The sequence below is a fragment of the Klebsiella spallanzanii genome (genome assembly GCF_902158555.1).
Taxonomy (GTDB): domain Bacteria; phylum Pseudomonadota; class Gammaproteobacteria; order Enterobacterales; family Enterobacteriaceae; genus Klebsiella; species Klebsiella spallanzanii.
The window spans coordinates 230686-346028 of record NZ_CABGGS010000044.1 but is presented as its reverse complement, the minus strand read 5'-3'; the positions used below and the strand labels follow the sequence as shown (position 1 = coordinate 346028).

The 115343-nt window shown below is 54.0% G+C and carries 109 protein-coding genes and 3 pseudogenes (2 of these 112 only partly in view); 54 read left to right on the top strand and 58 right to left on the bottom strand.

Annotated features, from left to right (window positions below; translation table 11 throughout):
• Positions 1 to 560, top strand: partial view of an RluA family pseudouridine synthase gene (locus FN082_RS24390; protein ID WP_139537636.1) — the 3' portion only. The gene continues 118 nt to the left of window position 1, outside the view; 560 of the gene's 678 nt are visible here — the last part of the coding sequence; the start codon falls outside the window, past its left edge; it ends in the stop codon at positions 558 to 560.
• On the opposite strand, the gene FN082_RS24385 is transcribed toward FN082_RS24390, so the two are convergent.
• Complete coding sequence (locus tag FN082_RS24385; RefSeq protein WP_139537637.1) at positions 557 to 1381, bottom strand: AraC family transcriptional regulator; 825 nt, start codon at positions 1379 to 1381, stop codon at positions 557 to 559. The genes FN082_RS24390 and FN082_RS24385 overlap by 4 nt on opposite strands.
• A gap of 128 nt (positions 1382 to 1509) precedes the next feature.
• Here FN082_RS24385 and FN082_RS24380 point away from each other — a divergent pair, with 128 nt between their 5' ends.
• Positions 1510 to 2250 (top strand): AzlC family ABC transporter permease, encoded by a 741-nt coding sequence (locus tag FN082_RS24380; RefSeq protein WP_142463203.1) that lies wholly within the window; start codon positions 1510 to 1512, stop codon positions 2248 to 2250.
• Between the two features lies 1 nt (position 2251).
• Entirely contained in the window at positions 2252 to 2572 is a 321-nt protein-coding gene (locus FN082_RS24375) for an AzlD domain-containing protein (RefSeq protein ID WP_139537641.1), read from the top strand.
• Between the two features lie 49 nt (positions 2573 to 2621).
• On the opposite strand, the gene FN082_RS24370 is transcribed toward FN082_RS24375, so the two are convergent.
• The 8 genes from FN082_RS24370 to FN082_RS24335 all read right to left on the bottom strand — a co-directional run bounded on the left by FN082_RS24370 (position 2622) and on the right by FN082_RS24335 (position 13564).
• Positions 2622 to 3362, bottom strand: coding sequence for a proteasome-type protease (locus FN082_RS24370; protein ID WP_112213352.1), 741 nt, complete (start codon positions 3360 to 3362; stop codon positions 2622 to 2624).
• An 18-nt stretch (positions 3363 to 3380) separates the two neighbouring features.
• Entirely contained in the window at positions 3381 to 4196 is an 816-nt protein-coding gene (locus tag FN082_RS24365) for a transglutaminase family protein (protein ID WP_112213351.1), read from the bottom strand.
• The gene (locus FN082_RS24360) at positions 4193 to 5122 is read right to left on the bottom strand and encodes an alpha-E domain-containing protein (RefSeq protein ID WP_139537643.1); all 930 of its coding nucleotides are present in this window, start codon (positions 5120 to 5122) and stop codon (positions 4193 to 4195) included. Before FN082_RS24360 ends, FN082_RS24365 begins: the two co-directional genes overlap by 4 nt.
• The gene (locus FN082_RS24355) at positions 5116 to 6555 is read right to left on the bottom strand and encodes a circularly permuted type 2 ATP-grasp protein (protein ID WP_139537644.1); all 1440 of its coding nucleotides are present in this window, start codon (positions 6553 to 6555) and stop codon (positions 5116 to 5118) included. The genes FN082_RS24360 and FN082_RS24355 overlap by 7 nt, the downstream gene beginning before the upstream one ends.
• 207 nt (positions 6556 to 6762) lie before the next feature.
• Entirely contained in the window at positions 6763 to 7653 is an 891-nt protein-coding gene (locus tag FN082_RS24350; RefSeq protein ID WP_142982531.1) for an alpha/beta hydrolase, read from the bottom strand.
• A 197-nt stretch (positions 7654 to 7850) separates the two neighbouring features.
• Complete coding sequence (locus FN082_RS24345; RefSeq protein WP_142982530.1) at positions 7851 to 10631, bottom strand: glycoside hydrolase family 3 protein; 2781 nt, start codon at positions 10629 to 10631, stop codon at positions 7851 to 7853.
• A gap of 83 nt (positions 10632 to 10714) precedes the next feature.
• Positions 10715 to 12106, bottom strand: coding sequence for a carbohydrate porin (locus FN082_RS24340; RefSeq protein WP_139537650.1), 1392 nt, complete (start codon positions 12104 to 12106; stop codon positions 10715 to 10717).
• A gap of 99 nt (positions 12107 to 12205) precedes the next feature.
• Positions 12206 to 13564 (bottom strand): glycoside-pentoside-hexuronide (GPH):cation symporter, encoded by a 1359-nt coding sequence (locus tag FN082_RS24335; RefSeq protein ID WP_139537652.1) that lies wholly within the window; start codon positions 13562 to 13564, stop codon positions 12206 to 12208.
• A 528-nt stretch (positions 13565 to 14092) separates the two neighbouring features.
• On the opposite strand from FN082_RS24335, the gene FN082_RS24330 reads away from it, so the two are divergent.
• The 3 genes from FN082_RS24330 to FN082_RS24320 all read left to right on the top strand — a co-directional run bounded on the left by FN082_RS24330 (position 14093) and on the right by FN082_RS24320 (position 17682).
• Entirely contained in the window at positions 14093 to 15841 is a 1749-nt protein-coding gene (locus FN082_RS24330; protein WP_142982529.1) for an alpha,alpha-trehalase, read from the top strand.
• A 148-nt stretch (positions 15842 to 15989) separates the two neighbouring features.
• Positions 15990 to 16841, top strand: a complete 852-nt coding sequence (locus tag FN082_RS24325) for a hypothetical protein (RefSeq protein WP_142982528.1) — start codon at positions 15990 to 15992, stop codon at positions 16839 to 16841.
• Between the two features lie 31 nt (positions 16842 to 16872).
• On the top strand, positions 16873 to 17682 hold the full coding sequence (locus FN082_RS24320) for a DUF2207 domain-containing protein (RefSeq protein ID WP_235892150.1): 810 nt from the start codon (positions 16873 to 16875) through the stop codon (positions 17680 to 17682).
• Between the two features lie 57 nt (positions 17683 to 17739).
• Here the strand turns inward: FN082_RS24320 and emtA are convergent, their stop codons facing one another.
• Entirely contained in the window at positions 17740 to 18351 is a 612-nt protein-coding gene (emtA, locus tag FN082_RS24315; RefSeq protein WP_139537659.1) for a membrane-bound lytic murein transglycosylase EmtA, read from the bottom strand.
• Positions 18352 to 18446: 95 nt separating this feature from the next.
• Here emtA and ldcA point away from each other — a divergent pair, with 95 nt between their 5' ends.
• Together ldcA and FN082_RS24305 are read left to right on the top strand one after the other, a co-directional pair.
• Positions 18447 to 19361, top strand: coding sequence for a muramoyltetrapeptide carboxypeptidase (ldcA, locus tag FN082_RS24310; protein WP_139537661.1), 915 nt, complete (start codon positions 18447 to 18449; stop codon positions 19359 to 19361).
• 92 nt (positions 19362 to 19453) lie between these two features.
• Positions 19454 to 21187, top strand: a complete 1734-nt coding sequence (locus FN082_RS24305) for a potassium/proton antiporter (RefSeq protein ID WP_139537663.1) — start codon at positions 19454 to 19456, stop codon at positions 21185 to 21187.
• Positions 21188 to 21203: 16 nt separating this feature from the next.
• On the opposite strand, the gene dadX is transcribed toward FN082_RS24305, so the two are convergent.
• Both dadX and FN082_RS24295 read right to left on the bottom strand, forming a co-directional pair.
• Positions 21204 to 22274, bottom strand: coding sequence for a catabolic alanine racemase DadX (dadX, locus tag FN082_RS24300; protein ID WP_142982526.1), 1071 nt, complete (start codon positions 22272 to 22274; stop codon positions 21204 to 21206).
• A 12-nt stretch (positions 22275 to 22286) separates the two neighbouring features.
• Positions 22287 to 23585, bottom strand: coding sequence for a D-amino acid dehydrogenase (locus FN082_RS24295; RefSeq protein ID WP_142982525.1), 1299 nt, complete (start codon positions 23583 to 23585; stop codon positions 22287 to 22289).
• A gap of 321 nt (positions 23586 to 23906) precedes the next feature.
• Here FN082_RS24295 and FN082_RS24290 point away from each other — a divergent pair, with 321 nt between their 5' ends.
• Positions 23907 to 25439 (top strand): SpoVR family protein, encoded by a 1533-nt coding sequence (locus tag FN082_RS24290; RefSeq protein WP_139536272.1) that lies wholly within the window; start codon positions 23907 to 23909, stop codon positions 25437 to 25439.
• Between the two features lie 59 nt (positions 25440 to 25498).
• Here the strand turns inward: FN082_RS24290 and fadR are convergent, their stop codons facing one another.
• On the bottom strand, positions 25499 to 26218 hold the full coding sequence (gene fadR / locus FN082_RS24285) for a fatty acid metabolism transcriptional regulator FadR (RefSeq protein ID WP_139536475.1): 720 nt from the start codon (positions 26216 to 26218) through the stop codon (positions 25499 to 25501).
• Positions 26219 to 26463: 245 nt separating this feature from the next.
• Between fadR and nhaB the strand changes: the two genes are divergently transcribed.
• The 3 genes from nhaB (at position 26464) to FN082_RS24270 (ending at position 29139) form a co-directional block, all read left to right on the top strand.
• Complete coding sequence (nhaB, locus tag FN082_RS24280) at positions 26464 to 28017, top strand: sodium/proton antiporter NhaB (protein ID WP_142463215.1); 1554 nt, start codon at positions 26464 to 26466, stop codon at positions 28015 to 28017.
• Positions 28018 to 28147: 130 nt separating this feature from the next.
• The gene (gene dsbB / locus FN082_RS24275) at positions 28148 to 28678 is read left to right on the top strand and encodes a disulfide bond formation protein DsbB (protein WP_139536273.1); all 531 of its coding nucleotides are present in this window, start codon (positions 28148 to 28150) and stop codon (positions 28676 to 28678) included.
• A 116-nt stretch (positions 28679 to 28794) separates the two neighbouring features.
• A complete protein-coding gene (locus FN082_RS24270; RefSeq protein ID WP_142982545.1) occupies positions 28795 to 29139 on the top strand; it encodes a DUF1971 domain-containing protein in 345 nt (114 codons plus the stop codon).
• Positions 29140 to 29148: 9 nt separating this feature from the next.
• Here the strand turns inward: FN082_RS24270 and FN082_RS24265 are convergent, their stop codons facing one another.
• The 3 genes from FN082_RS24265 to FN082_RS24255 all read right to left on the bottom strand — a co-directional run bounded on the left by FN082_RS24265 (position 29149) and on the right by FN082_RS24255 (position 30648).
• Positions 29149 to 29595, bottom strand: coding sequence for a YcgN family cysteine cluster protein (locus tag FN082_RS24265; RefSeq protein WP_142463213.1), 447 nt, complete (start codon positions 29593 to 29595; stop codon positions 29149 to 29151).
• Positions 29596 to 29689: 94 nt separating this feature from the next.
• The gene (locus FN082_RS24260; RefSeq protein ID WP_139536275.1) at positions 29690 to 30349 is read right to left on the bottom strand and encodes a fumarylacetoacetate hydrolase family protein; all 660 of its coding nucleotides are present in this window, start codon (positions 30347 to 30349) and stop codon (positions 29690 to 29692) included.
• A 17-nt stretch (positions 30350 to 30366) separates the two neighbouring features.
• On the bottom strand, positions 30367 to 30648 hold the full coding sequence (locus tag FN082_RS24255) for a YcgL domain-containing protein (RefSeq protein WP_004138522.1): 282 nt from the start codon (positions 30646 to 30648) through the stop codon (positions 30367 to 30369).
• Positions 30649 to 30774: 126 nt separating this feature from the next.
• Here FN082_RS24255 and minC point away from each other — a divergent pair, with 126 nt between their 5' ends.
• The 3 genes from minC to minE are packed head-to-tail and all read left to right on the top strand — an operon-like array spanning position 30775 to position 32582.
• Entirely contained in the window at positions 30775 to 31473 is a 699-nt protein-coding gene (minC, locus tag FN082_RS24250) for a septum site-determining protein MinC (protein WP_139536477.1), read from the top strand.
• Positions 31474 to 31496: 23 nt separating this feature from the next.
• Positions 31497 to 32309 carry a septum site-determining protein MinD gene (minD, locus tag FN082_RS24245; protein ID WP_004103267.1) on the top strand — a complete coding sequence of 271 codons (813 nt, stop codon included), beginning with the start codon at positions 31497 to 31499 and terminating at the stop codon, positions 32307 to 32309.
• Between the two features lie 3 nt (positions 32310 to 32312).
• A complete protein-coding gene (minE, locus tag FN082_RS24240) occupies positions 32313 to 32582 on the top strand; it encodes a cell division topological specificity factor MinE (RefSeq protein ID WP_002910902.1) in 270 nt (89 codons plus the stop codon).
• Between the two features lie 82 nt (positions 32583 to 32664).
• Here minE and rnd read toward each other — a convergent pair whose 3' ends face one another.
• From rnd to FN082_RS24215, 5 genes are all read right to left on the bottom strand, one after another.
• A complete protein-coding gene (gene rnd, locus FN082_RS24235; RefSeq protein ID WP_185932154.1) occupies positions 32665 to 33780 on the bottom strand; it encodes a ribonuclease D in 1116 nt (371 codons plus the stop codon).
• 81 nt (positions 33781 to 33861) lie between these two features.
• Positions 33862 to 35547: a long-chain-fatty-acid--CoA ligase FadD gene (fadD, locus tag FN082_RS24230; protein ID WP_139536478.1), complete on the bottom strand. Its 1686-nt coding sequence runs from the start codon at positions 35545 to 35547 to the stop codon at positions 33862 to 33864.
• Positions 35548 to 35755: 208 nt separating this feature from the next.
• The gene (locus tag FN082_RS24225) at positions 35756 to 36337 is read right to left on the bottom strand and encodes a Slp family lipoprotein (protein WP_139536277.1); all 582 of its coding nucleotides are present in this window, start codon (positions 36335 to 36337) and stop codon (positions 35756 to 35758) included.
• A gap of 42 nt (positions 36338 to 36379) precedes the next feature.
• Positions 36380 to 37075: a tRNA (adenosine(37)-N6)-threonylcarbamoyltransferase complex dimerization subunit type 1 TsaB gene (gene tsaB / locus FN082_RS24220; RefSeq protein ID WP_139536278.1), complete on the bottom strand. Its 696-nt coding sequence runs from the start codon at positions 37073 to 37075 to the stop codon at positions 36380 to 36382.
• A gap of 61 nt (positions 37076 to 37136) precedes the next feature.
• Positions 37137 to 39047, bottom strand: a complete 1911-nt coding sequence (locus FN082_RS24215; protein ID WP_139536279.1) for an ATP-dependent DNA helicase — start codon at positions 39045 to 39047, stop codon at positions 37137 to 37139.
• A 141-nt stretch (positions 39048 to 39188) separates the two neighbouring features.
• Here FN082_RS24215 and FN082_RS24210 point away from each other — a divergent pair, with 141 nt between their 5' ends.
• Positions 39189 to 39533: a RidA family protein gene (locus FN082_RS24210; RefSeq protein WP_139536280.1), complete on the top strand. Its 345-nt coding sequence runs from the start codon at positions 39189 to 39191 to the stop codon at positions 39531 to 39533.
• Between the two features lies 1 nt (position 39534).
• On the opposite strand, the gene FN082_RS24205 is transcribed toward FN082_RS24210, so the two are convergent.
• Positions 39535 to 39714: a YoaH family protein gene (locus tag FN082_RS24205; protein ID WP_004103292.1), complete on the bottom strand. Its 180-nt coding sequence runs from the start codon at positions 39712 to 39714 to the stop codon at positions 39535 to 39537.
• Positions 39715 to 39804: 90 nt separating this feature from the next.
• Here FN082_RS24205 and pabB point away from each other — a divergent pair, with 90 nt between their 5' ends.
• The 4 genes from pabB (at position 39805) to FN082_RS24185 (ending at position 44964) form a co-directional block, all read left to right on the top strand.
• Positions 39805 to 41160: an aminodeoxychorismate synthase component 1 gene (pabB, locus tag FN082_RS24200; protein ID WP_142982523.1), complete on the top strand. Its 1356-nt coding sequence runs from the start codon at positions 39805 to 39807 to the stop codon at positions 41158 to 41160.
• 3 nt (positions 41161 to 41163) lie between these two features.
• A complete protein-coding gene (locus FN082_RS24195; RefSeq protein ID WP_139536282.1) occupies positions 41164 to 41742 on the top strand; it encodes a CoA pyrophosphatase in 579 nt (192 codons plus the stop codon).
• Positions 41743 to 41904: 162 nt separating this feature from the next.
• Positions 41905 to 43269, top strand: coding sequence for an L-serine ammonia-lyase (gene sdaA / locus FN082_RS24190; protein WP_139536283.1), 1365 nt, complete (start codon positions 41905 to 41907; stop codon positions 43267 to 43269).
• A gap of 129 nt (positions 43270 to 43398) precedes the next feature.
• Positions 43399 to 44964, top strand: coding sequence for an EAL domain-containing protein (locus FN082_RS24185; RefSeq protein WP_139536284.1), 1566 nt, complete (start codon positions 43399 to 43401; stop codon positions 44962 to 44964).
• Positions 44965 to 45000: 36 nt separating this feature from the next.
• Here FN082_RS24185 and yoaE read toward each other — a convergent pair whose 3' ends face one another.
• Complete coding sequence (gene yoaE / locus FN082_RS24180; RefSeq protein ID WP_142982522.1) at positions 45001 to 46560, bottom strand: CNNM family cation transport protein YoaE; 1560 nt, start codon at positions 46558 to 46560, stop codon at positions 45001 to 45003.
• 446 nt (positions 46561 to 47006) lie between these two features.
• Here yoaE and manX point away from each other — a divergent pair, with 446 nt between their 5' ends.
• From manX to mntP, 5 genes are all read left to right on the top strand, one after another.
• Positions 47007 to 47975, top strand: coding sequence for a PTS mannose transporter subunit IIAB (gene manX / locus FN082_RS24175; protein WP_142463612.1), 969 nt, complete (start codon positions 47007 to 47009; stop codon positions 47973 to 47975).
• Between the two features lie 60 nt (positions 47976 to 48035).
• On the top strand, positions 48036 to 48836 hold the full coding sequence (locus tag FN082_RS24170; RefSeq protein WP_139536287.1) for a PTS mannose/fructose/sorbose transporter subunit IIC: 801 nt from the start codon (positions 48036 to 48038) through the stop codon (positions 48834 to 48836).
• 12 nt (positions 48837 to 48848) lie between these two features.
• A complete protein-coding gene (locus FN082_RS24165; RefSeq protein ID WP_004103307.1) occupies positions 48849 to 49700 on the top strand; it encodes a PTS mannose transporter subunit IID in 852 nt (283 codons plus the stop codon).
• 53 nt (positions 49701 to 49753) lie between these two features.
• Positions 49754 to 50212, top strand: a complete 459-nt coding sequence (locus tag FN082_RS24160; RefSeq protein ID WP_139536479.1) for a DUF986 family protein — start codon at positions 49754 to 49756, stop codon at positions 50210 to 50212.
• Between the two features lie 423 nt (positions 50213 to 50635).
• Positions 50636 to 51202 carry a manganese efflux pump MntP gene (mntP, locus tag FN082_RS24155; RefSeq protein WP_139536288.1) on the top strand — a complete coding sequence of 189 codons (567 nt, stop codon included), beginning with the start codon at positions 50636 to 50638 and terminating at the stop codon, positions 51200 to 51202.
• 3 nt (positions 51203 to 51205) lie between these two features.
• On the opposite strand, the gene rlmA is transcribed toward mntP, so the two are convergent.
• From rlmA to mgrB, 6 genes and pseudogenes are all read right to left on the bottom strand, one after another.
• Entirely contained in the window at positions 51206 to 52000 is a 795-nt protein-coding gene (gene rlmA, locus FN082_RS24150) for a 23S rRNA (guanine(745)-N(1))-methyltransferase (protein WP_142982521.1), read from the bottom strand.
• A 60-nt stretch (positions 52001 to 52060) separates the two neighbouring features.
• On the bottom strand, positions 52061 to 53806 hold the full coding sequence (gene ftsI, locus FN082_RS24145; RefSeq protein WP_139536290.1) for a peptidoglycan glycosyltransferase FtsI: 1746 nt from the start codon (positions 53804 to 53806) through the stop codon (positions 52061 to 52063).
• Positions 53807 to 53997: 191 nt separating this feature from the next.
• Complete coding sequence (gene cspE / locus FN082_RS24140; protein ID WP_001062678.1) at positions 53998 to 54207, bottom strand: transcription antiterminator/RNA stability regulator CspE; 210 nt, start codon at positions 54205 to 54207, stop codon at positions 53998 to 54000.
• Positions 54208 to 54219: 12 nt separating this feature from the next.
• Positions 54220 to 54364 (bottom strand): annotated as a pseudogene (locus FN082_RS24135) (DUF2627 domain-containing protein).
• A gap of 761 nt (positions 54365 to 55125) precedes the next feature.
• Positions 55126 to 55416, bottom strand: coding sequence for a YebO family protein (locus tag FN082_RS24130; RefSeq protein ID WP_139536291.1), 291 nt, complete (start codon positions 55414 to 55416; stop codon positions 55126 to 55128).
• A 74-nt stretch (positions 55417 to 55490) separates the two neighbouring features.
• Positions 55491 to 55634, bottom strand: coding sequence for a PhoP/PhoQ regulator MgrB (gene mgrB / locus FN082_RS24125; protein WP_002911375.1), 144 nt, complete (start codon positions 55632 to 55634; stop codon positions 55491 to 55493).
• Positions 55635 to 55793: 159 nt separating this feature from the next.
• On the opposite strand from mgrB, the gene FN082_RS24120 reads away from it, so the two are divergent.
• A complete protein-coding gene (locus tag FN082_RS24120) occupies positions 55794 to 56033 on the top strand; it encodes a YobH family protein (RefSeq protein ID WP_139536292.1) in 240 nt (79 codons plus the stop codon).
• A gap of 45 nt (positions 56034 to 56078) precedes the next feature.
• On the opposite strand, the gene kdgR is transcribed toward FN082_RS24120, so the two are convergent.
• Entirely contained in the window at positions 56079 to 56870 is a 792-nt protein-coding gene (kdgR, locus tag FN082_RS24115; RefSeq protein WP_004103314.1) for a DNA-binding transcriptional regulator KdgR, read from the bottom strand.
• A 177-nt stretch (positions 56871 to 57047) separates the two neighbouring features.
• Between kdgR and FN082_RS24110 the strand changes: the two genes are divergently transcribed.
• Positions 57048 to 58421 carry an MFS transporter gene (locus FN082_RS24110; RefSeq protein WP_139536293.1) on the top strand — a complete coding sequence of 458 codons (1374 nt, stop codon included), beginning with the start codon at positions 57048 to 57050 and terminating at the stop codon, positions 58419 to 58421.
• A gap of 76 nt (positions 58422 to 58497) precedes the next feature.
• Here the strand turns inward: FN082_RS24110 and htpX are convergent, their stop codons facing one another.
• From htpX to FN082_RS24090, 4 genes are all read right to left on the bottom strand, one after another.
• Positions 58498 to 59379 carry a protease HtpX gene (gene htpX, locus FN082_RS24105; RefSeq protein WP_139536294.1) on the bottom strand — a complete coding sequence of 294 codons (882 nt, stop codon included), beginning with the start codon at positions 59377 to 59379 and terminating at the stop codon, positions 58498 to 58500.
• Between the two features lie 234 nt (positions 59380 to 59613).
• A complete protein-coding gene (gene prc, locus FN082_RS24100; RefSeq protein WP_142982520.1) occupies positions 59614 to 61662 on the bottom strand; it encodes a carboxy terminal-processing peptidase in 2049 nt (682 codons plus the stop codon).
• Between the two features lie 19 nt (positions 61663 to 61681).
• Entirely contained in the window at positions 61682 to 62365 is a 684-nt protein-coding gene (proQ, locus tag FN082_RS24095) for an RNA chaperone ProQ (protein WP_142982519.1), read from the bottom strand.
• A gap of 97 nt (positions 62366 to 62462) precedes the next feature.
• Positions 62463 to 62960, bottom strand: coding sequence for a GAF domain-containing protein (locus tag FN082_RS24090; protein WP_139536297.1), 498 nt, complete (start codon positions 62958 to 62960; stop codon positions 62463 to 62465).
• Positions 62961 to 63092: 132 nt separating this feature from the next.
• On the opposite strand from FN082_RS24090, the gene yebS reads away from it, so the two are divergent.
• From yebS to FN082_RS24065, 5 genes are all read left to right on the top strand, one after another.
• Positions 63093 to 64376, top strand: a complete 1284-nt coding sequence (gene yebS / locus FN082_RS24085; RefSeq protein ID WP_139536298.1) for a membrane integrity lipid transport subunit YebS — start codon at positions 63093 to 63095, stop codon at positions 64374 to 64376.
• On the top strand, positions 64345 to 66978 hold the full coding sequence (locus tag FN082_RS24080) for a PqiB family protein (protein WP_139536299.1): 2634 nt from the start codon (positions 64345 to 64347) through the stop codon (positions 66976 to 66978). Before yebS ends, FN082_RS24080 begins: the two co-directional genes overlap by 32 nt.
• A 76-nt stretch (positions 66979 to 67054) precedes the next feature.
• Complete coding sequence (gene rsmF / locus FN082_RS24075) at positions 67055 to 68488, top strand: 16S rRNA (cytosine(1407)-C(5))-methyltransferase RsmF (RefSeq protein WP_142463037.1); 1434 nt, start codon at positions 67055 to 67057, stop codon at positions 68486 to 68488.
• A gap of 115 nt (positions 68489 to 68603) precedes the next feature.
• Entirely contained in the window at positions 68604 to 68843 is a 240-nt protein-coding gene (locus FN082_RS24070) for a YebV family protein (protein WP_139536301.1), read from the top strand.
• Between the two features lie 97 nt (positions 68844 to 68940).
• Positions 68941 to 69132 (top strand): YdfD/YebW family protein, encoded by a 192-nt coding sequence (locus FN082_RS24065; protein ID WP_110274283.1) that lies wholly within the window; start codon positions 68941 to 68943, stop codon positions 69130 to 69132.
• Here FN082_RS24065 and pphA read toward each other — a convergent pair.
• Positions 69129 to 69782, bottom strand: a complete 654-nt coding sequence (pphA, locus tag FN082_RS24060) for a protein-serine/threonine phosphatase (RefSeq protein ID WP_139536302.1) — start codon at positions 69780 to 69782, stop codon at positions 69129 to 69131. The genes FN082_RS24065 and pphA overlap by 4 nt on opposite strands.
• A gap of 165 nt (positions 69783 to 69947) precedes the next feature.
• Between pphA and FN082_RS24055 the strand changes: the two genes are divergently transcribed.
• The 7 genes from FN082_RS24055 to FN082_RS24025 all read left to right on the top strand — a co-directional run bounded on the left by FN082_RS24055 (position 69948) and on the right by FN082_RS24025 (position 76897).
• Complete coding sequence (locus FN082_RS24055; protein ID WP_139536303.1) at positions 69948 to 70892, top strand: VirK/YbjX family protein; 945 nt, start codon at positions 69948 to 69950, stop codon at positions 70890 to 70892.
• A gap of 119 nt (positions 70893 to 71011) precedes the next feature.
• Positions 71012 to 71155, top strand: a complete 144-nt coding sequence (locus tag FN082_RS24050; protein WP_142463039.1) for an Ecr family regulatory small membrane protein — start codon at positions 71012 to 71014, stop codon at positions 71153 to 71155.
• Between the two features lie 568 nt (positions 71156 to 71723).
• Positions 71724 to 72272, top strand: a complete 549-nt coding sequence (locus FN082_RS24045; protein ID WP_142466224.1) for a Csu type fimbrial protein — start codon at positions 71724 to 71726, stop codon at positions 72270 to 72272.
• Positions 72273 to 72294: 22 nt separating this feature from the next.
• Entirely contained in the window at positions 72295 to 72813 is a 519-nt protein-coding gene (locus FN082_RS24040; protein WP_139536305.1) for a Csu type fimbrial protein, read from the top strand.
• 18 nt (positions 72814 to 72831) lie between these two features.
• Complete coding sequence (locus FN082_RS24035) at positions 72832 to 73596, top strand: fimbrial biogenesis chaperone (protein WP_142463040.1); 765 nt, start codon at positions 72832 to 72834, stop codon at positions 73594 to 73596.
• Positions 73597 to 73598: 2 nt separating this feature from the next.
• Positions 73599 to 75926 carry a fimbria/pilus outer membrane usher protein gene (locus tag FN082_RS24030; RefSeq protein WP_142982518.1) on the top strand — a complete coding sequence of 776 codons (2328 nt, stop codon included), beginning with the start codon at positions 73599 to 73601 and terminating at the stop codon, positions 75924 to 75926.
• 17 nt (positions 75927 to 75943) lie between these two features.
• Positions 75944 to 76897, top strand: a complete 954-nt coding sequence (locus FN082_RS24025) for a Csu type fimbrial protein (RefSeq protein ID WP_142982517.1) — start codon at positions 75944 to 75946, stop codon at positions 76895 to 76897.
• Between the two features lie 384 nt (positions 76898 to 77281).
• Here the strand turns inward: FN082_RS24025 and FN082_RS24020 are convergent, their stop codons facing one another.
• The 3 genes from FN082_RS24020 to yobA are packed head-to-tail and all read right to left on the bottom strand — an operon-like array spanning position 77282 to position 78884.
• A complete protein-coding gene (locus tag FN082_RS24020; RefSeq protein WP_185930295.1) occupies positions 77282 to 77620 on the bottom strand; it encodes a YebY family protein in 339 nt (112 codons plus the stop codon).
• Positions 77621 to 77635: 15 nt separating this feature from the next.
• Positions 77636 to 78505 carry a copper homeostasis membrane protein CopD gene (copD, locus tag FN082_RS24015; RefSeq protein ID WP_142982516.1) on the bottom strand — a complete coding sequence of 290 codons (870 nt, stop codon included), beginning with the start codon at positions 78503 to 78505 and terminating at the stop codon, positions 77636 to 77638.
• Between the two features lie 4 nt (positions 78506 to 78509).
• The gene (gene yobA / locus FN082_RS24010; protein ID WP_139536311.1) at positions 78510 to 78884 is read right to left on the bottom strand and encodes a CopC domain-containing protein YobA; all 375 of its coding nucleotides are present in this window, start codon (positions 78882 to 78884) and stop codon (positions 78510 to 78512) included.
• A gap of 135 nt (positions 78885 to 79019) precedes the next feature.
• Here yobA and FN082_RS24005 point away from each other — a divergent pair, with 135 nt between their 5' ends.
• Positions 79020 to 79250, top strand: coding sequence for a DNA polymerase III subunit theta (locus FN082_RS24005; protein WP_142982515.1), 231 nt, complete (start codon positions 79020 to 79022; stop codon positions 79248 to 79250).
• Positions 79251 to 79328: 78 nt separating this feature from the next.
• Positions 79329 to 79988 carry an exodeoxyribonuclease X gene (exoX, locus tag FN082_RS24000; RefSeq protein WP_139536313.1) on the top strand — a complete coding sequence of 220 codons (660 nt, stop codon included), beginning with the start codon at positions 79329 to 79331 and terminating at the stop codon, positions 79986 to 79988.
• 6 nt (positions 79989 to 79994) lie between these two features.
• Here the strand turns inward: exoX and ptrB are convergent, their stop codons facing one another.
• The 3 genes from ptrB to FN082_RS23985 form a co-directional block, all read right to left on the bottom strand.
• Entirely contained in the window at positions 79995 to 82055 is a 2061-nt protein-coding gene (gene ptrB, locus FN082_RS23995; RefSeq protein ID WP_139536314.1) for an oligopeptidase B, read from the bottom strand.
• Between the two features lie 134 nt (positions 82056 to 82189).
• On the bottom strand, positions 82190 to 82870 hold the full coding sequence (locus tag FN082_RS23990; protein ID WP_139536315.1) for a tellurite resistance TerB family protein: 681 nt from the start codon (positions 82868 to 82870) through the stop codon (positions 82190 to 82192).
• A gap of 151 nt (positions 82871 to 83021) precedes the next feature.
• Positions 83022 to 83375 (bottom strand): YebG family protein, encoded by a 354-nt coding sequence (locus FN082_RS23985; RefSeq protein WP_142982514.1) that lies wholly within the window; start codon positions 83373 to 83375, stop codon positions 83022 to 83024.
• A gap of 261 nt (positions 83376 to 83636) precedes the next feature.
• Here FN082_RS23985 and purT point away from each other — a divergent pair, with 261 nt between their 5' ends.
• Positions 83637 to 84815, top strand: coding sequence for a formate-dependent phosphoribosylglycinamide formyltransferase (purT, locus tag FN082_RS23980; protein ID WP_142982513.1), 1179 nt, complete (start codon positions 83637 to 83639; stop codon positions 84813 to 84815).
• A 51-nt stretch (positions 84816 to 84866) separates the two neighbouring features.
• Here the strand turns inward: purT and FN082_RS23975 are convergent, their stop codons facing one another.
• The 3 genes from FN082_RS23975 to zwf form a co-directional block, all read right to left on the bottom strand.
• A complete protein-coding gene (locus FN082_RS23975) occupies positions 84867 to 85508 on the bottom strand; it encodes a bifunctional 4-hydroxy-2-oxoglutarate aldolase/2-dehydro-3-deoxy-phosphogluconate aldolase (RefSeq protein WP_004103368.1) in 642 nt (213 codons plus the stop codon).
• Between the two features lie 37 nt (positions 85509 to 85545).
• The gene (gene edd, locus FN082_RS23970; RefSeq protein ID WP_139536318.1) at positions 85546 to 87357 is read right to left on the bottom strand and encodes a phosphogluconate dehydratase; all 1812 of its coding nucleotides are present in this window, start codon (positions 87355 to 87357) and stop codon (positions 85546 to 85548) included.
• Between the two features lie 221 nt (positions 87358 to 87578).
• Positions 87579 to 89054: a glucose-6-phosphate dehydrogenase gene (gene zwf / locus FN082_RS23965; RefSeq protein ID WP_139536319.1), complete on the bottom strand. Its 1476-nt coding sequence runs from the start codon at positions 89052 to 89054 to the stop codon at positions 87579 to 87581.
• A gap of 319 nt (positions 89055 to 89373) precedes the next feature.
• Between zwf and FN082_RS23960 the strand changes: the two are divergent.
• Positions 89374 to 90278: pseudogene (locus tag FN082_RS23960) on the top strand (MurR/RpiR family transcriptional regulator).
• 125 nt (positions 90279 to 90403) lie between these two features.
• Positions 90404 to 91846, top strand: a complete 1443-nt coding sequence (pyk, locus tag FN082_RS23955; protein ID WP_139536321.1) for a pyruvate kinase — start codon at positions 90404 to 90406, stop codon at positions 91844 to 91846.
• 76 nt (positions 91847 to 91922) lie between these two features.
• Here pyk and lpxM read toward each other — a convergent pair whose 3' ends face one another.
• The 3 genes from lpxM to znuA all read right to left on the bottom strand — a co-directional run bounded on the left by lpxM (position 91923) and on the right by znuA (position 95298).
• The gene (gene lpxM / locus FN082_RS23950) at positions 91923 to 92897 is read right to left on the bottom strand and encodes a lauroyl-Kdo(2)-lipid IV(A) myristoyltransferase (protein WP_139536322.1); all 975 of its coding nucleotides are present in this window, start codon (positions 92895 to 92897) and stop codon (positions 91923 to 91925) included.
• Between the two features lie 118 nt (positions 92898 to 93015).
• A complete protein-coding gene (mepM, locus tag FN082_RS23945) occupies positions 93016 to 94338 on the bottom strand; it encodes a murein DD-endopeptidase MepM (protein WP_139536323.1) in 1323 nt (440 codons plus the stop codon).
• Positions 94339 to 94353: 15 nt separating this feature from the next.
• Complete coding sequence (znuA, locus tag FN082_RS23940; RefSeq protein WP_139536324.1) at positions 94354 to 95298, bottom strand: zinc ABC transporter substrate-binding protein ZnuA; 945 nt, start codon at positions 95296 to 95298, stop codon at positions 94354 to 94356.
• A 78-nt stretch (positions 95299 to 95376) separates the two neighbouring features.
• On the opposite strand from znuA, the gene znuC reads away from it, so the two are divergent.
• Both znuC and znuB read left to right on the top strand, forming a co-directional pair.
• The gene (znuC, locus tag FN082_RS23935) at positions 95377 to 96129 is read left to right on the top strand and encodes a zinc ABC transporter ATP-binding protein ZnuC (RefSeq protein ID WP_139536325.1); all 753 of its coding nucleotides are present in this window, start codon (positions 95377 to 95379) and stop codon (positions 96127 to 96129) included.
• Positions 96129 to 96914: a zinc ABC transporter permease subunit ZnuB gene (znuB, locus tag FN082_RS23930; protein ID WP_139536326.1), complete on the top strand. Its 786-nt coding sequence runs from the start codon at positions 96129 to 96131 to the stop codon at positions 96912 to 96914. Before znuC ends, znuB begins: the two co-directional genes overlap by 1 nt.
• A 148-nt stretch (positions 96915 to 97062) precedes the next feature.
• Here the strand turns inward: znuB and ruvB are convergent, their stop codons facing one another.
• Positions 97063 to 98073, bottom strand: a complete 1011-nt coding sequence (ruvB, locus tag FN082_RS23925) for a Holliday junction branch migration DNA helicase RuvB (protein WP_139536327.1) — start codon at positions 98071 to 98073, stop codon at positions 97063 to 97065.
• Between the two features lie 8 nt (positions 98074 to 98081).
• Positions 98082 to 98693: a Holliday junction branch migration protein RuvA gene (ruvA, locus tag FN082_RS23920; protein WP_142463048.1), complete on the bottom strand. Its 612-nt coding sequence runs from the start codon at positions 98691 to 98693 to the stop codon at positions 98082 to 98084.
• Between the two features lie 363 nt (positions 98694 to 99056).
• Here ruvA and FN082_RS23915 point away from each other — a divergent pair.
• Positions 99057 to 99660 (top strand): annotated as a pseudogene (locus FN082_RS23915) (YebB family permuted papain-like enzyme).
• A 1-nt stretch (position 99661) separates the two neighbouring features.
• Here FN082_RS23915 and ruvC read toward each other — a convergent pair.
• From ruvC to aspS, 4 genes are all read right to left on the bottom strand, one after another.
• Positions 99662 to 100183 (bottom strand): crossover junction endodeoxyribonuclease RuvC, encoded by a 522-nt coding sequence (gene ruvC, locus FN082_RS23910; RefSeq protein WP_110274314.1) that lies wholly within the window; start codon positions 100181 to 100183, stop codon positions 99662 to 99664.
• 154 nt (positions 100184 to 100337) lie between these two features.
• A complete protein-coding gene (locus FN082_RS23905; protein WP_049069083.1) occupies positions 100338 to 101078 on the bottom strand; it encodes a YebC/PmpR family DNA-binding transcriptional regulator in 741 nt (246 codons plus the stop codon).
• A gap of 30 nt (positions 101079 to 101108) precedes the next feature.
• Positions 101109 to 101552: a dihydroneopterin triphosphate diphosphatase gene (gene nudB / locus FN082_RS23900; protein WP_139536330.1), complete on the bottom strand. Its 444-nt coding sequence runs from the start codon at positions 101550 to 101552 to the stop codon at positions 101109 to 101111.
• 1 nt (position 101553) lies between these two features.
• Positions 101554 to 103341: an aspartate--tRNA ligase gene (aspS, locus tag FN082_RS23895; protein ID WP_142982512.1), complete on the bottom strand. Its 1788-nt coding sequence runs from the start codon at positions 103339 to 103341 to the stop codon at positions 101554 to 101556.
• 267 nt (positions 103342 to 103608) lie between these two features.
• Here aspS and FN082_RS23890 point away from each other — a divergent pair, with 267 nt between their 5' ends.
• The 5 genes from FN082_RS23890 to cmoB are packed head-to-tail and all read left to right on the top strand — an operon-like array spanning position 103609 to position 107245.
• Positions 103609 to 104175: a hydrolase gene (locus FN082_RS23890; protein WP_142982511.1), complete on the top strand. Its 567-nt coding sequence runs from the start codon at positions 103609 to 103611 to the stop codon at positions 104173 to 104175.
• On the top strand, positions 104172 to 104990 hold the full coding sequence (locus FN082_RS23885) for a DUF72 domain-containing protein (protein ID WP_142982510.1): 819 nt from the start codon (positions 104172 to 104174) through the stop codon (positions 104988 to 104990). Before FN082_RS23890 ends, FN082_RS23885 begins: the two co-directional genes overlap by 4 nt.
• Positions 104991 to 105044: 54 nt before the next feature.
• On the top strand, positions 105045 to 105440 hold the full coding sequence (locus FN082_RS23880) for an MAPEG family protein (protein ID WP_139536334.1): 396 nt from the start codon (positions 105045 to 105047) through the stop codon (positions 105438 to 105440).
• Between the two features lie 39 nt (positions 105441 to 105479).
• Positions 105480 to 106223 carry a carboxy-S-adenosyl-L-methionine synthase CmoA gene (cmoA, locus tag FN082_RS23875; protein WP_142463053.1) on the top strand — a complete coding sequence of 248 codons (744 nt, stop codon included), beginning with the start codon at positions 105480 to 105482 and terminating at the stop codon, positions 106221 to 106223.
• Positions 106220 to 107245 (top strand): tRNA 5-methoxyuridine(34)/uridine 5-oxyacetic acid(34) synthase CmoB, encoded by a 1026-nt coding sequence (cmoB, locus tag FN082_RS23870; RefSeq protein WP_142463054.1) that lies wholly within the window; start codon positions 106220 to 106222, stop codon positions 107243 to 107245. Before cmoA ends, cmoB begins: the two co-directional genes overlap by 4 nt.
• Before the next feature lie 97 nt (positions 107246 to 107342).
• Here cmoB and cutC read toward each other — a convergent pair whose 3' ends face one another.
• Positions 107343 to 108086, bottom strand: coding sequence for a copper homeostasis protein CutC (gene cutC, locus FN082_RS23865; RefSeq protein WP_142982509.1), 744 nt, complete (start codon positions 108084 to 108086; stop codon positions 107343 to 107345).
• Between the two features lie 76 nt (positions 108087 to 108162).
• Positions 108163 to 108732, bottom strand: coding sequence for a VOC family protein (locus FN082_RS23860; protein ID WP_142982508.1), 570 nt, complete (start codon positions 108730 to 108732; stop codon positions 108163 to 108165).
• Between the two features lie 220 nt (positions 108733 to 108952).
• Between FN082_RS23860 and argS the strand changes: the two genes are divergently transcribed.
• Positions 108953 to 110686 carry an arginine--tRNA ligase gene (argS, locus tag FN082_RS23855; protein ID WP_139536339.1) on the top strand — a complete coding sequence of 578 codons (1734 nt, stop codon included), beginning with the start codon at positions 108953 to 108955 and terminating at the stop codon, positions 110684 to 110686.
• Between the two features lie 80 nt (positions 110687 to 110766).
• Here argS and bglB read toward each other — a convergent pair whose 3' ends face one another.
• Together bglB and FN082_RS23845 are read right to left on the bottom strand one after the other, a co-directional pair.
• Entirely contained in the window at positions 110767 to 111906 is a 1140-nt protein-coding gene (gene bglB, locus FN082_RS23850) for a beta-galactosidase BglB (protein ID WP_139536340.1), read from the bottom strand.
• 4 nt (positions 111907 to 111910) lie between these two features.
• Positions 111911 to 113494 carry an MFS transporter gene (locus tag FN082_RS23845; RefSeq protein ID WP_139536341.1) on the bottom strand — a complete coding sequence of 528 codons (1584 nt, stop codon included), beginning with the start codon at positions 113492 to 113494 and terminating at the stop codon, positions 111911 to 111913.
• 363 nt (positions 113495 to 113857) lie between these two features.
• On the opposite strand from FN082_RS23845, the gene uspC reads away from it, so the two are divergent.
• On the top strand, positions 113858 to 114286 hold the full coding sequence (gene uspC, locus FN082_RS23840; RefSeq protein WP_139536342.1) for a universal stress protein UspC: 429 nt from the start codon (positions 113858 to 113860) through the stop codon (positions 114284 to 114286).
• Positions 114287 to 114314: 28 nt separating this feature from the next.
• Here the strand turns inward: uspC and otsA are convergent, their stop codons facing one another.
• Positions 114315 to 115343: the 3' portion of an alpha,alpha-trehalose-phosphate synthase gene (gene otsA, locus FN082_RS23835; RefSeq protein ID WP_142982507.1), read on the bottom strand. Its footprint extends 396 nt past the window's final position; 1029 of the gene's 1425 nt are visible here — the last part of the coding sequence; its start codon lies off the right edge, out of view — the gene reads right to left on this strand; the stop codon is at positions 114315 to 114317.

The window sequence follows — 115343 nt, the reverse complement described above, 5'->3', positions numbered from 1 at the left end:
GGAAGAACCCGCTTAATCTCGACTCGGTGCATCATCGCCTGGTGCAGCAATTTCCCGGCTGCACGCTGGTGCATCGTCTTGATTTCGGCACTTCAGGGCTGATGGTCATTGCTCGCAATAAGGCTATCAATGCGGCCCTTTGCCAGCAGTTTAGCCAGCGTGCGGTAACCAAGGTGTACAGCGCGCTGCTGTGCGGGCACCTGGCGGATGATGAAGGAATGATAGACGCGCCGATTGCTAAAGACCCGGCGCTGTTTCCCCTGATGACGATCTGCGCACGTCGAGGCAAGCCCGCCCGCTCCCGCTATCGGGTTGTTGAACGCTTTAACTATCAAGGCAAAGCGCCGGTTACGCGAGTGTTGCTGACGCCTGAAACCGGGCGCACCCATCAACTGCGTATCCACTGCCAGCAGCTAGGTCACCCGATTTTAGGCTGCGACCTGTACGGCGGTCTGGGCAGCGAAGGAACAACGCGCCTGATGCTGCATGCCAGCGAGCTGCATTTTGCGCATCCCATCAGCGGTGAGAAGATCGACGCGCGTAATCCCAGCCCTTTTTAAAGCGATGCCTCAGCAAAGAGGCCAGGCGTAGTACCAAAATGCAGGCGGAAATATTTAATCAGATGGCTCTGGTCGTAAAAGCCGACGTCCGTCGCCACCTGCGCAGCCACTGCGCCTTTCGCTAATAATCCTTTCGCTCTGACCAACCGCAACTGGGTCAAATATTGATGGACGGATAAACCGGTCTGCGCCTGAAAAGTGCGCATGAAATGGAACTCGCTCAGCCCGGCAACCGCAGCGACATCCTTGACCGACAGCGGCTGCTGATAAGCGCAGTGCAGAAACTCTATTGCCCGGCGAATATCGGCCCTGATGACTGGCCGTCGACCTCCGCGAACGCTGCGCTCGGCATAACGCCCCACCAGCAGATTAAGCACCTGATACATCAGACACTCTTTTTCCAGCGGATCGCGGCTGGCGCCAAGCACTGCGGAAGCCTGAAGCACGCAACGGGCCATTGCCGGGTCGTGACGCATCCCTTCACCGCCAAAATTCACTTCACCCTTACCGCCAATCACCGTTTGCGCAACCTCGTCAATCAGGTCCGCCGAGGGGTAAAAAGCACAGTAATCCCAGCCTTCATCGCGCTGCACCGCTTCGCCGGTATGCACCTCGCCGGGCATGATCACCATCACCGTGCCCGCCGCCGCCACGCCCCGCTCCCGACAAATACGCGTACGCTGGGCACCACGGGCAAAAGCGGCTATCACAAATTCGTTATGAAAATGCGGCGGATAGCTATGCTCGTAGCAGGATGCACGTAGGATCTCCATCCCGCCGTGCAGTTCACTATCCCGCCAGAGCTTGATGTCGTCGCGCATCGCACCTCCCACTTTGACGCCTTTCCCATATAAAAAGGATAATTTGGCAAATGCGCAGGATTTTACTATAGCGTTCCTGGCGAATTCTTAAGATTACCATTCAGCAACGCACTATATGGGACAATTTGATGTTAAGCACGACAAAAGCCTCAGCAAAGAATGAGGTAACGGCGCAATTCCGCGCGGGCGTTATCGCCTGCCTGCCCACCATTCCCGGCTACTGGAGTATCGGCTTCGCCGCCGGGGCCATCGGGACATTATCCGGATTTTCCACCCTGCAAACGGCGCTGCTCGCCAGCGCCCTGTATGCAGGTTCGGCGCAGTTTTTGTTTTATTCACTATGGGCAACCGGCGCGGAAATGGCCTCGGTGGTACTGAGCGTGCTGCTGGTTAACCTGCGCTATCTGCTGATGAGTTCGGCCATGAGCGTGTTTTTTCATCAATATAGCCCATTGCAAAAGATTGTTAGCGGGCTGCTGCTGACGGACGAAACCTTTGGCGTAGCGGTACAGCGCGGCAGCGTGCACAACGGTGTTCCTTACTCGTGGATGCTCGGGCTGAACCTGGCCGCCTGGCTAAACTGGATCCTCGCCTGTATTGTGGGTGCCGGGCTGGCCTCCGCGCTTCCAGCATCGTTGATGGAAGGGCTGAGCTTTAGCCTGGTGTCGATGTTTATTGGGCTGGTTCTGGCGCTGTGGTTTGCCAGCCAGCGTAAGATGCTGGAAACCTTCAGTATCGGCGTTGCGGTGCTGATTACGCTGTTCACCGCCGGGCATACTGATATGAGCCTCGTGGTCATCATAGCGGCATCGGCGGCGGCGACGCTGGCAACAATGGCATTACGTCTGTTCGGGAAAGAGGGAAAATAAGATGGAACGCAATATCATTCTGGCCATTCTTGCCTCAGCGCTGGTGACCGCGCTCATGCGTACGGTACCGATTTTACTGCTTTCACGATTTCGACTGGCACCGGCCCTGCAGCAATGGCTCAGTTTTATTCCGTCCGCCATTATGGCGGCCATTATTGCCGCGGAGCTGATGGGTAAACCGGCATTGACCAGCTCGGGTATCAGTATTTCACTGCTGGCAGCGCTGCTCGCGACGATCGCAGGCGTTGTCACCCGCAGCTTGTTTGCTACGGTGATTGCCGGGATGGTGGCGTTTTCCGCTCTCAGCTACTTCCTGATATAACCATTTCACCGCCATTCCCGGTGGCGCTATTTTGCACCAGCCCCAGCCTTTAAAGCTCGCCGCCTGGCGTAAACGGCGGCAGCGTCAAAAAAGTGTTTTGCAACCCTTCGGACCACGCTTTACGAATGGTGTTGAAGTAAGGATCGCTTTCGGTAATGCGATGCTGCCCGGCGCTGCTCAGGCTACCGCTGCGGTAAAGCAGCGTATCCAGCGGCAGGCCTACCGAAAGATTGCTGCGCAGAGTTGAATCGATCGAAATCAGCGCGCAGCACATTGCCTGCTCCAGCGGCGTCTCCATCGACAGTACCCGGTCAATAATCGGCTTGCCGTATTTGCTCTCGCCAATCTGAAAATAAGGCGTATCGCGCGTCGCTTCGATAAAGTTGCCTTCCGGATAGATATGAAACAGGCGGTGCGTTTCCCCGGCAATTTGTCCACCAAGTAGCAGGTTGCAGTTGAAGTTGGTATTACCACAATTCTGCTGGTTGCTGCTGTCACGCTGAATCACCTCCTGTAGCGTTTTGCCGATCAGCATCGCCGCATCGTAGAGCGAGGTGACCTGCATCAGATTCGGTTCCTGCTGGGTACGAATGCGGGCGCTGAGCAGGCTAATGACGCTCTGAGTGGTGGCCAGGTTGCCCGCAGACTGCAGCACCATGACGCGTTCGCCATCCTGATGGAAAACGTGCAGTTTTTTAAACGTTGCGATATGGTCCACTCCTGCATTGGTACGGGAGTCTGAGGCAAATACCAGTCCATCTGACAAACACATGGCCACACAGTAGGTCATCGTTTTTTGTTCCTGCGGTTATTGCTGCTGCGCCTGTTGCGAATGCTCGCGCACTTCAGCGTTAGTTAACATGATTTCTCCACCGCCGCCGAGGCGGGTGCCGCGCACCGGGCAAGCATCAAGATAGTCCAGCCCGGTCGCCAGCCGCAAATGCTGATTCAGGCTACGGGTATTATTCGTAATATCAAACGACTGCCAGCGTTCGTTCAACCACACTTCAGCCCACGCGTGCATGGCGACGTGCTGAGCGTTATCGCTGTAGACATAGCCGCTGACGTAGCGCGCCGGGATCTCCAGCGCCCGGCAGCAGGCAAGGAACACATGGGTATGATCCTGGCAAACCCCTTTCGACCGCGCAAAAGCATCGGCGGCGGAATCCTGCACCTGCGTCGCGCCAGGCGAATAGGGCATTCTCAGCAACAGCTCCGCCATTAACCGATTCAGGCTCTCCTCCTGAGCCTCCGGCTGATACCAGCGCTGGGCAAATTCGCGGATCGGGCCGTCAGCGCGGGTGAGCGGCGTGCAGCGCAAGAACACCAGCGGCGACAGCAGCTCCTGTGGTTCGGCACCTATCTCATCTCCCTCTTCCGCGATATCCACGATCCCGCTAGCGCGAATGGTGATCTCTTTATGCGGATTGTCCAGCGTCAGCACATGCAAAACGTTGCCCCACGCGTCGGTGGTGGCGACGGCTGAGCCGTCCGGCAAGGTTAGCGTCCAGGCGGTAATCTTCTGTCGCCCGGTGCTGCGCGGCGTCAGGCGCAGATACTGGGTCGAAAATTTTACTTCCTCATCGTAGCCATAGCGGGTCAGGTGATCGATAACCAGTTTCATAACGCCTCCAGATAGGTTTGTCTGATACTGTCAGAAAGCGCGTTAATCCGCGCCAGCAGTTCATTGAGGGTGACCTGTAAATCGGCCTGCGCTAAATCATCGCGAGTGCTAAAACGTAAATCGACATTAAGCTGGTGCGCAAGGCGTAGCGGCAGATGTGAACGATCGTTGGCAATCTGTTCGAGTTGCCCGACAAGGTCTGAAATACTCGCTCTGAGCGATCTGGGTACGTCGTTGCGTAGAATCAGCAATTCCATCACCGTTTCTCGGCTTACCGGCTGGCGGTAGATGCTGTTGTAGGCTTCGCGAGCGCTGACCGCGTTGAGCAGCGTATCCAGCCGGTAGTACTCGCGCACCGGATCAGGATCGCTGTTCAATTGTTGATCCTTAATAAGCAGCAGCTGCGCGGTGGAAGATGCCCGTTCAATCAACGTACCGATACCGATAAAGCTCAAGGCATCATTGCGCAGCAGCGTACCGAGTATGGCTCCGCGAAACAGATGCACCCGCTCTTTGACCCATTCAAAGAAAGCGTCGTTACCCAGTTCACTGATGCCCTGCTGACGCAGTTTTCGCAGCTCAATACGCGTGGCGTTGATGCTTTCCCATACTTCCGCCGACAGGCTGCCGCGCACCGCGTGAGCGTTGTTCCACGCCATCTCGACGCAGCTAAAAATGCTGTACGGGTTGTTACCATCGAGGGCGAAAAAATTGAGCAGGTTACTCATGGTGAAACGCGCGTGCCGCGCCTGAAACAGCTCATGGGTCAGCGACAGATTTAGCGGTAAGGCTAAATCCCGGGACTGCTGGCTGTGACGAGGGATCATCGACAGTTTCCAGGTCACATCCAGCACCCTGGCATAGCTTTCCGCGCGCTCAAGGTAGCGCGCCATCCAGAAGAGTTCACTCGCTGTGCGACTTAACATGATTCATCATCCTCCATCACCCAGGTATCCTTGGTACCGCCGCCCTGCGACGAGTTCACCACCAGCGAGCCTTCGGTTAGCGCCACCCGCGTCAGTCCGCCGGGCACCAGGCGGATCTCTTGCCCCGAAAGCACATAGGGCCGCAGATCGATATGGCGCGGTGCCAGACCCTCGTCGATAAAGGTTGGGCAGGTCGATAACGCCAGGGTATCCTGGGCGATATAGTTGGCCGGGTTTGCCAGCAGGCGCTGACGAAACGCCCCGCGCTCCTCTTTGGTCGAACGCGGGCCGACCAGCATGCCGTAACCGCCTGCGCCGTGAACTTCCTTCACCACCATCTGCTCAAGATTGCTCAGCACGTAGCTGAGGTCTTCCGCCTTGCGGCATTGCCAGGTGGGAATATTGCTCAGAATCGGCTGCTCGCCCAGATAGAAACGGATCATCTCCGGCACGTAGGGATAAATCGATTTGTCGTCGGCAACGCCGGTACCAATAGCGTTTGCCAGAACGACGCCCCCTGCGCGATACACGGACAGAAGCCCCGGAACGCCCAGCATGGAGTCGGCACGGAAGGCCAGCGGATCGAGATACGCATCGTCAATACGCCGGTAAATCACATCGACGCGTCGTGGACCCTCGGTGGTGCGCATATACACCGCTCCGGTCTTAATAAACAAGTCGGCGCTCTCCACCAGCTCAACGCCCATCTGCTGGGCGAGAAAGCTGTGTTCAAAATAGGCGCTGTTGAACCGCCCCGGCGTCATCACCACCACGCACGGGTCATCCACCGGCGAGCTTTCGCGCAGCGTTTGCAGCAGGTAGCTGGGGTAGCGTTCGACCGGCGCAATATGGTGCTGTTCAAACATTTCGGGGTACAGCCGCATCATCATCTTGCGATTTTCCAGCATATAGGAGACGCCGGAAGGCGTACGCAGATTATCCTCCAGCACGTAATACTGGCCGTCATTGTTGCGCACCATATCGACCCCGGTGATATGGGCATAGGTATTGTTGGGCAAATTTATCCCCTGCATACAGGGCTGATACTGATCATTCGCCAGCACCTGTTCTGCCGGAATCAGCCCCGCGCGGAGAATATTTTGATCGTGGTAAATATCGTAAAGAAAGGCATTAAGCGCTTTTACCCGCTGGCGAATGCCGCGGTCAAGCCGCTGCCACTCTCCGGCGGGAATAATGCGCGGCACGCTGTCAAAAGGGATCAGTCTTTCGGTGCCCTCATCCTCACCGTAGACGTTAAAGGTGATGCCAATTCGGTGAAAGAGCAGCTCCGCCTGCTCCTTTTTCTGCCGGATAGAGAATTGATCGGTATTGCGAAACCATTGCCACCAGGCGTTATAGTGCTGACGCTGCTCTCCCTGTGCGGTAAGCATCTCATCATAATAATGCCCGTCAGGAAGCGTTATTTTTATCATGGCCGTCTCCTCCGGTTGTACTCACTTTGAGGTAATCCCGGTAAGAGATAAGCATTAATTATGCCAGGTAATGCAGCACGCTGGCGTAGCGTAACGTTGTTATGTCGCCGTGCCTTATTGAATAAAAAACAACCAGACGCTTTGCTTATTTATGGCTTATTTTTAACCCGCAACGCACCAATATGGGGCAATCCGGTTCATGTGCGGCTAATGCTTTGCTAACCACTCTGCGTAGCGTTCAGGCCACTCGACGCTGGGCGTGCCGGTGCGACCCATAGCAAAACCGTGGCCGCCGCTGGCGTAACGGTACATGCTGACGGCAACCTGATGCTCACGACAGGCGGCGGCCATGATCAGCGTATTGTGCGGATCGGACACCTTATCGTCCTCTGCCTGAGCGAGAAAACAGGGAGGCGTCTGCGCGTTAACGTAAGTTTGTACCGACCAGGCGCGATCGACCTCTTCGCTAGCATGAGGTCCGGCGAGAATTCGATGCGTAGCAGTATGGGTGTACGGCGGTTCGAGGGAAATAATCGGGTAAATCAGCGCCGCGCCGTCGGCCCGGGGTGAGATGTCATCCACGGCGTCGACTGGCGAGTAAGCGGCAAAATCGGACCGACAGGCCGCCATGCCCAGCAGATGTCCGCCAGCGGAAAAGCCCAACAAACTGACTTTTTCCTCGCGCTGGCGAATCAGGCGTAGCGCTCGCTGGGCATCCTGCAATGGTGCGAGGCCGACGGCTTTCCATCCCTCGCCAGGAAGTCGGTAGGTCAGCACATAGGCCGTATAGCCGCGCGCGGTTAGCCAGCGCGCGGCGGGCCAGGCCTCTTTCGCCATTTCAATACGCTGATATCCGCCACCTGCGGCGATTAACACACCGTGGCCACGAGGCACAGGGGGATGCCATATCGTCAATTCTGGCTGAGCGATATGGCTTAGCGCACCGCGCGCGGATAAGCGGCTGGGCCCGTCCGGCCCGCCACCGCCGGGAGGGACATCCGGCCACAGGCGTAGCGTTGTCTGCGCTTCCATTGCCCGTGCGCGGCTCGCCGCAAGCAGCGCGGCGGCGCTAAAGAATAAAAAATGACGTCGGTTCACTGGCGGCTCCTGATACGGGTAAGGCCGCAATAACACCATAGCCGTTTTACCGACATGTGTACCCGTCATACTTCAAGTTGCATGTGCGTTGGCCGACAAAACATAATCCACCGATATCACCTAATAATATAGGCCGGGCAAGGCGCTAGCCACCGCCCGGCAGAATTGCGAACACACTATCTCGACGTCAACGATGGTTAATCGCTAACGTGCTTCAGTTCCAGCCAGTCCACCACCAGGCCCGGTTTAATAAAATCAAAACCCACGCGATATTTCCCCGGCTGTAGCTCAATCCGACACAGCTTCTGCACAATCTCGCGACCGAGCGTCCCGTTGGTCTGGATCGTCGCCACAAACTGTTCATTGAGCAGCAGGTTGCAGGCGGTTTGCGCTAGCGGCGCGCCGTTAGCATGTACGCTTACCAGCACGTCATAGACTGCCGCCCGCTCGACGCTCAGCACCAGCTCATCGTCATAGCGCAGCCGCGACTGCTCGGCAATTTTAATGGCTCCGTGACAGGCCTCATCGCATGCAGGATCCGCCGCCAGGCGAATAATCCCCGCACGCGGCATCTTCCCGCGCTTAAAGACCTGCGTCTGCAGCATAAAATCAAGGATATTGCGAGCGCAGCGCTGAAGCTCACCGAGAGTCAGCTCACCTGTCGTCAGCGCCTCCAGGGTGTTATCTTCCCCCGCATTCACTTCCGCACCGTTATTGTTAACGACCATATAAAGGTCATTCTGCGCGCGGATCATTGCCGCAGTATTGTGCGTACTTGCTGCGCCGCCATCGACAGGATCGTTCATCGTCGCCCACCAGTCGGTCATCACGACCCCGCGAAAGCCCCACTCTTCGCGCAGCACGGTAGTGGTGAGATCGTAGTTGGATGCAGCATGGTAGCCGTTGATCGGGTTATAAGCGGTCATTATCGCATTAGCGCCGCCGGATTTCACCGCGTACTCAAATCCTTTCAGGTAAATTTCGCGCAGTGCGCGCTCTGACACCACCGAATCCGCTTTGGCTCTGGCAAACTCCTGGTTATTGCAGGCAAAGTGCTTGAGGGTGGCAATCCCGCCGCCGCTGCGAATGCCGCGAACAACCGCCGCCGCCATCATCCCGGTGAGCAGCGGATCTTCGGAAAAGTACTCAAAATTACGCCCATTAAGCGGATGGCGCTGGATATTCATCCCCGGCCCCAGCAGCAGGTCGATACCGTTGCGCAGTAGCTCTTTGCCTTCCATCACGTATAAACGTTCAACGAGGATCGGGTCCCAGCTCGAGGCCAGCAATGTGCCGCTGGGCAGCAGCGTGGCCTTCGCGCCGTTATCCATGCGGATCCCGGATGGGCCGTCGGCGGTCGAGGCCAGCGGAATACCTTTTTCCAGCAGGCTATCCGCCACTCCGCCGAAAGCCGATGCGACGCCGGGAGTCACCTTGTGGCTGCACATTCCCTCCCCACGCACCAGGCAGGCCAGCTCCTCAACCGAAAACTGGGCAACAAAGGTATTCATCGTGGTACGCCCTTCAGCTACGTCCTTGAGGGTCACTCCCTGGTTATCGGTAAGGGTGACAGGTGCTGGCAGACGCTCTTCGATGCGCGCGCGTAAATTAACCTCCCGCCGCGGCACCTCCTCCCACTCAATCTGATAGCGCCCGTCATCACCGTCCTCCACCGGTTTTATACGAACAAAAGGCACCGTCGGCGCCAGCACCTGCTGATGGCTGGAGAGGATCCGTAGCGTCTTTTGCGAATACCCCGCTTCACCGTCTACCGGCAGCGGTTGTAGATCGCGCACGCTATTACCGATTAGCAGGCGATAAAGCCCAGGCTCCATCACGTAACTGTGAGGATGTCCGGTTGCCCCGCTATCGTCCAGCGAGGCAAAGCGCTCCAGCGGGATTGATAACGTTAAGGTTTCGCTTTCCCCCGGTTGCAGCAGACGGGTTTTAGCAAACGCCACCAGCACGCGGACCGGTTTTCCCAGCGCGCCCTGCGGAGCCTGAAGATAAATTTGTACGACCTCTTTCCCCGCAAAACGGTCGCCGTTATTAGTTACCGTTACCGTCGCCCTGATCTGGTCTCTGAGCGCTTCCGCCCGCGTAGATTGCAGGATAAAACCGGTATACGAGAGGCCAAAGCCAAACGGAAACTGCAGACTCTGCGGCGAGAACGTTTCGAAATAGCGATAGCCAACGTAAATATCTTCCTGGTAGAGATTTTGCGCTTGTGCTCCCCAGCAGGGAGATGCCGGGTGATCGTCCAGCGACATCACAATACTGCTAACCAGCTTACCGGAGGGGGTCACATCGCCGTAAAGCAGCGAGGCTGCAGCCTGTGCGCCATCTGCGCCGCCGTGCCAAACGTACAGCAGCGCGCGAATGCGTTTGCGCAGCAACGGATCGTCAGCCCATGAGAGATCGATAAGTCCGGCGGTATTCAGCACAACCGCCACTTCATCAAACTCCTGGCATACCTGGCGCAGCATACGCATCTCATCGGCCGTGAGCCGGTATCCCCCTTCAACATCGGCATTGTCCTGATCTTCGCCTGCGGTACGGCCAAGGACGATAACCGCCTGGGTCGAGAGGGCGCGAGCCTGACGAATCTGCTCGTCGCTGAGCGGCATCTCCTGCTGATACCAGGGTTCGGCGGCCCAGGCTCCTCCGCCATTATCAAAGGGATGTAGTTCAACCCAGCTGGCATAAAGCGCGGCCAGCGGCTCATTGAGTCCTCCTCCGCTTCGCTCCCGCATAGCCTGCAACAAAGTTGTATGGCTCACCACGTTAACCGCCCCACCGGAGCCGGTACCACTGCGATAGTAGTCAATCTGCGTACGGCCAAATAACGAAATCGGCTGCTGAGGATCCAACGGCAGCATTCCACGATCGTTCCTCAGCAATACCGCGCCCTCGGCGGCGGCGGCAGTGGCAAATTCGGCAAACCCTTCCAGCGGGGTCCCCGCTTTACTGTCAAACATGGTGTTGTCCTGTTAACTCGGCCCCCCGCAGGAGGCGCAATGGCATAATGAACAGAGCCCGCACAATGCGGGCTCTGCTTTGATCAGAAGAAATATTTGAAGCGTAGACGGCCGCCGTAGCGGGTGTCTTCATGTTTGTCGCCATCCGTCGGCTTCGCTTCAATCCACGAGGCATAGGCGCCAAGGTAGATGTTGAAGTTCTTCATATCCATGACGTTGGGGAACAGGTACGACGCGTGAATGGTGTGGATGTCATAGTCACCCACGTTGGAGATCCAGCAGCCATCATCGCAGGTAGAGACGTAATTAGCGGAGTTGAACTTGTCGATTTTGTTGTGGGCATAGATATAACCCAGCTCAAAACGATGCCAGAGGGAGTTAATACCCGCGGTGAAATCTTTCTCATCGGAGGCATCCATATAAGCGATGTTCAGGTTAGTGGTGACCCCATCTTCAGGATCGGTTTTTTGCCCATTCCACGCCATCGTCAAGCCATAGCCAGTGCGGTCAGACTGGTCGACCCAGCTGCCACGATTGTCGTAATAACCGTAAGCGTTCTTCACGACGTTCTTTTCCATCGCTACGGCGGTAGAGAAACGACCGCTATTCCACGCAATCACCGGACGTAAATAGGCAACGTTTTTCTCATTTTCCAGGGTATTGCCATGATAGCTCGAGTCCTGGAACAGCGTGCTGCCGTTTTCCACCAGGTTATTCAGTTCGAAATACCAGTTATCCATCGTTTTACTGATCAGGAAGTTGCCGCCGCTGCTGCTACGACCGCGCCCCTCTTTCATCATGTAAATATAGCCGTAGCCATCGCTATACAGGTCGTTAGCCGTGTTGCCAGAATATTCGACAAACGTATCCTGATTCAACGGGAACATATCGTAGGCTTCGAAACGACCCACTTTGACCTTCCAGTCATCTTCACGACCAAAGAAGAATACCGCGTCATCAAGGTTCATTTTACCGGTCATATCGGCCAGCGGCTGGGCGGAGAAACCGGCAAAATTGCCGTTATCCATTTTGCGCATGCCATCGAAGCCCAGCAGAATACGGCCATTAATATCCCAGCGCTCTTTAGTACCGGGTGCCCAGTTTTTACTGGAAGAGGTTTTTACCGACGTCAGGCTGCCGCTGCCGCTGGCGCCATCCATATTGAATTCCACATCACCATAAAGCTTCAGGTCGCCATAGCCAGAGAGCGTAAGCTTGGTGGGATCCGCGCCGGGAGCGACGGGCTCAGCGGCGTCGACTTTCACCGCCGGAGCGGTTTTCGCTGCCGTCGTTTGCTGTTGTTTAAGGGTTTGTATCTGCGCTTCTGCGTCCGCGGCGCGCTGTTCTGCATGAATTAATCTTTGCTCCAGCTGCGCAAGGCGCTGGTCAATATCGACAGAGGTGCTATTTTTTGCTGCTATCACATTAGAGGACATAATGGCGCTAATCGCCAATGCCATATACTTTATCTTCATTTTGATATCCCTAAATTATTAATTGTTTGTTTTACTCAGGAAATACCTGTGGCTATGTGATAAATAACTCACATTGCCACAGATATTATTCTGCTATTATTATGACTCGGCGAAAGTTCCGTTTTTCAAATCATCAACAATGCCATTCATTCTATTTTCTGTTAAGCCATAGAATTTAATAGAGACTGCGGTAAGAACATAGAAAATGGAGGGTACCAGCGTGAACAAGAGCACGACGCCCTGTACCGCTGAGGCCGATTGCATCGTGGTGTTAGCCGCGTAATGATAGTAAGCCAGCACCCAGCCAAGAATCGCACCGCCAACGGCTACGCCAAGCTTGATGACAAAGATATTCGCCGCAACGTTCATTCCGGTAATACGACGCTGGGTTTTCCATTCACCATAGTTATTAACGTCGGTAATCATTGACCACTGCAGCGCGCCATTACCGCCCTGAATAATGGAGATCAGAATATGCACACCGAGTACCAGCACCCAATATTGCACCGGCACCATAAAGCATACGACGCCCAGCGCAGCGGTGATCAGGTTAATCCAGAAAGAGAGTCTGACCTTACAGAAACGCGTACCAAACGGTTTTGCCAGCACCGAACCCAGCATTGAGGCAAACATCCCACCGAGCATGAATATGGTAATAACGTCCGCACCTTTATTCAGGACGCTATTAACGTAATACACCACCGCCCCGCCGCGAATCACCACGGCAACCAGCATCATAAAGTTGTAAATGGAGAGAATACGCCACTGATCGTTACGGAAAAGAATTTTCACATCGCGGGCAATATTCAGATTTTCTTCTTTAATCGGCTGGACGCGCTCTTTGGTAGTCGCGAAGCAGACAATAAACATCAGGCAGCCGATAACGCCAAATATCGCCATGGAGACCTGAATACCTGTTGCCCGATCGCCAGGATAAAGAAAATCCGCCAGCGGTAAAATAAACGCGGTACCCAGCGCGCCGCCAATCGGCGTGATGGCAAAACGCCAGGATTGCAAAGAGAGGCTTTCACGCGGATCGGAAGTCAATGCCGCACCCAGCGAGCAGTAAGGAATATTAATAGCGGTGTACATCAACGTCATAAATATATATGCCGCAACCGCATAAACCACTTTCCCCGAGTCGGAGAAGGACGGTATGGAATAAACCAACACGCAGCTCACGGCAAAAGGTACGCAGATTGCCAGCAGCCACGGACGGAAGCGCCCCCAGCGGGTTGAGGTGGCATCAGCAATTGCCCCCATAATTGGATCGGTAATCGCATCCAGCAGACGAACCAGCAAAAACATCGTCCCCATCACGGCGGGCGGTAGACCATAAATATCGGTATAGAAGTAGGCTAAGATGGCAACGGAGGAGTCAAATACAATATGGCTCGCTGCGTCCCCCAGGCTATAACCTACTTTTTCTCTGACAGAAATTTTGTCGCCAGCAGACATACATCACTCCTTTACGCAAAAAAATGAAACCGGTTTCTGTAGTGCCTGCATTTTTTACTTTTCCACCGTACAGATACCATTATGTTTTTTTATTAATTATTTATGTTTTTTTATTTATGTGATCCTGTCAGCCTTCGAGGGTATTAGATGCCGATTTTTTGTTTGGCAGATCACATGTTTCAATACCCGGCTAACTATTTTCGTGTATCGGGGATGAGACGTTCAAAATTGCCATATAGGAATATCATGCCGGTTGTCTATTTGTTTTTCTTATTCGCGGATTATGATTTTTATTCATTGCCGAATATTCACCGAATAACGCGCCATCTTCCGCGGCACCATACAAGACGGACAGTATTATTTTAACCAGCAATATATTGTCGGTACGAGGCAGGGCTAAGCCCGGTAAATACTCTGTTTTCACGCAAAATGTTATCTCGGACACGCGCAGCGGCAGATATTCGTCTAAGGTTTTCTGATGGCCGAATACAGTGGCGCAAAGTCTGCAAATGATAAGGAGAACAACCCATGACGAGTTCCGCTTCCCGTCGCCCCGCGACCCTACCTTATGCACTACGTCTGGCGCTGGGGGGAGCGCTCTTTGCCCTGGCGACGTTGACGGTACAGGCTGAAGAGCCTCGCCTGCCCCCGCAATCACCGGACGTTCTGCTGGGTCCGCTGTTTAACGATGTGCAAAGCGCCAAACTTTTCGCCGATCAGAAAACGTTCGCTGACGCCATCCCGAACAGCGATCCGCTGATGATCCTTGCCGATTACCGCATGCAGAAGAACCAGACCAGCTTCGATTTGCGTCACTTCGTCGAGCTTAACTTTACCCTGCCTCTTGAAAACGACCAGTACATCCCGCCAAAAGGGCAAACGTTACGCCAGCATATTGACGGATTATGGCCGGTATTGACCCGCAGTACCGTCGAAGTGGAAAAATGGGATTCGCTACTGCCGCTGCCAAAACCCTATGTCGTTCCCGGCGGACGCTTTCGCGAAGTCTATTACTGGGACAGCTATTTCACCATGCTCGGCCTGGCGGAGAGCGGACACTGGGATAAAATCGAAGACATGGTGACCAACTTCGCTGCTGAAATCGACGCCTGGGGTCATATTCCCAACGGCAACCGTACCTATTATCTGAGCCGCTCGCAGCCGCCGTTTTTCCCGTTTATGGTCGAACTGTTGGCCACGCACGATGGCGACGAAGCGCTGAAAAAATGGCTGCCGCAGATGGAGAAAGAGTACCAGTACTGGATGGATGGCGCTCAGGCGCTAGAGCCAGGCGGCGCCAATAAACGCGTCGTACGCATGGCTGACGGCGCGCTGCTGAACCGCTACTGGGATGATAACGACACCCCGCGTCCGGAATCCTGGCTGGACGATGTCACCACCGCCAAAAATAACCCCAACCGTCCGGCCACTGAAATCTACCGCGATCTGCGTTCAGCCGCGGCATCCGGTTGGGATTTCAGCTCCCGCTGGATGGATAACCCCCAGCAGCTCGGCACCATCCGTACCACTTCCATTGTTCCGGTCGATCTGAACTCGCTGATGTTCCATATGGAAAAAGTCATCGCCCGCGCCAGTAAAGCCGCAGGAGACAGCGCAAAAGCCGCCCAGTATGACGCTTTCGCCAACGCCCGACAGAAAGCGCTGGAAAAATATCTGTGGAATGACAAAGAGGGCTGGTACGCCGATTACGATCTGAAAAGCCATAAGGTGCGTAATCAGCTGACCGCCGCGGCGCTGTTCCCGCTGTACGTCAACGCCGCCTCCAGCGAACGTGCGGCAAAAGTCGCCGCCGCGACCGAAGCCAGACTGCTCAAACCTGGCGGCATAACGACCACCACCGTGAATAGTGGTCAGCAGTGGGATGCGCCAAACGGCTGGGCGCCGCTGCAGTGGGTCGCCGCTGAAGGTCTGCAAAAGTATGGACAGGAAAAAATCGCGATGGAGGTGAGCTGGCGTTTTCTGAGCAACGTCCAGCATACTTACGACAGTAAACAGAAACTGGTTGAGAAATACGATGTCAGCTCGACGGGAACCGGCGGAGGCGGCGGCGAATATCCGCTACAGGATGGCTTTGGCTGGACCAACGGCGTCACGCTGAAGATGCTGGACCTGGTGTGCCCGAAAGAAAAACCCTGTGATTCCGTTCCAACCACGCGCCAGGCGGCAAATGACGACGTCGGTCAGGCGGCAAACAGTACGACTCAGCCCGCAGCGAATGAACCGGCTACGCCAGAGGATAAAAAAGCCACACAATAAACCTTCGCGCGGCGGGCTTCCGTCGCGCATCTTCCTTTAGAGTATTTCCGCTGTTATCTTTTTACGGGTATCTTGAGCACCATATCACTCTGGCTACCGGGAAGGATCTCCCGAAAAATCATGTCATGACTGGCACAAGGAATAAAAAGTGAAAACAGCCGTCAGTTTTATCTCCGATTTACACCCATTATCCTTTATGGGTTACCATGTTTTATTCACCACGGCGATATATATCCTGGTGAATATTATTATCGCGATGACTCGCCCTTCAGAGAAAGGCACGCCGATACCGCCTCCCTATTCCATTCCCCCCTCTTTTTTAGCCTGGCTGCATAATAATGCCACCGGCATTATTCAGCTGGCTACGTTTCGATTATTAAGAAAAAAATACGTCACTATCATTCACGCCGCCCAGGGTATCGAACTCCGCGCAAATAAGCAGTACGCAGAGTGCAAAATGACGTGTGTAGAAAAAATCCTCTTTGACCATTTTTCTACGCCAAAACCCAGCGACAAGGATTTACCCATAACCCTCTACGTCGCCGAGAAGAATCATTGGTCTGAAGACACCCGCTGCGCAGGGCTGATGCTAAGCCCCACTCAGCAAACGTTGAACATGCTGCTGGTTGCCGTTCCTTCACTGGTTTTAATCGGCGCATTAGCATGGAAAACTCTCTTCGATAATAACGCTCTGCTTAATTCCAGCGTATTTAGCTGGCTTACAATGTTTATTGTTTCCGGTCTGTGGTGGCTGTTGCTGTTATTCATTACCTTAAATGCAACTCGCATGGATAGGGAAGGTATCTCTATTAATATCCTTCGTGGTTATGTGGATAGGTTAAAGGATAAACTCATCGCTGACGCAGGGGCAATAACGGATGAAAACGCTGATTATTGCATTGCTATAGGTAAAACCAACCTGCTCCCCGAGAGATATCGCGAATACCAGGAAATCATCAAGCAGATAAATTATCCCTTTTCTATCCAACGGCTTGATTAGCCAGAGGGGAAATAACGTGTGGAATTTCATAATGCATATGCATCCTCTGCTGTTTCTCGGCTGTTTCGTCGTTATCGTTCCGGTCATCTATTTTCTTATAGGAATTATTATCGTCCTGATGCGGCCTACGGCCCAAGCTCAACGGAACGTTACCGGTATCGACCCGTGGTTGTTGGCGTGGATTGATGGTGAAGGGACAAGGGTGATTCAGCTGGCAATGTTTAGCTTATTAAATAAAAAATATCTATGGAGTCCAGAAACCGCGCTGGTTTTGGCCAACGGTCGCTATGCCTCCTGCGAAATGAACGTTATTGAAAGAGCGTTATTTGATCATTTTGAAGTACGAAAACCGTGTCATGAAGATCTACCCTCTAGCCTCAGCGTGGCCGGAAGCAACATCTGGCAGGAGCAAATACAAAACTCAGGTTTCGCCTTAAGCCCGCGACGCCGCTGGTATAATGTGCTGATGATCGGTATTCCTTCGATTATCCTGGGAGCAATATTAACCTGTAAGACATTTATCTATTTCGATCTTATCGCTTACAGCATCTTCAGTTGCCTGTTAATGCCCATAGGTTGCGTACTGTGGCTCGGATTATGGATAGACGCGATAGCGAAAACTATCCGCCTGGATCTCAACGGTATTTCCCATAATGACGCCCATGCCTGTATTGATGCTTTACGAGAAACATTAGCGCTGAATAGCGATGAGATGAATGACGCCATGGCCATGCTCTATGTTGCGGTAAACGGCGTGAATTCCCTTCCTGAACACTATCGGGAATATAAAGCGTTGATTGGGCCGATAAGCGATATCACTTCGCTTCGCACAGAGGACTAGAGTTATCTGAACAGTTTACCCCGCAAGGCGGTTAAGCCTGCGGGGTGAAAGGATACCTTACATCGCATCCAGCGCTTTCTGTAGCTTCCAGATATAGCGCGGTGCCTGCGCAGCCGGGTGTTTCTTCACCACGTGCTCAAAGAAGTCATCAGCGTCCATATCGTTAATCTCATCAATCGCATCCTGTCGATTGGATGAGAACGTCCTTAACAGCGCGCCCGCGCCGTTAGCGTAGGAGACCACCACCGCATAGCGCATCACCTGCGGGTCTTTAATCCCCGCCAGCGGACCATTTTCAAGGATGCTCAGATAGGCAGCCCCCATGGAAATATTGCGTTCAGGATTTTTCAGCTCGCTCACCGAAGGATCGCCGCTCCAGCCCATCCGCCGGTAAACATCACGGCCGGATGTCGAGGGTTTCAGCTGCATCAAGCCTACCGCGCCGGATTTACTGACCACCGCCGGGTTGCCGCCGGACTCAATGGCGATGATTGCGGTAATCAGCTGCGGGTCAACGCCCCACGCCGCACCGGCTTTTTCACTGATTGGCATCCACTGCATCGCCCGTTTAACCGGGACTTCAGGGTTCCACGGCGGGTTACGATAATCATGTTTTGAGCTACAGCCGACCAACAATACAACTAAAAAAACACACCATCTCAATTTCACACATCTATCCTTATTGGCTGAAGTTTGCCGCACGGAGATGACAATAAACGCTCCAGGCGGCATGATAACCCTTTCATTCTTAGCAAGGAATTGTCATGACCCAGTTTTATCTCATCGCCCCTTCCGGTTATTGCATTAACCAGGAGGCGGCGAACCGCGGCGTTCAACGTCTGCAGGAGGCCGGGCATCAGGTCATGCACCAGGAAGTTATCCCCCGCCGGGCGCTACGTTTTGCCGGAACGGAGAGTGAACGCCTTGCCGATATCAACCAGCTCGCCGCCCTGGACGGCAAAAACCGCATTGTACTGGCGGTACGCGGCGGCTACGGCGCGACTCGCCTGCTGCCGCACATTGACTGGCGGGCGCTGATCGCTCGCCAGCAGCAGGATCCGCTGCTTATTTGCGGCCACAGCGATTTCACCGCTGTTCAAATGGGCCTGCTGGCAAAGGGTAGCATAATCACTTTTAGCGGCCCGATGCTGGCCGGAAACTTTGGCGCTGAAACGCTTAACGAATTTACTGAACACCATTTTTGGCAGGCGCTGCGTAATCCAGCATTTACGCTCGAATGGCATGGAGATGGACCAAGCTGCCGCGCCGACGGCACCCTGTGGGGGGGGAATCTGGCAATGTTAACCTCGCTTATCGGCACGCCGTGGCTACCGCAAATTAGCGACGGCATATTGGTGCTTGAGGATATTAACGAGCACCCGTTTCGTGTCGAAAGAATGCTGTTGCAGCTGCTTCACAGCGGTATTCTGGCGCGCCAGCGGGCGATTGTTCTCGGCAGTTTTACCGGGGCAAATGCCAACGATTACGATGCCGGTTATGACCTGCCGATGGTATACGAATACCTTCGCGCCCAGCTTAACATTCCTGTCATCAGCGGCCTGGATTTCGGTCATGAGCAGCGCACGGTAACCTTGCCGCTCGGCGCCAGAGCGCTGCTGGTGAACAACGCATCCATCACCACCTTGAGCATCAGTGGACACCCGGTTCTGGCCGAATAAAAATTCGTCTTACGCATATCCTGAACGGCGTCAGATTGTTAAAATGGTGTAGTTTTTAATTCATCTTCACGCCGGTAAGGAGTACGTCAACATTGGACGCCGCTGCGGTCATCAGTCTGTTTATCCTGGGTTCCGTTTTAGTAACCTGTAGCATTTTATTAAGTTCCTTTTCTTCACGCCTCGGCATCCCGATACTGGTTATCTTCTTAGCCATTGGGATGCTGGCGGGCGTTGACGGTATCGGCGGCATTCCTTTTGACAACTACCCTTTTGCCTATATGGTGAGCAACCTGGCGCTGGCGGTTATTCTGCTTGATGGCGGAATGCGCACCCAGGCCAGCTCCTTTCGCGTGGCGCTTTGGCCGGCGCTGTCGCTTGCCACGGTCGGGGTGTTAATTACCTCAGCCCTGACCGGCCTGATGGCGGCCTGGCTGTTTCATTTAGACCTGATTGAGGGGATGCTGATCGGCGCGATTGTCGGTTCGACCGATGCGGCGGCGGTATTCTCCCTGCTCGGCGGTAAGGGACTGAACGAACGCGTCGGCTCGACGCTGGAAATTGAATCTGGCAGCAACGACCCAATGGCGGTATTCCTGACCATTACCCTTATCGAGATGATTCAGCAGCATGAAACAGGGCTGAGCTGGATGTTCGTGGTGCATATTGTGCAGCAGTTCGGGTTGGGTATTGCTATCGGCCTCGGCGGCGGTTACCTGCTGCTGCAGATGATTAACCGCATCGTCCTGCCAACCGGTCTTTACCCTCTTCTGGCGCTGAGCGGCGGGATCATGATTTTTGCCGCCACTACCTCGCTGGACGGTAGCGGTATCCTCGCGGTCTACCTGTGCGGCTTCCTGCTCGGCAACAGACCAATTCGCAACCGCCACGGTATTCTGCAAAACTTTGACGGTCTGGCCTGGCTGGCGCAAATCGCCATGTTCCTGGTGCTCGGCCTGCTGGTCACGCCGTCCGACCTGTGGCCTATCGCCATCCCGGCGCTGATTCTGTCGATGTGGATGATCTTTGTCGCCCGTCCGCTGTCGGTATTTGCCGGTCTGCTGCCATTTCGCGGCTTTAATCTACGCGAGCGCATCTTTATCAGTTGGGTCGGCCTGCGCGGCGCGGTACCGATTATTCTCGCCGTTTTCCCGATGATGGCTGGCCTGGAGAACGCGCGGCTGTTCTTTAACGTGGCCTTCTTCGTGGTACTGGTGTCGCTGCTTTTGCAGGGCACATCTCTGTCCTGGGCTGCCAAAAAAGCCAAAGTGGTGGTGCCCCCGGTCGGTTCCCCCATCTCCCGCGTTGGGCTGGATATTCATCCGGAGAACCCGTGGGAGCAGTTTGTCTATCAACTTAGCGCCGAAAAATGGTGCGTTGGCGCGGCGCTGCGCGACCTGCATATGCCGCCGGAAACGCGCATTGCCGCACTGTTCCGCGATAACGCTCTGCTACACCCCACCGGCAGTACGCGCCTGCTGGAAGGCGATATTCTCTGCGTTATTGGCCGCGAACGCGATTTGCCCGCGCTGGGTAAGCTGTTCAGCCAGTCGCCGCCGGTGGCGCTCGATCAGCGCTTCTTCGGTGATTTTATCCTTGATGCGAATGCAAAATTTGCCGACGTCGCGCAGATTTACGGCATCGACGGCGGCGAAGAGTTCCGCGATCACCAGCAGTCGCTGGGTGATGTGGTGCAGCATCTGTTAGGGGCGGCCCCGGTTGTCGGTGACCAGGTGGAGTTTGCAGGAATGGTATGGACGGTAGCGGAAAAAGAAGAAGATCACGTTCTGCGGGTTGGCGTACGTATGGCGGAGGACGAGGCGGAGTGATCCGCCTCAGGATAAGTTACACCGTCACAACTGGCACCCTCGGTGCTAAAGCGCACATGAGTTCATAACCGACGGTGCCGCTGGTGGCAGCGACATCGTCAATTTTAATCTCTTTACCCCACAGTTCGACCGGTGTGCCAATACCCGCCTGCGGGCAAGGGGTTAAATCCACCGCCAGCATATCCATCGATATTCGCCCTACCGTGACGGTGCGTACGCCGTCAACCAGCACTGGCGTACCGCTCGGCGCTAAGCGAGGATAGCCATCGGCATAGCCGCAGGCCACAATACCAATGCGCTGCTCTTGTGTCGTCCTGTAGATGCCGCCGTATCCCACCGCTTCGCCGGGTTTCAAGTTCTGCACGGCGATAATTTCGCTGCTTAGCGTCATGACCGGCTTCAGTCCGGTGTTGGCAACGTCCTGCCACAGGCCGGAAGGCGAAGCGCCATACAATACGATTCCCGGCCTTACCCAGTTAAAATGCGACTCCGGATGCCATAACGTGGCCGCTGAGTTAGCCAGCGATCGCGGGCAATCCAGCCCTTCGGCAGCCTGCTCAATGCGCCGCATCGGCTCCACAATTCCATGCGGATTTTCCGCCTCGGCAAAGTGCGACATTAACGTCATTTCACTGACGTTTTTGAGCCCCCGTAGCTGCTGCCAGACGATTTGCAGACGGTCCGGCATAAAGCCCAGCCGGTTCATCCCGCTATTCACCTTAACGTAGATATCGAGCGGCGCGTGCAGTTTAGCCTGCTGAAGCGCCTTAATTTGCCAGTTACTGTGCACGTTGGTCGTCAGGCGGTATTTATCAAACAGCGCCAGTTCATCAGCATGGAAGAAACCCTCTAACATCAGTATCGGCCCTTTCCAGCCCAGCTCACGCAGAAGGATCGCCTCTTCCAGATTTAACATAGCGAAACCGTCTGCCGCGCTTAGCGCATTCCAGACCCTCGCCAGACCGTGGCCATACGCATTCGCTTTAACGACCGCCCACAGACGCGAGCCGGGCGCCGCGCGGCGAACAATTTGCTGATTTTGTCGTAAGGCTGACGTATCAATGCTGGCCTTGACTGGACGGGACATGAAAGCTCCTTATTAATGGTGAACACCGTGCAGATGCTGAGCGCGAGTCGGGATATAACCACGGCCGTAGCGGGCAACGGCAAGATCGTCATATGGGATCGCCGGAGTACGTCCGGAGATTAAATCGCTAATCAGCTGCCCGGAGCCGCAGGCCATGGTCCAGCCTAAAGTACCGTGCCCGGTGTTCAGCCACAGGTTTTTGTATGCCGTGCGTCCGACTACTGGCGTGCCGTCCGGGGTCATTGGGCGTAATCCGGTCCAGAAGGTCGCCTGTTCTATATGACCACCGCGCGGAAACAGATCGCGCACCACCATCTCCAGCGTTTCACGCCTGGGCTGCAACAGCTCTTTATTAAAACCGACAATCTCCGCCATCCCGCCGACGCGAATACGATTATCAAAGCGGGTGATGGCGATTTTGTAAGTTTCATCAAGGATAGTCGATACCGGCGCGCCGTCTTCCTGGGCAATTGGAATCGTTAGTGAATAGCCTTTCAGCGGATAAACCGGAATATCCACCAGCCCTTTCAGCATCGCCGTTGAATATGAACCCATAGCCATGACGTAAGCGTCGGCTTTGATTATTTCAGCTCCGCACTTCACACCGGAGATTTGCTCTCCTTCATATAACAGAGCATCTACTGAAGTATTAAACCGGAAAGTCACGCCCGCCTGCTCAGCCATCAACGCCAGACGCGTGGTAAATAGCTGGCAGTCACCCGTTTCATCATTTGGTAAGCGCAAACCGCCGGTCAGCTTGTGGTTGACTTCGGCGAGCGCGGGCTCAACTTCAAGCAGGCGATTAGCCTCCAGCAGTTGATAAGGAACCCCCGCGTCCTGCAGCACGGCAATATCACGAGTGGCGTTTTCGAACTGTTTTTCGGTGCGGAAAAGCTGAAGAGTTCCGCCCTGCCGGCCTTCATACTGGATACCGGTACTCTCGCGTAGCGCTTTCAGGCAGTCGCGGCTGTACTCCGCCAGACGCACCATACGCCCTTTATTTTCCATATAATGGCGGGTATCGCAGTTGCGCAGCATCTGCCACATCCATTTTAGCTGGAACTGGGTGCCATCAAGTCCAATGGCCAGAGGAGCGTGCTTCTGGAACATCCACTTAATCGCCTTCAGCGGTACGCCCGGCGCCGCCCACGGCGCAGCATAGCCGGGTGAGATCTGCCCGGCGTTCGCAGCGCTGGTCTCTTCAGCTGGCCCTGGCTGGCGGTCGATAACCGTTACCTGATGTCCTGCCTGACTTAAATACCAGGCACTAGCGACCCCAACTACCCCACTTCCCAGTATGACGACGCGCATAGCGCCTCCGTAATAGTTAAAGAACAATCGTCTGATTACAAATTGATAACCCAGATGAAAATATTATTCAACATACGCTTTATTTATGGTGACTTATCTCACAGGACTCTGCGCCAGTACTGACACCATTGATTTACCATCTCCTGCTGTGCTTCATTCTTCTGCAGAATTAAATTCCAATTAAAGCGGAGAAAAACGCCTTTCAGATTGTGAAATCGCGAAGAAAAGAAATTGCTCATGGACGCAGTTTGCAACACTGTGTTCTATGCTTGTTTAGAGGTTTTCCGTACAGAGAGAACCATCAACAACGAGGGCGCGCTAATGGCTACGATTGATTCCATGAACAAGGACACAACCCGTTTAAGCGATGGACCCGACTGGACTTTTGAGCTGCTGGAGACCTATCTGGCAGAAGTCGATCGGGTAGCGAAGCTGTATCGTCTTGACACCTACCCGCACCAAATCGAAGTCATTACTTCCGAGCAGATGATGGATGCCTACTCCAGCGTCGGGATGCCTATCAACTATCCGCACTGGTCGTTTGGTAAAAAATTCATTGAGACCGAGCAGGCCTACAAGCACGGTCAGCAGGGACTGGCCTATGAAATCGTCATCAACTCCAACCCCTGTATTGCTTATTTGATGGAAGAGAACACCATTACCATGCAGGCGCTGGTGATGGCGCACGCCTGTTACGGGCACAACTCCTTCTTCAAAAACAACTACCTGTTTCGCAGCTGGACCGACGCCAGTTCAATCATTGACTATCTGATCTTCGCGCGTAAATACATTACCGAATGTGAAGAGCGCTACGGCGTTGATGAAGTAGAGAAGCTGCTCGACTCCTGTCATGCCTTAATGAACTACGGCGTCGACCGCTACAAACGCCCGCAAAAAATCTCTTTACAGGAAGAGAAGGCGCGGCAGAAAAGCCGTGAGGAGTATCTGCAAAGTCAGGTGAATATGCTGTGGCGCACCCTGCCGAAGCGCGAAGAGGAAAAAACCATTGAAGCGGCGCGTCGCTATCCTTCTGAGCCACAGGAAAACCTGCTCTATTTCATGGAGAAAAACGCCCCGTTGCTGGAGCCATGGCAGCGTGAAATTCTGCGCATCGTGCGTAAAGTCAGCCAGTACTTTTATCCGCAGAAGCAGACTCAGGTCATGAACGAGGGTTGGGCGACCTTCTGGCACTACACCATCCTTAATCATCTTTATGATGAAGGTAAAGTGACGGAACGCTTTATGCTGGAGTTTCTGCACAGCCACACTAACGTGGTGTTCCAACCGCCGTACAACAGCCAGTGGTATAGCGGAATCAACCCGTATGCGTTGGGCTTTGCCATGTTTCAGGATATTAAACGCATCTGCCAGTCGCCGACGGAAGAGGACAGATACTGGTTCCCGGATATTGCCGGTTCGGACTGGCTCGAAACGCTGCACTTCGCGATGCGTGACTTCAAGGATGAGAGCTTTATCAGCCAGTTTCTGTCGCCAAAAATCATGCGTGATTTCCGCTTCTTTACCGTGCTGGATGACGATCACAACAACTATCTGGAAATATCCGCTATTCATAATGAAGAGGGATATCGTGAGATCCGCTCGAAGCTTTCAGCACAGTACAATCTGAGCAACCTTGAGCCGAATATCCAGGTGTGGAACGTCGATCTGCGTGGCGATCGCTCGTTAACTCTGCGCTATGTGCCGCATAACCGCGTGCCGCTGGATAAAGGCCGTCGCGAGGTTCTTAAGCACGTTCATCGCCTGTGGGGATTTGATGTTCTTCTGGAACAACAGAATGCCGACGGTAGCGTCGAGTTGCTTGAGCGGACGCCACCTCGGCAAAACCCGCTCTAACCCTAAAAAGCAAAACGCCCGGTTTCTCGCCGGGCGTTTTTTATTATTATTTCCTGGACTTAACGCATATTAATCGCTAAATCACCCGGCAGGTTCTTCTGCATACGATGCCAAATTTCGCCGCTGTCGTGTCCGTAGCGGCGCACAATATCATAAACCTGTTCATGAAGGCCCTCTTCACAAACTTTCGCCAACTGATGATAGAAGCCCATCGCCAGACTACGCGCTTCCGGATTGGCGAAATAGTGGCGCCCAATGCGAGTATATAAACCTTTCATGCCATTGAGGATCAGGCCGTAGATCGGGTTACCTGAAGCAAACGCCAGACCGCGGAAAATGTTGTAATCCAGCTCGGCAAAGGCATCGGCATGGTCTTCAATCTCACGGGCGCTTGCCAGAACGTCCAGCGCCTTATCAGGATGCTGACGGAAAGCGGTACGAATAAAAATAGTCGAAATATTCGTGCGCACTGACAGCAGGTTGTCAATCAGTTGAGGAACGCTGTCATGATCGAGACGCGCCAGCGTTTCAAGGATATTCAGGCCTGATGTTTCCCAGAAATTATTCACTTTCGTGGGCTTACCATGCTGAATAGTTAACCAGCCATCGCGGGCCAGGCGCTGCAACACTTCACGTAAGGTTGTACGGGTCACACCAATCAGTTCAGAAAGTTCACGTTCAGCGGGAAGGATTGAACCAGGGGGAAAGCGATTATTCCAGATACTTTCAATGATGTACTCTTCAGCGAAACCCGCAGGGCTTTGCGCCTTAATGACCATAATAAGATTTCCATTACACAGCGTTGCAATTGGACTCATCATACCAGAGCCTCTATAGAGCAGATAGCGCCAGAAAGTAATTAAAAAGGGATCGCCGTTTCATTTTCGACTTTTCATTTCACACTTTCTCTATTCTAAAGAACGTGATGCGAAGAAAGTTGCATCCGGTTTTGCGCAACTGGTAATCTTGCGAATAGTCACCTATAAAATCATGTTTCAAATTTTGCGGAGAAAGGATGTCTGTCGTGGAAATGTCTTACGGTCGCGCACTATGGCGCAATTTTCTGGGTCAGTCCCCGGACTGGTATAAGCTCACCCTCATTATTTTCTTAATTGTTAATCCGTTAGTGTTTTTTCTTCATCCATTTATTGCCGGATGGTTGCTGGTTATCGAATTCATATTCACTCTGGCGATGGCGCTTAAGTGCTACCCGCTGTTACCGGGCGGCCTGCTGGCGATTGAAGCCGTATTTATTGGTATGACCAGTCCGGGACATATCAGGGAAGAAATTGCCAGCAATCTTGAGGTTCTGCTGCTGTTGATGTTTATGGTGGCAGGGATCTACTTCATGAAACAGCTGCTGCTGTTCATCTTTACCCGTTTGCTCCTCGGCATCCGCAGCAAGATGCTGCTGTCGCTGGCGTTTTGCGTCGCTTCCGCCTTCCTTTCCGCCTTCCTTGACGCATTAACCGTTGTTGCGGTAGTGATTAGCGTCGCCGTTGGCTTCTACGGTATTTATCACAAGGTCGCGTCGGCGCGACCGGACGATGACGATATGCTCGACGATAGCCATATCGCTCAGCACTACCGCGATGTGCTGGAGCAATTTCGCGGTTTTTTGCGCAGCCTGATGATGCATGCTGGTATTGGTACCGCGCTCGGAGGCGTGATGACCATGGTTGGCGAACCGCAGAACCTGATTATTGCTAAAGCCGCTGGCTGGCATTTTGGCGAATTCTTCTTGCGCATGATACCGGTCACCTTACCGGTACTAGCCTGCGGTCTGATAGTCTGTCTGCTGCTGGAGAAATTCCGTCTCTTTGGCTACGGCGAACCGCTGCCGCCAGCCGTGCGCAAAGTACTGCAGGAATTTGACGACCGCAGCCGCCAGAGCCGCAGCCGTCAGGATCGTCTGCGCCTGATTGCCCAGGGAATTATCGGCGTCTGGCTGATCATCGCTCTGGCGCTGCACCTTGCGGAAGTTGGCCTGATCGGCCTGTCGGTGATTATTCTGGCCACCACCTTCTCCGGGGTGACCGATGAACACGCTATCGGCAAAGCGTTTACCGAAGCCTTACCGTTTACCGCGCTGTTAACCGTCTTCTTTGCCATAGTTGCGGTGATTATTGACCAGCACCTGTTCGCTCCGGTGATTGAGTTCGTGCTACAGGCATCACCGCATGCTCAGCTATCGCTGTTTTATCTGTTTAACGGCCTGCTGTCGTCGATTTCCGACAACGTCTTTGTCGGCACGGTCTACATCAATGAAGTGAAGGCCGCCCTGGAACAAGGCACCATCAGCATCCAACAGTTTGAACTGCTGGCGGTGGCGATTAACACCGGGACCAACCTGCCATCCGTTGCCACACCAAACGGCCAGGCGGCATTCCTGTTCCTGCTCACTTCTGCCCTGGCCCCGCTGATTCGCCTCTCCTATGGCCGGATGGTGTGGATGGCGCTGCCCTATACCATCGTCCTGACTCTGGTGGGTCTGGCATGCGTTGAGTTTACCTTAATGCCGGCCACCCAGTGGATGCTCGATCACGGCTGGCTGGTTACACCGCAGTTGCTCAAATAAAATAGCGGATACCCAGGTCATAAATCCGGGTATTCCATATTCGTTTACGTAATATTTTCTGACTAGCTGCTGGCGTCGCTTCGGTTTTCGTTTACACTGCCATGATTTAGCATGTTCCAGGGAAATGATTATGTTGCGATATTTAAACCAGTGCTCAAGGGGACGCGGTGCCTGGCTCCTGATGGCGCTAACCGCGTTTATTCTTGAATTGGTTGCTTTGTGGTTCCAGCACGTGATGTTGCTGCAACCATGCGTCTTGTGTATTTACGAACGCTGTGCGCTATTCGGCGTGATGGGTGCCGGTATTGTCGGCGCCATTGCGCCTAAATCACCGCTGCGCTACGTAGCGATAGTTATCTGGCTCTACAGCGCCTTGCGCGGGCTACAGCTGGCGTGGGAGCACACCATGATTCAGCTTCACCCTTCCCCCTTCCAGACCTGTGATTTTGCCGCGCGCTTCCCAACCTGGCTGCCGCTGGACAAATGGCTGCCGCAGGTATTCGTGGCTACCGGCGACTGCTCCGTGCGCCAGTGGGAATTCCTGACCCTGGAAATGCCGCAATGGCTGGTCGGGATCTTCGCCGCCTACCTGATTGTCGGTGTGCTGGTGCTTATCGCCCAGCCGTTTAAACCGAAAAAGCGCGATCTATTTGGTCGCTAAGATCGATTGCTGATAAAGCGCTCCTTCGGGAGCGTTTTTTTTGCCTGCGAGTTGACCCCTGCGCCTTAAAGATGCATATTAAATACATCTTATATGCATTCACTAAGGAGCACATGATGTCTCATTTGCGTATTCCCGCTAACTGGAAAGTAAAACGCTCCACCCCATTCTTTACCAAACAAAACGTTCCTGCCGCTCTGCTGACGCACCACAACACCGCTGCGGGTGTTTTCGGTCAACTTTGCGTGATGGAGGGGACGGTAACCTATTACGGTTTCGCCGATGAGCAGGCGACAGAACCAGAGGCGAAAGTGATCATCAATGCCGGGCAGTTCGCCACCAGCCCGCCACAATACTGGCATCGCATCGAGCTAAGCGATGATGCACAGTTCAATATTAACTTCTGGGTCGAAGACGAGACCGACGGTGAAAGCGGGCTATTCCACGCCAGGAAAAATTAACTGAGCGCCTTACTGCGCCCAATCTGGTTTATTCAGGATATGATCTTGCCAGTCCACTACGGTGGACTCTTTAACCGCAATATGGCGAACGGAAATGCGTTCGCCATGCATCGCGGCCTTAGAGCCGGTCAACAGCGGGTGCCAGTGCGGCAGCGGTTTACCTTCAGCCAGCAGGCGATAGGCACAGGTCGGCGGCAGCCATTCGAAAGTGGGCAAGTTATCGCGAGTTAGCTTAATGCAGTCCGGTTCATATTCGAAGCGGCGCTCGTAATTGCGGCACTGGCAGGTTTTGATATTCAGTTGACGGCAGGCGACGTTAGTAAAGTAGATTTCGTCAGTATCCTCATCCATCAGCTTATGCAGGCAGCACTGTCCGCAGCCATCGCAAAGTGATTCCCACTCCGCATCGCTCATTTCATCCAGTGTTTTTTGTTGCCAGAAAGGTTGTTCGCTCATTGGGATGTCCGTCATTGCAATTCAGGGTGCACCTTATAACGAGTCTGGCACGCCGATGCAAGTTTTGCCGCCTGGAGAAGGCGGCAAGCGGACGTTACAGCACGCGGGTGGTTAACGATAATCCGTTAAAACCGACTTCCAGTTCATCACCGCTGCTTAGCGGACCCACACCTTCCGGGGTCCCCGTCAGCACCACATCACCGGCTTTCAGGGTGAAGAAACGCGACATATAGGCAATCAGCGGCACAATTTTATGGATCATGTCGGCCGTTGTGCCGTGCTGGCGCACTTCGCCATTTACCTTCAGGCTCAGCGGAGTATCCTGCGCATCGCCATGAAACTCGGCCGCCGGAATAAATCCTGAAATCGGGCAGGAGTTATCAAAACCCTTCGCCTTTTCCCACGGCTGGCCGGCTTTTTTCATTTTGCCCTGCAGATCGCGCAGGGTAAGATCCAGCGCCACGCCATAACCCGCGATGGCTTTAAGCACATGATCTTCCGTTGCCTGACGCAGCGTACCGCCAATCAGCACCGCCAGCTCCACTTCATGATGCACCGAACCCAGGCCTTCAGGAAGCACCAACGGCTGGCGGATGTCGCATAGCGCCGTCTCAGGTTTAATAAACAGCACCGGTTCTTCCGGCGTCGCACTGCCCATCTCCTTAATGTGTTTCGCATAATTGCTGCCCACGCAAACCACCTTGCTTACCGGATAATCCAGTAGCGCACCCTGCCAGTTATGATGTTGGTACATTATTTCCCCTTAGTGGGTTAATCAGATTTATTCCCCTGTTCCGCCAGGTGTTTCTTGAGTAAATTTTCAGACGGAGGAGGAAGTTGCAGGTAATAGCCCTGATCGGCCAGAGCCTGTTTCACTTTATCCAAATCGGCGTGAATGAGTTTTTTTCGTCCATCGAGCGGCAGAATCATTGCCAATTTAGGCGTGCCGAAGCTATACATTAATTCGTCGGGAACGCGGGAGAAATCGTCCTTTTTTTCGACATATAAATAGGTTTGCTCACGTTTAGTACTTCGATAGATCACACAAAACATAGTTTTACTCGGAATTAGACCTGTGGTCACTTGCCTCAATATATGAGTGACTATAACATGCCTTTTAGTCTTCGGAATATCACCGCACTTCAGCGGGTGATAAACAGCAAATTGAGTAAGGCCAGGATGTCAAATACGCCAATCGAACTTAAGGGCAGTAGCTTCACCTTATCTGTGGTTCATTTGCACGATGCAAATCCCGAGGTTATTCGTCAGGCGTTAGAAGACAAAATCGCCCAGGCTCCCGCCTTTTTACGTCATGCCCCCGTGGTTGTGAACATCAGCAGCATTGAAGACGCCGTCGACTGGCGCCCTCTCCATGAAGCTATTGCGGCTACCGGCCTGCGAATTATGGGCGTAAGCGGGTGTAAACTTCCCCGGCTGAAAACGGAAATTGACCGCGCCGGGCTCCCTTTATTAACCGAAGGGAAAGAAAAAATAGCCCGTCAGGCAGCACCCGAACCTGTTTCACCACCGCCAGTTGTTAATCAGATCACAAAAACGCGTTTGATTGATCAGCCGGTACGTTCCGGTCAGCGTATTTATGCGCCACACTGTGATCTTATTGTTACAAACCATGTGAGTGCCGGAGCTGAACTTATCGCCGATGGTAATATCCATGTCTATGGCATGATGCGAGGACGCGCGCTTGCCGGTGCTGGCGGCGACAGAGATGCCCAAATATTTTGTACCAACCTCTCGGCGGAGCTGGTCTCCATCGCGGGAGAATACTGGCTGAGTGATAACATTCCGGCCGAATTTTATGGCAAAGCGGCGCGCCTGCGTTTAGGCGACAGCGCTTTGACAATTCAATCGTTGAATTAATCCCTTTTTAACAAGGAATTTCTATGGCACGCATTATTGTTGTGACTTCGGGTAAAGGAGGCGTTGGCAAGACCACCTCCAGCGCGGCCATCGCTACTGGTTTGGCCCAGAAGGGAAAGAAAACGGTCGTCATCGACTTCGATATTGGTCTGCGTAACCTTGACCTGATCATGGGCTGCGAACGTCGCGTCGTTTATGACTTCGTCAACGTCATCCAGGGTGATGCCACGTTGAACCAGGCGTTAATCAAAGATAAGCGCACGGAGAACCTCTATATCCTCCCGGCCTCCCAGACGCGTGATAAAGACGCACTGACCCGCGAAGGCGTAGATAAAGTTCTTGAAGAACTGAAAAAGATGGATTTTGATTTTATCGTCTGCGACTCCCCTGCAGGCATCGAAACGGGTGCGCTGATGGCGCTCTACTTCGCTGACGAAGCCATCATCACCACCAACCCGGAAGTCTCCTCCGTTCGTGACTCCGACCGTATCCTCGGCATCCTTGCTTCCAAATCCCGCCGCGCGGAAAGGGGCGAAGATCCGATCAAAGAGCATCTGCTGCTGACGCGTTATAACCCTGGCCGCGTAAATAAAGGCGACATGTTGAGCATGGAAGACGTGCTGGAAATTCTGCGCATCAATCTGGTGGGCGTGATTCCGGAAGATCAGTCCGTACTGCGCGCGTCGAACCAGGGTGAGCCGGTTATTCTGGATGATGCATCGGACGCAGGTAAAGCCTATGCCGATACTGTTGAACGTCTGCTCGGAGAAGAACGTCCTTTCCGCTTCGTCGAAGAAGAGAAGAAAGGTTTCCTCAAACGCCTGTTCGGAGGATAAATTATGGCATTACTCGACTTTTTTCTCTCGCGGAAAAAGAACACCGCCAATATTGCGAAAGAGCGCCTGCAAATCATCGTTGCGGAGCGTCGTCGCGGCGATGCTGAACCGCACTACCTGCCGCAGCTGCGTAAAGACATTCTGGAAGTGATTTGCAAGTACGTGCAGATCGATCCGGAGATGGTCAGCGTACAGCTGGAGCAGAGAGACGGGGATATTTCGATTCTGGAGCTGAACGTGACCTTACCGGAAACCGAAGAGTCGAAATCCTGACCCTGTAGTACCAAAAGTAGCGTAAAAACCCGGCAACGCTCTGCGAAGCCGGTTTTTTGCTTTGAGTAGCGGCTAAAACTGCTTAGCGCGGATACTCGCTCAGCAACGCATTCAGGCGATCGGCCATCAATTCGCCGCGCCATCCGGAAACCAGTTCAGGCTGCCCGTTACCGTTTTTCAGCCCCCAGTGCCAGTTCAGCAGTTGGTTAATCTGCCTTCTTGAGGCTAGCAGCTCTGCGCTTACGCCCTTCTCGGCGCTCACGGCCTGCACCAGCGCTTTAATGTCCTTAAACACCTTGCGGTAGCCCGGCATGTCGATCAGGTTCTGTAACGGCTCAGGCAGCGCCTCTTCCGGTAGCGCCTGAGCCTTCTCGACAAGGCTTATCAACGTCTTGCCATGGAAACGAATTTCGCTGCCCGATAGCCCCAGGCTATCAAGCTCACCCAGGCTGGAGGGCATATAGCGCGCCACGTTCCACAGATGCTCCTCACGAATGACAAAGTTGACCGCCAGGTCACGCTCGCGCGCCTTACGCAGCCGCCAGTCAGCCAGCAACTGCAGACAGCCAAGCTGACGGGTACGCAACTGCCAGGCGTTACCGATATCGTGCCAGGCCTGCGCGGGATCCAGGACTTCCTGACGACGCTGTTGCATCAGCTGACATTCATCCAGCGCCGCGGACAGCCAACCTGCACGGTCAGTTTCAGCCATCAGTTTTTCGGCAATTGGCAGCAGATACCAGACATCGGCGGCGGCATAAATACACTGGCGTTCAGTCAGCGGACGGGCCAGCCAGTCAGTACGAGACTCACTCTTGTCCAGCGCTACGCCAGTATACTCTTCAACCATCGCGGCAAAACCCCATGACATCGGGCGACCGCAAAAAGCGGCCAGAATCTGCGTATCGATAAGCGGCTGTGGCATCAAATGAAAGGCGTTAAGGAACACTTCCAGATCTTCACTGCCGGCATGCAGATATTTGGTCACGTTTTTATTCAGCAGCAGTTCACGCATCGGCTCCCAGTCGGTAATTACCAGAGGGTCAATTAATGAAACCTGGTTGCCGTCAAACAGCTGGAGCAGACCGAGCTGCGGATAGTAGGTGCGTGTACGGACAAATTCCGTATCCAGCGCAATAGCAGAAACTGCGTTTGCCGCTTCACAGATGGCGCGAAGGCCATCGTTGGTGGTGATCATCTGATAGTTCAAATCGTACTCTCTTAACTTGCGCCCATAAAAAACGCCGGCTTAGCCGGCGTCTGGCGATTCACTCTTAGCTCAGGCTTTATTGTCTACTTTAGCGCGGGCTTCGTCACGCAGTTCTCGACGTAAAATTTTCCCGACGTTGGATTTCGGCAGCTCATCGCGAAACTCAACCAGTTTCGGCACCTTGTAGCCGGTCAGCTGACGCCGGCAAAAGGTAATCAGCATCTCTTCCGTTAACGTCGGGTCTTTTTTGACCACGAAAATTTTCACCGCTTCACCGCTGCTTCCGGACGGTACGCCTACGGCAGCAACTTCCTGCACGCCGGAATGCTGCATAACCACGTCTTCAATTTCGTTCGGGTATACGTTGAAGCCTGAAACCAGGATCATATCTTTCTTGCGATCGACAATGCGCAGAAATCCTTCGTCATCCATTACCGCAATATCGCCGGTATGCAGCCAGCCGTCCTTGATTATCTCGGCGGTGGCATCAGGACGCTGCCAGTAACCCAGCATCACCTGCGGCCCTTTCACGCACAGCTCGCCCGGCTCTCCAGGCGGTACTTCATTATCATCATCATCCACCAGCTTCGCTTCCGTGGACGGCACCGGCAGACCGATGCTGCCGCTGTGATAATCAATATCGTGCGGGTTGACGCTCACCAGCGGCGCGCACTCCGTCAGGCCATAGCCTTCCAGAAGATACTGCCCGGTCAGCTTAACCCAGCGCTCAGCAACCACCTGCTGCACCGGCATCCCGCCGCCCGCAGAAAGATGCAGAGAGGAAAAGTCGAGCTGCTGAAACTCTTTATTATTGAGCAGCGCATTAAACAGCGTATTCACCCCAGTCATGGCGGTGAAGGGATATTTCGCCAGCTCTTTGACCAGCCCCGGAATGTCGCGCGGGTTAGTGATCAGCAGGTTCTGCCCGCCCAGCTCAATAAACAGCAGGCAGTTCATGGTCAGCGCGAAGATGTGGTACAGCGGTAATGCGGTAACGACCAGCTCTTTGCCGCGATGCAGCAGCGGCCCGTAGGTGCCATTTACCTGCTCAAGGTTCGCCAGCATATTACGGTGGGTGAGCATCGCCCCTTTCGCCACGCCGGTTGTGCCGCCGGTGTACTGGAGGAAGGCGAGGTCCTGAGAGACGATTTCGGGCTTGATATACTGCATACGGTAGCCGTGCTGCAGCGCGCTGCGAAACGAGATTGCGTCCGGAAGGTGGTATTTTGGCACCAGGCGCTTAATGTACTTCACCACAAAGTTAACCAGCGTGCCTTTCGCTGTGGAAAGCTGATCGCCCATGCGGGTTAAAATCACGTGCTTGACCTGGGTTTTATCAACCACTTTTTCCAGGGTATGCGCAAAGTTGGAAACGATCACAATGGCGGCGGCGCCGCTATCGTTAAGCTGATGCTCCAGTTCGCGCGGGGTATACAGCGGATTGACGTTCACTACAATCATGCCCGCGCGCAGGATACCAAACAGCGCCACCGGGTATTGCAGCAGGTTGGGCATCATCAGGGCGACGCGGTCGCCTTTTTGCAGGCCCAGGCCCTCCTGAAGATAAGCGGCGAACGCCCGACTGCGCTCCTCCAGCTTACGATAAGTCATCACCTCGCCCATGTTGATAAATGCCGGTTGGTCGGCATAGCGGCGGACGGCGTGTTCAAACAGTTCAACCAGGGATTGATAGCGGTCAGGGTTTATCTCCGCTGGAACATCCGCGGGATAACGGTTTAGCCAAACCTTTTTCACTGCATCACCTCTGAAGTAATTATTCGTCGTCATCACAACCCCTGATCAACAAACATTTTGTTAACATTATATTAACTCAGCGTACCAGTTTATTAATTAGGCGTTTTACAGGTTGCGAAGCGCGTCACTATTTATTTTTCTTATTTGACTGAAAACAAAGAAACAGCGGACCAGCCGCTGTTTCTTTTTGTTTATAAAAACTACAAAATCATTCGGTTACGACGTTTCTGACTTCTGCTGGGCCTGGGTTATACCAGCCCCAACCGCCGTATCCGTAGCCCCACGGGCGCGGGCCAAACATCCACGGATCAATGGGCTGCGGCGGCATCACCACCTGCTGCACGACGTTCCAGCGCTTGTAGCCGGTAGCATTCATCAGCATAAATTTATACGGCGTATTGCCAACTTTGCCGTCAACAGCGCCGACTATTGGACCAACCACGGTGACCAGTTGGCCGCGAAAATCCACCGGATCGATAAAGCCGTTTACATCGGCAAAAATTCGCCCACGCGAAGGTTCACCCAGTTCCGGACGCGCCGCGCCGTCGAGCTGCACAGTGGCAATTTCTAAGCGGGTTTTACCCTGCTGATTCTGCACGCTGACGACCTTACCGCCAAAACGCGCTTCCTGACCGATATACAGCTGCGGCGCATTCATCACCCGGACTAAATCCTGCTGCGGCGTCGGGGTGGTGCCTTTAATAGCATCCGGTACCGAAGCGCACCCACTCAGCGCAGCGACAACTGCTGTCGCGACTAACCAACGTACTACCGTTTTTTGACCCGCCATGACGCGACTCCTTCCTCTTCTCAGACTTATAGTTACTGAGATTCACTCGCGGCCAGGAAGTTTCTTCCACGCCACTTCATTACGCAAATAAACTGGTTCAGCGTGTTCGACGGCCACCGTTTTGCCCACCGTAAACAGATGGCAAGCTAGCGGCAGCATATCCTGCGCTTCAGGAAGCTGAATTTGCCCGTCGAAAAGCGTTAAAGCGCAACCGCTAGCCATATCCGGCCACGCCTGCCAGCCGGTACCCACGGTGGCCCACTCGCCTTCCAGTTGTTGCAGACGCTCGCTAACCGCTTCCGGCTTGATTACCGCTTCGCTCTCTTCACCGTGCCAGACGCCCTGCTCATCGCGCACATATTCCGCCCAATAAACTTCGCCCATTCTGGCATCAATCGCCGCCAGCACGCGGGTTGCGCCGGTTTTGCGCCAGGCCCCCTGGGCCATCGTTGCCAGCGTAGAAACGCCGATCATCGGCAGCTCAGCTCCCAGCGCCAGCCCCTGCGCGATACCGATACCAATGCGCACGCCGGTAAAGCTACCCGGCCCGCGGCCAAAAGCCAGCGCATCCAGTTCAGTTAATAAGGTGCCGCTTTCGTTGAGGACATCCTGCACCAAAGGCAGGATACGTTGGGTATGTTCGCGGGGGCAGATTTCAAAATGAGCACTGAGGGTGCCATCATTCCACAGCGCCGCGGAGCAGGCCTCCGTGGCGGTATCGATAGCTAAAATTTGCATGGGTCGTCACGCTCTCGCAGATTGACAAAATGGCGCGCAGCTTACCACATTTTGCGCCGGATTACCTCGCTGGCGGCACCGCAAGAAAACGCACCGCCCGGCGGATATCGCGAGTTCGCGGCGCCGGAGGCAGGCTGGCGAGGAACGTTGCGCCATACGGACGCATGACCAGACGGTTGTCGCAAATAACCAGCACCCCGCGATCGTCGATATCGCGAATCAAGCGCCCCACCCCCTGTTTGAGGGTAATGACCGCGTCCGGCAGTTGAACCTCATCAAAAGGATCGCCGCCGCGCAGACGGCAATCTTCCATTCGCGCTTTAAGCAGCGGATCGTCCGGTGAGGTGAACGGCAGCTTGTCGATGATCACCAGCGAGAGCGCATCGCCGCGCACGTCGACCCCTTCCCAGAAGCTACTGGTCGCCACCAGCAGCGCATTCCCCGCGCTGACGAACTGCTGCAGAAGCTGGCCTTTACTGGTTTCCCCCTGCAGCAGCACCGGCAAAGTCATGGTGGCGCGAAACTGCTCCGCCAGGTCGCGCATCATGGCGTGGGAGGTACAGAGCATAAAACAGCGCCCGTCGTTGGCCTCAATTAGCGGTTTGAGCATCGCCGCCAGATGCCGCGCCGCGCCTGGCTGGTTCGGCAAAGGCAAGTTGCGCGGCACGCACAGCAGCGCCTGGTGGGCATAATCGAAGGGGCTGGGCAGCAGCAGCGTTTGCGCTTCGCCAATACCCAACCGATCGGTGAAATGGTGTAAATCGTCATTGACCGATAGCGTCGCCGACGTAAAAATCCAGCTCCCCGGCTTTTGCGCCATCACTTCTTTAAATTTATCCGCAACCGTCAGCGGAGTCAGCGCCAGCGTAAAGTGCCGGGAGTTACATTCGTACCAATAGCTGTAACCGGGCTGATTGGTATCCTTCAGTCGTTTAAGCCGCCCGCGATATAATGTCGCCCGTTCGAAGGCGGCATCCAGCAGCGCTGAGCGGCCAAGCGATAGCTTTGCCACGTCGTAACAGAGTTCAAGAGCATCATCGAGCAGTAACAGCGCGCGCTGAATGTTGTTATCCGCAAGAAGTTCCCGCAGATTCCCGCGATAGCCAGGCTCCCCTAGCTGCAGACGAAAATCCTGCGCGCTCTGGGCCAGGCGGTCGGCGCATTTCTGCAACTGCTGGGTGTCCTTAAGCTCGGTGCGATAGGCAATGGTGATATCTTTTGCCAGGTCCAGCAGTTGACGACTGGAGAGCGACTGGCCGAAGTACTGGCTGGCAATGTCCGGCAACTGATGCGCTTCATCGAAGATCATCACTTCCGCTTCGGGAATCAGCTCTGCAAAACCGCTCTCTTTGACCACCATATCAGCAAGAAACAGGTGGTGGTTAACGACAACGACATCAGCATCCATCGCCTTTTTCCGCGCTTTTACCACAAAGCAATCTTTATAGAGCGGGCAGTCGCTGCCGAGGCAGTTATCGTTGGTGCTGGTGACCAACGGCCAGGCCTGAGAATCTTCAGCCACGCTGACGCAGGTGCTGATATCGCCATCAACGGTTTGGTTCGACCACGAGCGCAGCAGAATCACATCGCTGAGGGTTTGCACTGGCAAATCGCCCCCGGCAAGCGCCTGCTGCTCAAGACGCTCGAGGCAAAGATAGTTTGAACGCCCTTTCAGCAAGGCCAGCTTGCCAGTGAACTTCAGCGCTTTGGCGACGGTGGGTAAATCCCGACTGTAGAGCTGATCCTGTAGCGCTTTCGAGCCAGTGGAGATAATGACTTTTTTGTTTGCGCGCAGCGCGGGGGCCAGGTAGGCGTAGGTTTTCCCGGTCCCGGTCCCGGCCTCAACCACCAGCGGGCGGCTTTCTTCAATCGCGCTGGCGACGGCGAAAGCCATCTGGCGCTGCGGTTCACGTGGTTTAAATCCCGCTATCGCGCTGGCCAGCTGGCCGTCTGCTGCAAAATCGTCGATCACATTACCCCCTGGTTATTTGGACAGTGATTATGTCAGGGTGGAGTGGTTTTCGCCAGTGTGGTCGCGCAGGTAGTGACGCAGGTGAAACATTATGGCAGTCTTGCCGCAGCTTGATAAACCGCAACAAATGAGGAAATTAAAATGACAATTACGCGTATCGATGCCGAAGCCCGCTGGTCTGATGTGGTTATTCACAACCAGACGCTGTACTACACTGGCGTACCGTCAAACCTGGATGCCGACGCCTGCGCGCAAACTGCGGATACTCTGGCGCAGATTGACGCAGTGCTCGAGAAACAGGGCAGCAGCAAGTCGCGTATTCTCGATGCGACCATTTTCCTCGCCGACAGCGCCGATTTTGCGGCGATGAACCAGGCCTGGGATGCCTGGGTCGTCGCGGGCCATGCGCCGGTACGCTGCACCGTGCAGGCCAAACTGATGAACCCGAAATACAAGGTCGAGATTAAGATTATCGCCGCGGTATAATTTACTCGTCTTCATCCTCAAAGCGCGCCACAATCCGATCGCCGGTATGCGAGGCGCGCAGTTCATCTGCCACTAAAGCAATGGCCTGGCCGCTGCTCATCCCCTGCGACATGAGCTCCTGAATTCGTTCGACCGCTTTTTGCTGTTGCTCGTGGCTCAGCGAAGGTAAACCTGCAAACATCACTTACTCCTGCTACATTGTGGGGCGTAATTATTTCACGCCGTCCTCTTGTATACCAGCGGGCGGTAACGATCAGGATTAAAGAAGACGATGTTGTCCCCCGCGATTATTTCCCTGCCCTGGCGTCCGGATGCCGCTGAACACTATTTCACCCCCTTGAGTTCACAGCCCTGGGCAATGCTGTTGCACTCCGGCTTTGCTGAACATCCGCATAATCGGTTTGACATACTCGTCGCTCAACCGCGCGCAACGCTGGTGACTCACGGTCAAACCACCATCATAAACGAGGGCGAAGGGACCGCAACGTCAATCGCCGATCCGCTCACGCTTGTGCACCAGCAGCTGGCGCGCTTTAATCTGCAGCCGCAGGCTCACCCGCATCTGCCGTTTCTCGGCGGCGCGCTGGGGCTATTCGGCTACGACCTTGGCCGCCGCTTTGAAACCCTGCCGTCACAAGCGGATGCGGATATCGCCCTGCCGGACATGGCCGTGGGGATCTACGACTGGGCGCTGATTATCGACAATCAGCGCCAGGAAGTATCGTTAATCAGCTATGACGACCCGCAGGCCCGCCTTGCGTGGCTGGAAGGGCAATCCGCCTCCACCACCGAACCCTTTGCGTTAACCTCCGAATGGCGCTCCAATATGAGTCGCGAAGCGTACGGCGAGAAATTCCGCAAGATTCAGGCATATTTACACAGCGGTGACTGTTACCAGGTTAACCTGGCGCAGCGGTTCACGGCGGGCTATCGCGGGGATGAGTGGCAGGCTTTCCGTCAGCTTAACCACGCCAATCGCGCGCCGTTCAGCGCCTTTATTCGCCTGCCGGAAGGCGCAATATTAAGCCTGTCGCCGGAGCGTTTTATTCAGCTTCGGCAAGGCGAAATTCAGACCCGCCCCATCAAAGGGACGCTGCCAAGGCTGGCCGATCCTGAGCAGGACCAACAGCAGGCGCAAAAGCTGGCGAATTCGCCAAAAGACCGTGCTGAAAATCTGATGATCGTCGATTTAATGCGTAACGATATTGGCCGGGTTGCGGTGCCCGGTAGCGTTCGCGTGCCCGAACTGTTTGTGGTTGAGCCATTTCCTGCCGTACATCATCTGGTGAGTACCGTTACTGCCAGGCTGCCCGTTCATCTTCACGCTACCGATCTGCTGCGTGCAGCATTTCCAGGGGGGTCTATTACCGGCGCGCCGAAGGTCAGAGCGATGGAGATAATTGATGAGCTAGAGCCGCAGCGGCGCAACGCGTGGTGCGGCAGCATCGGATACCTCAGCTTTTGCGGCAATATGGATACCAGCATTACCATCCGCACGCTTACAGCCTGGCAGGGGCAGCTTTATTGCTCTGCCGGCGGCGGTATTGTGGCCGATAGTGAAGAGGCAGCGGAATATCAGGAAACTTTTGATAAAGTTAATCGTATCCTGCATCAACTGGAGAGCTAGCACATGGCGGACAGTGCCCTCGAACTTGACGACTTCCTTTCGCGTTTTCAGCTTCTGCGTCCGCAGCCCACGCGCCACGCGCTCAACCAACGCCAGGCAGCGGTGCTGGTGCCCATTGTCCGACGTCCGCAGCCGGGGTTGCTGCTGACCCAACGCTCGCCGCTGATGCGTAAACATGCAGGCCAGGTCGCCTTCCCCGGCGGAGCTGTGGATAACAGCGATGCGACGCTTATCGCCGCCGCGCTGCGCGAAGCGCAGGAGGAAGTGGCGATCCCACCAGAATCGGTTGAGGTTATCGGCGTTCTTCCGCCGGTCGACAGCGTGACCGGCTTTCAGGTCACCCCGGTGGTGGGCATTATTCCCCCCAATCTGCACTATCACGCCAGCCAGGATGAAGTTGCTGCGGTCTTCGAAATGCCGCTTGCCGAAGCGCTGCGGCTGGGGCGCTACCATCCGCTGGATATCCATCGTCGGGGTAATTCCCACCGCGTCTGGCTATCGTGGTATCAGCATTATTTTGTCTGGGGAATGACCGCAGGCATTATTCGCGAACTGGCGCTACAGATAGGCTCCCGTCCTTAGCTATACTCAAACTGAGACAACATTCTCAGCATTAGTAAATCCGCGGTTATCCATTAGTTTAATTCATGTGAATACTTAAGCTGATGGCCCGGTTCCCTCTTACACTATGCGCAGTTATTACATCGTTGCCGCACCCGCGGCAACCCTGTCAGGAGTGTTAGCGTGATTAGTATATTCGACATGTTCAAGGTGGGGATCGGTCCCTCATCTTCCCATACTGTAGGGCCGATGAAGGCCGGTAAACAGTTCGTCGATGACCTGGTCGAAAAGGGATTGCTTAATGAAGTGACGCGCGTGGCGGTTGACGTCTACGGCTCACTATCATTAACCGGCAAAGGCCACCACACGGATATCGCCATCATTATGGGACTGGCGGGCAATCAGCCCGACACGGTCGACATTGACGCGATTCCGGCATTTATCCGCGACGTTGAAGAGCGCGGACGTCTACTGCTGGCACAAGGGCAGCATGAGGTCGATTTCCCATCTAATGACGGTATGCGTTTTCGTAGCGACAACCTACCGCTGCATGAAAACGGAATGACCATTCATGCCTGGGCTGGCGATAAAGAAATCTACAGCAAAACTTATTATTCCATCGGCGGTGGTTTTATCGTCGATGAAGAACATTTCGGCAAAGAGAACGCTGGCGAGCTCTCCGTGCCCTATCCGTTTAAATCCGCGCAGGAGATGCTGGGCTACTGTAAAGAAACCGGCATGTCGCTCTCCGGAATGGTAATGCAGAACGAGCTGGCCCTGCACAGCAAAAAAGAGATTGAAGACTATTTTGCTAATATCTGGCAGACCATGCGCGCCTGTATCGATCGCGGGATGAATACCGAAGGCGTACTGCCTGGCCCGCTGCGCGTTCCTCGCCGCGCTTCTGCGCTGCGGAGGATGCTGGTTGCCAGCGACAAGCTCTCCAACGATCCGATGAACGTGGTGGACTGGGTTAATATGTTCGCGCTGGCGGTCAATGAAGAGAACGCTGCTGGTGGCCGGGTGGTCACCGCGCCGACTAACGGCGCATGCGGTATCGTTCCGGCGGTGCTGGCTTACTACGATCACTTTATCGAGTCCGTCAGCCCGGATATCTATATTCGTTACTTCCTGGCATCAGGGGCTATCGGCGCGCTGTATAAAATGAACGCATCGATTTCCGGTGCAGAAGTAGGCTGCCAGGGTGAAGTGGGCGTAGCATGCTCAATGGCGGCTGCGGGCCTGGCGGAAATCCTCGGTGCCAGCCCGGAGCAGGTTTGCGTGGCCGCTGAAATCGGCATGGAACACAATCTTGGCCTTACCTGCGACCCGGTAGCCGGGCAAGTACAGGTACCCTGCATTGAGCGTAACGCCATCGCCTCCGTTAAGGCGATTAACGCCAGCCGGATGGCGATGCGCCGCACCAGCGAGCCGCGCGTCTCGCTCGATAAAGTCATTGAGACTATGTATGAGACCGGTAAAGATATGAACGCCAAATACCGGGAAACCTCGCGCGGCGGCCTGGCTATCAAAGTTCAGTGCGACTAATCATTGCCCAACAGAATGCGTCCATCGGGCGCATTCGTCTTTTTCCTCTCTATATTATCTGCACCCACTACACTTGCTCTATGGCGGCTGTTACTCTCATTAACACTTTTAGCCGACAGGGCGTCGCGCATGCAGACTGCAGAAAAAGTCATAACAACATATCGCAGGAAACGCATTCTGGTTTGCTTGCTGGTAGCGCTATTAACGCTTACCACAACGTTAGTCATTCGATTTATTTCGCAGCGTAGCTTAAATCAGCAGCGCGTCCAGACCAGCACCAACAAAATGGTGGTCGCCATGGATAATATTCTACGTCCTTTGGCCGCTCAGCATACGACGCTATTGCATCTGGTGAATCAGCCCTGTCAGAACGTTCATCTCTCCTTACGCAAGCTGGCGGCGTCGCTGCAAACGGTACGATCCATCGCTCTGGTGCAGTCAAATCAGCTTTATTGTTCCAGTATTTTTGGGCAACGGCATATTCCGGTTCACCAATTACAGCCTGCGCTACCCACCAATCGCCCCTTGTTGACCTTCAGTCATGACGCTTCGCTGCTCAAAGGTACTCCGGTACTTATCCAGTGGTATCCGGCATCGCTGAGCGGTGCCGATGGCGTACTGCTGGTGATTAATATCGAGCTGCTGGGCGAGTTAATTTTCACTGCAAAATCTTCATTAATCAGCGGAATTAGCCTTAACGTTGGCGAACAAAGCTTTATTAGCGGTTCTGGATTGATTAATCAGGAAGCATTGCCTGGCGAGCAGATTATCTACCGTCAACCATCGACGGAATTTCCCTTCACCATCAGCGTTAGCGGGCCGGGAGCCTCGGCGGTCGCCCTCAATGAGCTGCCTGGCGCGCTGCCGCTGGCGTTGATTCTGAGCCTGTTAATGACCGGTATCGCCTGGCTGGCTACCGCCGGAAGAATGAGCTTTTCTCGTGAAATTAATCTCGGCATTACCTCACATGAGTTCGCACTTTGGTGTCAGCCTCTACAGGATTTGCGCACCCGCCAGTGCTGCGGCGTAGAAATTTTGCTGCGCTGGAATAATCCGCGCAGAGGCGCAATTTCACCGGATGTGTTTATTCCGATTGCCGAGGGCTACAACCTGATTGTCCCCCTCACCCGTTATGTCATTTCCCAAACCGCCCACAAATTAGCCCTCTTTCCTCAGGATAAACATTTTCACATCAGTATTAACGTCGCCGCCCGCCATTTCGCCAACGGCGAGCTGCTGCGCGACCTGCATCACTACTGGTTTAGCGCTCACCCGGTACAGCAACTGGTCGTTGAACTCACCGAGCGCGATGTGCTTCAGGATGGCGATCATCACATGGCCGAGCATCTGCATTTCAAAGGGGTGCAGCTGGCCATTGATGATTTCGGCACCGGCAACAGCTCTCTTTCGTGGCTGGAAAAACTGCGCCCTGATGTATTGAAAATTGATAAGTCTTTTACCAGTGCGATTGGTATTGATAGCGTCAATGCGACGGTAACCGATATGATCATTGCGCTTGCGCGTCGGCTAAAGATTGTGACGGTGGCGGAAGGTGTCGAAACCCCGGAGCAGGAAGAGTATCTGCGCAGCAACGGCGTTGATTTATTACAAGGGTTTCATTATGCCCGGCCGATGCCGGTAGAGGACTTTCCGCAGTGGCTGGCGGCGGAAAAGCGCCGGGAAATGCTTTTATAAAAAAGCCCGCCGGCCTGAAACCGACGGGCACAAGGGTTACTCTTCTTCGTCGTGATACTGGCGCATCTTGACGACGCGAACCAGGTCGACGCGATAGTCGTTGGCCTCAACAATCGTGAACTGCAAAGGCGACAATTCAAGCACATCGCCAGGACGAGGGATGTGACCGTTGACGGCAATCACCAGGCCCGCAACCGTCGCAATATCTTCGTCCTCATCGACCAGATTGTCCACTCCCACCGCCTGCTGCAGCGCATGCACGTCTGTTGACCCTTTCACCAGCCAACCGTCGCCATCGAGGATAATTTCCAGCGTTTCATCAGCGTCCGGGAACTCACCGGCAATCGCCTCCAGGACATCCAGCGGCGTGACCAGCCCCTGCACAACGCCAAATTCGTTGGTCACGATAACAAAGCTACCGCGGGCACGGCGCAGCACGCCCAGCAGGTTGATAGGATCCAATGTTTCCGGGACCACGATCGCCGGAGAGGCAGAGGCCAGAGCAGCAACGTTTTCACCCGCTTCCAGCGCCACCAGCATCTCTTTCGCCCGCACAATACCGATAATTTCATCCAGCTCGCCGCGGCATACCGGGAACAGGCTGTGTGGTGAAGAGAGCAGCTGACGGCGAATTTCTTCTTCGCTTTGCTCGGCGTTCACCCAGCTAATTTCCCCGCGCGGCGTCATAATACTGCGCAACGAACGCTGAGCCAGCGTCAATACGCCGTTGATCATGTAGCGTTCTTCTTCAGCAAACGCGCCTTCCGGTACCGGCACCACGGATGGGTTATCGCTATCGTGCGCCACGGCGCTCTGTTTACGACCCCCCATCAGACGGAGGATCGCATCGGCAGTGCGTGCGCGCAGAGGCAGCGTCGATTGGTGACGAATAAAGTTCCGGCGCGCAACCTGGTTAAAGAACTCAATGGTTATCGAGAAACCAATCGCGGCGTACAGGTAACCCTTCGGAATATGGAAACCGAAACCTTCAGCCACCAGGCTCAGGCCGATCATCAGCAGGAAGCTCAGGCAAAGCACCACCACCGTCGGATGCTGGTTGACGAAATTCGTCAACGGCTTCGACGCCAGCAGCATCACCGCCATTGCAATCACTACCGCCGCCATCATCACCGGCAGATGGTTAACCATCCCGACCGCGGTAATCACGGCGTCCAGCGAGAACACGGCGTCAAGAACGACGATTTGCAGAACCACCACCCAGAAGCTGGCGTAACCTTTGCCATGACCAGAGTCATGCTGGCGGTTCTCCAGGCGTTCGTGCAGTTCGGTGGTCGCCTTAAACAGCAAGAATATCCCCCCGAGCAGCATGATGAGGTCGCGCCCGGAAAACGAGAAATCGGCAACGCTGAACAACGGTTTGGTTAACGTCACCATCCACGAAATAACCGACAGCAGGCCCAGGCGCATAAACAGCGCCAATGAGAGACCAATCAGACGTGCTTTATCGCGCTGCTTTGGCGGCAGCTTGTCGGCAAGGATGGCGATAAACACCAGGTTATCAATGCCCAGTACGATTTCAAGGACGACAAGCGTCAGCAAACCGGCCCAAATAGAGGGATCCATTAAGAATTCCATGAGCAGCTCCAGTTAACGACAGGCGTAGTCATCGCTGTGTCATGCACAGACGAGACACTTGTTGCTGATAAAAAAACGTAGCAGGTGATGGCGGCAGACGAGTGCCTGAAGGTGAAAAGACGTCGGTGACGATCCATATAGCGGGCTATGCCCTATACTCCTGAGTAATTAAACGGAACGTAAACATAGCAAAATATAGAGCAAGATTGGCAAAAATTTACCTGTCTTTGCAATAGTTAAGGCTATTTTTTGCGCCGCAAAATAATTAGCGACAGATGCATGATTAGCGGAGCTTCATCACATTAATTATTTTTTCACTGTCTAAAATAATTCGCTGTAGTAATTACTTTATATCTTACACCCTTACTGAATCGATTTTGTTCGCAAGAGTGATTCAGGATGTATCACATCAGATGATGCATTTACGATTATAAAGGAGGTAGCAAGTGACGATTGCTATTGTAATAGGCACACATGGTTGGGCTGCAGAACAGCTGCTGAAAACGGCAGAAATGCTGCTGGGCGAGCAGGAAAACGTTGGCTGGATCGACTTCGTCCCTGGGGAGAACGCAGAGACGTTAATCGAGAAGTACAACGCTCAGCTGGCAAAACTGGATACAGCAAAAGGCGTGTTATTTCTCGTTGATACATGGGGAGGCAGCCCGTTCAACGCTGCCAGCCGCATTGTCGTCGATAAAGAACATTATGAAGTTATCGCGGGTGTCAACATCCCGATGCTGGTTGAAACGCTGATGGCTCGCGACGACAACCCGTCGTTTGATGAGCTGGTTGCGCTGGCGGTGGAAACCGGTCGTGAAGGCGTGAAAGCGCTGAAAGCGAAGCCAGTGGAAAAAGCCGCTCCGGCTCCGGTACAGGCTGCAGCACCGAAAGCGGCTGCGCCGCTGAAACCAATGGGTCCCAATGACTATATGGTTATCGGGCTTGCGCGTATCGATGACCGTTTAATTCATGGTCAGGTCGCCACCCGCTGGACCAAAGAAACTAACGTTACCCGCATTATCGTCGTCAGCGACGAAGTCGCGGCGGACACCGTGCGTAAAACCCTGCTGACTCAGGTTGCTCCTCCGGGCGTCACTGCTCACGTTGTAGACGTTGCGAAGATGATTCGCGTCTATAACAACCCGAAATACGCAGGCGAGCGCATTATGTTGCTGTTCACTAACCCAACGGACGTTGAACGTGTTGTTGAAGGCGGCGTGAAGATCACCAGCGTCAACATCGGTGGTATGGCTTTCCGCCAGGGTAAAACGCAGGTAAACAACGCTATTTCGGTCGATGAGAAAGATATTGAAGCGTTTAAAAAACTGAACGCTCGCGGTATCGAACTGGAAGCACGTAAAGTTTCCACCGACCAGAAACTGAAAATGATGGATCTGATCGACAAGGTGAAATAAGTCACCCTGCGGATCGCAACCCAATTTTCAACTTAAGACTTAATCAACAGGAGAAGTACAATGGAGATTACCCTTCTTCAGATTGTGCTGGTGTTCATCGTCGCGTGTATTGCGGGTATGGAGTCGGTACTTGATGAATTTCAGTTCCACCGACCTCTCGTCGCCTGTACGCTGATTGGCGCCGTTCTCGGGGATATGAAAACCGGTATTATCATCGGTGGTACTCTGGAAATGATCGCTTTGGGCTGGATGAACATCGGTGCCGCCGTTGCGCCGGACGCCGCCCTTGCCTCTATCATCTCTACCGTTCTGGTTATCGCGGGCCACCAAAGCATCGGTGCCGGTATCGCGCTGGCAATTCCGCTGGCGGCAGCGGGCCAGGTTCTGACCATTATCGTTCGTACTATCACCGTTGCCTTCCAGCACGCTGCGGATAAAGCCGCAGAGAACGGAAACCTGACGGCGATTTCCTGGCTTCACGTTTCGTCCCTGTTCCTGCAGGCTATGCGTATCGCGATTCCTGCCGTTATCGTCGCCATTTCCGTGGGTACCAGTGAAGTACAGGGCCTGCTGAACGCCATTCCAGAAGTGGTAACCGGTGGTCTTAATATCGCTGGCGGTATGATCGTGGTAGTCGGTTACGCGATGGTCATCAATATGATGCGCGCGGGCTACCTGATGCCGTTCTTCTACCTGGGCTTCGTTACCGCAGCATTCACCGATTTCAACCTGGTTGCTCTGGGCGTGATCGGCACGGTAATGGCTATCCTCTACATCCAGCTGAGCCCGAAATACAACCGCGTAGCGGGTGCGCCAGTGCAGGCTGCTGGTAATAACGACCTCGATAACGAACTGGACTAACAGGTGAGCGAAATGGTTGATATGACTAAAAATACCACCGAGAAAAAACTCACTCAGAGTGATATTCGTGGCGTGTTCATTCGTTCTAACCTGTTCCAGGGTTCATGGAACTTCGAACGTATGCAGGCGCTGGGCTTCTGCTTCTCCATGGTACCGGCTATTCGTCGCCTGTATCCGGAGAACAACGATGCGCGTAAACAGGCGATTAAACGTCACCTTGAGTTCTTTAACACCCATCCATACGTAGCGGCCCCCGTTCTCGGCGTAACGCTGGCGATGGAAGAGCAGCGTGCGAACGGCGCAGAAATCGACGATGGTGCCATCAACGGTATCAAAGTGGGTCTGATGGGGCCGCTGGCAGGCGTAGGCGACCCGATCTTCTGGGGTACCGTTCGTCCGGTATTCGCTGCGCTGGGTGCAGGTATCGCCATGAGCGGCAGCCTGCTTGGCCCTCTGCTGTTCTTTATCCTGTTTAACGCTGTGCGTCTGCTGACCCGTTATTACGGCGTAGCGTACGGATACCGTAAAGGTATCGACATCGTTAAAGATATGGGCGGCGGCTTCCTGCAAAAACTGACTGAGGGGGCGTCAATCCTCGGCCTGTTTGTCATGGGGGCGCTGGTTAACAAGTGGACGCATGTGAACATCCCGCTGGTGGTTTCCACTATCACCGGTCAGGATGGTCAGACTCGCGTCACCACCGTGCAGACAATCCTTGACCAGCTAATGCCAGGTCTGGTGCCGCTGCTGCTGACTTTCGCCTGCATGTGGCTGCTGCGTAAGAAAGTTAACGCCCTGTGGATCATCGTTGGCTTCTTCGTCATCGGTATCGCAGGTTACGCTGTCGGCCTGTTGGGTCAGTAATTAACGTGCTGTACGCCGGGGGCTTGCCCCCGGCTTTTTTATTTGGAGGATGGATGACAATCACGGACCTGGTGTTAATCCTGTTTATTCTCGTTCTGCTCGCTTTTGCAATTTACGATCAGTTCATCATGCCTCGCCGCAATGGCCCTGTATTGCTGGCTATCCCCCTGCTCCGCCGCAATCGCGTCGATGGCATTATCTTTGTCGGCCTCATTGCAATACTGATTTATAACAATATCGCCAACCAGGGCGAGCTTATCACCACCTGGCTATTATCTGCCCTGGCCTTAATGGGGTTATATCTTTTTTGGATCCGTTCGCCCAAAATCATCTTCAAAAAACAGGGCTTTTTCTTCGCTAATATCTGGATCGAATATAAGCGTATTAAAGAGATGAATTTATCAGAAGATGGTGTGCTGGTGATGCAATTAGAGCAACGCCGCCTGCTCATTCGCGTACGAAATATCGACGATCTGGAAAAAATATACAAACTTCTCGTTTCCACTCAATAAGTTATAAATATAGCTTGCGCTATATTTCAGCCTGAACAGGCGAATGAAATATAGCCATTGCTATATTTAACCTGCTTTATTCACCGATATTTATTAACGAATCATTCACCTATAAATTGAAATGAAAATCGTTATCATTTAGTTATCAAAATAACCGTCTTCTGTTATTGTTTTATATTCTAAAATTATGTTAAGGTTGCGCCGTCGTTGGGGAGTAGCCGATTTTCTGTCTGTCAGAAAATGTACGTGTCAACATACTCGTTGCAAAACGTGGCACGTGCGGGTTGAAGAAGAAAGTATTCAATCAGGCGAGACCATAGACGCATCACTGCTGTACGCGGCGCGACATCATCAGGATGAGCTGCGTATATTTACTGGGGGCGGCGATGTGTCATATGGATTATCCCCGGTCAGGACGCTCTCATGAATGTATCCGCTACAATTCTTCTTGCCTTCGGCATGTCCATGGACGCCTTTGCAGCTTCCATCGGGAAAGGCGCGACCCTCCATAAACCGAAATTTTCTGAAGCGCTGCGTACGGGTCTCATCTTTGGCGCTATCGAAACGCTCACCCCGCTCGTCGGTTGGGGAATGGGGATGCTCGCCAGCCAGTTCGTTCTGGAATGGAACCACTGGATTGCCTTTGTGCTATTGGTTTTTCTCGGCGGTCGTATGGTTATCGAAGGATTTCGCGGCGGTGATGATGAAGAGTGCGAAGCTCCCCGCCGCCACGGTTTCTGGCTGCTGGTCACCACGGCTTTCGCCACCAGCCTCGATGCGATGGCCGTCGGCGTTGGCCTGGCATTCCTGCAGGTCAATATTATCGCTACCGCGCTGGCCATCGGCTGCGCCACGCTGATTATGTCAACGCTGGGTATGATGGTCGGGCGTTTTATCGGCCCGCTGCTTGGCAAACGGGCAGAAATACTCGGTGGTATTGTGCTGATTGGCATTGGCGCCCAGATACTCTGGAGCCACTTCGCTGGCTGATATTCAGGCGTTGCGCTGCCAGCAGTGAATAGCAAAATCGGTCTGGCAGCCAAATAGTGCCTGCTGGCGCAGCGTTTCCCGAACCGGCGGTTTTGCCCGCCACGCAAACGGTGTCATTTGCAGCAAAGCTTCCGCCTCGTTGCCGCTGAGCTGCATCGGATAGGCTAACTGCTGCTGGTGACGTAACGTGAATCCTTCCATCTCTTCCGTGTTCAACTCATGCAGCCTCACTTCATCGTAGATCAACCCTTTCAGCTCCAGTAAATGACGAGGCCCTGGCGTCGCGGTAATGACCCAGCCGCCCGGTCTGACAACGCGAGCCAGCTCCTGAGCATTACAGGGAGCGTAAATTCGCACTATCGCATCCAGGCACACATCTTCAAACGGCAGGCGCTGACTGGAGGCAACGCAAAAGTTGACCTGCGGATAGCGTTTTGCCGCGGCGCGAATGGCGGATTTCGAGACGTCCAGTCCCCAGCTACGGGTGGCAATAGCCGCAAAAGCATGAGTGTAATACCCTTCTCCGCAGCCAATATCCAGCAGATCCACCGGCGCAAAGGTGTGTAGATAATCGCTGATAGCATCTCTTAGAGGCTGATAATGACCCGCGTCGAGGAACGCTCGCCGGGCCTGCATCATCTCAGCGCTATCACCCGGATCGCGAGAACGCTTAAACTGCACCGGCAGCAAATTGACATACCCTTCCTTCGCCAGATCGAACTGATGCCGCTGCGGGCAGATATAGCTATTGTCGCGACGACTCAGCGGCGCGTGGCAAAGTGGGCAACTGTAAGACATGACAACTCCGGTGTGCTGAAAGGGCGAAAGTGTAGCGCTATTCGCCCCTCCAGGCCACCGTTACAACGCAGGCGGTAGAGGCTCGTCGCTATGCATCACGATAAGGTTTTCTGAACCCTCCGGCATTCCATCCGGCATCACGTTTTCCAGGCGCAGGACGTCGCCCATGATCTGGCTGAACACCGGCGCGGAAACCGCGCCGCCGTAATATGAACCGTTACTGGGGTCATTCATCACCACCACCAGCGCGAATTTCGGGTTACTGGCGGGCGCAACACCTGCGGTATAAGCGACGTACTTATCAATATATTTGCCATCGGGACCGATTTTTTTTGCGGTACCGGTTTTTACCGCCACCCGGTAGTCGCGTACCGCGGCTTTGGTGCCTCCGCCGCCCGGTAAGGCTACGCTCTCCATCATATGTTCGACTTCATGCACAATCTGTTCTGGCATCACCCGTGTCCCCATAACCGGCGGGTCGATGCGGGTGATCGATAGCGGACGTTCGATGCCATAGCCGCCGATGGTAGCATAAACATGCGCCAGCTGAAGCGGCGTCACCATCAGACCATAGCCAAAAGCAAAGGTCGCCCGGTCCAACTGCCCCCAGTAGCGACGCTGTGGCATCAGCCCGGCGCTTTCACCGGTCAGACCTAATCCGGTTGAGTCGCCGAAACCGAACGCTTTATAGGTATCGATGAGATGCTGGACCGGCATGGCCAGAGATAAATGTGAAACCCCGGTATCGCTGGATTTTTGCAGGATACCGGTGAGGGTTAATTCCGGATAATAGCCCACGTCGCGAATTCGATGGCCGTCGAGGACAAACGGATGGGTATCCACCACGCTATCCGGCTGGACAATCCCCTGCTGTAGTGCGGTCATGAGCACCAGCGGTTTTACCGTTGAGCCAGGCTCAAAAGTATCGCTTATTGCGCGATTGCGGAAATCATCCAGCTTCGCATCATCGCGATTATTAGGGTTAAAATCCGGATAACTGGCCATCGACAGAATCTCTCCGGTATCAATCTTAATCAATACTGCTGCGCCTGATTCCGCTTTGTTCCAGCGTACGGCGTTGTCCAGCGCATCTTCAGTGACCGTTTGCAGTCGTTCATCGATACTCAGTTGCAAATTATGCGCAGGGACGGCTGCAACTTCGGTGATATTTTCGATAACGTTGCCGTGGCGATCTTTACGCACCAGCCGACGTCCAGCCTGGCCGGTCAACTGCGCGTTAAAGCTTTTCTCTACCCCTTCAATGCCCTGGTTATCAACATTGGTAAAACCCAGCAGATTCGCGGCAACGTGTCCCGCAGGATAAAAACGTCGCGACTCATCGCGCAGATTGATACCCGGCAGGTGGAGTTTGTCGATCCATTCCGCCTGCTCTGGGTTTATCTGGCGCGCCAGATAGAGAAAACGCGCATGAGGATGGGATTCAACGCGATGGGCCAGTTCGCTAAGGTTGAGATGTAGAGCCTCGGCCATCGCCTGCCAGCGTGGGCCATATCCTACGCCCCCCTTTTCCAGGGTGGTTTGCGGGTCAATCCAGATAGCACTCACCGGAACGCTAACCGCCAGCGGGCGCCCCTGGCGATCGCTTATCATTCCGCGCTGTACATCAATAGGCTCCTCCCGTAGGGAGCGCATATCTTCCTGTTTAACCAGATTGTCAGGCGAGACGATTTGTAACCAGCCAACCCGAGCCAACAATAGCCCCATACAGCAAAGAATAGCCACGCACAATAACCCAAACCGCAGAGGGGTAAAATTGGCAACTGATTTATTTTTGTTCTTTTGCACCTTAGCTCCATCATCATTTTGCAACTTTCTGATTTAATAGAAATAATACAAAACAGACTGCTAAACAGTGCTAATAAGGATGTTGTTTTGCAACAAAGCGCAACGGAGGGGGTAGAACAGAAATGTTTTGCAATAAAAACTAAAAAGCCCCGCTGATGCGAGGCTTTCTTACAAGATTCAGTGGTCTTGAATCAGATAGCAGTTACGTTAACTGCTGCTGGACCTTTCTGGCCGTCCTGAATTTCGAACTCAACGTTCTGGCCTTCAGCCAGAGTTTTGAAGCCGTTACCCTGGATAGCAGAGAAGTGTACAAACACATCTTTGCTGCCATCAGCCGGAGTAATGAAACCAAAACCTTTAGACTCGTTGAACCACTTAACTTGACCTTTAATCTTTGCCATTTGCAAAATTCCTTAGACTGTTTTCTTCGCCCTTAGGCGCTTACATAGATAAAACTGACACATAACTGCATGAGGCACTAATATAAGGTTCGGCAGAGAAGCGGTATTCAACGACAACGTGTTTACTCAGGACTTCTTTACTGAAAATGCCACACATAAACAGAACTGTACCTCGTTTAACCCGAAACGTGTTATCACACACTACGTAAATAATGGCAAGCCATTTTTAAACGGGTCACGATCGCTCGCACAGATTATAAGGGAATCATTTGATCGTCTGCACAATTATGCGACTTTGCTTCCATTAACCTATGCTCCGGTACCCTGCACTCCTTGCCCAAAAACAGGCCTTATCGCGACAACTTTTTTACCGCAGCTCAACAACTTCAACCCATCCGCGCCCCTAAAGACGCAAGCTGCTAAATTTAGGGGTATCCCTAATCTGCTGCATAATGATGCACTGAAAAGCTCATATCGATAGCTGAAAATTCGCGTTAACCTCGTTCATCCATAATAATGAAATGCATAAAATGAAAGGCCTGAAATATTGCCTATATTAGACGCTAATAATGAAGTATTGATGACATGGCTTTACTCTCAGACAATAGGATGCGTTAGTTATCCTTTTATTTGATTATCTATACCCGTCATACTTCAAGTTGCTTATGTGTTGGCTACGCTCGCTCACCCCAGTCACATAGTTATCTATGCTCCTGGGGACTCCCTCTCTTGCCGCCTTTAAGCAACTCGAATTATTTAGGGTATAAACAAATCACCAGAACGGGTAGATGAAATGATAACAGTCGCTCATTTTGCGTTCAGCAATCAGAGCAAGAAGGGTTAAATAGATAAGGATAAGTTATGGTCAGGAGTAATATGCAGGTGCACACCGCAGGGGATGCACACCTGTTAGTCGGACTAGCGCTCGGCAACTAGACGGATAAAATCGTCGTCACCTTTCCCCTTCTCGGCTACAGACGGTTCGGCTGCACTCTCTTTCTCAGGCTCATTAGCCTCGCAGAGACGGCGCAACAGCGCATTTTGCCGCTTTTGCTGATCCAGCAGCGCTTGCAGCAGTTCGATTTGCTCATTGGCGCGCGAACTGGCGCGATTAACAAAAAACCATAACAACAGGCCGACAAGTAACAGCACAATAGAAAGCGCCACGGATGCCAGACTTACGATCCCAGGATTTAGTAACTCACTCATTTCACCACCTCAAAGAGAAGGCGATTATTCTACCACCGACGTGGCAGAAGAAAATCAGTCAGATTAAAAATGTCTTACCAGGGGATAAATTTGTTAATAGTGCAGATGCCGCTGAAGAACTGTACATCCTGATCGCACATTACGTTAAGCATCTGAGTCCATAGCAGTAAACATCCCGCAATGATGACTATCAGCAAAACCCACCGTAATTTTTTCACTCCACACTCCGCACCAGAATCAGATGTCGCCAGGATAACATGACCTTCTTAAACCGCGGCTAACTGTAATACGAAAGACAAGTTTAGGAATCATAGACTTGTTTCAACTCGTGTTCATGACAGAATAAACGCAAGGATAATACAAATATTGAGGCAACAATGCGATTGATCATTCGTACTATTGTGGTGCTGGCCATCGTGTGGATTGGCGTATTATTAAGCGGTTACGGCGTATTGATGGGCAGCAGTGAGAATGCCGGAGGACTTGGATTGCAGTGCAAATATCTCACGGCTCGCGGCATAAGTACCGCACAGTATGTTCACTCCAGTAGCGGTATTATCGGCATTACCGATTGCCCTATACTGCGAAAAAGCGTCACGGTCGTTGATAACGGCTAGTCATGGTTCGGGCTACAGTCGCTGTAGCCCGAATATTGCACAAGATCAGAACGGATAGTCGTTGTAGCCCATCTGCTCAGAAATCTTACGCGCCGCCGTATGCAGCATCGCCACATACTCGTTCAGGCGCTCTTCAGAAAAACGCAGCGTCGGGAAAGAGATACTCAGACCAGCGATAACCACGCCGAAGCGGTCAAAAACGGGTACTCCGATGCAGCGCAGTCCCTCTTCCTGCTCCTCGTTATCTTCGCCATAACCTTGCTCGCGGACCTTATCTAAAACCGCCAGCAGCTCTTCGGTACTGGTGATGGTCCGGTCGGTACTGCGTTTATACTCCACGCCCTCCAGAATTTGCTCGACTTCAGCACGATCGCGCCACGCCAGCAGCACTTTGCCGATGGCGGTGCTGTACAGCGGATTACGGCGACCAATGCGCGAATACATGCGCAAGTTGTACATCGAGTCAATTTTGTGGATATAAACGATACTGTCTTCATCCAGGGCGCCCAGGTGGACGGTCTCTTTCGTCAGGCGCGAAAGCTCGCGCATCTGAATATCAGCACTGCGCACCAGATCGACGTTCTGCAATGCCCGCGCGCCCAGCTCAAAAAGCTTCAGGGTCAGAGAGTATTTCTCAGATTCACCTTCCTGCGCCACGTACCCCAGCGATTTCATGGTCTGCAAAAAGCGATAAACGGTGCTTTTTGACATCATGACGCGCTGAGACAGTTCGGTAATGCCAATTTCACGCTCTTCGCCAAGCGCCTGCAGAATGCCAAAAACCTTCAATACCGAAGAGACAGAATCTGGCTGTTTATCCAAATCTGCAACTGCCATTTATCACCTCATCGCAACTGTTTTATAAAAATTAGAACCGGTTTTTATTATAAATTCGCATCCCGTTACCCGCAATCGTTCTTCTGCCTCTTCGTTACAAATCTGCGACATGCCGCTGAATAATCAATGCTAAAATCATTATTCAGTTAATAGTTCCTGATAAGACACATACTTCACATGGATAAAAACATCTCCGATGGGCTGCCTTTGCCGCAGCGTTACGGCGCCATTCTGACCATTGTATTAGGTCTGACGATGGCGGTGCTGGACGGCGCCATCGCCAACGTAGCCCTGCCGACCATCGCCAGCGATTTAAATGCCTCCCCGGCCTCCTCAATATGGATAGTTAACGCCTATCAAATCGCTATCGTTATCGCGCTATTGCCGCTCTCTTTTCTTGGCGATATGGTCGGCTATCGGCGCATTTATAAAATCGGGCTGGTGGTTTTTACCTTCACCTCACTGGCCTGCGCGCTCTCCACAAGCCTGGAAATGCTGACGCTGGCGCGCGTGGCGCAGGGGCTTGGCGGCGCGGCGCTGATGAGCGTCAATACCGCGCTGATACGCCTGATTTACCCTCAGCGGTTTCTCGGTCGCGGGATGGGGATCAACTCTTTCGTGGTGGCGGTCTCCTCTGCGGCAGGCCCGACAATTGCCGCAGCAATTCTCTCAATGGCCTCGTGGCAGTGGCTGTTTCTGATTAACGTACCGCTGGGCGTGATTTCGCTGGTTCTGGCAATGCGCTACCTGCCTGCAAATTCGGGGCGAAGCAAGGTCACCCGCTTCGACCTGCCAAGCGCCATCATGAATGCCCTCACCTTTGGCTTACTGATTACCGCACTCGGCGGCTTCGCTCAAGGCCAATCCGGCGAGCTGGTTCTGGCCGAGATAGTCGCTATGCTGATAGTCGGATTCTTTTTTGTCCGCCGTCAGCTCAAGATGCCGGTTCCCCTGCTACCGGTCGACCTGCTGCGCATCCCTCTTTTTTCGCTGTCAATTTGTACGTCGATATGCTCTTTCTGCGCCCAGATGCTGGCAATGGTTTCACTGCCGTTCTTTTTGCAATCAGTGATGGGACGCAGCGAGGTGGAAACCGGTCTGCTTCTGACGCCGTGGCCGTTAGCCACGATGGTGATGGCACCGCTGGCGGGATATTTGATCGAGAGAGTCCATGCAGGCTTACTGGGTGCAATTGGCCTGGTGGTCATGGCCTGCGGTCTGTTTGGCCTGGCTTTGCTGCCCTCCTCCCCATCGGACCTGGATATTATCTGGCGAATGGCGCTATGCGGCGCAGGATTTGGTTTGTTCCAGTCCCCTAACAACCATACCATTGTGTCGTCAGCCCCTGCTCATCGCAGCGGCGGGGCAAGCGGAATGCTGGGGACTGCGCGCCTGCTGGGACAGAGCACTGGTGCGGCGCTGGTCGCACTTCTGTTTAACCTGTTGGGCGATAGCGGAACGCATACCGCACTTCTGCTGGCAGGAACTCTTGCCGTTGTCGCCGCCGTCGTCAGCGGGCTTCGCGTCACGCAGCCGCGCGCCCGACTGTAACCAAAAAACCGACATAAAAAAATCCGCAGCCCGAAGACTGCGGATTTTTTATTTCTGCGACCCGGAGAGCGGGAAATTACTTCAGGTATTCGCCGCTACGCAGCGCTTCAATACGTTTATCCAGAGGCGGGTGTGTCATAAACAGCTCGCTCATGGATTTCGCTTTGCCGTTAATACAGAACGCCATCATGCTGCTGGCCTCCTGCGGCTCATAGCTGGTTTTCAGGCGCTGCAGCGCGGCGATCATCTTCTCACGCCCCACCAGCTTCGCTGAACCCGCATCCGCGTGGAACTCACGGTAGCGGGAGAACCACATGGTGATGATGCTGGCCAGGATACCAAATACCAGCTCCAGCACCGTGGCGACCGCAAAATAGATCAGGGGGTTGCCGTTGCTGCTTTCGCCTTCATCACGATTGCCGCCGAGGAAGCCCGCCGCAATCTGCGCGATAACACGCGAGATGAAGATAACGAAGGTGTTTACCACCCCCTGAATCAGCGTCATGGTGACCATATCGCCGTTGGCAATGTGGCTAATCTCGTGAGCAATAACCGCTTCCGCTTCATCACGGCTCATGTTCTGCAACAGTCCAGTGCTGACGGCAACCAGCGATGCATCACGGCGGGCGCCGGTAGCGAAGGCGTTGATATCTGGCGCGTGGTAGATAGCGACCTGCGGCATACCAATTCCCGCCTGACGCGCCTGCTGTGCGACGGTATTTACCAGCCAGCGCTCGGTTTCGTTACGCGGCTGCTCAATGACTTCCCCACCCACCGATTTCAGCGCCATCCATTTCGACATCAACAACGAAACGATAGAGCCACCGAAACCAAACAGCAACGCCATGATCAGTAACCCGGTCATGCTGCTTGACTGAATTCCTGTCAGGCTCAGCACCAGCCCGAACACCACCATCACTGCCAGGTTAGTCAGCAGGAAAAGCGCGATTCGCATCATAATTTTCTTTTAACCTCGATTTAACAAAACGCACTATGCGATTACCCACATGGTATGGGTAGAACGCCAATTTTCAACCATCAGGCCCCGCTAAGTCACGAGAAAGACACAACTTTACATTTTGTAGCATGTTACTGACGCCCGGGGAAAGCGTTGACATTTTGTTGAAATCGAGCAAAGAAAGCTGAGGGAATAGTAAAAAAACGGGCACAATAATTTGTGCCCGCTGGGGAGTTATTTACTGGCTGGTGGTTCCACCGCCGGCTGTTCCTTTTCCTGATGGGCCAGGTCAAGGGCAATATGAACCGTTTCATCAAGATACGGATCGGGTTCCTGGTAATCTTTTGGCAGATCTTCCAGTTTCTTCAGCAACGGCTTACCTTCGCGTTTCAGACGATCGTTCACGCGAGCCAGACGAATCGCATCATCTTCCTCGTTCTCCTTTTCACGCTGCGCGTAGTTCAGGGAAACGATGTTGCGTTTATCTTTCATCGCGTTATAGCGAGCAATGTCCTTCATGATGTACTGGAACTCAGGGTCTTTGGCGATACGCTCGTCATGACGTTTCAATAGTTCCGGGCCAAACGGCGTCAGGTCGCCATATTTCACGTAGGTTGCAGCATTAACGCTATCCCACGGCAGCGCGTTATCTTCGTACTGCTCGCCGGTTTCCCGTTCTTCAGTTCCGGTTGGCATCATGATGTCCGGCGTAACACCTTTACGCTGAGTACTACCACCGTTGATGCGATAGAACTTCTGAATGGTGTACTGTACGGAACCCAGTGCCGGCCAGTCAGGACGCAGCATCTGATCGTAGATACGGTTCAGCGAACGATACTGCTGGACGGTGCCTTTACCGAAAGTAGGCTCACCGACGATCAGCGCACGACCGTAGTCCTGCATCGCCGCGGCGAAAATTTCGGAAGCTGAGGCGCTAAAACGGTCGACTAATACCACCAGCGGGCCTTTGTAGTACACCACGCCGTCAGTATCGCTGTCTTCACGCACCTTACCGTTGTTATCACGCACCTGAACAACCGGGCCGGATGGAATAAACAGTCCGGAAAGCGAAACCGCTTCGGTCAGTGCGCCGCCGCCGTTGCTGCGCAAGTCGATAATGATACTGCTGACGTTCTGTTTCTCCAGCTTCTGCAGCTGCACTTTAACGTCATCCGTCAAGCCGACATAGAAACCTGGAATATCCAGTACGCCAACTTTTTCTTTGCCAACGGTTTTGACTGACATCTTAACCGCACGGTCTTCAAGACGAATACGTTCGCGCGTCAGGGTAACAATCCGCGTTTTCGCGCCTTTACCGGCAGGCAGAACTTCCAGGCGAACTTTGCTGCCCTTCGGCCCTTTAATCAGCGCAACGACATCATCCAGACGCCAGCCGATCACATCGACCATGCCTTTACCTGGCTGACCTACGCCAACGATACGGTCGCCGACGCTGATGGCTTTGCTCTTCGCCGCAGGGCCGCCGGCGACCAGTGAATTGATCACCGTATAGTCGTCGTCCATCTGCAGTACCGCGCCAATACCTTCCAGAGACAGGCTCATTTCAGTATTGAACTGTTCGGTATTACGCGGAGAGAGATAGTTAGTATGCGGGTCAATCTCGCGCGCGAAAGCGGTCATCGCCAGCGAGAAAACGTCTTCACTGTTGGTTTGCGCCAGACGACGAATGGCGAATTTGTAGCGACGCGTTAAAGTTTCACGGATCTCTTTATCGTCTTTGCCAGCCAGCTTCAGACTGAGCTGATCAAACTTAACCTTGGCATCCCACAGCGCGTTCAGCTCGGCTTCATCTTTTGGCCACGGAGACTTGCTGCGATCGAGGTTGAAGTTGTCATTGCCGGTGAAGTCCATCGGACGATCCAGCACTTTCAGCGCATATTGGTAGCGTTCGAAACGCCGCTTCTGCGCCAGATTATACAGGTCGTAGAAAACGTCCAGCTTCCCGCTACGCAGCTCATCGCCGATTTGGTTCTTTTTAGCGGCAAACTGCGCCACATCGCTGGCCAACAGCACGTTGTGGCTGTAGTCCAGCAGGTTCAGGTAGCGATCGAAAATTTTTGCCGAAAAGGCGTTATCAAGATCAAACTGGCGGTAATGAGAGCGGGTAAAGCGCGATGTTACGCGCTCGCTCACCGTCGCGTGCTGCGGCTCTTCTTTCAGCACGGGGATTTGATCGATCCGGGTTATATCGTCCACGGCGAACGACTGGCCTGCGATAACCAGCAGACCCGCCAACGCGGTGAGCTTAAAGAATTTGTTCATGCCTGGCCCGGCCTCCGTTTCAGAACACCAGGTGTTCTGCGCGTACAATCATTGACATACCAGAAGTCAGCTGTACACGAACGCCATCTTTGGTGATTTCCAGGACGGTGGCGTCCATTGCATTATTACCTGCTTTCACCTTCAGTGCCTGGCCAACGGTCAATACAGACACATCTGATACTGGGGTATGACGCTCTTCGCGCGGCGCTTTAGCGGCTGCTGCCGGACGCGGCTTACGCTGCTCAGCGCCCTCTTTACGACGCGGCTGAGTTTGAGGACGCGGTTTACGCTCGCGACGAGTCCCCTCTTCCGGCTGGCCTGCTGCGGCAGCAGTTTCGCGTTTTTTCGCCTGCTGAGCTTCGCGCTGCGCTTGAACGCGGGCTTTGGCTTCTTCAAGCTGCTGGCGGGCATGAGCAACATGCTGCTCTTCCAGTTCGCCGCACGGGTTGCCGTCAAGGTCAACGCGAACAGCGCCAGGCTTAACGCCATACAGATAGCGCCAGCTCGATGTATAAAGGCGCAAAGCAGCGCGAAGTTGGGTTTTGCTGAGATTCATCTCTCCGCCAACGCGCTCAACGAGATCCTGAAAAATACCGACTTTCAGGGGGCGCGCTTCGCCTTCAGCGCTAAAACACTGAGGGAAACGTTCGGCCAGAAACGCGATTACTTCTTTACTGCTATTCAACTTAGGTTGATTTTCCATGAAATTTCCTGATTACAACGGACGTAGCCAACAAGCCGCAGGCATGAACAGGCGTCATTATAATGACGTCATCGCTAAATGCTACGTTATCCGTTGATTATCCTGCGACGTGGGTGAATATTTTTTGATAATCAGTCGCAGAAATGAATTTTTCCAGATGCGCGACCAGCTCAGTCAGCCCCTGCTCATCTTCAACAGTGAAGCGAGACCGGGCCGTACTATCGATGTCAAGAACGCCGATAACCTGATTATCCACCCGCAACGGAAAGACAATTTCCGAATTACTGGCGGCATCACAGGCAATATGTCCGTCAAAGGCGTGAACATCTTCTACCCGCTGCACGCGATTCTGCGCAACGGCGGTGCCGCATACGCCACGTCCCACCGGAATACGCACGCAGGCCAGCTTGCCCTGAAACGGGCCAAGAACCAGCGTATCGCCTTCCAGCAGATAAAAACCGGCCCAGTTCACTTCTGTCAGCCGCTCGAACAACAGCGCGCTGGTATTTGAAATCATCGCCAGAAAGCTGGTTTCACCTGCCATTAATGCCTGAAAATCGCGGTTCAAATCCGCGTAGAATTCTTGTTTGTTCATTGTTTAATCACTTGGTTGTCTTACTACCTTACACTTACAGCCTACTAAAATAAGCTTTAAATGCATTCATGCTCAAGATGAATTCATTCCTGAGTTAAGATAGAGAGATACTCTCATTTACGTATGTTATAGATGCCACTAAAAACCCCCCGGATAACGCCAGCGAAAAAGATCGTCGTGCATGCGATTAGCGCGCCCGTTCCTCACGCACACTATCAACGCTGCGCCCAGTGCGACATGTTATTTCGCTTGCCGGTCCTTAAGAGGAATCAAAGCGCCTGGTGCCCTCGCTGCAACGCCAAAGTACGCGATGGTCGCGACTGGTCTCTTACCCGGCTGGGGAGTATGGCTATTACCATGTTGCTGTTGATGCCTTTTGCCTGGACCGAGCCGCTTCTGCGTTTGCATCTGCTGGGCGTGCGTATTGACGCTAACGTACTTCAGGGCATCTGGCAAATGACCGGCCAGGGCGATCCGCTGACAGCAGCGATGGTGCTATTTTGCGCGATCGTCGCACCGGTTCTTCTGGTTGTCTCCATCGCCTATCTGTGGCTAGGAAACGTGCTGGGAATGAACCTGAGGCCGGTACTGCTGATGCTGGAGCGACTCAAAGAGTGGGTGATGCTGGATATTTACCTTGTCGGCATCGGCGTTGCCTCTATCAAGGTGCAGGATTATGCGTTCTTGCAGCCCGGTATTGGGCTTATCGCATTTGTCGCGCTCACGCTGCTCAGCATCCTGACGCTCATCCATCTGAACGTCGAAGAGCTGTGGGAGCGTTTTTATCCTGAGCGCCCGGCGCTACGGCCGGACAACAATTTACAGGTTTGCCTGGGCTGCCATTATACCGGACATCGTGACTCTCGCGGTCGTTGCCGCCGCTGCCACACGCCTCTTTACCACAGAAGGCCTCAGAGTCTGCAAAAGAGCTGGGCGGCGCTAATTGCCTCGATTGTTTTTTTAATCCCGGCAAATCTGCTGCCGATATCGATTATCTACGTTAACGGCGCGCGCCAGGATGACACAATCCTTTCCGGCATCATGTCGCTGGCAAATAGCAACGTCGCAATCGCCGGAGTGGTTTTTATCGCCAGCATTCTGGTTCCATTCACTAAAGTTATTGTATTGTTTACGCTGCTGGTCAGCATACAATTCAAGTGTGAACAGGGGCTACGAACCCGTATCCTGCTGCTGCGGCTGATAACCTGGATCGGCCGCTGGTCAATGTTGGATCTTTTTGTCATTGCATTAACCATGTCGCTAATTAACCGCGATCAGCTCCTCGCGTTTACGATGGGGCCCGCCGCGGTCTATTTTGGTGCCGCGGTAATATTAACTATCCTTGCTGTTGAATGGCTGGACAGCCGCTTACTTTGGGACGCACATGAGTCAGGAAACGCCCGCTTCGCCGACTGAAGCCAAAATCAAAACCAAACGCCGCATCTCGCCTTTCTGGCTGCTGCCGGTCATTGCGCTCATGATTGCCAGCTGGCTCATCTGGACCAGCTACCAGGATCGCGGAACCACGATTACCATCGACTTCCAGTCGGCCAATGGTATCGTTCCTGGGCGCACGCCTATTCGCTACCAGGGGGTAGAGGTCGGTACGGTAGAGACTATCTCGCTAAGTAAAGATCTGAGTAAGATAGAAGTTTCGGCTAGCGTCAAAGGCGATATGAAAGATGCGCTGCGCAAGGATACGCAGTTCTGGCTGGTGACGCCGAAGGCTTCTCTTGCCGGCGTTTCAGGCCTTGATGCGCTGGTTGGCGGTAACTATATCGGCATGATGCCCGGCCAGGGCGATCCGGAAGATCACTTTGTCGCCCTCGATACCCAGCCGAAATACCATATCAATAACGGCGAGCTGATGATCCACCTTAAATCGGCGGATTTAGGCTCGTTAACCAGCGGTTCGCTGGTCTATTTCCGTAAAATTCCGGTGGGTCGGGTTTATGACTTCGCCATTAATCCAAACAACCAGGGCGTCACTATTGATGTTCTGATTGAACGCCGGTTCACCAATCTGGTGAAAAAAGAGAGTCGATTCTGGAACGTTTCCGGCGTGAAGGCGGATGTCAGCTTAAGCGGGGCAAAAGTCCAACTGGATAGTCTTTCCGCACTGGTTAATGGCGCCATCGCCTTCGATTCTCCTGATAATTCTCCGGAAGCTCAGCAGAACACCGATTATCACCTGTATGAAGATCTGGCCCACAGCCAGCGCGGCGTGTTGGTTAAACTAGACCTTCCCGATGGCGCGGGCCTGAAAGCAGGTTCGACGCCGCTGATGTATCAGGGTCTGGAGGTCGGTCAGCTCAGTAAACTTAATCTCAATCCCGATGGGAAAGTGACGGGTGAAATGACCGTCGACCCGAGCGTCGTCAGCCTGCTGCGCGAGAAGACGTTAATTCAGATGAAGAAGCCGAAAATCTCTCTGGATAACCCCAGCGTCAGCGCCCTGCTGACCGGTACAACCTTTGAGCTGGTACCGGGCGAAGGTGAACCCCGCAGCCAGTTTGTGGTTCTGCCTGCCGATAAATCTCTGCTCGAAGAGCCAGATGTCGCAACCGTCACGCTCACCGCGCCGGAAAGCTACGGTATCGATGCCGGGCAGCCGTTGATTCTGCACGGCGTCCAGATAGGACAAGTGCTGGAACGCAAGCTGAATACCGATGGCGTCACCTTCCAGGTCGCGGTGATGCCGGAGTACCGTTCGCTGGTTCGCGGCGACAGTAAATTTGTGGTCAACAGCCGTATTGATGTCAAAGTTGGCATTGACGGCGTGCAGTTCCTCGGTGCCAGCGCCAGCGAATGGGTCAACGGCGGGATCCGCATTATTCCGGGCGACAAAGGGGCGATGCAAAGCCGTTATCCGCTATATGCGAATCAGGAAAAAGCGCTGGAAAACAGCATGAGCGATCTGCCGACCACCACGCTTAGCCTCTCAGCAGAAACGTTGCCGGACGTGCAGGCAGGCTCCGTGGTGCTGTATCGTAAATTTGCCGTGGGCGAAATCATCACCGTTCAGCCACGTAAAGATGCCTTTGAGATCAATATCCATATCAAACCGGAGTATCGCCATCTGCTGACCAGCAACAGCGTGTTCTGGGCCGAAGGCGGTGCAAAAGTGCAACTTAACGGCAGCGGTCTGACGGTTCAGGCTTCCCCGCTCTCCCGCGCGCTGAAAGGCGCCATTAGCTTTGATAACCTGAGCGGTGCCAGCGCCAGCGCACGTATCGACAACAAACGCGTGCTGTATGCCTCAGAAACCGCCGCCCGCGCGGTGGGTGGCCAGATAACCCTGCACGCCTTCGACGCCGGTAAAATTGCCGAAGGGATGCCGATTCGCTATCTGGGGATTGATATTGGCCAGATCCAGTCGCTGAATTTAATTACAGCTAAAAATGAAGTGCAGGCGAAAGCGGTTCTCTACCCGGAATACGTCAATACCTTTGCCCGCGCCGGGACGCGTTTCTCGGTGATCACCCCGCAGATTTCCGCGGCGGGCGTCGAGCATCTGGATACCCTCTTCCAGGCCTATATCAACGTGGAACCGGGCCGCGGTTCACCGCGACGTGATTTCGAAATTCAGGAAACCACCATTAGCGATTCACGTTATATCGACGGCCTGAGCATTATCGTCGAAGTGCCCGAAGCGGGTTCACTGGGTATCGGTACGCCGGTGCTGTTCCGCGGCCTTGAAGTCGGCACCGTAACCGGGCTGATGCTCGGCTCAATGTCAGACCGCGTGATGGTACAGTTGCGTATCAGTAAGCGTTATCAGTATCTGGTGCGCAACAACTCGGTGTTCTGGCTGGCTTCCGGCTATAGCCTTGACTTCGGTCTGATTGGCGGCGTGGTGAAAACCGGTACCTTTAATCAGTTTATTCGCGGCGGCATCGCTTTCGCTACGCCGCCGGGTACGCCGCTGGCGCCAAAAGCGCAGGACGGTAAACACTTCCTGCTGCTGGAAAGCGAACCGAAAGAGTGGCGCGAATGGGGCACCGCCCTGCCGCGTTAACGCTGAAGGCTCCGGTGTCCGACGCCGGAGCCTTTGTGGTAAACTGCGTACCCTTTTTTGTTGTGGTGCGCTCCCCGTGGCTCAAAACGCTGTCTATCTTCCTGAAGAATTCCTCGCTCAAATGCGTGCGGCCATGCCGACGCATCTCTCTTTCGATGACTTTATCGCCGCCTGCCAACGCCCGTTGCGTCGAAGTATTCGCGTTAATACGCTGAAAATCACCGTCGCAGACTTTTTGCGGCTGGTCGCTCCTTACGGTTGGCAGTTGACGCCGATTCCATGGTGTGCGGAAGGTTTTTGGATCGAGCGCCAAGATGAAGACGACCTGCCGCTGGGCAGCGCGGCGGAACATCTCAGCGGGCTGTTTTACATTCAGGAAGCAAGCTCGATGCTGCCTGTCGCCGCACTGTTTGCCGATGGTGGAACGCCGCAGCGAGTCATGGATGTTGCCGCCGCACCGGGCTCCAAGACAACGCAGATCGCCGCGCGGATGGGCAATGCAGGTGGGATCCTGGCCAATGAGTACTCCGCCAGCCGGGTTAAGGTCTTGCACGCTAATATCAGCCGTTGCGGGATCAGCAACGTGGCGCTGACTCATTTCGATGGCCGGGTCTTCGGTGCTGCACTGCCGGAGTGTTTTGACGCCATCCTGCTCGACGCCCCCTGCTCCGGCGAAGGCGTGGTGCGTAAAGACCCCGATGCGTTAAAAAACTGGTCGTCGGAAAGCAACGATGAAATCGCGATGACCCAGCGCGAGCTTATCGAAAGCGCCTTCCACGCGCTGCGCCCCGGCGGTACGCTGGTCTACTCCACCTGTACCCTGAACCGGCAAGAAAATGAAGATGTGGTCAATGGACTGTTAGCGCGCTATCCGCAGGCGGCAGAAGTATTGCCTCTCGGCTCGCTGTTCCCGCAGGCCGGCGAAGCGCTAACTGCAGAGGGATTCCTGCACGTGTTCCCGCAAATTTTCGATTGTGAAGGCTTCTTCGTCGCCTGCTTACGTAAAACGGTATCGATAGATCCGCTGCCAGCACCCGGTTATAAAGTCGGGAAATTCCCCTTCACACCGCTTAAAAACCGCGAATCTGCCGCCGTCACTGCCGCCGCTGCTGCCGTAGGTCTGCGCTGGGGCTCCGACCATACGCTCTGGCAGCGTGACAAAGAAATCTGGCTATTCCCTCAGGCGCTCGAAGCGTTGTTCGGCAAAGTGCGCTTTTCCCGCATCGGGATCCGTCTCGCCGAAACCCACAACAAAGGCTACCGCTGGCAGCACGAAGCGGTGATTGCCCTTGCCGCACCAACCGCACCTTTTGAATTAACTGAGACCGAAGCAGAGGAGTGGTACCGCGGTCGTGACGTCTATCCTGAAGCGCTCCCGCAGCAGGACGATGCTATCGTCACATTTCAGGGCGCACCGTTGGGGTTGGCGAAAAAAGTGGGATCGCGTTTAAAAAACAGCTATCCCCGCGAGCTGGTCCGCGATGGAAAGCTGTTTAGTAGCAAAGCGTGATGGCGCACCAAAAAACAGCATTTTTTCACTGGCGCTTTACGCCCGGTTGTCTACGCTGAAAAATGTCGGCCTTAACTGGTCGTACCACAATTCAGCAGACAAACGGGGTGAATTTATGAGCAAAACCAGCGTACGTATCGGCGCGTTTGAGATAGACGACGCCGAACTGCACGGCGAACAGCAGGGAGAGCGAACGTTAAGCATTCCCTGCAAATCCGATCCGGATTTATGTATGCAGCTTGATGCGTGGGACGCAGACACCAGCGTACCCGCCATACTTGATGGTGAACATTCCGTCCTCTACCGTAAGCACTACGACAGCCAGTCCGATGCCTGGGTCATGCGCCTTGCCTGACTCAAATGAACCCGTCGCCTGAGACGGGTTATTTATTTCCCCGCTTTTCTGACATCTCCTACACTTAATCGTATGTTTTTCAGGATATGAGGACAGGATGTTTGCCTTAGTGCTGTTTATTTGTTACCTGGACGGGGGCTGCGAAGATATCGTCGTGGATATTTACGATAATGAGCGGCAATGTACCCGGGCAATGGACGACCAGCGGATACGCCACGGCGGCTGCTTTCCGGTAGAAGATTTTATAGATAGCTTCTGGCTTCCTGCCCGCGAATATAGCGACTTTTAATGAGTTAACTGTAGCGCTACCAGCGTTAGCTCCCCGCCAAACACCGCGCCTGTATCAATATAGTGCTGGTTATCACTGTCATAACGCCGTTTGAGCGGCGTATGGCCAAACCAGAAATGGTCGGCGCCGTCGATAGCACCATGATGACCAGCAAAGTGATCGGTGAGGCGCTGGCGGTTCCATAACACCTGATGCTCATCCACCGCTTGCTGCCAGCCGTAAACCGCTGAGGGGTAATCAGCATGAGCAATCACATGCACGTCTTCCCCGCTAAGAAGTTCAATAATCAGCGGCAGGTGACGGCAGCGGGCAATAAGCCTTGCGAGATGCTGCTGTTGATCCACAGAGCGTTGCGTATACCAGCTTCCGCCGTTCATCCCCCACAGCATCATGTCGCCGCCAGCAAGCGCCTCCAGCGCCATCTGTTCGTGGTTGCCCCGCACCGCGTAAAACCAGCGATAGCGCAGTAAATCCAGACACTCCGCGCTTTGCGGCCCGCGATCGATAAGATCGCCCACCGAGAGAAGCAGGTCCTGATAAGGGTCAAATCTACGCTCGCGAAGCGCTGTCATAAGCTGTGCGAAGCAGCCGTGCAGATCGCCAACTAACCAGATATTACGCCAGGCGGCACCATTAATACGCTGATACATATTTCGTCCTCCTGGCATAATTATAGGAAAATTCGCACATCTCAACGCCCGAAAAATTAACACCTCAATCAATGATAAACAAAAGCCAAATATAGTCCGCCAGGGCATTAAGCTCCCTACGATATATCCATAGAATAGAGGCGAGATAATAACGAGGTATTCATCGTGACGGATAACAGCCTGCATTCAGACGGGATAGTTGAGCAACGCCAAAATCTTATTACCGACCTGGTTTTGGGCCGACTCACCCCCGCGCCTATCTGGCAAAAACGTAATTACCGGCTTAAGTTTTTGCTGCGCACGGCATTATTCTATGCACCAACGCGCAGCATGCTGGAGAGCCTGTCGGCGCGCGCAGACTTTAATCAGTTGCTGTCCGCTCAGGTGACGCTGCCGGGCAAGGTTCATCGCCAGTATTTAACTCGCGGGTTAAACGCCAGCCAGCGGGCGCAGGCCATTATTAGCCACTACCAGTTTGTCGACTCGCTGGGCAGCTCTCGTTTTGCAACCGCAATGACCTCGGCTAAAGAGATGCCGCTACTGGAGCTGACCGGCAAAGATGACCGTCGGTTTACGCTATTCGCTTCCTCAGCGGGTAAAGCCGAACGTGAGGGAGAGACCACCCTGTGGCTACGCGATAGCGATGACACCACGCTGGCGAGCGCCACCTTTAGCGTCACTCGCCAGCAGGAACAATGGCAGTTAACCATCGGTGGTCTTCAGGGGCCGCGTAGCAATATCTCGCACGAGACGATCAAACGCGCAACTCGCGCCTGCTATGGGCTGTTTCCGAAGCGTTTACTGCTGGAGTTCATCTGGCTACTTGCCGCGCATTGCGATATTCAGGGCATTTACGGGGTGAGCGATAACGGCCACGTATTCCGCGCGCTGCGCTATCGTCTGAGCAAAGGACGCCACTTTCATGCCAGCTATGATGAGTTCTGGCAATCAATTGAAGGTGTTGCTGACGGAGCCTGGCGCTGGCGTTTACCGCTACGGCTGGAACGGAAAAGCCTGGAGAGCGTTGCCAGTAAAAAACGCGCCGAATACCGCCGCCGCTTCCTGCTGCTGGATGATATGGCCTCCCAGGTGACGACGCTCATGAGTTAATTTTCACGCTATTTACCGACAAAATTAACGCCGTTTAGCATAGCGGCGTTTGCAACGTCTACAGTATTTTCGTTACTATCACGGCTTCGTTGCACTCCTCATGGACGGCTATTGAAGTTATGAGTAAAACAGAAATACTCCTGTCAGCTATCCTGTTGATTATTTTAGTTGCTGCGATTTGGTTTATTTTTAGCGACGAAATATGGGTTTTAGTGAGCGCTATCGAAACCTGGCTGTACCCCTCGCTTGTAGCGCCTGAATAAATGCTTCGCCATTATTTTTAGCCTAACAAGCCTTCCTCTCGCCCCTCAATCAATAAACAGAAATAATCTATAACAAATAAAATCAAAGAGCCTTTTTCTCATCATTTCATTTATCATACAAATGTATATACTTAGCCACTTCCGATGTGGCCCGTAAACTTCACCTGCACTATGGGCCTGATTTTGTGCAGGTGTTTTCTTCCTCGCTGCTGTTGCGACAACGCCTCCCACGTCCATTCCTGAGATCCTGTCCAGTTTTTTTATTTTAAAATTTGCACCCGATCGGGGTTTTAAAAAAATTTACCCTATTTCCCTCATTCGTTACAGAACAAAGAAAAAACAAAAAACCAACATAAAATTAACAACAAGAATTAAAAATCAATTAAATGGCAATAAAACAACATAAGTAACCATTAAAACAAATAAAACCAGTTAATAATACAAAATTACACTTATTTCAAAGGAGTAGTTATACGTTAATCAACTAAACCGGAGCGCATGTTCGGTGATAAAAGCATAAAGCTCCATCGTTGTTTTTCTTTCGCGGCTTTCCTTCAAGAGGTTCTCCATGAACGTCAAAACGATATCGCGCAGTGTCTTAGGCGGCTTATTGAGCGCAGTAGTTATCATTCAGCCATCTTTTGCCGCGAGCACGCTAAGCGGTCAGATTGGCGTTCAGCTTACGCTTGGTAGCGGATGCAGGGTGTCGAATGGTTCCAGAGAGGGAGAACTTAATAAGTGGGGGAACATCAATTTTGGCGCCTACGGCGACTTAGCTAACTCCATTGATGCCGGAATGGTCGGCAGCGGTGGAACCACCGCAGTCTCCATCGCCTGTACTGCGGATCTGCAATCAACGCTGACGCTGGATGGCGGCCAGCAAGGGTCCGGAGATCTTCGTTATATGAAAAATACAACGGGTCCTGCGCTAATTGCCTATCACCTGTACTCCGATGTGGGTCGTAATAACGAAATCCTGCCAGATGGTAGTATCGCTATCACCGGAACCGGCAGCCCGCAAGAAATCCCTATTTTTGCGCGTATCCGCCCTGAAGATCAGGATACCCCTACCGCTGGCGACTACAGCGACATCGTCACCGCGACGTTAACCTGGTAACGACATAAGGGAAATGGGCGTCATGCTTCGACCAATGTGGCTTACATTATTTCTGCTTTTTGCCTCGGGCGCCCATGCAGCCACTGCCCAGAAGACGTTTAAAGTCTCCGCACAGATAACCGCAGGCTGTGCGCTTGGCGCAGGAGACGGCTCCCAAACGACGGATTTCGGCACCTTGAGTTTCGGCACCATGTCATCGCTCTACAGCAATGTTGATGTCGCCAGTACGCCAGGCGCGGGGTCGATTATCGTAACCTGCACGCCAGGCACCGCTATTTCAATCGCTCTCGACTATGGCGTTAACGGTGGCTCCGCAGCCCAGCGTTATATGTCGAACGGCGGCGGTAATACCCTTGCGTATCAGCTTTATCAGGATAGCAACCGTGCTACCGTATGGGGTAACAGCGCGCAGGCCTTAAGCATCGCATCATTTCCGAGCACCACGCAAACCTACACGGTTTATGGCCGCCTTTTTGCAACGAATGGCTTCCCGGCGGTGGGCTCTTATACCGACACGGTCACCGTCACGCTGACCTATTAGATAATGCACAGGTTAACTATGACTCGCTGTAGATTTGCGCTGTTTTTATTCGCTTTATCCACCCCAGTTTCCGTTCTGGCCGCCAGTTCCGTTCTGGTCTGGCCGATATTTCAAACAATCGAAAGCCACGAAAAAGGTTCTGAGCTGTGGCTGGAGAATCGCGGCAACACGCCGGTTAATTTACAGCTGCGCGTTTTTTCCTGGGATCAAAAAACGTCATCCGATATCTATGCCGATCAAAACGATGTCGTCGCCAGCCCACCCTTTACCACGGTTGCGCCGGGACAACGCCAGTTGGTACGACTGATGCGCGTTGTTCCCGTCGCGAATGGAAAAGAAAAATCCTACCGCATCGTTATTGATGAGATCCCTCCTGCGCAACCGGCAGTACAAACAGATAAAAACTCCGCAGGGCTGAGAATGCGCATGCGCTATGTCCTGCCGCTGTTTACCTATGGACAAGGCATAACGCCGCTAAAGAACGATGGCTCAGTCGAAGCGGTCAGGACAACGCTGCGCTGGTCACTTTCCCAGCAGAATAGCCGTCAGGCGCTTTGCATCGACAATACCGGCAATCAACACGCCCGACTTAGTTCGGTTTACTGGGCAAACGCCAGCGGTAAGAGTCAAATTTCTCAGGCTAACGGCCTTCTTGGTTACGTACTGGCGCAGAAAAAAAACTGTTTTCCGACCGCAGGCAAATCTGCGGTTCCGTCAGGGATGCATCTGTTTGCTAAATTAACCGATAACGGTCAGGCGGTGGAAATTCCGGCGAATCGTTAAGCATGAGAGACCTGAGAAGGACTGCCTTCGGAGGACTGCTGACAATGGCTTCGGTATCGGCCTGCGCCGCTACCTATAATTCACTGCCTGCACCAGCAGCATCGTACAGCGAAAAGCAAGAGTATGAGCTGTATCTCGGCCTGGCGGTAAACGGCAATGTCCTCGCGAGCGCCGTTCCGGTAAAGGTTATCGCAGGTCACTATTGGGTCGCAGCCAGCGTTTTACGGCAATCGCATATTCCTCTACAGACCAACGATGCGCTGGTTGATGTGACAGCGCTACCCTCGGTGAAAGTGGAATATGACCAGCCGGGGCAAATGCTCAATCTTCGGGTTCCGGACAATTGGCTCCCCGAGCAGCACATCGGGGGGACAGCAGGACAAAACTACCAGGCCGCGATTAGCAGTCCGGGAATTCTCTTTAACTATGACGCCTACAGCCTCTTTTCATCCTCTGGTACGCGGACCACCAGCACCTACACCGAAACGCGACTTTTCGGCCCGGCAGGTATCCTCTCCAATAATGCGGTAATCCGACAAAACTGGTCTTCAACAGGCTATGAGCAGCAGGGCTATATGCGCTATGACACCCTGTGGAAGTACAGCGATAGCGAGCGGATGATAAGCTATCAGGCAGGTGATGTTGCGAGCAACGCGCTCACCTGGAGCAGTTCCGTACGCATGGGCGGAATACGCGTGAGCCGCAACTTCAGCATTCGCCCGGATCTGGTGACCTACCCGTTATTGAACTTATCCGGCAGCGCGGCGGTCCCTTCAAGCGTTGATCTGTTTATTAACGGTTATAAAACCAGCTCCTCGCAAATCAATAGCGGCCCCTACACGCTGACCAACGTTCCCTGGATCAGCGGCGCAGGCGAAGCGACGGTCGTAACGACCGACGCTCTTGGTCGCCAGGTTTCCACCAGCATTCCTTTTTATGTTTCAAACACCCTGCTACGGGAAGGTCTAAGCGATTTTGATTTCACCGCCGGCGCCCTGCGCAACAACTACGGCGTCAAGAATGCTGATTATGGCAGCGGTGCGGTAAGCGGTATTTATCGCTACGGGTTAAACAACTGGCTAACCCTCTCGGCGCACACCGAAGACCGCAAAGGATTGACTAATGCCGGGATCGGCGGCGATATCGGCGTGGGTAATCTGGGGACCCTCAGCCTATCGACCAGCGCCAGCCGCAGCGAAGGAAATGGCAACCAGTTCACTGCAGGATACTCTTACTACGGCAACAGCTGGGGCGTGAACTATCAACATATTCAGCGCAGCGCCAATTATGACAACCTCAGCACTTACGGTTCCGTCACCGCGCTAAGCCGCCAGTCGGACCAGGCCACGCTGAGCCTGAACCCCTGGGGACGAGTGCTGGGCTCTTTCAGCATTGGTTATTTCGATATCAAAGCCCAAGACAATTCTCACACTCGCCTGATGAACCTCTCCTGGAGCCGCAGCCTGTGGAAAAGCAGCAGCTTCAGCCTGAGCGTAAATCGCGATCTGCAAGAAAATAGCTACGCCAGCATGCTGCAGGTCATCATCCCCTTCGATTCGCAAAGTTCGGTGCAGTTAAGCGGCCAGCGATCCAGCTCCGGTCAATGGGGAGAAAATATCAGTGTGAGTCGCTCTGCCCCTGCAGAAGGCGGATTGGGCTGGAACCTCGCCCATTCGGTTGGTGGTGCTAACTACAGCCAGGCGGATCTCACCTGGATCAACCGCGTGTCAACGCTGAGCGGGGGCTACTACGGCTCACGTGACGATCATCACAGCTGGTTTGAAGCCACTGGTTCGGTGGTGCTGATGGATAACAGTCTGTTCTTCGCCCGACAAATTAATGACGCTTTTATCGTTGTCTCCACCAGCAATTACCCGAATATTGCGGTTAATTATGAAAACCGCAAAGTCGGCGTGACGGATAAAAATGGTCACCTACTGATCCCCTGGGCTACGGCCTGGTACCCGGGAAAAGTCACCCTTGATACGCTTCCATTGCCAACGGACACCGAAGCCGTAACGGTGGAGAAGCGCATCGCCGTGCGCGAAGGCAGCGGCGCGCTGGTTGATTTCCCTGTTAACCGCGTTCGCTCGGCAACCATCACTTTTGTTGATGCTCAGGGGCAACCGCTACCAGTCGGTACGCCGGTCAAGGAAATCTTCAGCCAACAGCACAGTCTGGTGGGCTACGACGGCGTGGCCTGGTTTTCACATCTCACGCGAAAAAATAAAGTCACGATAAACGCCGGGGGACTGAGATGCAGTGTGCAATTCGAACTCCCGGAATCAACGCCGGTTCCGCAACGGATTGGCCCGGTTAGCTGTCACTAATAACAACGGAGATAACGTTGAAAAGCATTTTCTTTATATGTGCCGCGCTTCTTTTGCTGTCTCAATCGAACAGCGCCCGGGCTGCCTGCAACATCATACCCAGCACGCCCAGTATCGGCCCGGTCGATTCATTTACGCTCAACAGCGCGCCGCAGGGCGTCCTGGCAGGTGCAGGTTTTTACTGCTCTCCGGAGCTGGTAGCACTTAACTCAACCAACACGTTAACTGCAACCTTGTCTTCAACGAATCAGAGCAACGGCATTCCGCGACTGCTCAATGTCACGGGTGACGCCGTCCCTTATAGTATCTGCGTTGACTCATCATGCTCACTGGCCTATCAGAATGGCGGCGTGATTAGCTGGTCCAAAACAACGCTGCTGGATCTACTGGGTTTATTTAACTCAAGCGATGGCACCATGCCGCTCTACTTCAGAACCTCCCCGGGTGCAAACGTTCCTGCTGGTACCTATACCGATATATTAAAAATCACATGGGTGTATAGATTCTGCTACGTCGGGCTCGATGTACTGGGCATTAAGATATGTGTTCCGAATAACGGAACCCTGGTATCCACAGTGAATGTGTCGTTGCAGGTGACCAATTTTTGCTATATCGACAGCGCGCCGGAAGTCATATTTACCTCTGCCGCCCTGCCGGCCAGTTTTAGCGACTACAGCGGTCAGCTTTCCATCCGTTGCACTAAAAACGCGGCCTACACCGTAAACCTCACCAGCATCACCAACACCAGCGTCGGCGACTGGCGGCGGATGAGCCTGCCGCAACAGACGGCATGGCTGCAGTACCAGTTTTACCAGGCCAACGGCAGCGCCTGGACGGAGAGTAATAACCTCAGCGTCACCGGTTCCGGTACCGCGCAATCTGCAAACTACACGGTAAAGATTAACCCAGCGCAGAGTAACCAGCCTGCAGGAGCCTATACCGACACCATTCTGGTGACCGTCAACTACTGAAGCCGGCGGGCGATTTTTTTGTAAAAGAAATGTTTGGGAAATTATTGTTGTGGTATAAGAAAAAAGTCGCGAATAAAGCAGCATGGGATTTTGAATGGAATCTGCGGCGTTCTGAATAATATATAAAAAGAGACCGAACACGATTCCTGTATTCGGTCCAGGGAAATGGCTCTTGGGAGAGAGCCGTGCGCTAAAAGTTGGCATTAATGCAGGCTAAGTCGCCTTGCCTTATAAGAATAGTTTACCGTGTCAGGTTTTCCAGTCCGCGACAAAAGTGGACGAATATTTCCTGTCAAAATTGCAAATGCCAACAAAAAACCGCCGCTCCCGATAAGGGATGACGGCGGTTTTTTTCATGCAAATACAGCGGGATGCGGGAAGAGATCAGCAGAGTTTCTGCGCGCGCTCAATAAACGGCGCCAGGCTCATTTTTTGCCCCGGCCGCTGCGGATCGTCGATTTGGATCACAGAAATCGGCTGGGCATTGGTCTTACCGTCCTTCATCTGCTGCTCGGCGACGTCATTCAGCGGGTACTGCACCAGAGTACTGGGGTTAATGGCGAACAGCGCATTGCCCGGACGACAGGTCAACATCACCTCTTCACGGTTAAACGCCCAGTTCTCCTTACCCACCTCAAAGCGACTCACGGTAATGATCTGCGGAGCAGCCAGCGCAGCGCCAGAGCTTGCCAGTAACAACATTGTCAGAACGATTTTTTTCATGATTTAACCAATTTTTCAGTAAGGTTCCCAGGTGGCAAACAGGCTGACGGCAAATAACGCCAGCGCGCCCAGCACAATTTCAATCTGCGTTGTGCGCACAATTTGCAGTTCCGCCCGCGTTCCGCTTGCCGACATGCGTGGCACCAGAACATACCGGTTCACTAACGCAATTGCCACCATTGCCGCCACCAGCGCACATTTGAACAACAGCATCCGCCCCCAGGGTGAACTGGTGATAAGCCCGCCCTGGATAATCAACGCGTTCACCACACCGCTGGCGATGGTTCCGGCAACAGCCAGATGCCCGTAGCGCGAAAAACGCATCATGGTGTAAATAGCCGCTTCCCGCCAGCGCCCATGCGCCAGTCGTAGGCAGTAGATAAACGGCAGCAGGCCGCCGAACCAGCCGGCCACGCAAAACAGATGCACCGCATGGTTTGTCCGCTGCAGGGCGCCCAGCCAGCCTTCGTTCATCGCGGCATGACCAACGCCCGCCAGCAGCAGTATTTGGGCACACAGGAGGACCAGCAGGAGACGCCCCGGCCGTCGGGGTTTCAGCCACACAACCACCAGGGTCACGAAGGACAGCAAAATTTGCCACACCCACGCGCCGCCGAACTGCGTCCCGGCCACCGCTTGCCAGATAGCCGGCTGCCAGACGTCTGGCCAGCCGTCGCCCATCAATCCGCCCTGTGCCATCAACATCAGTAGCACAGATAGCGCGCTGACCAGCAGCAGATGACGCATTAGCGGATAAAAACGCTGCATGAGCAGGCGACGCAACGTCACCGGTGCCCACCATGCGCCGTAGAGCACGCAGCCGAAGGCAATCATCAGCGAGATGAAATGGATAAAGCGTAAGCTGATATACAATCCGCTAAGCATGGGATTACTTCACGGTAAAGGTGTATTGCCCTTTCGTCTTGTGGCCATCAACGGAAACCACGTGCCAGGCAACGGTGTACTCGCCTGGGGTTAACGCCTGCTCGACGGGCACCGTTAGCTGGGCCTTATTACTGTCGCTGCGGCTCAGTTTGCCAAGGGCGATCGTTTTCTGCTGCGGCCCGGTCAGGGTCACACCGCTAAACTGCGTTTCAATTCCTTCAGAGAAGTCCAGCGTCAGCGCCTGCGGTGAAACGTCCACTTCCGCACCAGAGGCGGGAAGCTGTTGTTGCAGGTGCGCGTGGGCAAAGGCGCCAGCGGTGGTCAGGCAGCCAGCAAGAAACAGGGACAGACGCAGCGCGCGTCCGGCGATGATTGGCATAGTCGTCATTCCTTTTTGTTATGTATGTAGCACAGAGAATAACCCTGTATAATGACGCAGTCGAGCTAAGCGTCTGAGACTTGCCTTTTTGCCGCGTACTGAGTAATTTTTGCGGCAATATTCGAGGAGAAACTGATGGAAAAGAACCTGGCTAAGATTTCCCAGGAGGAGATGGACAAAGTGAATGTCGATCTCGCCGCGGCGGGCGTTACCTTTAAAGAGCGCTACAATATGCCGGTTGTTGCCGACCTGGTTGAAAGAGAGCAGCCCGAACATCTGCGCGGCTGGTTTCGCGAACGCCTGATTGCCCATCGCCTGGCGTCGGTGTCGCTCTCTCGCCTGCCCTATGAACCGAAACAGAAATAATTCTCGTCCTCTGCGGACATCCGAGTTGGCAAGACCTGCGCATTCCATTACGCTGGGTTCTTTGGCCTGGAGCGAGCCATGCTGCGCGTAATCGATACAGAGACCTGCGGATTGCAGGGAGGCATTGTTGAAATCGCCTCAGTAGATATTGTTGACGGACAAATCACAAATCCCATGAGCCATCTGGTTCGCCCCGACCGCCCTATCAGCCCACAGGCGATGGCGATTCATCATATTACCGAAGAGATGGTTGCCGATAAGCCGTGGATCGAAGAGATTGTGCCGCTGTACATGGGCAGCCCGTGGTATGTCGCCCATAACGCCAGCTTTGACCGCCGGGTATTACCGGAAATGCAGGGGGAATGGATCTGCACCATGAAGCTGGCACGCCGCCTTTGGCCGGGGATAAAGTACAGCAATATGGGGCTGTATAAATCACGCAAGCTCAGCGTTGCCACGCCACCGGGCCTGCATCATCACCGGGCGCTATACGATTGCTATATCACCGCCGCCCTGCTGCTCGATATCATCAAAACGTCCGGCTGGTCGCCGGATGAGATGGTGACGATTACCGGGCGCCCGGCGCTGCTGTCCACCTTTAACTTTGGTAAATATCGCGGTAAACCGGTCTCTGAAGTTGCACAAAACGATCCCGGCTACCTACGCTGGCTGTTCAATAACCTGGACAGCATGAGCCCCGAGCTGCGCCTGACGCTTAAGCACTATCTCGGGGAGTAATCGGCCTTACACCTCCGCCTGGCCCGGCAGCGTCCCCTGCGCCAGGCCAATCAAAAACGCAAACTCCAGCGCCACCCCCTCATAGCTTTTGAAGCGCCCGGATTTACCGCCGTGGCCGGAATCCATATCCGTACACAGCAGCAGCAGGTTATCGTCGGTTTTCAGCTCGCGCAGCTTTGCCACCCATTTTGCCGGTTCCCAGTATTGCACCTGCGAATCATGCAGGCCGGTAGTCACCAGCAGATGTGGATATGCCTGCGCCAGGATTCCGTCATACGGGCTGTAGCTTTTCATATAGCGGTAATACTCTTCATCCTGCGGATTCCCCCACTCTTCGAACTCGCCGGTGGTCAGCGGGATTGACTCGTCGAGCATTGTCGTCAGGACATCGACGAAGGGTACCTGGGCCACCACGCCGTGGAACAGTTCAGGACGTTGGTTAATCGCCACGCCCATCAGCATGCCTCCTGCGCTGCCGCCCATGCCGTAGCACAAACGCGGGTCGCCGTAACCCTGCGCCAGCAGCGCATCGCAGACATCAAGATAATCGTTGAAAGTATTTTTCTTGCACAGAAACTTACCGTCTTCGTACCACTGCTGGCCCAACTCACCGCCGCCGCGAACATGGGCGATGGCGAACACAAAACCTCGATCGAGCAGGCTCAGGCGGCTGGCGCTAAAATCTGCATCCATGCTTGCGCCATAGGAACCGTAGCCGTACACCAGCAGCGGGCTGGCACCTTTGCGAAAATGTTCATGTCGGTAGACCAACGATACCGGGACTTCAACACCGTCGCGGGCTTTGATCCACAAATGCTCGCTGCGGTAATGACTGGCATCAAACCCTTTAACCTCCTGCTGTTTCAGCACCCGTCGCTCGCCGGTATTCATATCCAGTTCAAACAGTGTGTCCGGCGTGGTCATGGAGGAGTAGCCGTAGCGCAGACGGGAGGTTTCCGGCTCCGGGTTATAAGAGAGCCAGGTCACGTAGGCCGGATCGTCAAAGGCGATTCCCTGCGACTCTCCCGTCTTGCGGTTGATCTGCCGTAGGCTGGTGAGCCCACGCTGACGCTCCTCAACCACCAGCCAATCGGTAAACAGGGTAAAACCTTCCAGCATCACTTCGTTACGCGGGGGAATCAACGTCTCCCACTGCTGCTCATCGCGTAGCGCACTGCGGTAGAGGCCAAAGTTTTTACCCTCCCGGTTGGAACGCAGATAAAAGGCATGCTGATAGTGATCGAGGCTATATTCGTGATCTTTGCGTCGCGGTAGAAAACAAATCGGCTCGGCGTCGGTCATTTCTGCATTCAGCAACAGCACTTCGCTGGTGGTCGCGCTGGCCAGATAAATCACCACAAACTGCTGAGAGGTCGTTTTATGAACGCTGACGTAAAAGGTATCATCCTGCTCTTCATACACCATGATATCCGCACTGGTCGGCGTGCCCAGACGATGACGCCACACCTGATACGGCAGTAACGTGGTCGGGTGTTTACGTACGTACCACAGCGTCTGCGAATCGTTACTCCAGGCAAAATCTGGCGAGACGTTTTCCAGCACTTCCTGATATTCATCGCCATTGCCTAAATGATAGAAACGCAGGCTATACTGCCGCCGGGAGAGATAGTCTTCCGCCACCGCCATCAGGTTATTGTCGGGGGATACGCCTAAACCGCCGAGGGTGTAGAATTCGCTACCAGCCGCGCGCTGATTACCGTCGAGCAGCACGTCCCATTCATCCCACTCTTCTTTGAGCACCGACTGACGTTGATAAATGGCATACTCACAGCCCGGTTCATAAACCTGGCGATAGCGGTAGCCATTTTTACTGTAGGGCGCCGACACTTCGCGCGGCGGAATTCTGTCAATTATCTCCTTGAGTATCCTTTCCTGCAGGCTACTTTGTGAAGACATGACCTTTTTACCGTACTCATTTTCCTGACGCAGATAATCCAGCACTTCCGGCTGAGAGCGCTCGTCATCGCGCAGCCAGTAGTAATGATCACTTCGGGTATCGCCATGTAACGTCATGGCATGGGGGATCCGTTTGGCTTTTGGTGGCATCGGCTTATTCTTCTACGGCAAATATTGAGTACAAAAAGATATCAGGCTGCCTCAAAGCAGCCTGAAGGGTAACGTGACTACACAATATATAAGGGTGGCAAAAGTCGCCAGCGATGCAAGCGAAACGTGCGGATTTAGAGCGTAATGGCCTGTTTTTGCGCCTGAATGTCGCGTTCGATGTCTTCACGCACTTCCTGCGGCAGCTTAAGCGCCTCGCCGAGCGCATTCAGATAGCTGCGCTCCATAAAGTGGTCAATATCGATGACCGCGCAGCTGATGTAGTAAACCTCAAGCGCCTCTTGCTCACTGCCGATGCCCTGCGCCAGACGCTGCGGATCGAGAGGCAAAGCCAGCGCCCTGTCGATTAACACCCGCCCCTGCACATCAATATTTGCCGCACGCAGCTGCTCTTCAATGCTGGCCCGCTCGCGTTCGTCAATATGGCCGTCGCTTTTGGCGGCGAAGACCAACGCCATAATCAGTCGTTCACTGCGGGCATCAATCTCGGCGGGTGCGGGAGATTGCGCCTGGGTTGGGGCGGAATAAACGGGTTCCTGCGGCGCGCTGACGCGCATTTTCTGCTGATACTTATTCCACAACACGCTACCTGCAACCGCCCCACCACCGACCAGAAGCGCGCTGGTGCCGTATTTGGCTAACAGTTTGCGCGATGACTTGCTGGCAACCAGCAGCCCTGCTAAACCGCCAAGTGCGCCCGGTAGCAGTAAATTTTTGCCGCTTGGTTGAGAGTCAGATGAAGAAGACTGCCCCTGCTGACCCAGCAGAGACTGCAGTTGATTAAGCCAGTTAGACATACATTTCCTCGTTGCGCGATAAGCGATACCACCAGCCTAAACAACGCGACGTCAGGAAATGTTATTGATAGCTAAAGATGCGCAAATTTAGCGCCATAAAGATGCATCAGCGGATGCTTGCCGCCAGAAAACCCGGCGGCACAAAATGCACTCAGGCGGCTTTCACTTTGCGCGTTTTTGCCGGAACGTCAGCTTCAGATTCGGCGACGACCTCGGACCTGTTGTCATCTTCCGTCTGGATGGGCTGTTCATCAGTACTATCTTCAGCTTCCGGCAGTTTTCCCGAACGCAGAATATGATTTAGGGTGTCTTTACGCTCCGCCAGCCACATCGCCATACTATCGCGCTGGTCTTCGTCAAGAGTAAGCGGGCACTCAACCAGCCAGTCGTTCAATACTTCCGCCAGATCGAGCATTTTGTCATAAGCATCGGCCTCTTTTTTGCTGGCAAAAGACATTTTTTCCTCACCTTCACGAATCACCACATATTTAATTTCAACCGCCATGATGCAGCCCCTTTATACTGTATTTTTATACAGTATAACAAATTTTCACCTTGAACTCAAATTACGCATATATACCCTAAATAATTCGAGTTGCATCGCGGCGGCAACTAAGCGCATCCCCGGGAGCGTACAAATAGTACGTGACCGGGGTAAGCGCAGGCAGCCAACAAAGATGCGGCTTGAAGTATGAAGGGTATAAAGACATACGCAAACGTTTTCGTTTATAATGCGGCGCATGTTTTTTTACTGCGGAAGAGAGTTATGACTGTATTAGGTACGGCGCTGCGCCCTGCGGCAACAAAGGTAATGCTGCTAGGTTCCGGCGAACTGGGTAAAGAGGTGGCGATCGAATGCCAGCGCCTGGGAATTGAGACCATCGCCGTCGATCGTTACCCTGATGCTCCGGCGATGCAGGTAGCACACCGTTCACATGTCATTAATATGCTGCACGGTGAGACGTTGCAGGCGCTGATTGAACAGGAAAAACCTGACTTTATCGTGCCGGAAATCGAAGCCATCGCCACTGATACCCTCGTTGCGCTGGAGCAAGCCGGGCAAAAAGTCGTCCCCACCGCGCGGGCGGCAAAACTCACCATGAACCGTGAAGGTATCCGTCGCCTGGCAGCCGAAGAGCTATCGCTTCCAACTTCCGCCTACCGTTTTGCCGACAGCGAAGCCACATTCCGTGAGGCCGTTACTGAGATTGGCCTGCCGTGCATCGTCAAGCCGGTGATGAGTTCATCCGGCAAAGGCCAGAGCTTTATTCGCTCCAGCGAACAGCTGGCTGAAGCCTGGCAGTATGCGCAGCAAGGCGGGCGCGCCGGAGCCGGTCGCGTTATCGTTGAAGGCGTAGTGAACTTTGATTTTGAAATTACCCTGCTAACCGTGAGCGCCATGGACGGTGTGCACTTCTGCGCCCCGGTCGGTCATCGTCAGGAAGATGGCGATTACCGCGAATCCTGGCAGCCGCAGCAGATGAGCGATTTGGCGCTGGAGCGTGCGCAGGAAATAGCCCGCGAAGTGGTGCTGGCTCTGGGCGGTCACGGCCTGTTCGGCGTCGAGCTGTTTGTCTGCGGTGATGAGGTGATTTTTAGCGAAGTCTCGCCGCGCCCGCACGATACCGGCATGGTCACGCTGATTTCACAGGACCTTTCCGAGTTTGCCCTGCACGTCCGCGCCTTCCTCGGACTGCCGATTGGCGCGATTCGCCAGTACGGCCCGGCGGCCTCGGCAGTGATCCTGCCGCAGTTAACCAGCCAGAATGTCACCTTCAGCAATATTCAGTCAGCAGTCGGTGCAGGCCTGCAGCTGCGTCTGTTCGGTAAACCAGAAATTGACGGTTCGCGTCGTTTGGGCGTGACCCTGGCGATAGCCGATAACGTTGACGAAGCGGTAGCGCGCGCTAAAACGGCGGCTTCTGCTGTCGTGGTGGCGGGATAAAAAAACCCGGTCGTATGAGTACAGACCGGGCCTCAGGCAGGAGCGCGGAGATTACTTCGCGCCTTCCACCGCTTCACGAGCCAGTTTGGTGATACGGTCGTAATCACCGGCTTCCAGCGCATCCGCCGGCACCAGCCAGGAGCCGCCGATGCACAGCACGCTGTTCAGCGCCAGATAGTCACGATAGTTTGCCGGAGAGATGCCGCCAGTCGGGCAGAAGCGAATGTGCGCGAACGGGCCACCAATCGCCTGCAGCGCTTTTACGCCGCCGTTAGCTTCAGCCGGGAAGAATTTGAACTCTTTCAGGCCATACTGCATACCCAGCATCAGCTCGGACACGGTGCTGATCCCTGGGATCAACGGGATAGTACCTTCACCGGTCGCTGCTTTCAGCAAGGATTCGGTCAGGCCAGGGCTGATAGCAAACTGCGCGCCCGCTTCGGTCACTTCTTTCAGTTGCTCAACGTTGGTGACGGTACCGGCACCGACAATGGCTTCCGGAACTTCTTTAGCGATCGCGCGGATAGCGTCCATCGCACACTCGGTACGCAGAGTCACTTCCAGTACGCGTACGCCGCCAGCAACCAGCGCTTTCGCCATTGGCACAGCGTGTTCCAGCTTTTTCACCACGATTACCGGTACAACCGGGCCGGAGGTGAGGATTGCTTCTGCAGTTGTTTTCCAGTTTTTCATCAGATTTTCTCTCGCCAGATCTACAAATCGAATCGTCTTAAAAATTGATGCAGGTTGCGCCCTGTTCTGCTCCGGAGAGTTTCTCACGCAGCGCACCGAACATTTCCCGGCCGGTTCCTACACGCGAACCGCTCAGGTCAGGAATATGCGGCTGACGCGCAGCCAGCTCAGCGTCATCCACCAGCAGCGTTAGCTCGCCCGTCTGGCCATTAACGCGGATGACATCGCCATCGCGTACCTTCGCCAGCAGACCACCATCGTACGCTTCAGGCGTCACGTGGATTGCTGATGGAACTTTGCCTGACGCGCCGGAGAGTCGACCATCGGTCACCAGCGCGATTTTGAAACGGCGGTCCAATAATACACCAAGTGGCGGCATAAGTTTATGTAATTCTGGCATACCGTTCGCTTTTGGCCCCTGATGACGGACCACCACTACGCAATCTTTGTCCAGCAGCCCCGCTTCAAAGGCTGGCAGCACGTCGTGCTGGCTCTCGAAAACCACCGCAGGTGCTTCAATAATCTGGTTTTCAACCGGCACTGCGGAGGTTTTCATCACCGCGCGGCCGAGATTGCCGCTCAGCACTTTAGTCCCACCGTGGCGAGAGAATGGCTTTTCAAAAGTGGCGATGACCTGCTCATCCAGCGGCGCAGTTGCCCCTTCACGCCAGTCAAGTTCGCCGTTGTTGAGCCAGGGTTCCATGGTGTAGCGGGAGAGACCAAAACCGGCCACGGTGTTAACGTCTTCATGCAGCAGACCGCCTTTCAGCAGCTCGCGTACCAGTACCGGCACGCCGCCCGCCGCCTGGAAGTGGTTGATATCCGCCGGGCCGTTTGGATAGAGACGCGCCAGCAGCGGCACCACGTCTGAGAGGTCAGAGAAATCATCCCAGTTGATGATGATCCCCGCCGCCCGCGCCATGGCGACCAGGTGCATGGTATGGTTGGTGGAGCCACCGGTTGCCAGTAGCGCGACAATCCCGTTGACCACCACTTTTTCGTCAAACATTTTGCCCAGCGGCATCCATTCGTTACCGTTTCCGGTCAGGCGGGTCACCTGGCGAGCGGCGGCAGCGGTCAGCGCTTCGCGCAGCGGCGCATCAGGATGCACAAATGACGACCCAGGCAGTTGCATCCCCATAAACTCAACCACCATCTGGTTGGTGTTGGCGGTACCGTAGAAAGTACAGGTGCCCGGCGCATGGTAAGAAGCGGCTTCGGACTCCAGCAGCGCCATACGATCCACTTTTCCTTCCGCATAGAGCTGACGAATGCGCACTTTTTCTTTATTCGCCAGGCCGCTGGCCATCGGGCCGGATGGAACAAAGATGGACGGCAGGTGGCCAAACGACAGCGCGGCCATTGCCAGACCGGGGACAATTTTATCGCAGACGCCAAGATAGAGCGCACCGTCAAACATGTTATGCGACAAGCCAATCGCGGCAGACATAGCAATCACTTCACGGCTGAGCAGGGACAGTTCCATCCCATCCTGTCCCTGAGTCACGCCATCGCACATCGCCGGGACGCCACCGGCCACCTGCCCGACCGCGTTAGCGGAATGCAGCGCTTTGCGAATAACGTCAGGATAGTGCTCGTAAGGCTGATGTGCGGACAGCATATCGTTATAGGAGGTGATGATGGCAATGTTGTTACGCAGCATGCTTTTCAGCGAAGCTTTATCATCGGCCTGACAGGCAGCAAAACCATGGGCCAGGTTACCGCACGCCAGTTGGGCGCGATGAACGGTGTCACTCTTAGCCTGGTTAATCCGGGCGAGGTAGGCTTCGCGGGTATCGCGCGAGCGTTCGATAATGCGATTTGTTACCCGTAACATTTCAGAATTCATAAAGGCTCCTCAAATTTTATCTGTCCGGCCGCAGCGCTTTAACGATGTTTTTCGGTGCTTAAGGCACCAGTACCGGGGCTCAGGGGCAAAATATCTGGGAGCAGTGTAATAAAAAAAGCCCCGGGGGTGAATCCTCCGGGGCTTAAAAGATTAAAAATTACGCGACTTGCTGCGTCAGATCATGTTACCGGTAAAATACCTCTACCGGATTAGCCTTCCGCTTACTCAAACTCGTTCCAGGAACGGCCATCGCGGGTGATCATCGCCACGGAGGCGACCGGCCCCCACGTGCCTGCCTGGTAAGGTTTCGGTGAATCGCGATCGGCAGCCCAGGCTTCAGTGATTGAGTCAACCCACTTCCACGCCTCTTCCACTTCGTCACGACGCACAAACAACGCCTGAATACCGCGCATGGTCTCCAGCAGCAGACGCTCATAGGCATCCGCCAGATGCGTTTGGTTAAACGTTTCCGAGTAGCTCAGATCCAGCTTAGTGATTTGCAGGTTGTGCTTGTGGTCAAGGCCAGGAACTTTGTTAAGCACCTGAATATCCACCCCTTCATCCGGCTGAAGACGAATAGTCAGCTTGTTCTGCGGCAGTTCTTGCCAGGTCTCTTTGAACAGGTTCAATTCTGGCGTTTTAAAGTAAACCACGACTTCAGAACACTTGGTCGGCAGACGTTTACCGGTACGCAGGTAGAACGGCACGCCAGCCCAGCGCCAGTTGTCGATGTCCACGCGAATCGCCACGAAAGTTTCAGTGTGGCTGGATTTATTCGCCCCCTCTTCTTCGAGGTAGCCAGGCACTTTTTTGCCTTGTGCAAAACCAGCGGTGTACTGGCCGCGCACCGTTTTTTCACGCACATTGGTGCGGTCGATGCGGCGCAGAGATTTCAGCACCTTCACTTTTTCATCGCGAATGCTATCGGCGGTTAAATCTGATGGCGGTGACATCGCAATCATGCACAGAATTTGCAGCAGGTGGTTCTGGATCATATCGCGCATCTGCCCGGCCTGATCGAAGTAGCCCCAACGGCCTTCAATGCCCACCTCTTCTGCTACCGTGATCTCAACGTGATCGATAGTGCGACTATCCCAGTTATTCACAAACAGCGAGTTAGCAAAGCGCAGCGCCAGCAGGTTCAGCACCGTCTCTTTACCCAGATAGTGGTCGATACGATAGACCTGGCACTCTTCGAAAAACTCGCCGACCTGATCGTTGATCTCGCGGGAAGTTTCAAGTGAAGTGCCCAGCGGTTTTTCCATCACCACGCGAGCAGGTTTGGCGTTTAGCTTCGCCTCCCCCAGCCCTTTGCAAATCGCGCCAAAGGTACCTGGAGGCATGGCGAAATAGTTAACCGTAACGCGATTTTGCTGATCGAGCATTTTGCCCAAACGGGTAAACGCTTTCGTGTCGTTGACATCAAGGTTACAAAAATCCAGACGCCCGCTCAGGGTCTCCCATAAACCTTCATCAATTTTCTCCTTCATGAAGGTTTCCATCGCTTCACGCACTACCTTGGTGTAAGCGTCTTTGTCCCAGTCGGCACGCCCGACGCCGATGATGCGGGTGTCAGGGTGGATCTGGCCAGCTTTTTCAAGCTGATACAGGGAAGGCAGCAATTTACGTCGCGCCAGGTCACCCTTCGCGCCGAAAATGACCAGATCGCATGCCTGGGCCGTTTGCGTTACCGCCATGTCATTCTCCTTAGTTGATAGTCTGGTGCTTGTGCCAGGCTATATTTGTAATTTTCTTTCACTGCATCGTACTGGGTTTACGAATTTCCCGAAACCCTCAGCCCCGGTTCCCGCTGCTAAATCGCACAAGGGGAAAAATATGGCGTGAGATTTTGGGCATGCGGCTAATATTGTTCGTTGTTTCGACCGATTCTCAGTTAGTAAAATACGACTCTGATCATGTAATGAAAAAAAACAACATTTTTTAAGGTCATTCCTCACCGTTTCCGACTACGGAGAGGTATATTCTTGCTAAAACGCCTGAAGATTTCACCCATTAATGAAATCGTTTCCATTGATGAGCGCCCTGTAATAATGAATATGCTGGAAAAAATCCAGTCCCGACTGGAACACCTTAGCAAATCTGAACGCAAAGTGGCGGAAGTCATTCTTGCTACCCCCGCGCAGGCCATTCATTCAAGTATCGCCGCCCTGGCGCTGGAGGCTGGCGTCAGTGAGCCAACCGTCAACCGTTTTTGCCGCAGTCTGGAAACTCGCGGTTTCCCTGATTTCAAACTGCATCTGGCCCAGAGCCTGGCGCACGGGACGCTGTATGTTAACCGTAATGTTGATGAAGAAGACAGCGTCGAATCCTATACGGGAAAAATATTTGAATCGGCAATGGCCAGTTTAGATCAGGTCCACCATTCTCTCGACATCTCCGCCATTAATCGTGCGGTCGACCTGCTCACTCAGGCTAAAAAAATCGCCTTTTTTGGTCTGGGCTCCTCGGCCGCTGTCGCCCACGACGCGATGAACAAATTCTTCCGCTTTAATGTGCCGGTTATCTACTCCGACGACATTGTCCTGCAACGCATGAGCTGTATGAACTGTAATGATGACGATGTGGTCGTGATTATCTCGCATACCGGCAGAACCAAAAGTCTGGTGGAACTGGCGCAACTGGCCCGCGAAAACGATGCGATGGTGATCGCCATTACCTCTCCCGGTACGCCGCTTTGCCGTGAATCAACGCTGGCCATTACGCTGGATGTTCCGGAAGATACCGATATCTATATGCCGATGGTTTCCCGCTTAGCGCAACTGACGGTGATTGACGTGCTGGCAACCGGCTTTACCCTGCGGCGGGGCGCAAAATTCAGAGATAACTTGAAGAGGGTCAAGGAAGCGCTCAAGGAATCGCGCTTTGATAAAGAGCTCAGCGTACACAGCAATAACCAATAAAAGTAGAAACAAAGCAGTATCCTATTACACCGTCGGTAATGTTCCGGTATAGCGACTTTGCTCGCTGGCGCTACCGAATCCATGTTCACGCAACACCAAAGTTGTTTCAGTCAACGGAGTATTACATGTCCAGAAGGCTTCGCAGAACCAAAATCGTTACCACCTTAGGCCCGGCTACCGATCGCGATAACAACCTTGAGAAGGTTATCGCCGCAGGCGCTAACGTGGTACGTATGAATTTCTCTCACGGAACCGCGGAAGATCATCAGATCCGTGCGGATAAGGTCCGTGAGATTGCGGCAAAACTGGGTCGTCATGTTGCGATTCTCGGTGACCTACAGGGGCCGAAAATTCGCGTATCCACCTTCAAAGAAGGCAAAATCTTCCTCAATATCGGCGACAAATTCCTCCTCGACGCTAACCTGGGTAAAGGTGAAGGCGACAAAGAGAAAGTTGGCATCGATTATAAAGGCCTTCCGGCTGACGTGGTTCCGGGTGATATCCTGCTGCTGGACGACGGTCGCGTACAGCTGAAAGTACTCGAAGTTCAGGGCATGAAAGTGTTTACCGAAGTTACCGTCGGCGGACCGCTGTCCAACAACAAAGGTATCAACAAACTGGGCGGCGGCCTGTCAGCCGAAGCGCTGACTGAAAAAGACAAAGCCGACATCCTCACCGCGGCAAAAATTGGCGTCGATTATCTGGCCGTCTCCTTCCCACGCTGTGGCGAAGACCTGAACTACGCTCGCCGTCTGGCGCGCGATGCAGGCTGTGACGCAAAAATCGTCGCCAAAGTAGAGCGTGCGGAAGCGGTTTGCAGCCAGGACGCAATGGACGATGTGATTCTGGCATCCGACGTAGTCATGGTCGCCCGTGGCGATCTCGGCGTAGAAATTGGCGATCCGGAGCTGGTCGGCATTCAGAAAGCCTTGATCCGTCGTGCCCGTCAGCTGAACCGTTCGGTCATTACCGCGACCCAGATGATGGAGTCAATGATAACCAACCCGATGCCAACCCGCGCTGAAGTTATGGACGTGGCGAACGCCGTGCTGGATGGTACCGACGCCGTGATGCTTTCTGCGGAAACCGCCGCAGGTCAGTATCCGTCTGAAACCGTTGCTGCGATGGCTCGCGTCTGCCTGGGTGCGGAAAAAATCCCTAGCCTCAACGTTTCCAAGCACCGTCTGGACATCCAGTTCGACAATGTGGAAGAAGCCATTGCGATGTCAGCAATGTATGCGGCCAACCACCTGAAAGGCGTCACCGCCATTATCACCATGACCGAATCTGGTCGTACCGCACTGATGACCTCGCGCATCAGCTCCGGCCTGCCGATTTTTGCGCTGTCTCGTCATGAACGTACGTTGAACCTGACGGCGCTGTATCGCGGCGTGACGCCGGTTCATTTCGACAGCGAAAGTGATGGCGTCGCCGCGGCCCATGACGCAGTGAATCTGCTGCGCGATAAAGGCTATCTGGTCACCGGCGACCTGGTTATCGTGACCCAGGGTGATGTAATGAGCACCATCGGTACCACCAATACCACCCGTATCCTGACCGTCGAGTAATTTTCTATTACGCCATAAAAAAACCTGCCAGCGTTTACCGGCAGGTTTTTTTTCGCCTCTGGCGCATAAACGCCTATTACTTCTTTCGCGGATACAGCTCTTTACGTTTATACGGCTCGATTTCACCCGGCTTGCGCGTTTTCAGCAGCTTAAGGATCCAGGTGTACTGCTCGGTATGCGGCTTAACAAAAATCTCCACCTCTTCGTTCATCCGCCGGGCAATCGTGTTATCGTCCGCCTCCAGCAGATCGTCCATTGGCGGGCGCACCAGCACCGTCAGGCGATGCGTTTTGCCATCATAGACCGGAAACAGCGGTACGACGCGGGCGCGACACACTTTCATTAAACGGCCAATCGCCGGTAGCGTTGCCTTGTAGGTAGCAAAGAAATCAACAAATTCGCTGTGCTCGGCGCCATGATCCTGATCGGGAAGATAGTAGCCCCAATATCCCTGACGCACCGACTGTATAAACGGCTTAATCCCATCGTTGCGCGCATGCATACGCCCGCCAAAACGACGACGCACGGTATTCCAGACATAATCAAATACCGGGTTGCCCTGATTATGGAACATCGCCGCCATCTTTTGCCCACCGGAGGCCATCAGCATCGCCGGAATATCCACTCCCCAGGCATGGGGAACGAGAAAGATAACTTTCTCGTTGTTCCGCTGCATCTCATCAATGATCTCTTTTCCCTGCCAGTCGACGCGGGAAAGGATGCGCTGCGGGTCGCGAAGACCTAATTCGGCCATCATCACCATCGCCTGTGGCGCGGAAGCATACATAGCATCAATGATTTCTTCACGTTCCTGCTCACTCTTTTCCGGAAAGCAGTACAGCAGGTTGATCTGCGCCCGGCGGCGCGAACTCTTTGCCAGCCGGCCAACAAAACGCCCCAGTTTGCCCAGAATCGGATCGCGAAAAGACGCAGGCGTCAGAGCAATACCGGCGAAGGCAAAAACCCCCAACCACGCGCCCCAGTAGCGCGGTAGTAAAAAGGATTTTTCAAACTTTGGAATAAACTCAATATTGTTTTTTTTCGTTTCCATGCCCAATCCGCAGAAGTTCCGCTCAATAAAGATAATGGGTTAGTTTAGCGATACGTTGAGTAACGCACAAAAGAAAAAGCCGGCGCGCGAATGGCACCGGCTTTTTAACGGGCGGGAGCTAGTCAAACCGCAGCTGTGGGATCACCTGTTTTGCCTGCGCCAGGTAATCGGTACGGTCGGAACCGCTAAGCCCCTCAGTACGCGGTAGTTTTGCCGTCAACGGGTTGACCGCCTGCTGGTTAATCCACACTTCGTAATGCAGATGTGGGCCGGTAGAACGTCCGGTGTTGCCCGACAGCGCGATGCGGTCGCCACGTTTCACCTTCTGCCCTGGTTTCACCAGCAGCTTACGCAGGTGCATATAGCGAGTGGTATAGGTACGACCATGACGAACGGCAACGTAATAACCTGCCGCGCCGCTACGTTTGGCGACCACCACTTCACCATCACCCACCGACAGTACCGGCGTGCCCTGCGGCATCGCAAAATCGACGCCGCGATGCGGAGCGACGCGACCGGTCACCGGGTTCAGACGGCGTGGGTTAAAGTTAGATGACACGCGGAACTGACGTGCAGTCGGGAAGCGCAGGAAGCCCTTCGCCAGGCCGGTACCGTTGCGATCGTAGAATTTGCCATCCTCAGCGCGGATCGCATAATAGTCTTTACCGTCAGAGCGTAGACGCACGCCAAGTAGCTGGCTTTGTTCACGCTTACCGTCGAGCATCTCACGCGACATCAGTACCGAGAACTCATCGCCTTTTTTCAGCTTACGGAAGTCCATCTGCCACTGCATTGCTTTGATTACCGCGCTGACTTCAGTGCTGGTGAGGCCTGCATCGCGAGCGCTGGCAACGAAGCTTCCGCCAACGGTCCCTTTCAGTACGCTGTTGACCCAGTCGCCTTTTTGCAGCTCGCTGCTCATTTTAAAACCGTTTGCCACCCGATCATAGGTTCGAGTTTCACGACGCGACATCTCCCAGGTCAGGCTTTGTAAATCGCCATCCGCCGTCAGCGTCCAGGAGAGCTGTTGACCAATTTTCAGATTACGCAACTCTTTATCCGCCGAGGAGAGCTGCGCGATATCACCCATATCAATACCGTACTGATTAAGGATGCTGCTGAGCGTGTCGCCGGTCGACACGACATATTCATGGCCGCCAGAATCGCTATCTGCTTTATCATCCAGCTCATCCTGCGGGATAGCTTCTTCTTCCTGGGGAGCCTGATCGATAGGTTCCGAAGCTTCCGGCAGCAGAGAGCGGATTTCGCTTTGCTCCAGCTCGATGGTTCTGGTAATGGGTGTAGATTCAGGGTGGTGGTAAATGTAGGGTCGCCAGACGGCGACCGCTAAAGTAAGAACGCTAAGCGACCCCAGCATAACGCGGTGAGGTCGTGGCAGGTTGTTAAATGCCTGAGTGACAGCGCGGGCTATCTGTTGCACGTATTCACTTCCTCGTTAATCTCCTTTCAGGCAGCTTGAATACTGATTCGCCATCTGGCTCAGGAATTGCGGATAACTCTCTTTACCCAGCTTAATTCCGATTCCAAGTGGATCCAGGGTTCCCATGCGCACGGACGTACCCCTGGCGACAGCTTCTATAACCGCTGGCCTGAACTGTGGCTCAGCAAAAACGCAAGTCGCTTTTTGCTCAACCAACTGTGTTCTGATTTCATGTAAACGCTGCGCACCAGGCTGGATTTCTGGGTTGACGGTAAAGTGACCTAATGAGGTCAAACCGTAGTGTTTTTCAAAGTAGCCGTAGGCATCATGAAAAACGAAATACCCCTTCCCTTTCAGCGGTGCCAGCTCGGTCCCAACCTGTTTATCGGTAGCGGCTAATTTTGCCTCAAAATCCTTCAGATTGGCGTCAAGTTTGGCTCGACTCTGCGGCATAAGTTCCAATAATTTATCGTGGATTGCAACCGCCGAAAGGCGCGCTATCTCTGGGGAAAGCCATAGATGCATGTTATAGATGCCATGATGGTGATCATCGTCACTATTTTCCCCGGCACCATGATCGTGGCCATGGTGGTCATCATCATCGTCAGCCCCTTTCATGAGTAACGGTTTCACGCCGTCAAGCTCGGCAATCGTCACCTTTTTATTCGGCGCAATGCTTTGCGTTGACTTATCCATAAACGCTTCCATCTCAGGTCCAATCCAAACCACTAAGTCTGCGTTCTGTAAGCGTTTTGCATCTGATGGACGCAGTGAATAATCATGCTCCGATGCCCCATCAGGCAGCAGAACCTGGGTATCCGTTACGCCATCGGCGATGGCTGAAGCGATAAAGCCCAGCGGTTTAAGCGAGGTAACAACCGCGGCGTTTGCCAACGGTGCATAAGCGAATAAAAAAGCGGCGCTAAGTCCAGCGCAAAGAAGCGTATTTTTATGTAACATAATGCGTCGAATCATCGTAATGAATGAGAAAGATGTGATATTATAACATTCACTAGCTTGTGCAACCCCTAATTTGATATGACAAATCTTGTAACTCTGGAAAACGTCGCCGTGGTTTATGGCCATAGGCGCGTGCTGTCTGACATTTCGCTCACGCTAAAGCCAGGCAAAATTTTAACGTTGCTGGGTCCTAACGGCGCCGGTAAATCGACCCTTGTACGGGTTGTCCTCGGACTGGTAGCACCAACTGAAGGTGTTATCAAACGTGAGGGGCATCTGCGTATCGGCTATGTCCCGCAAAAGCTGCATCTTGATGCCACCATGCCGCTGACCGTCAACCGTTTTATGCTGCTGCGCCCAGGCACCCACAAACGCGACATTCTGCCTGCGCTAAAGCGTGTACAGGCCGGGCATCTGATTGACGCTCCCATGCAGAAGCTTTCCGGCGGAGAGACCCAGCGTGTGTTATTGGCTCGCGCCCTGCTCAATCAGCCGCAGCTATTGGTGCTCGACGAGCCGACTCAGGGCGTGGACGTCAACGGCCAGGTGGCGCTCTATGATCTGATTAACCAACTGCGCCAGGAGCTTGATTGCGCTGTGCTGATGGTTTCCCATGACCTGCACCTGGTTATGGCAAAAACGGATGAAGTGCTGTGTCTGAATCAACACATTTGCTGCTCCGGCGCGCCGGAAGTGGTCTCCATGCATCCGGAATTTATCTCGATGTTCGGCCAGCGCGGCGCAGAACAGCTGGGGATTTATCGCCATCATCATAATCACCGCCACGACCTGCAGGGGCGGATTGTACTGCGTCGGGGAAATGACCGTTAATGATTGAATTACTTCTCCCCGGCTGGTTAGCCGGAATTATGCTCGCCTGCGCGGCTGGCCCGTTAGGTTCATTCGTTGTCTGGCGCCGCATGTCCTACTTCGGCGATACCCTTGCCCACGCCTCGCTGCTCGGCGTCGCTTTTGGTTTGCTGCTGAACGTCAATCCGTTTTATGCGGTTATCGTGGTCACGTTGCTGCTGGCCGGTGGCCTGGTGTGGCTGGAAAAACGCCCGCACCTGGCGGTAGATACTTTACTCGGGATAATGGCGCACAGCGCGCTTTCTTTGGGCCTGGTGGTGGTCAGCCTGATGTCGAATGTGCGCGTCGACCTGATGGCCTATCTGTTTGGCGATCTGCTGGCGGTGACGCCGGAAGATTTGATTTCAATCGCCATTGGCGTGGTTGTTGTGCTGGCTATCCTGCTCTGGCAGTGGCGAAACCTGCTGTCAATGACCATCAGCCCGGATCTGGCTTTTGTTGATGGCGTGAAGCTTCAGCGGGTGAAACTGCTACTCATGCTGGTTACCGCGCTGACTATCGGCGTTGCAATGAAGTTTGTCGGGGCGCTGATTATCACTTCTTTGCTGATTATCCCCGCCGCGACGGCCCGCCGTTTTGCCCGAACACCGGAGCAGATGGCTGGTATAGCCGTTGGCGTTGGAATGGTTGCAGTGACCGGGGGATTGACCTTCTCAGCGTTCTACGACACGCCTGCGGGACCTTCGGTGGTCCTGTGCGCCGCGCTGCTGTTTATTATCAGCATGAGCAAAAAATCCACAACCTGACTCGACGAATCAGATCTAACATTTCGTGCGGACTTGCACACTTCACAAATCCCGGGTCGCGGCGTAAACGCCTAACCCGGGCTACCAGATCCCAGACGGCCGTGAACCCGTAGCCCCGGTAAGCGTAAGCGCCACCGGGGATTTTAACCTACGGCATTTCCGGCGGCGTAATGCCGAAGTGATTCCAGGCCCGCACCGTCGCCATTCGTCCACGCGGTGTACGCTGTAAAAAGCCCTGCTGGATCAGATACGGCTCCAGCACATCTTCAATGGTTTCCCGCTCTTCACCTATCGCCGCCGCCAGGTTATCCAGCCCCACCGGCCCGCCGAAGAACTTGTCGATTACCGCCAGCAGCAGCTTACGGTCCATATAATCGAAGCCTTCAGCATCCACGTTAAGCATATCCAGCGCCTTCGCAGCAATCTCTACCGAAATGGTGCCGTCATGCTTCACTTCGGCATAATCGCGTACGCGCCTGAGCAGGCGGTTGGCAATACGCGGTGTACCGCGCGCGCGACGCGCGACTTCCAGCGCCCCCTCCTCACTCATCTCCAGCCCCATAAAGCGAGCGCTGCGCCCGACAATATATTGCAGGTCAGGAACCTGGTAAAACTCCAGGCGCTGCACAATGCCAAAACGGTCGCGCAGCGGCGAAGTCAACGAGCCTGCGCGAGTCGTGGCGCCAATCAGGGTAAACGGCGGCAGATCGATTTTTATTGAACGAGCCGCCGGTCCTTCGCCAATCATGATATCCAGCTGATAATCTTCCATTGCCGGATATAACACTTCTTCAACAACCGGCGAAAGGCGGTGGATCTCATCGATAAACAAGACATCGTGCGGTTCAAGGTTGGTCAGCATCGCCGCCAGATCGCCCGCCTTTTCCAGTACCGGGCCGGAAGTGGTGCGCAGATTTACGCCCATTTCGTTGGCAACAATGTTCGCCAGCGTGGTTTTCCCAAGCCCTGGAGGGCCAAAAATCAGCAGGTGATCGAGCGCATCGCCGCGCAGTTTCGCCGCCTGGATAAAGATCTCCATTTGCGAACGGACATGCGGCTGGCCCACATACTCTTCCAGTAATTTAGGACGGATTGCGCGGTCGGCCGCTTCTTCATAACCGGTGCTGTCCGCCGATACCAGCCTGTCTGCTTCAATCATCCCTTACCTCACAACGCGGCGCGAAGCGCTTCGCGGATTAACGTTTCACTGTTTGCATCCGGGCGAACGATTTTACTGACCATCCGGCTGGCCTCCTGAGGTTTATAGCCCAGCGCCACCAGCGCAGCAACCGCTTCCTGCTCAGCGTCATCATCAGCCGGACCGGCAGGCGACGTCAATACCAGATCGGCCGCCGGGGTGAACAGATCGCCGTGCAGCCCTTTGAAGCGGTCTTTCATTTCGACAATCAGGCGTTCGGCGGTTTTTTTACCGATACCCGGTAGTTTCACCAGCGCCGCCAGCTCTTCGCGCTCAACGGCATTAACAAACTGCTGTGCCGACATGCCGGAAAGAATCGCTAGCGCCAGCTTCGGGCCGACGCCGTTGGTTTTAATCAGTTCTTTAAACAGCGTGCGCTCCTGCTTATTATTGAAGCCAAACAGCAGTTGAGCATCTTCACGAACGATAAAATGGGTAAAAATTATCGCCTCTTTGCCCACGTCCGGCAGCTCGTAAAAGCAGGTCATCGGCATATGGACCTCATAGCCTACGCCTCCGGTTTCAAGTAAAACCAGCGGGGGTTGTTTTTCGAGAATGATGCCTCTGAGTCTGCCTATCACGTGTAGCTCCTGGATTAAGGGCTGAAAGTCTAATGCAGTATCATAAAAAAAGGCTGGATAGATATCCAGATGAAAAACACGTTATCCCGTACATCTGCCCTCCATGAGCGGACTTACCGCTTCCCAGAGCGCTTACTGCGCCGAGCGACAAACTTCGCGCCCACAAAACGAAGTGCAGATGTTAGTCATGCTCCTTTATTCACCAGCCGGATTTTCATATTTAAACTGACTATCCTTAGCCATCCTGGATAATCTGCATCCTTACAGTTTCTTCTGTTAAGAACATAAGCGTCTGGATATGATAATAATCGTTCAGTCCAGCAAGCAAAACTCCACTCAAGGAATATTAAAAAGGAATTAATCATGCCAGCAAATTACCCTGCCAAATATGAAACCGGAGATATTGTTTTCACCTGTATTGGCACGGCATTAATTGGCCAGATATCAACGGCCTCTCAGTGCTGGTGTAACCATGTGGGTATTATCATTGGTCATAATGGTGATGATTACCTGGTGGCGGAAAGTCGGGTCCCACTTTCGGGAGTAACCACCCTAACGCAGTTTATTCACCGCTCAGCCAATCATAGTTACGCTGTTCGCCGTCTGCGCGGCGGTTTAACCACTGAGCAAAAGCTCTCGCTCATGGAACAAGTTCCCTCACGTTTGCATAAGCTTTATCACACCGGGTTTAAATACGATTCATCGCGTCAGTTCTGTTCAAAATTTGTGTTTGATATTTATAAAGATGCGTTATGTATTCCGATGGGCAATGTCGAAACGTTTGAACAACTGTTGCGCAGTAACCCGCAAGCAAAATTGCGATTCTGGAAGTTTTGGTTTATTAGGCTCTATTCCATGGGAACGGAAAACGGTCACTCCGGCCAGCCTCTGGCTGCATCCAAATTTAGAGTTAATTTCAGCGAATGGAGTAGAAACGCCTCAGCCAGCAGTCGCCGAGGCGGTATAGATTAGCGTAACCTTCCACGCGCCAGATTCAGACGGCTTTCGCCTATCTGGGCGACGTTCTGGCTGACGTGGCAGTGGGTAATGGCGATGGCTAACGCATCTGCTGCATCCGCCTGAGGATTGGCCGGGAGCTTAAGCAACGTGCGCACCATATGCTGCACTTGGCTTTTTTCCGCGCTGCCAATGCCGACGACGGTCTGCTTCACCTGCCTGGCTGCGTACTCGAAGACCGGCAGGTCCTGATTTGTCGCGGCGACAATCGCCACACCGCGGGCCTGACCGAGCTTTAGCGCCGAGTCGGCGTTCTTCGCCATAAAGACTTGTTCGATGGCGAAATAGTCCGGCTGGAACTGGGTGATAATTTCAGTGACGCCCGCATAGATAAGCTTCAGGCGAGACGGTAAATCATCCACTTTCGTGCGAATGCAGCCGCTGCCCAGGTAGCTCAGTTGGCGTCCAACCTGACGGATGACGCCGTAACCAGTGACGCGCGACCCCGGGTCAATACCGAGAATAATAGCCATCACGCGCCCCCGGTCATAACTAACCCGTGAGACCCTAAATATTTCAGTTCACAGCCAGGCGGCCACGCAGCGCATCCCCGGGAGCGTAGATTGACTACGTGACCGGGGTAAGCGAGGAGAGCCAACACCGCTGTGGGCTGAAAGATTACGGGTATCACAGCGTTGCGGCGACCTCATCAGAGATCTCACCGTTATGATAAACTTCCTGCACGTCGTCACAATCTTCCAGCATATCGATCAGGCGCAGTAGTTTCGGCGCAGTTTCAGCATCCATATCCGCTTTGGTTGACGGGATCATAGAGACTTCAGCTGCGTCAGCTTTCAGGCCTGCGGCTTCCAGCGCATCGCGTACCGCGCCCATCTCTTCCCAGGCGGTGTAAACGTCAATTGCCCCGTCGTCATAGGTCACCACGTCTTCTGCGCCTGCTTCCAGGGCAGCCTCCATGATCGCATCTTCGTCGCCTTTCTCGAAGGAGATAACGCCTTTTTTGCTGAACAGATAAGAGACTGAACCGTCAGTTCCGAGGTTGCCGCCGGTTTTGCTGAACGCATGGCGCACTTCGGCAACGGTACGGTTACGGTTGTCAGACAGACATTCAACCATGACCGCTGTGCCGCCAGGACCGTAACCTTCATAAATGATGGTTTCCATGTTTGCGTCATCATCGCCGCCAACGCCACGGGCAATGGCACGGTTCAAGGTATCACGCGTCATGTTATTAGACAGCGCTTTATCAATTGCCGCACGCAGACGCGGGTTAGAGCCCGCATCGCCGCCGCCCAAACGCGCAGCGGTGACCAGCTCACGAATAATTTTAGTAAAGATCTTACCGCGCTTGGCATCCTGTGCCGCTTTGCGGTGTTTGGTGTTGGCCCATTTACTATGACCTGCCATAAAATAATATCTCCAAAAAAGCGCGCCTTTTCAGGCGGCGTTAATTACAAATTCTTCAATCGCCTGCCGGTTGCTCCAGGACTTGGTCAACATAGCGGCTTCCGTCGCATCAACCCAGCGGTAATCCAGATGTTCCGTAAAGACAATCTGGCGTTCATGGGGGAGCGCAAGACGGAACCAAAATTCCGTATTGCGCTCAACGCCCGGCGCATAGCGATGACGTAAATGAGAAAATATCTCGAATTCTACCGTGCGCTGACAGTCAACCAAAGCCAGTTGCTCGCAGGCAACGTCAATGGCAACTTCTTCCTTTACTTCACGCGCGGCAGCCTGCGGCGCGGTCTCCCCCTCTTCCAGGCTGCCGGTAACCGACTGCCAGAAAGCGGGATCGTCGCGACGCTGCAACATCAGCACCCGCTTCGTATCTTCGGCATAAATCACCACCAGAACGGAAACGGGGAGCTTGAATGACATCTTACTTATTCTCCGAAGACTCTTTCGTCTCTTTCGCCACAACCTGAATACCCAGTTCGCTCAGGGATGCCGGATTAGCGAAGCTTGGCGCTTCGGTCATCAGACACGCTGCTGCGGTGGTTTTCGGGAAGGCGATAACATCACGAATATTATCGGTACCGGTCAGCAGCATGGTCAAACGGTCAAGACCGAAAGCCAGACCTGCATGCGGCGGGGTACCGTATTTCAGCGCATCCAGCAGGAAGCCAAACTTCTCGCGCTGCTCTTGTTCGTTAATGCCCAAAATGCCAAATACAGTCTGCTGCATCTCGCCGCTGTGAATACGCACGGAGCCGCCGCCCACTTCATAGCCGTTGATAACCATATCGTAGGCATTAGCCACCGCGTCTTCCGGCGCGGCTTTCAGCTCTGCGGCAGTCATATCTTTCGGCGAGGTGAACGGATGGTGCATCGCGGTCAGGCCGCCTTCACCGTCGTCTTCAAACATTGGGAAGTCGATAACCCACAGCGGCGCCCATTTGGCTTCATCGGTCAGGTTCAGATCTTTACCCAGCTTCAGGCGCAGCGCACCCAGCGCATCGGCAACGACTTTTTTGTTATCCGCGCCGAAGAAGATCATGTCGCCATCCTGCGCGCCTGTACGCTCAAGGATCGCTTCAACGATGTCTGCGGTCAGGAATTTCGCCACCGGGCTGTTGATGCCTTCCATGCCTTTCGCACGTTCGGTCACTTTGATGTAAGCCAGGCCTTTCGCGCCATAGATTTTCACAAAGTTGCCGTATTCATCGATTAGCTTACGGGTCAGTGCAGCACCGCCAGGCACGCGCAGCGCCGCAACGCGGCCTTTCGGATCGTTTGCCGGACCGGAGAATACCGCGAACTCAACGGACTTCAGCAGGTCTGCAACGTCCACCAGCTCCATCGGGTTACGCAGGTCTGGTTTATCAGAACCATAGCGACGTTCGGCTTCAGCGAAGGTCATGATCGGGAAATCGCCCAGATCCACGCCTTTCACCTCCTGCCACAGATTACGCACCAGCGCTTCCATCACTTCACGCACCTGAGGCGCAGTCATAAAGGAGGTCTCGACGTCGATCTGGGTGAATTCCGGCTGGCGGTCAGCGCGCAGGTCTTCGTCGCGGAAGCATTTGACGATCTGGTAGTAGCGGTCAAAACCGGACATCATCAGCAGCTGTTTGAACAACTGCGGAGACTGCGGCAGCGCGTAGAATTTACCTTTATGGACGCGAGAAGGCACCAGGTAGTCGCGCGCGCCTTCCGGCGTGGCTTTGGTCAGCATCGGCGTTTCGATATCGAGGAAGCCGTGGTCGTCCATAAAGCGACGGACAAAGCTGGTGATTTTGGCACGAGTTTTCAGACGCTGAGCCATTTCAGGGCGACGCAGGTCGAGATAGCGGTATTTCAGACGCGCTTCTTCGGTGTTGACGTGGTTGGAATCCAGCGGCAGCGCTTCGGCACGGTTGATAATCGTCAGGTCGGATGCCAGCACTTCGATTGCGCCGGTTGCCATATCGCTGTTGACGTTTTTTTCGTCACGGGCACGCACGGTGCCGGTCACCTGAATGCAGAACTCATTACGCAGTTCGGAGGCCAGCTTTAATGCATCCGCACGATCCGGATCGAAAAACACCTGGACGATGCCTTCGCGGTCGCGCATATCAATAAAGATAAGGCTACCAAGATCACGACGACGGTTGACCCAACCACACAGAGTCACTTGCTGCCCTACGTGGGACAGACGAAGCTGCCCGCAATATTCTGTACGCATGAGATATCCCTTAACTTAGCCGCAGGCGGAGAGTTGCCTGCTTTGCAGGCGACGAGGTCGCAGCTTTAGCTGATGTCACAACTGAATGAAAAAAGGCGGCTATTATACTGGAAATTATGTCGTACGATAAGCCCGGCGCAGCGTGTACGTTGCTTTGCTGTGCGCTTATCGCCTGTGCTCACAAAAATTAACAAAATTTGTTACCCTTGAGCAGGATCGGCAACGGTATTGTAGCGGCCTGACAACAGAAGAAGATACGGGGATATCATGTTAGAACTCAATGCAAAAAAGACCGCGCTTGTGGTTATCGATCTACAGGAAGGTATCTTACCTTTTGCCGGGGGTCCGTACCGTGCCGATGAAGTCGTTGAGCGCGCCGCGACGCTGGCGAAAAAGTGCCGCCAGCAGGGTTCCCCCGTGGTAATGGTTCGCGTTGGCTGGTCTGCGGATTTTGCCGAAGCGCTGAAACAGCCGGTTGACGCCCAGGCAGGTGCGCATGCGCTACCGGAGAACTGGTGGACTTACCCGCGTGCGCTGGAAAAGCAAGAGAGCGATATCGAAGTCACCAAACGCCAGTGGGGGGCCTTTTACGGTACTGACCTGGAGTTGCAGCTTCGCCGTCGCGGTATTGACACGATTATCTTGTGCGGTATCTCAACCAACATCGGCGTCGAGTCTACAGCGCGCAACGCCTGGGAACTGGGCTTTAATCTGATTCTCGTCGAAGACGCCTGCAGCGCGGCCTCCGCCGACCAGCACCAGGGCAGCATGACGAATATTTTCCCGCGTATCGCCCGCGTGCGCAGCACAGAGGAAGTTCTTGCCGCGCTATGATCTATATTGGGCTTCCCCAGTGGGCGCATCCGAAGTGGGTGCGTCTGGGTATCACCAGCCTTGAAGCATACGCCCGCCACTTTAATTGCGTAGAGGGCAATACCACCCTGTACGCGTTACCGAAAGCGGAAATTGTCAGCCGCTGGTATGAACAGACCCACGATGATTTTCGCTTCTGCTTTAAGTTTCCGGCCACTATTTCGCACCAGGCGGCACTACGCAACTGCGACGACTTAAGCCATGAATTTTTCACTCGTCTGGCGCCGCTGGCTTCGCGCATCGGTCAATACTGGTTACAGCTGCCGGCAACATTCAGCCCTCGCGATCTCCCTGCCCTCTGGCTGTTTCTCGATAGCCTGCCGCGGGAATTCAGCTACGGCGTTGAAGTAAGGCACCCGGAATTTTTTGCCAAAGGCGAAGCAGAGCAGCAGCTCAATCGCGGACTACATCAGCGTGATGTTAATCGCGTCATCCTTGATAGTAGACCGGTTCATAGCGCCGTCGCCCGAAGCCCGGCGATGCTCGATGCGCAAAAGAAGAAGCCTAAAGTTCCCGTCCATGCGCTGGTGACCGCCCGTCATCCGATGGTGCGTTTTATCGGCAGCGACGATATGGCGCAAAACCGTGAACTTTTTGGCGTGTGGATACGGACCTTACCTAAATGGACGCAGACCACCACACCCTATTTATTCCTCCATACCCCTGATATTGCCCAGGCGCCAGAGCTGGTCGATACTCTGTGGGGCGATCTGCGCGCCGCCCTACCGGAAATAGGTGATGCGCCGTCAATTCCGCAGCAAACCTCTCTTTTCTGATATCCTGCTATCCTGAATGGAGCCACCGGACGGAATGAAAAGGGAGTTTTTAGTATGATCAGCGCGCTGTATGCGGTTTTAGGTGCGTTACTGCTTATTAAGTTTTCTTACGACGTCGTACGCTTGCGGACGCAATATCGTGTCGGTTACGGCGACGGCGGTTTCAGCGAGCTACAGGTTGCTATCCGCGTACATGGGAACGCGGTTGAATATGTTCCCATCGGGCTGATTTTGCTGCTGTTTATGGAAATGAACGGCGCGCAAACCTGGATGGTCCACGTCTGCGGTATCTTACTGATCGTCGGACGCCTGATGCACTCTTACGGTTTTCATCACCGCCTGTACCGCTGGCGCCGTTCCGGCATGAGCGCAACATGGTGTTCATTGTTGCTGATGGTGCTGGCTAACTTCTGGTATATGCCCTGGGAGTTGGTTTTCTCCGTCCGTTAGCGCACAATACGCCGTTTTCGATTTTTCGGGTTTAACGTTATGTCTCACCGCGATACGCTTTTTTCCGCGCCGATTGCCAGTCTCGGCGACTGGACCTTTGATGAACGGGTTGCTGAAGTCTTCCCGGATATGATCCAGCGCTCTGTTCCCGGCTATTCCAATATTATTTCGATGATCGGCATGCTGGCGGAACGCTTCGTTCAGCCAGACACCCAGGTTTACGATCTCGGCTGCTCGCTTGGCGCGGCGACGCTTTCTGTCCGCCGCAACATTGCGCATTCCGGGTGCAAAATCATTGCCATTGATAACTCCCCGGCCATGGTCGAACGCTGCCGTCGTCATATAGATGCCTATAAAGCACCGACGCCGGTCGAGGTCATTGAAGGCGATATTCGCCACGTCACCATTGAGAATGCCTCAATGGTGGTGCTGAATTTCACGATTCAGTTTCTGGAGCCAGGCGAACGTCAGGCCATTCTGGATAAGGTCTATCAGGGGCTCAATCCGGGCGGCGCGCTGGTGCTGTCGGAAAAATTCAGCTTCGAAGATGATAACGTCGGCGAGTTGCTGTTCAATATGCATCATGACTTCAAACGCGCCAACGGCTATAGCGAACTTGAAATCAGCCAAAAGCGCAGCATGCTGGAAAACGTGATGCTCACCGATTCCGTGGAAACCCACAAGGCACGCCTGCGTAAAGCCGGGTTTGAACATGCTGAACTATGGTTCCAGTGCTTTAACTTTGGATCGCTGATCGCCGTAAAATCCGGGGAACAGGCATGATTGATTTCAGCAACTTTTATCAATTGATTGCCAAAAGCCCGCTGTCGCACTGGCTGGAGACGCTGCCCGCTCAGGTTGCCGCCTGGCAACGTGAATCATTGCACGGTAAATATCGTGAATGGGAACGCGCTGTTGAATTCCTGCCTGAATTTGACCCCTACCGTCTGGATCTGCTGCACAGCGTCACCGCCGAGAGCGAAACGCCACTCGGCGAGGGGCAGCGGTTGCGCATTGAAAACCTGCTGAAGAATTTGATGCCGTGGCGTAAAGGGCCTTATTCGCTTTACGGGGTGGATATCGATACCGAATGGCGATCCGACTGGAAATGGGATCGCGTGCTGCCGCATCTTTCGGACCTGACCGGCCGCACTATTCTCGATGTTGGCTGCGGTAGCGGATACCATATGTGGCGCATGATTGGCGCTGGCGCTCGTCTGGCGGTCGGCATCGACCCAACGCAGCTCTTTCTTTGCCAGTTTGAAGCGGTACGTAAACTGCTGGGCAACGACCAGCGCGCGCATCTGCTGCCGCTGGGAATTGAGCAGCTACCGGCGCTGAATGCCTTTGATACTGTATTTTCGATGGGCGTGCTGTACCATCGCCGCTCGCCGCTCGATCATCTGTGGCAGCTCAAAGATCAGTTGGTTCCCGGCGGCGAGCTGGTACTTGAAACGCTGGTGGTTGAAGGTGATGAAAACACCGTTCTGGTGCCTGGCGATCGCTATGCGCAAATGCGCAACGTCTACTTTATCCCGTCAGCTGCGGCGCTGAAGCAGTGGCTGGAAAAATGCGGGTTTATCGATGTGCGAATCGTTGACGCCTGCGTGACCTCCACCGACGAACAGCGCCGTACCGAGTGGATGACAACCGAATCGCTGGCCGAATTCCTCGACCCGAACGACAGCAGCAAAACGCTTGAAGGCTACCCAGCCCCGCTGCGCGCGGTCATTATTGCGACCAAACCTGAAACAGAACAGTCTCTGGCGGCGAAAAAGAAGCGCGCCGATAAACAGCCAGGCTAAGGCATTCTCCGGATAAAAAAAGGCCCCTGTTTAATGGGCAGGGGCCTGGTACGGGCAATCATCATATTGGGCGACATGATGTGCAGCAAAAAACGGTTTAATTTCTCTGTGCGGTAATAATACTTTTCATTTCCGCGACCGCTTCGCCATTGACGGCGTAGCGTAAATACTCATCTGCGCTTGCATCGGTTGACATCGATAATCCGGGATTGCGAAAGCGCATCGGGGACGGTAACCACTGACCTGCCGAGCTGTGCACTTCTTTTACTCCGGCCTGCAAAAACACCGCTAAATTGGCGGCGCGCACTCCTGCCCCAGCCATAATGATTGGAGTATCACTTCGCGCAATAAGTTCCCTGATTAATGAAATTCCTTTTTCAGCCGAGGCCTGCTGCCCCGATGTCAGGATGCGCTGAACGCCGAGTTCTGACAGCTCAGCGCAGGCCTGGCGAGGGTCAGCGCACATATCGAACGCCCGATGAAAGGTCACGGCCAGCGTTCCCGCCGCCGTCATTATTTTTTCCATGCGCACCCTATCAACCTGACCGTCGGCATCCAGGATACCAATAACCAGACCGGGAAAACCGAGTTCTTTCACCGCAGCCACATCATCCAGCATCGCGGCAAACTCGCCTGCGGTGTAGCAAAAGTCACCGCCGCGCGGACGAATAATCGGATGAACGGGGATCGTCACCGTATCACGAACCGATTTAATAACGCCCAGCGAAGGCGTCAGGCCGCCTTCCTGCGGCGCGGCGCACAGTTCAATGCGATCGGCACCGCTACGCTGAGCCTCCAGCGCGCACTCCATGCTGTAACAGCAGACTTCCAGTATGGTCATTCTTTTCTCCGTAGACATCGCAGACATGACAGAATCTCACGATTTATTCATGTAGACACAGTGTCACTTCACACTGTCAGCGTTCAGATTGTTCGCTGGCGACAATTTGCTCAATCGACCACGGATGAAATTTGATCGTCACCTTTCCATCCGTGACTGCCAGAGTGGGATTTGGTAAACGTTCATGCTCCCCTTTCGGCGAACTGGTCTTCACAAAAATACCCGGCTGGCTAAGCCCCTCATCGGAAAGCAGCGCCAGCGCCCGAGAATTCAGCGTTTCAGGCTCGCCGGGCAGAACAATTTCGATATGCTCCCAGCCTTCATGCGGGTAGCGCTTCTCACCCGGCCACGGCAGCTCAACGACGCTAAAACGCCAGTGCGCCACGCAAATTGGCTCGTCCAGTTTAAATAAACAGATCGGGCGACCGTTGATGATATTCTCCGACAGCAGCATACCGCATTGTTCAAAGCCGCGCCTCCAGCGCTCTGCCGTCGTATTCTGGTGGCAGCGCAGGGAAATATGGTCGGCATCATGCGGCGCAATATTGAGACCAAGCCGGCTAGCAAGCGCATTTAGCGCTTCGGTGAAACGCGGCAGGTCCGCGGAAATGTCGTTCAGTTCATCTATTTGTTGCCAGTTCGCCATGATAAGCCCCGATACTCACTCAAAAGCGCTAATCTATCGCGTTTCCCCGGGCTGACCAACCCGCAATACTCTGTGAACGATTATTCGTTGAGCGCGCGACTGAGCAAGCTATGCGCGGTGCTGACGCATAGATGCAAATGCAGTATACTCCTGCCCTAATTTGTCCACATCCCAGCGCCGCCCCTCCGGGGTGACGGCGTGTTAAACGTAAGGTATTCCGGTGAATATTCAGGCTCTTCTCTCAGAAAAAGTCAGCCAGGCCCTGATCGCGGCAGGCGCCCCTGCTGATTGCGAACCTCAGGTTCGCCAGTCAGCAAAAGTCCAGTTCGGTGACTATCAGGCCAATGGCGTCATGGCCGTTGCCAAGAAACTGGGCATGGCGCCGCGACAACTTGCAGAGCAGGTACTGTCTCATCTCGACCTGAACGGGATTGCTAACAAAGTTGAAATCGCCGGTCCGGGTTTTATCAATATTTTCCTCGATCCGCTATTCCTGGCGGAAAACGTCAGCAGCGCGCTGAAATCAGAACGTCTGGGCGTTGCTCAGCCGCAGGCGCAGACCGTCGTTATCGATTACTCCGCGCCGAACGTGGCGAAAGAGATGCACGTAGGCCACCTGCGCTCGACCATTATTGGTGATGCCGCAGTGCGCACGCTGGAATTTCTCGGCCATAACGTGATCCGCGCTAACCACGTGGGCGACTGGGGCACCCAGTTCGGCATGCTTATCGCGTACCTGGAAAAACAGCAGCAGGAAAACGCCGGCGAAATGGCGCTGGCGGACCTCGAAGGTTTCTATCGCGAAGCGAAAAAACACTACGATGAAGATGAAGCCTTCGCCGAACGCGCGCGTAGCTACGTGGTTAAGCTGCAGGGCGGCGACGAGTATTTCCGCGAAATGTGGCGCAAGCTGGTAGACATTACCATGTCGCAGAACCAGTTAACCTATAACCGCCTGAACGTCACTCTGACCCGCGACGACGTGATGGGTGAAAGTCTGTATAACCCGATGCTACCAGGTATCGTTGCCGACCTGAAAGCTAAAGGTCTGGCAGTCGAGAGCGAAGGCGCGACCGTAGTATTCCTTGATGAGTACAAAAACAAGGAAGGCGAACCGATGGGCGTTATCATCCAGAAGAAGGATGGCGGCTATCTCTACACCACTACCGACATTGCCTGTGCAAAATACCGCTACGAAAACCTGCATGCCGACCGCGTGCTTTACTACATTGATTCACGTCAGCACCAGCACCTGATGCAGGCGTGGACCATCGTGCGTAAAGCAGGCTACGTGCCGGATTCCGTTCCGCTGGAGCACCATATGTTCGGCATGATGCTCGGCAAGGACGGCAAACCGTTCAAAACCCGCGCCGGTGGTACCGTGAAGCTCGCAGACCTTCTGGATGAAGCGCTGGAGCGCGCTCGCCGCCTGGTAGCAGAGAAAAACCCGGATATGCCTGCCGAAGAGCTGGAAAAACTGGCGAACGCCGTCGGGATTGGCGCGGTGAAATACGCCGATCTGTCGAAAAATCGGACCACCGACTATATCTTCGACTGGGACAACATGCTGGCATTCGAGGGCAACACCGCGCCTTACATGCAGTATGCCTATACCCGCGTGCTCTCGGTATTCCGTAAAGCGGATATTGATGAAAGCGCGCTGGCGGCGGCTCCGGTTATTATCACCGAAGACCGTGAAGCCCAACTGGCTGCCCGTCTGCTGCAGTTTGAAGAAACGCTAACCGTTGTCGCACGTGAAGGCACTCCGCACGTGATGTGCTCTTATCTGTACGATCTGGCGGGTCTGTTCTCCGGCTTCTACGAGCACTGCCCAATCCTGAGCGCAGAAAGCGAAGAGACACGCAATAGTCGCCTGAAGCTGGCTCTGCTGACGGCGAAAACCCTGAAGCTGGGTCTGGATACCCTGGGTATTGAAACCGTAGAGCGCATGTAATTTGCAGGAAAACCCGGCAAACGCCGGGTTTGCCGGGTGGTGGCTAACGCCTTACCCGGCCTACGTTTCCTTTCCCCAGATCAAAAATACTTCCGCAGATACTCCGTCAGACACAGGAGCGCCATTGCCTGGCCGTAAGGCATTGAGGTGAGCGGAATTTCCCGATAAAAATCGAGATTCGACCCCATCCCGGTACCGAATGAGGTTTGCAGTAATTCCCCCTCTGGAGAGATATTCTGCACGATACCGCGAATCGCTTTCTCCGCTACCTCCGCATACTCCTGGTCCACATAGCGCTTGCGCACCGCCTTCAGGATCCCATAGGCAAAACCGGCGGTGGCCGACGCTTCCAGATAGGAGTTCGGGTCATCAAGCAGCGTATGCCACAGGCCGCTGTCGTCCTGGCAACGGGCCAGCGCCGCGATCTGCGCATTCAGCACCTGCACCAGATAACGGCGAACGGCGCTGCTTTCCGGTAAATCCACCAGCTCAAGGAAATCCGGGATCACAATCGTCAGCCAGCTATTGCCGCGTGCCCAACGAGCCCTGGCAAAATTATGCTGCCCCTCGTAGTTCCAGCCGTGAAACCACAGACCGGTCTCGCGGTCCATCAGGTTCTGTACGTGTAGCAGGAACTGATATACCGCTTCTTCTACATATTCCGGGCGGTTGAGCAGCTTGCCGATTTTGGCCAGCGGCAGGACGGTCATCATCAACGTGTCGTCCCACATTTGCTGATGGTTCTCTTCCGCCAGGGTGATGTGCTGCATGCCGCCAAACTCAGTACGCGGCATATCGCGCATCGCCCACTCTGCCCAGCTATCAAGCCAGGGTAGATACGCAGTATTACCCGTCTCCTCATACCGGTAGGCGAGTGTCAGAAATGGCGCCATCGTATTAACGTTTTTGGTGGTTGCTCCTTCAGCAAAGCGATCGGCAAACCAGCTGTCGATAATGTCGCGCATCGCAATATCACCCGTCTGCTGGTAATACTGATAAATACCGTACAGGCCTACCCCGTGGGTCCACTCCCAGCCGTTCCAGCCTTTGGTGTCAATGATGCGCCCGTCGTCCAGCCGCAGTAAAAATTGCCCGCTTTTATCCTGAATATTAACCAGATTATGCGTCACCTTCTGGATCAGCGCTTGCAGCTCATTGCGGGCGATAAAACGCTCCGGCTGGCACAGCAGCGGGCTATGTTTGACAGGCCAAACTTTCATATCCTTAACCTCTGTTATATGTCGAATTCAATGCAGAACGCTGCTTCAGCGCTGGCGCGGCGGGTTTATTGCGGTTCAGATAACCGATGTTGTTGTTTCCCCAAAGGAAGTCGTACGGCATACCGGCCAGAATCTCCACCACCTCACGATCCTGTTCGCTTGCCAGTTCCGGCTGGGCGCGGCCTGATTCACGCATCTTGAGCGTTTCCGCGCGCAGGACGCTATGGGTTTGCAGGTTGAGTTTAAAACGCAGGGAAACGAGAAAACCGCAGGCCAGTACCAGCAAGGTACCCACGCTGAGGATCAGCAGGATCGTGTGGCTCACATCATAAGGTTGCGTTTTTTGCCCGGAAACAAAGCCCGACATCTGCATAATGATCCCTACCAGCATCACCGCGCCCGCCTGAGAAGCTTTACGCGTCAGGGTCATAATCCCGGCAAAGATACCTTCACGGCGCTGGCCGGTAATCACTTCATCGACATCAGCAATATAGGTGTAGGTATTCCACGGCACGTAGTTGATCCCACCTCGCCCCAGACCAGCAACAGCGGAAATCAGCAGCAGCAGCGAGTAAACATCGCTGAGGCCAGCGTAGTACAGCATCGCGTAAGAGAGTGAACTCAGGCCGAACAGCACAACCACCATGCGATAAGACGGCGCGGGTCCGAAGCGGATGCACAGCGGGATCATGGCGATAACCGCAATAAACTGGAAGATTGCCATGGTGCCAAGCAGGTTTGAGGCCATTGAGGCTTCCTGCATCAGCACAAACACCACATAGTAGGTAAAGACCGCGTTGAACACGTCCTGAGCGATATAGCCTCCCAAATACATGCCCAGATGCTGGCGGAAAATCTTAATCCGCAAGGTGGAGCTTAACTCAATAAACAGGCGGTTAAGGCTCTGGGACAGGGTCAGGTTTTGCTTCTCCTCTTCTGCCCGTAGCGCCGCTTCCGTCCACTCTTCTCGCGGGCGCTCCCAGGTAAAGAACCAGACAAAGGTCAGCATCATTGCGCACAGTACCGAGAACACCAGACTCGCATAGAAGAAAGAGACCGCATTATCCTTACCGAAGATAGTCAGCAGGACGCCCGGCAGGAAGGAAGCCAGAATCGCCGACATCTGCGCCATCGAAATACGCGCACCGGAGAATTTGGTCTTCTGTTTAAAGTCATCGGTCATTTCCGGCACCAACGTTTCATACGGCACCAGAATCATGGTGTAGACAATATCAAACAGCAGATAAGTCAGCAGGTAGTACCAGAAGCCCATGTCTCCTACCCACATAAAGGAGTAGCTAAAGACGCAAGGGATACCAAGCAGGATAAAGAACTTACGTCTGCCAAAACGTTTACCCAGCCAGGTCGAGCCAAAGTTATCCGTCAGGAATCCCATCAGCGGACTGATCACCGCATCCAGCACTCTGGCAGTAGCAAAAATAAGCGTCGCCTCAATGGGAGAGAGGCCGCAAAAAGTGGTGTAGAAGTAGAGCAGCCATGCTGCGGTGAGTGCAGTGGTCCCCGCCCCAAGGAAATCGCCCGATCCATAGGCAAAGTAGTGAGCCAAACCGATTTTACGTGTTTTCATCGCCGTAAATCCTGTGTCTTTTTTGAGAGAACTCCGACTCTCTTTTTGACTGCTTCAGCCAAAACGGAGTTGATACATGGCTACAGTAAGAACATGGGAACGGCGTTACCTTTTCATTTTTGCCAGCCCAACCCCTTCCGTGGCAAAAACACAAAGAGTGATAGAACACGCTTCACTTATTTATAAAACGTCGTTTCTTTTAATACAAAAGATCGGACCAAAATCGAGGCTGGACATTCAAAGTCGTTTGTCAGCGAATAGTCTATGGCCCGTAATTTCAAACGTTAATAAGCCTTGCGGAAACTAAGGATTCGGAGTAAAGACAATAGAAAACGGTTATTTTGCGTATCTCAAGGAGGCTAGATGCCCTACTCACATCTGCTGGTCGCCGTTGCGCCAACCCCGGAAAGCCGGGTGCTTATTCAGAAAGCCGTATCGATCGCCCGTCCGTTTAATGCGAAAGTCAGCCTGATTACGCTGGCGACGGACCCGGAACTGTATAACCAGTTCGCCGCGCCGATGATGGAGAATTTACGAGAAATCATGCAGGAAGAGACGCGCGGTTTTCTGGCCGAGCTGGCCCACCACGCCGATTACCCTATCGAGAAAATGACCATCGCCAGCGGCGGGCTTGGTCATCACGTGAAGGATTTTTGCCAGCAGCATCGCGTTGATCTGGTGATTTGCGGTAACCACAACCAGAGTCTGTTTTCTCGCGCGACCTGCTCGGCGAAGGATATTGTCGGCAGCAGCGGCGTTGACGTGCTGCTGGTCTGTCTGGAAAAGGGCTAGCGCCGGAGAAGCGCTAGCCCTTGTTGCCTCAGGCGAGTTTGGGGAAGGTCGCGACCTTACGCTCTAAATGACTCTCCTCACTCCCTGGCTCAATCTCCTTTAAATCATCAATAAACCGCGCCTGCCAGCGATGAATATCGTTATCTTTGATCACGGCTAACATGGCCGAATGACGAGCAATACGCTCGGCCAGCGGCATAGTTAATGCCTGGTCAAGCGCCGCGGCAACCTCATCGCGATCGTATGGGTTCACAATTAATGCTGTTGGCAGCTCGTTCGCCGCGCCGGCAAACTGTGACAATACCAGCACCCCCGGGTTTTGCGGGTCCTGCGCGGCGACATACTCTTTCGCAACCAGATTCATACCATCGCGCAGCGGCGTGACAAGACCCACGTCAGAGTAGCGGAAAATTTTCATCAACAGCTTGCGCTCAAAATGCTGGTTCAGATAGTAAAGCGGCGTCCAGCCCAGTTGACCATACTGCCCGTTAATTCGTCCGGCCGCGGTTTCTAACTGATGGCGAATGTCCTGATAAGCCTGCACATCGCCGCGCGAGGTCGGCGCAATCTGGGTATAGCGAATCTTACCGTGATGCTGCGGATAGTTCTCCAGCAGAGACTCGTAGGCCAGAAACCGCTCCGGCAACCCTTTCGAGTAATCCAGGCGCTCGACGGAAAAGATATTTTGCACGCTCTTAAGTTCGCTTTTAAGCTGCGCCAGCTTAGGCGGCAGCGGCCCCTTTGCGCTCTGCGCGATTTCAGCGGGATCGATGCCTATCGGGTAGACTGCGGTATGGAAAGGTTTGCCCCAGGCAATGTGTTTCTTCCCACCGCGAGTGGTTAACCGAGTCTGCATTGATACGCTATCGAGAAACGCCAGTCGGTCGCTCTCGGTCTGGAACCCCAGCAGGTCGTAATCACAAAGCTGCTCAAGCAGCTCCGCGTGGGGAGGTAGCGCGTTGAAGATCTCCGGCGTCGGGAACGGAATATGTAAAAAGAAGCCAATGCGATTATTTACCCCGCGCTGACGAAGTTCAGCGGCCAGCGGCAGCAGGTG

Excerpts from the sequence above, each read along its gene's own strand:
- FN082_RS24385 (WP_139537637.1), bottom strand. The coding sequence starts at position 1,381 with ATGCGCGACGACATCAAGCTCTGGCGGGATAGTGAACTGCACGGCGGG.
- FN082_RS24380 (WP_142463203.1), top strand. The coding sequence starts at position 1,510 with ATGTTAAGCACGACAAAAGCCTCAGCAAAGAATGAGGTAACGGCGCAA.
- FN082_RS24375 (WP_139537641.1), top strand. The coding sequence starts at position 2,252 with ATGGAACGCAATATCATTCTGGCCATTCTTGCCTCAGCGCTGGTGACC.
- FN082_RS24370 (WP_112213352.1), bottom strand. The coding sequence starts at position 3,362 with ATGACCTACTGTGTGGCCATGTGTTTGTCAGATGGACTGGTATTTGCC.
- FN082_RS24365 (WP_112213351.1), bottom strand. The coding sequence starts at position 4,196 with ATGAAACTGGTTATCGATCACCTGACCCGCTATGGCTACGATGAGGAA.
- FN082_RS24360 (WP_139537643.1), bottom strand. The coding sequence starts at position 5,122 with ATGTTAAGTCGCACAGCGAGTGAACTCTTCTGGATGGCGCGCTACCTT.
- FN082_RS24355 (WP_139537644.1), bottom strand. The coding sequence starts at position 6,555 with ATGATAAAAATAACGCTTCCTGACGGGCATTATTATGATGAGATGCTT.
- FN082_RS24345 (WP_142982530.1), bottom strand. The coding sequence starts at position 10,631 with ATGTTTGACAGTAAAGCGGGGACCCCGCTGGAAGGGTTTGCCGAATTT.
- FN082_RS24340 (WP_139537650.1), bottom strand. The coding sequence starts at position 12,106 with ATGAAGATAAAGTATATGGCATTGGCGATTAGCGCCATTATGTCCTCT.
- FN082_RS24335 (WP_139537652.1), bottom strand. The coding sequence starts at position 13,564 with ATGTCTGCTGGCGACAAAATTTCTGTCAGAGAAAAAGTAGGTTATAGC.
- FN082_RS24330 (WP_142982529.1), top strand. The coding sequence starts at position 14,093 with ATGACGAGTTCCGCTTCCCGTCGCCCCGCGACCCTACCTTATGCACTA.
- FN082_RS24320 (WP_235892150.1), top strand. The coding sequence starts at position 16,873 with ATGCATATGCATCCTCTGCTGTTTCTCGGCTGTTTCGTCGTTATCGTT.
- ldcA (WP_139537661.1), top strand. The coding sequence starts at position 18,447 with ATGACCCAGTTTTATCTCATCGCCCCTTCCGGTTATTGCATTAACCAG.
- dadX (WP_142982526.1), bottom strand. The coding sequence starts at position 22,274 with ATGTCCCGTCCAGTCAAGGCCAGCATTGATACGTCAGCCTTACGACAA.
- FN082_RS24295 (WP_142982525.1), bottom strand. The coding sequence starts at position 23,585 with ATGCGCGTCGTCATACTGGGAAGTGGGGTAGTTGGGGTCGCTAGTGCC.
- FN082_RS24290 (WP_139536272.1), top strand. The coding sequence starts at position 23,907 with ATGGCTACGATTGATTCCATGAACAAGGACACAACCCGTTTAAGCGAT.
- fadR (WP_139536475.1), bottom strand. The coding sequence starts at position 26,218 with ATGGTCATTAAGGCGCAAAGCCCTGCGGGTTTCGCTGAAGAGTACATC.
- dsbB (WP_139536273.1), top strand. The coding sequence starts at position 28,148 with ATGTTGCGATATTTAAACCAGTGCTCAAGGGGACGCGGTGCCTGGCTC.
- FN082_RS24270 (WP_142982545.1), top strand. The coding sequence starts at position 28,795 with ATGTCTCATTTGCGTATTCCCGCTAACTGGAAAGTAAAACGCTCCACC.
- FN082_RS24265 (WP_142463213.1), bottom strand. The coding sequence starts at position 29,595 with ATGAGCGAACAACCTTTCTGGCAACAAAAAACACTGGATGAAATGAGC.
- FN082_RS24260 (WP_139536275.1), bottom strand. The coding sequence starts at position 30,349 with ATGTACCAACATCATAACTGGCAGGGTGCGCTACTGGATTATCCGGTA.
- FN082_RS24255 (WP_004138522.1), bottom strand. The coding sequence starts at position 30,648 with ATGTTTTGTGTGATCTATCGAAGTACTAAACGTGAGCAAACCTATTTA.
- minC (WP_139536477.1), top strand. The coding sequence starts at position 30,775 with ATGTCAAATACGCCAATCGAACTTAAGGGCAGTAGCTTCACCTTATCT.
- minD (WP_004103267.1), top strand. The coding sequence starts at position 31,497 with ATGGCACGCATTATTGTTGTGACTTCGGGTAAAGGAGGCGTTGGCAAG.
- minE (WP_002910902.1), top strand. The coding sequence starts at position 32,313 with ATGGCATTACTCGACTTTTTTCTCTCGCGGAAAAAGAACACCGCCAAT.
- rnd (WP_185932154.1), bottom strand. The coding sequence starts at position 33,780 with ATGATCACCACCAACGATGGCCTTCGCGCCATCTGTGAAGCGGCAAAC.
- FN082_RS24225 (WP_139536277.1), bottom strand. The coding sequence starts at position 36,337 with ATGGCGGGTCAAAAAACGGTAGTACGTTGGTTAGTCGCGACAGCAGTT.
- tsaB (WP_139536278.1), bottom strand. The coding sequence starts at position 37,075 with ATGCAAATTTTAGCTATCGATACCGCCACGGAGGCCTGCTCCGCGGCG.
- FN082_RS24210 (WP_139536280.1), top strand. The coding sequence starts at position 39,189 with ATGACAATTACGCGTATCGATGCCGAAGCCCGCTGGTCTGATGTGGTT.
- FN082_RS24205 (WP_004103292.1), bottom strand. The coding sequence starts at position 39,714 with ATGTTTGCAGGTTTACCTTCGCTGAGCCACGAGCAACAGCAAAAAGCG.
- pabB (WP_142982523.1), top strand. The coding sequence starts at position 39,805 with ATGTTGTCCCCCGCGATTATTTCCCTGCCCTGGCGTCCGGATGCCGCT.
- FN082_RS24195 (WP_139536282.1), top strand. The coding sequence starts at position 41,164 with ATGGCGGACAGTGCCCTCGAACTTGACGACTTCCTTTCGCGTTTTCAG.
- FN082_RS24185 (WP_139536284.1), top strand. The coding sequence starts at position 43,399 with ATGCAGACTGCAGAAAAAGTCATAACAACATATCGCAGGAAACGCATT.
- yoaE (WP_142982522.1), bottom strand. The coding sequence starts at position 46,560 with ATGGAATTCTTAATGGATCCCTCTATTTGGGCCGGTTTGCTGACGCTT.
- FN082_RS24170 (WP_139536287.1), top strand. The coding sequence starts at position 48,036 with ATGGAGATTACCCTTCTTCAGATTGTGCTGGTGTTCATCGTCGCGTGT.
- FN082_RS24165 (WP_004103307.1), top strand. The coding sequence starts at position 48,849 with ATGGTTGATATGACTAAAAATACCACCGAGAAAAAACTCACTCAGAGT.
- FN082_RS24160 (WP_139536479.1), top strand. The coding sequence starts at position 49,754 with ATGACAATCACGGACCTGGTGTTAATCCTGTTTATTCTCGTTCTGCTC.
- mntP (WP_139536288.1), top strand. The coding sequence starts at position 50,636 with ATGAATGTATCCGCTACAATTCTTCTTGCCTTCGGCATGTCCATGGAC.
- rlmA (WP_142982521.1), bottom strand. The coding sequence starts at position 52,000 with ATGTCTTACAGTTGCCCACTTTGCCACGCGCCGCTGAGTCGTCGCGAC.
- cspE (WP_001062678.1), bottom strand. The coding sequence starts at position 54,207 with ATGGCAAAGATTAAAGGTCAAGTTAAGTGGTTCAACGAGTCTAAAGGT.
- FN082_RS24130 (WP_139536291.1), bottom strand. The coding sequence starts at position 55,416 with ATGAGTGAGTTACTAAATCCTGGGATCGTAAGTCTGGCATCCGTGGCG.
- FN082_RS24120 (WP_139536292.1), top strand. The coding sequence starts at position 55,794 with ATGCGATTGATCATTCGTACTATTGTGGTGCTGGCCATCGTGTGGATT.
- kdgR (WP_004103314.1), bottom strand. The coding sequence starts at position 56,870 with ATGGCAGTTGCAGATTTGGATAAACAGCCAGATTCTGTCTCTTCGGTA.
- FN082_RS24110 (WP_139536293.1), top strand. The coding sequence starts at position 57,048 with ATGGATAAAAACATCTCCGATGGGCTGCCTTTGCCGCAGCGTTACGGC.
- htpX (WP_139536294.1), bottom strand. The coding sequence starts at position 59,379 with ATGATGCGAATCGCGCTTTTCCTGCTGACTAACCTGGCAGTGATGGTG.
- prc (WP_142982520.1), bottom strand. The coding sequence starts at position 61,662 with ATGAACAAATTCTTTAAGCTCACCGCGTTGGCGGGTCTGCTGGTTATC.
- proQ (WP_142982519.1), bottom strand. The coding sequence starts at position 62,365 with ATGGAAAATCAACCTAAGTTGAATAGCAGTAAAGAAGTAATCGCGTTT.
- FN082_RS24090 (WP_139536297.1), bottom strand. The coding sequence starts at position 62,960 with ATGAACAAACAAGAATTCTACGCGGATTTGAACCGCGATTTTCAGGCA.
- yebS (WP_139536298.1), top strand. The coding sequence starts at position 63,093 with ATGCCACTAAAAACCCCCCGGATAACGCCAGCGAAAAAGATCGTCGTG.
- FN082_RS24080 (WP_139536299.1), top strand. The coding sequence starts at position 64,345 with ATGAGTCAGGAAACGCCCGCTTCGCCGACTGAAGCCAAAATCAAAACC.
- FN082_RS24070 (WP_139536301.1), top strand. The coding sequence starts at position 68,604 with ATGAGCAAAACCAGCGTACGTATCGGCGCGTTTGAGATAGACGACGCC.
- FN082_RS24065 (WP_110274283.1), top strand. The coding sequence starts at position 68,941 with ATGTTTGCCTTAGTGCTGTTTATTTGTTACCTGGACGGGGGCTGCGAA.
- pphA (WP_139536302.1), bottom strand. The coding sequence starts at position 69,782 with ATGTATCAGCGTATTAATGGTGCCGCCTGGCGTAATATCTGGTTAGTT.
- FN082_RS24050 (WP_142463039.1), top strand. The coding sequence starts at position 71,012 with ATGAGTAAAACAGAAATACTCCTGTCAGCTATCCTGTTGATTATTTTA.
- FN082_RS24045 (WP_142466224.1), top strand. The coding sequence starts at position 71,724 with ATGAACGTCAAAACGATATCGCGCAGTGTCTTAGGCGGCTTATTGAGC.
- FN082_RS24040 (WP_139536305.1), top strand. The coding sequence starts at position 72,295 with ATGCTTCGACCAATGTGGCTTACATTATTTCTGCTTTTTGCCTCGGGC.
- FN082_RS24035 (WP_142463040.1), top strand. The coding sequence starts at position 72,832 with ATGACTCGCTGTAGATTTGCGCTGTTTTTATTCGCTTTATCCACCCCA.
- FN082_RS24030 (WP_142982518.1), top strand. The coding sequence starts at position 73,599 with ATGAGAGACCTGAGAAGGACTGCCTTCGGAGGACTGCTGACAATGGCT.
- FN082_RS24020 (WP_185930295.1), bottom strand. The coding sequence starts at position 77,620 with ATGAAAAAAATCGTTCTGACAATGTTGTTACTGGCAAGCTCTGGCGCT.
- copD (WP_142982516.1), bottom strand. The coding sequence starts at position 78,505 with ATGCTTAGCGGATTGTATATCAGCTTACGCTTTATCCATTTCATCTCG.
- yobA (WP_139536311.1), bottom strand. The coding sequence starts at position 78,884 with ATGCCAATCATCGCCGGACGCGCGCTGCGTCTGTCCCTGTTTCTTGCT.
- FN082_RS24005 (WP_142982515.1), top strand. The coding sequence starts at position 79,020 with ATGGAAAAGAACCTGGCTAAGATTTCCCAGGAGGAGATGGACAAAGTG.
- exoX (WP_139536313.1), top strand. The coding sequence starts at position 79,329 with ATGCTGCGCGTAATCGATACAGAGACCTGCGGATTGCAGGGAGGCATT.
- ptrB (WP_139536314.1), bottom strand. The coding sequence starts at position 82,055 with ATGCCACCAAAAGCCAAACGGATCCCCCATGCCATGACGTTACATGGC.
- FN082_RS23990 (WP_139536315.1), bottom strand. The coding sequence starts at position 82,870 with ATGTCTAACTGGCTTAATCAACTGCAGTCTCTGCTGGGTCAGCAGGGG.
- FN082_RS23985 (WP_142982514.1), bottom strand. The coding sequence starts at position 83,375 with ATGGCGGTTGAAATTAAATATGTGGTGATTCGTGAAGGTGAGGAAAAA.
- purT (WP_142982513.1), top strand. The coding sequence starts at position 83,637 with ATGACTGTATTAGGTACGGCGCTGCGCCCTGCGGCAACAAAGGTAATG.
- FN082_RS23975 (WP_004103368.1), bottom strand. The coding sequence starts at position 85,508 with ATGAAAAACTGGAAAACAACTGCAGAAGCAATCCTCACCTCCGGCCCG.
- edd (WP_139536318.1), bottom strand. The coding sequence starts at position 87,357 with ATGAATTCTGAAATGTTACGGGTAACAAATCGCATTATCGAACGCTCG.
- zwf (WP_139536319.1), bottom strand. The coding sequence starts at position 89,054 with ATGGCGGTAACGCAAACGGCCCAGGCATGCGATCTGGTCATTTTCGGC.
- pyk (WP_139536321.1), top strand. The coding sequence starts at position 90,404 with ATGTCCAGAAGGCTTCGCAGAACCAAAATCGTTACCACCTTAGGCCCG.
- lpxM (WP_139536322.1), bottom strand. The coding sequence starts at position 92,897 with ATGGAAACGAAAAAAAACAATATTGAGTTTATTCCAAAGTTTGAAAAA.
- znuA (WP_139536324.1), bottom strand. The coding sequence starts at position 95,298 with ATGTTACATAAAAATACGCTTCTTTGCGCTGGACTTAGCGCCGCTTTT.
- znuC (WP_139536325.1), top strand. The coding sequence starts at position 95,377 with ATGACAAATCTTGTAACTCTGGAAAACGTCGCCGTGGTTTATGGCCAT.
- znuB (WP_139536326.1), top strand. The coding sequence starts at position 96,129 with ATGATTGAATTACTTCTCCCCGGCTGGTTAGCCGGAATTATGCTCGCC.
- ruvB (WP_139536327.1), bottom strand. The coding sequence starts at position 98,073 with ATGATTGAAGCAGACAGGCTGGTATCGGCGGACAGCACCGGTTATGAA.
- ruvC (WP_110274314.1), bottom strand. The coding sequence starts at position 100,183 with ATGGCTATTATTCTCGGTATTGACCCGGGGTCGCGCGTCACTGGTTAC.
- FN082_RS23905 (WP_049069083.1), bottom strand. The coding sequence starts at position 101,078 with ATGGCAGGTCATAGTAAATGGGCCAACACCAAACACCGCAAAGCGGCA.
- nudB (WP_139536330.1), bottom strand. The coding sequence starts at position 101,552 with ATGTCATTCAAGCTCCCCGTTTCCGTTCTGGTGGTGATTTATGCCGAA.
- aspS (WP_142982512.1), bottom strand. The coding sequence starts at position 103,341 with ATGCGTACAGAATATTGCGGGCAGCTTCGTCTGTCCCACGTAGGGCAG.
- FN082_RS23890 (WP_142982511.1), top strand. The coding sequence starts at position 103,609 with ATGTTAGAACTCAATGCAAAAAAGACCGCGCTTGTGGTTATCGATCTA.
- FN082_RS23885 (WP_142982510.1), top strand. The coding sequence starts at position 104,172 with ATGATCTATATTGGGCTTCCCCAGTGGGCGCATCCGAAGTGGGTGCGT.
- FN082_RS23880 (WP_139536334.1), top strand. The coding sequence starts at position 105,045 with ATGATCAGCGCGCTGTATGCGGTTTTAGGTGCGTTACTGCTTATTAAG.
- cmoA (WP_142463053.1), top strand. The coding sequence starts at position 105,480 with ATGTCTCACCGCGATACGCTTTTTTCCGCGCCGATTGCCAGTCTCGGC.
- cmoB (WP_142463054.1), top strand. The coding sequence starts at position 106,220 with ATGATTGATTTCAGCAACTTTTATCAATTGATTGCCAAAAGCCCGCTG.
- cutC (WP_142982509.1), bottom strand. The coding sequence starts at position 108,086 with ATGACCATACTGGAAGTCTGCTGTTACAGCATGGAGTGCGCGCTGGAG.
- FN082_RS23860 (WP_142982508.1), bottom strand. The coding sequence starts at position 108,732 with ATGGCGAACTGGCAACAAATAGATGAACTGAACGACATTTCCGCGGAC.
- bglB (WP_139536340.1), bottom strand. The coding sequence starts at position 111,906 with ATGAAAGTTTGGCCTGTCAAACATAGCCCGCTGCTGTGCCAGCCGGAG.
- FN082_RS23845 (WP_139536341.1), bottom strand. The coding sequence starts at position 113,494 with ATGAAAACACGTAAAATCGGTTTGGCTCACTACTTTGCCTATGGATCG.
- uspC (WP_139536342.1), top strand. The coding sequence starts at position 113,858 with ATGCCCTACTCACATCTGCTGGTCGCCGTTGCGCCAACCCCGGAAAGC.